The organism is Acinetobacter sp. YH12102, assembly GCF_013419125.1.
GTDB lineage: Bacteria > Pseudomonadota > Gammaproteobacteria > Pseudomonadales > Moraxellaceae > Acinetobacter > Acinetobacter pseudolwoffii.
This window is the reverse complement of record NZ_VPAS01000005.1, coordinates 57672-173014: the sequence shown is the minus strand read 5'-3', so window position 1 is coordinate 173014 and position 115343 is coordinate 57672. Positions and strand designations below refer to the sequence as shown.

The following is a 115343-nucleotide window of genomic DNA, read 5'->3' as shown; positions in this document are numbered from 1 at the left end:
ATGGCGATTCAACGTCATATCAAAATTCTGGGTATTTTTGTGCGTCTGTTTGAACGTGATGGTAAGTCCGGTTATTTAAAAGATTTACCACGGGTGATGTGGTATTTATTAGAAGAATCTAAACCTTATCCAGAATTGCAGCCTTTTATGCAGTTTATGCATGAAAAAGTGATGCCGGCTTTTGAAGCAAAATATGGTTCATATGAGGTGGCTGCCTAAATGAAAGCGATGATTTTAGCCGCAGGCCTCGGTAATCGTATGCGGCCTTTAACGCTGCATACCCCAAAGCCTTTGCTTGAAGTCGGTGGCAAGCCGCTGATTGTCTGGCATATCGAGAAACTGGCTGCGATTGGCGTCACTGAAATCGTGATCAATACTGCATGGCTCGGTGAAAAACTGGCACAAGCCCTGGGTGATGGCTCACAGTTTGGTGTCAAGATTCTGTGGTCACATGAAGGTGAAGGTCTGGAAACGGCAGGCGGGATCATTCATGCCTTGCCGCTTTTGGGTAATCAGCCTTTTATCCTATTAAATGGTGATGTCTGGACCACAATGGATTTTGCACCTTTATTAGATGTTGATCTGAACGATAATTTGGCACATCTGGTCTTGGTCGAAAATCCGCAGCAACATCCAGAGGGTGATTTCACCCTTGCAGAAGGGAAGGCTTATACCTTTGATCAGCAGGTCGAGGGTGAAAATCTGACGTTTAGCGGTATATCCGTACTTGATCCGAAAATGTTTGAAGGCTTAGAGGCTGGAAAGCGTCCTCTGGCGCCTTTATTAAAGGCTGCGATGTTGAATAATCAAGTTGCTGCCTCAAAATTGACAGGTATTTGGGTTGATGTAGGAACTCCCGAGCGTTTGACAGCACTGGATTTGGCAATCCGTGAAGCTAAGTCTGTTTAAGTGAATATTCACTAAGCACTGCCTACTATGACAAGATATAGAAAACGGTATACTTCCACCTAACTTTTTCGAGCGTAGATTGTTTATGCACATGTTTTTTCAAGAACTAAAGCAGGGTAGCCAGGCTTTGGGTTTAGAGCTATCTGAAGAAGCTTTGAATTTATTACTCAAGTATCAGGACGCTTTGGTGCTGTGGAACAAAGCATATAATTTAACTGCGATCCGTGATCCGAAAGAAATGCTGGTCAAGCATCTGCTGGACAGTCTCAGCATTCTAAAAGATCTGCCAGCGGGCCGTCTGCTCGATATCGGTACGGGTGGCGGTATGCCGGGCATGATCATTGCTTTATGTCAGCCCGAGCGTGAATGTGTATTACTCGATTCAAACGGTAAAAAAATTCGTTTCCTGAAGCAGTTTATTGCCGATCTGAAACTTAAAAATGTCATTGCGGTGCAAACGCGTGTAGAAAATGAAGACAGCATTAACGAGCTGGGTCAATTTGATGTGATTACCAGTCGTGCGTTTGCATCTCTGACTGACTTTGTGGATGCCTCTAAACCGTATATGCATGAACAGACCATTATTGCCTCAATGAAAGGCTTAATTCCTGAAGATGAAGTCACTGCTTTAAAAAATGAATTTAGTTGTGAGATTATTGAACTTAAAGTTCCGCGCTTAGACGAACAGCGTCATTTACTGCTATTAAAACGTATTTAAGAATTTTAAAGGGATTGGGGGCAACATGGCACAAATTATTGCGATTGCAAACCAAAAAGGTGGTGTTGGTAAAACCACAACCGCAGTAAATTTGGCAGCATCTTTAGCTGTGTTAAAAAAGCGCGTTTTGCTGGTCGATATGGATTCGCAAGGCAATGCAACCATGGGGTCGGGCATTCAAAAGAATGACTTGCTCTATTCGGTCACCGATGTATTGCTGGGTGAAGTGCCGATTGAAACGGCGATCGCCAAGGCAGAGGTCGGTTATAAGGTTCTGGGTGCCAACCGTGATCTGGCTGGGGTTGAGCTGGCAATTGCAGATCAAGAAGGACGTGAATTCATCCTGCGTGATGCATTGCAAGAAGTCGAAAAGTCATTTGATTATATTATTGTTGATTGTGCGCCAAGTCTGAGCCTGATTACAGTGAATGCTTTGGCAGCGGTTGATGGTGTGCTGATTCCGATGCAGTGTGAATATTATGCACTGGAAGGTCTGGCTGATTTGACCCAGACCATCGATCGGATTCAGCAAGCATTGAATCCAGACCTGCAAATAGTCGGTGTATTACGTACCATGTATGATGCGCGTAATGCCTTGACCCGTGATGTCTCTGAAGAATTAGAACAATATTTCGGTAAAAAACTGTATGACACCGTGATTCCACGCAATATTCGTCTGGCTGAAGCACCAGCACACGGTTTGCCGGTGATTTATTTTGAAAAAAGCTCAAAGGGTGCAGTTGCTTACTTAAATCTGGCAGCTGAAGTATTAAAGAAAAGCAAAGTGAAAAAAGGAAGTAAAGCATGACTGTCAAGAAACGTGGACTCGCTAAAGGTCGTGGCTTGGATGCCTTGCTAGGCTCAATTCAAAAAGAAAAATTACAGATGGAAGCCCAAGGTCTTGATCATGGTCAGCTCAAACAGATTGATGTGAACCTGCTCAAGCGTGGTGAATACCAGCCGCGCCGTTATATCAACGAGCAAGACTTGCAAGAGCTGGCGGCATCGATTGAAAAACACGGCATTATGCAGCCGATTGTGATTCGTCCGGTCGATGACGAACGCTATCCTTATGAAATTATTGCCGGTGAACGTCGTTGGCGTGCAGCGCAGTTGGCAGGTCTGACTGAAATTCCTGCGATTGTGCGCGAACTTCAGGATCAGGTCGCGATTGCATTGGCTCTGATTGAAAACATCCAACGTCAGGATCTGAATCCGATTGATCAGGCCATGGCTCTGCAACGTTTCCATGAGGAATTTGGTCTAAGCCATCAGGAAATTGCAGACACAGTCGGCAAGGCACGTACTACGGTCAGTAATTTACTTCGCCTGCTCAGTCTGGCTGAAGAAGTGAAAGACTTTATGCAGCAAGGCCTGCTGGATATGGGGCATGCGCGTGCGATTCTAACGCTGAAGGCAAAAGACCAGCTCAAAGTCGCTGATATCGTGATTGAAAAAAGCTTGTCTGTTCGTCAAACCGAGCAGTTAGTCCGTGATTTTAATGCACCTAAACAAGAAAAAGTAAAACAAGCGCTTGCACCGGATATTCAGCAATTGACCCAGCGCCTTTCAGAGCGTTTCAGTGCTGATGTGAAAATTGACTATAACAAACAAGGTAAAGGAAAATTAGTCATTAGTTATCATTCTTTAGAAGAGCTGGATGGCATTCTTTCTATTTTAGAAGATGAATAATTTATATATTTTTTTTATTGGGGAATAAATTAGATGTGGGAATTGGTTAAAGCGGGTGGCTGGCTCATGCTGCCACTGGTCTTGTGTTCTATCTTTATGTTGGCGATTTCGATCGAGCGCCTGATTCGCCTGAAGAGGAAAGCGGTACTTCCGTCTACACTTCTGATGAGTCCAGTGCAAAATGCATCACAAGTCATGCAAAAAATTCAACAAAGTACAGAATTGAAGCACAGTACTTTAGGCCGGGTATTTGCAGCAGGCTATGCCAGCAAGCCGCAGGGCGAACAGTATGCCCGTGCACAAATGGAAGTGATGGCATCGCAGGAAATTGGTTATCTGGAAAAGAATATTAACTTTCTGGGAACCTTAAGTGCTGTGGCGCCATTGCTGGGTTTGTTGGGGACTGTGCTTGGGATTATCGAATCTTTTCTGATGATCGATGTGGGGACTGGGAGTGATCCGGTATTGATGATGCCAGGTATTTCCAAAGCCTTGATTACCACAGCAGCCGGGATGCTGATTGCGATTCCGGCACTTTTTGCCCATCGTTACTTCCAGCGACTGGTTCAGGAATATGTGGCGGAGCTTGAACAGCAGGCGACCTTGTTTCATGCGGATCTTTTTTATCGCAATATTGCAGATATAGACCAAGATATGCAAAAAGCCAGCTAGGAGGCGGATGATGAAATTCAAACGCAACCAGGTTGAAGATGTGCATATTAATCTGACCCCTATGATTGATTGTCTGCTGTTTATTCTGGTCTTTTTACTGTTATCGACAACATTTAGCCAAATGAGCCGTATGAACTTGACCTTGCCAGATGCGCAGGGTGTTCCGCCTAAAAGTTATGATCAGAAAGTTGAAGTGATTGTGGATGCCAATGGTCATTATGCAGTCAATGGTCAATCCTTGGCCAGTAAAGAAGTCGCAGATTTAAATACTGCAATTAAACAGATTTCTAATGAACGCCGTGATTTAATGTTCGTCATTGCCGCTGACGCGAAAGCCAGCCATCAGGACGTGATTCGCGTTATGGATGTGGCCGGGCAGCTCGGCTTTGTCAATATTAATATCAGTACCAAAGTACCTACCCGAGGTTATTAGTGAAGCACGATTTTAAGGTCTATCTTCGCCTTTTAAGTTATTTAAAACCCTTTTGGGGCATCGGATTGCTTGTCCTGCTCGGTTTTTCTATTAATGCGGCTACAGAAGTTTCTGTGGCTAAATTACTGGAATATATTATTGAGGCCATTCAAGACAAAGACCAGAGTTTCACTTCGCTTTTCCCGTTTTTAGTGGTTGTCCTGATGTTCTTTCGTGGGCTGGGATTATTCATGGGGGGGTATTTTACTGCGGTGATTTCCCGTAATCTGGTGTTCAATATCCGTCAGGAAGTTTTTGCAAAACTGCTGCGTTTACCGTCTCAGTATTATCTGGACAATACCAGCGGGCATATTACTGCCAAGATCATGTATAACGTGGAACAACTGACCGCTGCCTCAACAGAAGCGTTAAGAACCCTGTTGCAACAAGGTTTGATTACGATTGCGCTATTAGGCTATCTGCTATATAGCAACTGGCGTCTGACCATGTGTATCCTGATTTTTGCACCCGTCATTGGCTTTGTGATCAGTAAGGCAGCTAGACGGATGCGTAAATTGTCACAGCAAGTGCAAGATACCATGGGGGATGTCAACCATGTGGTTCAGGAAACGGTCAATGCCAACCTGATCGTCAAGGGTTTTGGCGGCCAAAGTTACGAGCAGGAACGCTTTAAGCAGAACTCGCTGGAAAACTTGCGTCGTGGCTTGAAAATGGTCGCTGTGCAGCAGTTGAACAGTCCTGTGGTTCAGCTGATCATGTCTATTTCACTCAGTATTGTCATGTTTATTGCCTTGCGTCCACAGATCCTTGGCGATACCTCTGCCGGTGAATTTGTGGCTTATATTACGGCTGCGGGCATGTTGGCAAGACCAATCAAGGCTTTAACCGATATCAATGAAAAAATTCAACGGGGTATGGCCGCAGCGCATTCGGTATTTGAATTGCTGGACATGCCCGAAGAAAAAAATACCGGGACTTTAAGCGATAGCTTAAAAGGTAATATTCAGTTTAAAGATGTCAACCTGTTTTATGATGATGGTCATCATGCCATTCGTGATTTTAATTTAGAGGTAAAAGCTGGTGAAACGGTTGCTCTGGTTGGGCGTTCCGGTGCCGGTAAAAGCTCACTGGTGAATTTGCTGGTACGTTATCAGGATACAACGTCAGGTCAGCTTCTACTGGATCAGAAACCGATTGAAGACTTTGAGCTGACTGCCTTGCGTACCCAGATTGCGATGGTGAATCAGCAAGTGGTGCTGTTTAATCGGACTGTGCGGGAAAATATTGCCTATGGTCAGCTCGAAGGTGCGACTGATGAAGATATTATTGCAGCAGCAAAAGCCGCTTATGCACATGATTTTATTATGGCTCTGCCAAAAGGTTATGATACCCAACTGGGTGCTCAAGGTTTAAATCTGTCTGGTGGTCAGCGTCAGCGCATCGCGATTGCACGTGCGATTTTGAAAAATGCCTCTATTCTGATTCTGGATGAAGCAACCAGTGCCCTGGATAATGAATCCGAATACTTTATTCAGCGTGCCTTTGATCAGGCCATGCAAGATCGTACAACCATTGTGATTGCACACCGTTTATCGACGATTGAAAATGCGGATCGTATTGTGGTCATGGATCAGGGGTGTATTGTCGAGCAAGGGACTCATGCAGAACTGATTGCATTGCATGGGGCTTATTATCAGCTGCATCAACGTAATTTTGAGGAACAATAAGTTATGGCATTGGCGCAAATCATTCAGGATGCTTGGAATGCACAGGCAAAGTGGCTGGTGGTGCTGCGTCCTTTGTCATGCTTGTATCGTTTAGGTTTTGTCAGCAATCGCTGGCTGTACCAGAAAGGGATCAAGACAAGCTATAGTGCTCCGGTTCCGGTCATGGTGATTGGCAATATCACTGTCGGTGGTAGTGGTAAAACCCCTTTGCTGATTCATCTGGTTGATTATTTAACTCAACAAGGTGTAAAAGTTGGAGTGATTAGCCGTGGTTATGGCGGCAAAGGTCCATTTCCGGCTTATGTGGATTTTAATACCTTGCCTGAGGTCGTCGGTGATGAGCCTGCCTTGATTGTACAGGCGACGGGCGTGCCGATGGCCGTAGGGCCAAACCGGCAAAAAAGTATTGAACTGTTACTGCAAAGACATCAGTTGGATCTGATTATTTGTGATGATGGTTTGCAGCACTGGGCTTTAAATCGTCAGATTGAATGGATTGTACTGGACAATAATCGCGGTCTGGGCAACCAAAAACTGCTTCCGGAAGGCTATCTGCGTGAACCGGTGACACGCTTGGAAACAGGAACGGTAATTGAACATTCGGCAAGTCCAAGTTCTGAGCTATATATGCATCTGGCTGCATCACAGCCTTATCTACTCAATCAAGACAACAATAAAATCTTCGATTCTCAGTCGGCTTTTTATGCCGTGGTGGGAATCGGTTTTCCGCAACGCTTTTATCAGACCCTGAAAAATCTGGGCATAGAACAATTCCAGTGTCATGAATTTCCCGATCATCATGATTATGACATTGAGGATCTACAGTTTGATGATGCCAATCCGATCATTACCACGGAAAAAGACGCAGTCAAGATTATGGCATTACTGAAACAATATCCCGATTTTAAGCAGGATATCTGGGTGGTGCCAGTCGATGCAGTATTATCGCCAGCCTGCTATACGGTCTTGCAGCAACAGTTACAACAATACGGTATTCAAATTTCTTAAGGCTTATTCAGTATGAAACACATTGTTATTCCTGCACGTTTTGCCAGTTCACGTTTGCCGGGTAAACCCTTGCTGGACATTCATGGTCGTCCCATGATTCTGCGTGTGGTGGATCAAGCCAAAAAAGTACAAGGTTTTGATGATTTGTGTGTGGCGACCGATGATCAGCGTATTGCTGAGGTTTGTCGTGCCGAAGGTGTTGATGTGGTGATTACTTCGGTGGATCATCCTTCTGGGACAGACCGCCTCAGTGAAGTAGCGCGGATCAAAGGCTGGGACAGTCACGATATTATTGTCAATGTGCAGGGTGATGAGCCTTTATTGCCGGCACAACTGGTGAAACAGGTGGCACAACTTCTAGAAGATCAACCGGATTCTTCGATGTCGACGCTATGTGAGCCGATTCATCAACTAGACGAATTTAAGCGTGACAGCATTGTTAAAGTGGTGATGTCCAAACATAATCAAGCTTTGTATTTTAGCCGTGCCACCATTCCTTATGACCGTGATGGCGCGAAACTGGCTGAAGCAAAACTGCATAATCAGGCCTATCGTCATTTAGGTTTATATGCTTACCGTGTAAAACTGCTTCAAGAATATGTCACTTGGGAGATGGGGGGTCTGGAAAAACTGGAATCCCTAGAGCAATTGCGGGTACTGGAAAATGGTCACCGTATTGCGATTGCCGTGGCTGAAGCCAATTTGCCACCGGGTGTGGATACTCAAGAAGATCTGGATCGATTGAATCAAATGGATCTTTCTCATTTTGCTTAAGAAGAGTTGAATACATGCCTTTTGATGTCAATGCACAGATTTATCCATGGCAGCAACAGGTTTGGGAAACGCTGACCGGACGTTTTCCCAAGCTTGGGCATGGTTTATTGTTTTATGGCAAAAAAGGCTGTGGCAAGGAGGCATTTAGCCAGCAGTTTCTGGCTTGGGTCTTGTGTCTGAATCGGCAGTCTTCTGGTGCATGTGGCGAATGTGGCAGTTGCCAATGGCTCAAGGCTGATACGCATCCCAATTATGTGCATATCAGCACCGACGAAGACAATAAAAAACAGAATGCCAAAATCAAGATTGAAAAGATTCGTGATCTGTTGCCTTTTGTGCAGCAGACCGTCGATGGCTGGCGAGTGATTGTAATTGAACCTGCGGAAGCCTTAAATATCTCCTCTGCCAATGCATTATTGAAAACGCTAGAAGAACCCGGTGACAATACGGTCATTATTTTGCTGGCAGATCATTATTTAAAATTGCCTGCAACGATACGGAGTCGCTTGCAGCATTTTGCCTTAGACCGGATTTCTGCAGAACAATTTAGTGATTATGTTCAGGCACAGTTGCCAGATGCGGGCACTAGCCAGCAACAGTTATTGATGAACCTGTCCAATCAGATGCCCTTACAAGCACTCGAGGTTGCACAAAGTTCATGGCTGCCACTGCGTCAGGAATTCCTGCAAGACTGGCAAAAACTGGTGATGCAAAAAAATATGCCGCTTGCAATTGCGACCAAATGGAACAAAAGCCTGAGCTTTGGTGAATTTGCTCCCATGTTTGAATACTTGTTGTCCGATTTAATTTGTGTCAAGCTCAATCAAACGGTGAAAAACATTGATCTTGAGTTTAATGTGCTTGCCGAACAATATTCATTAGCAGCACTTTTTAAAATTTATGAAGATTTTCAGCGTTCCAAGCAATATCTCGAGCAGAATGTTCAAAGCAATCTGGTGATCGATGAGCTGTTTATCAAGCTGATGAATCTTTAATTAAGGGGAAATCACATGCAACCACGTATGGGCGGTATTATTCAGGCCAATATTCCTGATATTGAAACACTGTTTGCCAGCTATATGCCTTATGTATGGGGTGGTGGACTGTTTATTCCGTCCAAGCAGCCGGTCAAGCTGGGTGAAGAAGTTTTTGTATTGACCACTTTGCCTGAACAGACCCAGAAAATTCCTTTAACCGGTAAAGTGATCTGGGTCTCGCAAAAGCAGAATGGCATCAAGCCACAAGGCTTTGGCATCCAGTTAAGCGGTGAAAAGGGTGTTTATTTCAAAAATGAAGCAGATCGTCTGGTTGCAGGTCTTAAATCTGAAGGGCGTAAAAGTTACACTATGTAGTTCATTTAGCTGTGGTAGGAACGCATTGTGTTTGTAGATACCCATTGTCATTTAACGATGCTGGATTTAACGCCGTATAACGGTGATCTGGATCAGGCACTCGCACAGGCCCGTGAAGCGGGTGTATCCAGGTTCATGAGTATCTCGGTCGATCTGGATGATCATATCGCGCTGGCGAAAATTGCCGCGCGTCACCCGGATGTCGGTTATACCGTTGGGGTACATCCTTGCGAAGATGCTGCGACCATGGCGCGTGCCACGACCGAATATCTGGTCGAGCTGGCACAGCCTGAAAAAGTCTGGGCACTCGGTGAAACCGGTCTGGATTATTATCACAGTACAGATTTTGTCGAAGAACAAAAAGCCTGCTTTGCCCGTCATATCCATGCTTCGCAAATGACCAGGAAACCGGTGGTGGTACATACCCGTGCTGCCAAGCATGATACCGTGGATATTATTCGTGCGGAAAAATCCACGCATGGCATCTTGCATTGCTTTACTGAAGATTGGGAAACTGCCAAAGCGGTTTTAGACTGCGGTTATTATGTCTCATTTTCCGGGATTATCTCGTTTAAAAATGCCCAGGATCTGCGCGATGTGGCCAAACAGGTTCCGCTGGATCGTGTACTGATTGAAACCGATAGTCCTTATCTTGCGCCGATGCCATATCGTGGTAAATCTAACGAACCTAAATACGTTCCTTATGTAGCCAAAGCGCTTTGTGATGTATATGATAAGTCGCTAGAAGAAATGGCTTCTATCACAAAGCAGAACTTTGAAAATCTTCTAAATTTAAAGTAAATAAAGTTATATAAAGTACAAGAGAGTTTATAGGGTGAAGATGGATCGTCAGGCTCAGTTTCGAGCAAGAGAAACCTTGATTTTTCAAGTCGCAGAGCAGCTCCTGCTGGAAAATGGTGAAGCAGGAATGACGCTAGATGCGCTTGCTGCTGAACTTGATCTGGCCAAAGGGACACTCTATAAACATTTTCAGAGTAAAGATGAACTGTATATGTTGCTGATTATCCGTAATGAGCGCATGTTGCTGGAAATGATTCAGGATAGTGATAAAGCTTTTCCTGAACATCTGGCCTTCTTTATGTTGCACCATTTACATCATCCGGAACGTACGGTGCTGTTCCATCAGATTGAAGAACGTCTGTCGACGACTGGCGTGGGAATTCAGCATCTATTCAGTGAACTGTATCAGGTACGCAAACAGCGTTTACGCCTGATCATCCGCATGACAGAAAGTTATCTGGTTTCAATTCATAGCCGCATGTCGGTGCGTGACTATCTGGCGTCGATCTGGTCACTGACCCATGGCGCCGCTGCAATTCTCAATTCCAGTTTTTATCAGCGTTATCTGGGTTCACGCGATACCTTGCGCGTGGCCTATATCGATCAAGCACTGGCTTTGCCAAAGCAGGTGCATTCTGCCGAGCAGTTTGCCTAAGGTTAGAGCTTAGTATGATCAGATCATCTCACAGCGCAGTTCGTGGCTTTACCCTCATCGAATTGATGGTGGTGATTGTGATTATGGGAATCATGGCCTCACTGGTATTGCTGAATACCAGTGGTGTCGATCAGCGTAAGGCCATGCAGGCACGCGAGATTTTGTTATTAGACTTGCAGCGGGTCATGCGTGAGGCGAATGACCAGTCCAGAATACTGGCGCTTGATATGCAACCCGCGACCGATGTCTCGCCATTTCGTTATGGGATTGTAGAATATCGTTCAGCAGCGCAGACTGAACAGAACCTGCAAAATGAAAAATGGCAGAGTTATACAGAATTTAAATTACGTAAGCTGCCGGATCATGTGTCTTTTCGGATTCAGGGGCTAGAACAACAGCGTTATGCCCGTGCGCAAAATCGTGATCTGACGCAGGTGAATTCTCCTCAATTGATCTGGCTGGGGAATGGTGAGGTCAAGCCGGTACGGATTCAGTTCTTTTTAGAAGATCGCGAAGTCGGCTCTGCGATTGAGGTGGATCATCTGGGTAAAATCAATGAAATCTAGATCTTTCAAGCAAAGTGTGTGCTCCAGGCTGATCAAACCATTTAAATCGAGTGCTGATCGATTGCATTGTGGGCACTTCGAGCAGAGCTCTTCGTCTTGCGCAGCGGTGAAACAGCATTTCACTCATCGCAGCTCAGGCTTTACCTTGCTGGAAGTTATGGTTGCACTGGCAATTTTCGCCACCGCAGCCATGACGCTGACCAAAGTCGCGATGCAATATACCCAGTCAACCTCGAATGCCATTCTGCGCACCAAAGCACAGTTTGTTGCCCTGAACGAAGTGGCTCAAATGGAAATCAATCAGCAATGGATGGATGGTACGGCCTCCAAACAGCTGACCCAGCAAGGCGAAACCTGGCAAATTGACAAGCGCAGTGAACCGACGATCAGTCCCAATGTGCAGCGTATTGAACTACAGGTCAGTCTGGTCAATCAGGAGACTGGTCAAGTTGCATCCGGGATCAGCAGCTTGATGTTCTTTAATCATCGCATGAACAATACGCCATGAAGCCTAAAGGATTTACCCTGGTCGAATTATTGGTTGCCATTGCAATCTTTGCGGTACTGTCTGCTTTGGGCTGGAAAGTTTTTGATTATATTGTCAAAACCAAAGATCAAAATGCAGTACATGAACAGCGTCTAGGTCAGCTACAGGAAACCTATCAGCAAATTTTACGGGATACGGTACAGGCAGTCCCTTTAACGGCCAATATCAATAGTGATATTCAACCGGCTCTGGTTTTGCAAAATGGCCGTTTTAATTTTAGTAAAACTGGCGTGACTGATCCTCTGGAGGAGGGTATTTCGCCAGATGAACGCATTGAATATCAGTATCGGGCCGATGAACAAAAACTGTATCGACTGAAATATCGCAACCTGAATCAGACCGGTCGTGATCAACCTGAATCCAGTATTTTATTATCGGACGTTGAGCAATTTCAGGTTGTGGTGCTGAATCCAAATGAACTCACACAGTGGCCTGATTCTTCTATGGATTTAAATCAGCTAGAGCAGAAACAGCGCTTGCCCAAAGGCATTAAAATCAATTTAACCGTGAATGGCGTCAGCTATGAGTGGCTGTTTAGTTTATTAAATACGGACTTTTTGCTTGATAATCAGAATACAGGTCAACCCGGCTAAGAATCATAAAAAATGAAAATGAATAAACAGAGGCTGAAGCAGCAGCAGGGCATTGCACTGATTACCATTCTGGTGATGGTGGCATTGGCGACTATTCTGGCAGCCACGATTGCCCAGCGTCAGGCTGCAACTGCTGAAAGTACCGCCTATCTGATGCGGCAAAATCAGTCGCTGATGTATGCCAAAAGTGCCGAAGCCTTTTTTTCTGAATTACTGGTGGATGATGCTGAAAATGCCGCAGAGGTTGATCATCTACAGGAAACCTGGGCGCAGCCGATGCCGGCTTTTCCGGTCGATGACGGCTATGTTTCCGGAATCATCCAGGATGAATCGGGCAAGTTTAATTTAAATAGCCTGATCACTGCTGAAGATAGCGTCAATGAAAATGCCAAAGCATGGTTCGAGCTGATTTTAAAACGTGCAGGTTTGCCAGCGCAGCTCAGTGAAGCCGTAATTGACTGGCAGGATGAAAACGAGCTGGTGAGTGGAGGTATGGGTGCCGAATCTAATTATTATCAAGGCTTACCGAATGCCGCTTTACCGCCGAATGCAAAATTTCATAGCGTAGAGGAATTAAAGCTGGTACGTGGTTTTGAAGAAAATAAGTACAAACGGATAGCACCTTATCTGAGTGCTGCACCGATGCAGGAAAGTCCGGTCAATATTAATACAGCATCTGCTTTTCTTTTAGCCAGTATGGATGAAAAACTGGATGTGAATGCAGTACAACAATTGCTGGATCAGCGACAGGCCAATTTGGAACACTTTTCTAATGTGTCTGAGTTATGGTCACTCGAACCGTTTGCGCAAGTCGATGCTGCCAAGCGTAATCTGTTTAATCGCCTGCTCGGAGTGCAATCCAATTATTTTAAAGCTCAGATCGAAGTGGTCTTGAATGAACGCAAGCGCCAGTTCAGTAGTGATCTGGTTCGTCAGGACAAACAGGTATATGTGGCTTATCGCAGTATGGCACCCTTTTAGTCAGGGCTTATTCAGTTATACCGTCAGTCTAAATCTGAACAGCAGCTTGATCCCTTTTCCCTATCAGGCTGAACAGCAAAATTAATCCTCAAAGCTGTAGTTTTGCTTTATAATCAAAATCAATTCACCTATTTTTTGACGACATTACGGCATATGTTAATTCGTAAGTTATTTAAGTTTGAGAATGCTCATATTGTGCGTAACTGCACGTCAGATCGCTGTAAGCGTTCGATCCATGGCCATAGTTATAAAGTCGAGCTACTGTTAAAAGCCTCGAAATTAGATCATGGGCAGATGGTCTATGACTTTGGTCTGCTTAAAGGTGTGATTAAGGATTTCTTTGATTCTTTCGATCATGCGATCTGTTTCTGGCAAAATGACGACCCGGAATATATTCAGGCTTGCAAAACTTTCAGTGCGCGATGGGTGTCGTTACCGGTATCACCATCGGCAGAGCAGTTTTCACGTATCTTTTTCTTTCTGGCGCAACAAGTGCTGGCATCGACCGTGACTCAAAATGGCGAAGGTGATGTCGAAGTCTATTCTGTGATTATGCATGAAACCGATACCGGTTATGCACAAAGCTTTTTAGAAGATATTCAAAATGAACAGATGGGCATTCTGAGTCTGGATCAAATTGAGTTCTCTGAACAGGTGCAAGCTGAATGGACCGATCCGGACATGTTGAACAAGCTGAAACAGGGCACAGCATTTCATAACCCGACTGTAGATTTACAGGTACAGATTTAAAGTCTGCGTGACTTTAAATCCATTGACATAGATTTAGGATTGAAGAATGTCTTTAAATGAACAGCAACTGGCCAAACTGAATAAGGTTCAGTTGGATGAAAGCTGGAAATATGGATTGAGTGAGTTTTTACTCAGTGCGAAAATGGACGAATTAAAAGCTTTTCTGATTGAAGAAAAAAAAGCAGATAAAACAATTTATCCTCCCAATCATCTGATTTTTAATGCCTTGAATACCACGCCGCTCGATCGGGTTAAAGTGGTCATTTTAGGGCAAGATCCTTATCATGGCCCGAATCAGGCGCATGGATTAAGCTTTTCGGTGCAAAAAGGGGTTGCATTGCCGCCATCTTTGCGTAATATTTTTCACGAGTTACATGCGGATGTCGGAGTTGAACGACCAAAGCATGGTGACTTGACGCATTGGGCAGAGCAGGGTGTGCTTCTGTTAAATGCAGTACTGACTGTAGAGGCAGGTCAGCCGACCTCGCATCAAAAGCGCGGTTGGGAAGAATTCACCGATCACGTCATTGATGTTTTAAATGAGCAGCGTGAACATATTGTCTTTATTCTTTGGGGCGCATACGCACAGCGTAAAGGACAGCGCATCAATCAGGACAAGCATCTCGTGTTAAAGGCCGCACATCCATCGCCTTTGGCCGCAAACCGTGGTGGTTTTTTTGGTTGTAAAGTATTTTCAAAATCGAATAACTATCTCAAACAACATGGCATTGAGCCTATAGATTGGCAGCTGGACGCATGACATATTCTCCCCTTACTAAAACTTATCATCCGGATTTGATCGTTGAAGAAGCGCATAATGGCTGGCGTATCGTTCGTTTAAATCGTCCAAAGTCTTTGCATGCTCTGGATGAATCGATTGCTTCTGCACTTTTGGAAGTATTTCAGGATTTTCATACGGATGACAGCGTAAAAGCGATCTGGTTAGATTCAACCACACCGAAAGCATTCTGTGCCGGCGGCGATGTGCGTAAATTACGTCAACTGGTCATTAACGATGAAGTGGCGGCTGCCAATAAGTTTTTTGAACAGGAATATGCGCTGGATCTGTTATTGCATAATTATGCCAAACCGGTTTTGGTCTGGGGTGAAGGTTATGTGATGGGTGGGGGCCTTGGTCTGTTTATGGCGGCACCTTTCCGTTTAGTGACGCCGTATTCGCGTTTGGCGATGCCTGAAATCAATATCGGTTTATATCCCGATGTGGGAGCAACCCGTTTCCTGGCCGATCGGGGCGCGATTGGTTTATTTACCGGCTTGACCGGTTCAATCATGACCGCTGCAGGTGCTTATGGGATTGGCTGGGCAACACATATTTGTGATGCACAGCGTGATTCAGTTTTAGATAAAGTGATTAATATTGACTGGGATCATTATCCTGCCGGTGACTTCCGTGCCATTGATGACACTTTAAATAGTATGCATCGTCCGGTAGGGCCAGGACCACTGCAAAACTCTCTGGATGTGATTCATAGTGTTTGTCGTGGTGTCAACTTCGAGCATGATTATGAATCGATTATCGGTCTGAGTGATGCGCGCAGTGACTGGTTGCGTCAAGCCAGTGAAAATCTGCAAAAAGGTTCACCAACTACAGCTGCATTGACCTGGTTGCTCTGGCAATGGGGTAAACAGGTACATTCCTGGAATGAAATTTTTGAACTGGAAACCCAGATTTCTGACTGGAAAATCCGTCATCATGATTTCGTTGAGGGGGTACGCGCGCGTCTGGTGGATAAAGACCTTTCTCCTGCATGGAAAAAGGGTGCAGATATGAGCTTAAAAGGTATTTTGTCTGCAAACCCTCCGGTGACCAATATTGAAAGCTGGAATGCCTTGTTAAAACAGTATGGTGTGATTTAAGTCTTACATGTCCGAAACACAATTGAGTCATGAATACTGGATGCAGCTTGCCTATGCGCAGGCTGCACTTGCTGCCGCACAGGGCGAAATTCCGGTGGGTGCGATTATTGTTAGTCAGAATCAGATCATTGGTCAGGGCTTTAATGCGCCGATTTCCTTAAATGATCCGACCGCGCATGCCGAGATTGTGGCGCTGCGTGATGCCTGTCAAAATATCCAGAATTATCGACTACCTGACGATGCAGTGCTGTATGCAACCCTTGAGCCGTGCACCATGTGTGTTGGTGCTTTGGTACATTCACGGGTTTCACGGGTAGTATTTGGCGCATTTGAAGCGAAAGCGGGTTCACTGGTCAGTGCACGTCAATTATTTGAAACGGGCTATTATAATCATGTATTTTCCTTTGAAGCAGGCTGCATGCAGCAGCAATGCTCCGAACAGCTTAGTGCATTTTTCAAGTTGCGTCGTGAGCAGAAGCGGCAACTCAGGTTACAAGAAAAATTATTAAATACGCAGAAATAAATCTACTTTATCGCTAAAATTCCTTAGTTTCGAATCTATAATTTCAGGAAAAATAATGCATAGCATTCAAGTAAAAAAAGAATTTCCGGCATCGATTGATGAAGTCTTTGATTTAATGTCTAAGCATGCCACCTATAATATTGCCTTTGCGCCGATGCAGGTTGAACGAATCAAGGATTCTGCAGATGCTGAACATCCGGATGGACTAGGTTCGGTGCGTGCTATGGGGGTGGGGCCGCTCAAGCCGCTGAAAGAACAGATTACATTGTTTGAGCCGAATGCTCGTATTGAATATCAGATTATTAAAAATCCATTGATCAAGCATCATCTGGGGATTATCGAATTTGAAGCGCTGGCCGATGATAAAACCCTGGTCACCTATACGATTGAATTACAGGCGCGTGCGCCTTTTGTGAGTAAATTAATTCTTGCACAGTTACAGGCAGCGATTAAACTAGGCCTGACGAAACTCGCAAAATCTGTTTAAACAACAACGGGAAAGCAATGACAGTTCAAATTATTACCATTGATGGTCCAAGTGGGTCTGGCAAAGGCACGTTGGCAGCAAAACTGGCTGCACATTATCAGTTTCACTTATTGGATTCTGGCGCGCTCTACCGACTTTTGGGTTTGTCATTGCATCACCATGATTTACTGGATTTAATGGATATTAAGTTGCCAGAATGCGTACAAATCGCAACAAATCTGGATATCCAGTTTGTCAGTAGCGAAACCGGGGTGCAGGTGTACTTGGATGGCGAAGATGTTTCCCAGACCATTCGAACTGAACGCGTCGGAGAATTTGCTTCAAAAGTTGCTGCAATTCCTGAGCTTAGAATGGCAATGGTTTCACGTCAACATGCTTTTGCACAGGCACCTGGTCTGGTGGCAGATGGCCGCGATATGGCCACAAGTATCTTCCCGCAAGCTCAGGCTAAAATATATTTGACTGCATCGGCTGAATCGCGCGCGCAAAGACGTGTAAAGCAGTTGCAGGGTATGGGGCTGGATGTTAAAATAAACGATATTTTAGCTAATATCATCGCGCGTGATAAACGAGATATGGAACGCACTGTCGCTCCACTCAAGCCTGCCGACGATGCTTACATTATCGATAGTTCAAATTTGAACATTGATGAGGTATTCCAGTTGATGACCACTTATGTGGACCAGCAGTTAGCCAATTAACCTGATTTTATCAGCAAACGCATAGCTTGATCAGTTTTATATGGACTATGTAGATGCTTAATTAAACCGGCCTTGTCTGATCCAAGACCGCTGACTTTATCGGAAATATCATGACCGAATCTTTTGCAGCCCTCTTTGAAGCAAGTGAATTAAACCTCAACGTTGAAAAGGGTGCAGTTATCCAGGGCGTTGTAGTAAGCATTGACTCTGATTGGGTAACTGTTGACACTGGCCTTAAATCTGAAGGCGTTGTTGACCGTGCTGAGTTCTTAAATGAACAGCGCGAACTTGAAGTTCAAGTTGGCGACACTGTAGACGTAGTTGTTGAAGCGCTTGACAACGGTATGGGTCAAACTGTTCTTTCTCGCGAAAAAGCTAAACGCGCTGAGACTTGGACTAAACTTGAAAAAATCTTTGAAGACGGCGAAATCGTTACTGGTGTTATCTCTGGTAAAGTTAAAGGCGGTTTCACTGTTGACATCGGTCCAGTACGTGCGTTCCTTCCAGGTTCTTTAGTTGATACTCGTCCTATTCGTGATACGACTCACCTAGAAGGCAAAGAGTTAGAATTTAAAGTAATCAAACTTGACGCTAAACGTAACAACGTTGTTGTTTCACGTCGTGCTGTTATGGAAGCTGAATCTTCAGCTGACCGTGAAGCTCTTCTTGCTCAGCTTGAAGAAGGTCAAACTGTTACTGGTACGATCAAAAACCTTACTGACTACGGTGCATTCGTTGACCTTGGCGGTATTGACGGTCTTCTTCACATCACTGATATGGCTTGGAAACGCATCAAGCATCCTTCAGAAGTTGTTGAAGTGGGTCAAGAAGTTACTGTTAAAGTACTTAAGTTCGACCGCGAGCGTAACCGTGTTTCTCTAGGTCTTAAACAACTTGGCGAAGATCCATGGTTAGCGATCATGAACCGTTACCCTAAAGGTTCAATCGTTAAAGCGCGCGTAACTAACCTGACTGACTACGGTTGTTTCGCTGAAATTGCTGAAGGCGTTGAAGGTTTAGTACACGTTTCAGAAATGGATCACACGAACAAAAACATCCACCCATCTAAAGTTGTTCAGATCGGTGATGAAGTTGATGTTATGGTTCTTGAAGTTGATGAAGAGCGTCGTCGTATTTCTCTTGGTATCAAACAAACTCGTGCTAACCCATGGGAAGAGTTTGCTAAAGACCACGACAAAGGCGAAAAAGTTTCTGGTACGATCAAATCTATCACTGACTTTGGTATCTTCATCGGTTTACCAGGCGGTATCGACGGTCTAGTTCACTTGTCTGATATTTCTTGGAACGAACAAGGCGAAGAAGCGATTCGTCGTTACAAGAAAGGCGACACTGTTGAAGCGGTTATCCTTTCTGTAGACGCTGAAGGCAACCGTATCAGCCTTGGCATCAAGCAAATGAACAACGATCCGTTCAATGACTTCCTTGCTGCTAACGAACGCGGTGCGTTGGTTAAAGGTACTGTAACTGCAGTTGATGCGAAAGGCGCGACTGTTAAGTTGGCTGACGAAGTTGAAGCGACTCTGAAAGCATCTGAAATCAACCGCGATCGCGTTGAAGATGCAACTAAGTTCCTTGAAGTTGGTCAAGAAGTGGAAGCGAAGATCATCAACGTTGATCGTAAATCTCGCGCAATCAACTTGTCTATCAAAGCGAAAGACGAAGCTGAAGAGAAAGAAGCAGTTGCTAACTTGAAAACAGCGCCAGCTGCTGGTCAAGACAATGGTCCTAAGACGATTGGTGACCTGATCAAAGCTCAAATGGGCAACTAAGTAGACGTTTGAATTGTATTGTTAATGTAAGTTAACTAATACTTTTTATACAAATACTGTAAACGGTAGCGTAGTATTTAATTATTGCGCTACCGTTTTGTATTTAAACAGGTTATTATCGGGAAATAGATCCCAAGTAGCTTGATAATTAAAGAGGTCGCAGATGACTACTGAAGCACTTAATAAGTCTGACTTAATAGAGCGCATTGCATTAAAAAATCCGCATTTGGCCGAGCCTTTAGTGGAAGAAGCGGTTAAAATTATGATTGATCAAATGATAGAAGCTTTATCATCTGACAATCGTATCGAGATTCGCGGATTTGGTAGTTTTGCATTGCATCATCGTGAGCCACGCGTGGGTCGTAACCCTAAAACTGGTAAATCTGTAGAAGTGGCTGCAAAAGCAGTTCCGCACTTTAAGCCAGGTAAGGCCCTTCGTGATGCTGTAAACGAATCTGCAAATAAATAATTGTAAATATTTACGGGGTGTTCATGCGTTACGTTCTGGTCGTTCTTTTATTGGTGCTGTTTGGCTATTCATTGGCTTTGGTTTTGCAAAATGGTACCGAATTGTCCGTGGACTTGTTATTTACTCAAGTTCCTGCAATGCGTCTAGGATTATTGCTGCTCCTTACCCTATCTCTAGGCGTCGTATTAGGCCTGTTATTGGGCGTTCAAATCTTCCGGGTTTTCCAGACCAATTGGGAAATCAAGCGACTGCGTAAAGACATTGAACATCTGCGTAAGGAACAGTTGAATACAGCCAAGTTAATGGCCGCTGAAGCAGCAGCCCATACCCGGCATGAAAAAACTGTATTAGATATTACCAATGAAAATCAAAGCTCATTATAATGGGCTTATTTTTTGCCTATTTGAAGGGATAATCTCTTGAGTATCATTGTTGCACTAGATGCCAAAAGCCAATTTGATGCCTTAGCCATTGCAGAACAGCTAGATCCTGCCTTGTGTCGACTAAAAGTGGGCAAAGAGTTATTTACCCATGAAGGTCCAATCATTGTCAGAGCACTTCAAGATAAAGGTTTTGATGTATTTCTGGATCTGAAATTTCATGATATTCCAAATACGACTGCACAAGCAGTCTGCGCGGCAGCTGATTTGGGTGTATGGATGGTGAATGTACATGCATCTGGTGGCCGAAAAATGATGGAAACCTGTGTGGAGCGTTTACAAGCAGGCAACTATAAAACTCAACTCATTGCTGTGACAGTGCTGACTTCAATGGGTCGTGAAGACCTCAAAGATATTGGTCTGGATATTGAGCCAAATGAGCATGTCAAGCGTCTGGCTCAACTGACCAAAAACAGTGGCCTGGATGGGGTGGTGTGTTCAGCTCAAGAAGCAAAAATGTTACGTGAAACATTAGGCCAAGACTTTGCTTTGGTAACACCCGGTATTCGTCCTGAAGGTTCAAATGCCGATGATCAGAAGCGTATTGTGACACCGAAACAGGCGATGCTGGATGGTTCGACTCATCTGGTGATTGGCCGTCCCATTACCCAGTCTAAGAATATGCGTCAGACTTTAAAAGATATTTTGGCAACGCTTTAATATGGTTTGAATGACAAAAAGCCTTTCAGTCGAAAGGCTTTTTTTATATATCGCAGATTCAAATCTCAAGTGCGACACATTTGTAGTTAGTTGAAAAAGTTAGGTGTATTCGTAGAATCATTGGACTTTTTCAACTCGCAATTGGAAAGCACACAATGAAGAAATACACCCAACTTTCTCAAGATGAAAGATACGAAATTTATGCTACTTTGAAAAGTAAAAGTTCAATCGCTAGCCTTGCTCGGGAGTTAGGGCGTTCACGATCAACCATCTACCGTGAATTAAAAAGAAATACTGGGCAACGTGGATATAGAGCTCAACAGGCAGCGAAATTTGCAAGTCAAAGACGGTACCGTCCTTCATCACCCATGACAGCATTTGCCTTCGCTTATATTGATTACTTGATTGGCTTGGACTGGTCACCAGAACAAATTTTAGGCGCTTTAACACAACGCGGTTGGCTGGATGTACCTTCACATGAGTGGATTTACCAGTACATTTATGAAGATAAATCAAAAGGCGGTAAACTCCACCTACATTTAAGGCATCAGAAGAAATATCGAAAACGAGGTTACAAAAACACGGATCGTAGGGGGCAAATCATTGATAAAACAAGTATTCATTGCCGAGACCAGGTCATTGATCAACGACAACGTTTAGGAGATTTCGAAGGTGACACTGTAATTGGTAAACATCATAAAGGTGCTTTATTAACTCTCGTTGATCGAAAGAGCCTGTACGTACATATTGTTCATTTAGGGCCAACGAGAGCATCCTCTCAAACGATTACTTGTGCATTAGATCGTTTACGGATGAGCCATGCTTATAGTGTTACTTTTGATAATGGTAAGGAATTTGCCGAACACAAAAGAATCACTGATGCCGGCATAGATACGTATTTTGCTGATCCTTACAAGTCTATTCAACGAGCAAGGAATGAAAATACGAATGGTTTAATCCGGCAATATCTGCCAAAATCATCATCGTTTGATGACGTGTCAAACGAACAAATAGAGCAGATAGAATTTGCACTCAACCATCGTCCTAGAAAAACACTAGGTTGGTATACGCCTAGTGAAGTTATGGCTGGTTTTTATACTGTTGCACTTGCCGCTTGAATCCGCCTATTAAAAAAAATGGTTATAAAATAAAAAGGAAAAATGATGACTTCATCTGAACCACAATTAGAAAAAGAACAGAATGACGTGATTCAACATGTTCAACAGGCGGAACAGCTTAGGCAACAAGAACAGCAACAACAGCAGGCAAGCTCAGCAGATTGGACAGCAGGGATCGGTGTGGTCAGTTTGGCATCTGATGCCATCAGCCTTGCTTCGGATGTTATTGAAACAGTAGGCGATGCCTTAAGTGATATTGATTTAAGTTTTTAGTCAGCCCTTCTTGCTTGTGCTTCGTTTTAAAATCCTGCTTTAAAACTTAGTCAGGAAGGAAAGTTCCTCTTTAGAAAAGAGAGATTTAGGGAGATTGAGAAAGCAATAAAGCAATTAAATCGCTGCCAGTACACTCACCATGACTGGTGCTAACAGTGACAAAATAAATCCACTGACCATAGCATGCGGAATAAAATCGTGACCGCATGCCTGCTTAACCATCGGTAAAGTCACATCCATTGCAGTTGCACCCGCTGCGGAAATGGCCGATCTTGGATATCTCCAGCCCATACAATACATCAGTAAGATGGCAAAAATTTCTCTAAACAGGTCATTCATCAGCGCGATGCTGCCGAGTTCTGCATTTCGAAGCTCGGTCACGACAACGCCTGACATTGAGTAAAATCCATAGCCTTGTGACAGCATGATCAAATCTTTCAGGCCAATCTGTGTGTTCCAGAATGAATACAGCATAACTGCGAATAATGAACCGAAGATACAACCGATCGGAACCAGAAGAATTTTGATATTTAACCAAGAACGATCCAGTGGCGAATAAGCCAGATCTAAACCAATGAAAAACATAAATACCAGTAACAAATGCCAGGTGCTAATGTGTAAGGACAGATCAAACAGACTCAAGCCAGCATGTAAAAAGTATCCGCCTGCGAGTGCCAAAAAAGCATAACTCATATTCACTAAGGATTTAATTACCAGATCAAGGGATACTCTGCCTGAACTGGGAAGAAAACCAGCCCACTTGAACAGCAAATAGCAAATAGCAAAAGCACCGAGTGATGTCAGAAAGGCAATGCTGATGGATGTACTCAGAATCTGTAGGGGATGCTGTAATTCATCCACAAGCTGTGAGAATTCAAAGGAAATCGCAATCAGTAACACATAGCTAAAATAAGGTAAGAGCTTGAAACAGATTTTAATCATCGATACTGGAATCCGTTTCGCCAAAGCAAAACCGAGTGCCAAACAGAGAAGAAGCTGAAAGATGAGCCAAAGCGATTGCATAAGTTTAATAGATTGAAAAAATTATCTTTAAATTATGCCATCGCTTGATGCTAGATGGTGAAAAGCTTTTAGCTAACTTTATTGAATAATCGATAATCTGCGGTATTGGGTTTCTTGGTTTTCAGCCAGTATTTCCAGGTATAAGTCGGCCATAGGGCAAAATTCTTGCCACCTTCCTGCTGATACCAGCTGACACAGCCAGATTGCCATACGGTCTGTTCAAACATATGTTGCACCTGCTGATTAAATGTATCTTGCGCCTGCTCTTTGACCATAATGGCATCGCTATGTGATTGATCGACCCGCTGCATGAGCTGCAAGATATAGTCAACTTGTGCCTCAATCATAAAAATCACAGAGTTGTGTGCCAATAGGGTATTTGGGCCCAGTAATTGAAACAGGTTTGGGAAACCTTTCATGCAAATTCCATAATAACTTTCAGCCCCCTGTTTCCAGACCTCATTGAGCTGTAGATTATCCAGCCCAGTACATTGAAAATTATTCATATAGATGCGTGGATCGGTAATGAACCCGGTGCCATAAATCAGACAGTTAATTGGCCGCTCCTGACCATCTTGGGTAATGATGCTATTTTCAGTGAGTTCCTGAATCTTTTCAGTCACCAGTTCTACATTCCTGCGGTTAAAAGTCGGGAAATAGCTATTGGAAACCAGAATACGTTTACAACCCATGATGTAATCCGGAGTGAGTTTTTGAGCTAACTCAGGATCTTTAATCTGGTATTTGATGAACAGTTCTGCCAGTTTCTGGGTGTATTTCATGATGCCGGGTTTAACGATGGGGATGACCCGCGATTCATTTGACCAATATAAGCGGGCACGGTGCAGTTTTCGGAACCAGTCATATTTTTCAAATAGTGTCTTTTCGAGAGGGTGATAGACACGTTCATCGCGAGGAATGATCCAGGCTGCAGTACGTTGCATGACATAGAGTTGTTTGCATTGTGGGGCAATTTCCGGAACATATTGAATGGCGCTGCCACCTGTGCCAATCGATGCGACATTTTTTCCATTTAAATCATAAGTATGATCCCATTGTGCAGAATGAAAGACTTTCCCTTGAAACTTCTCAATACCGGGGATAGGTGGAATCTGGGGAATATGTAAAGGCCCTGAAGCAAATATGACAAATTGGGCTTCCAGGATACTTTGATCTTGTAACTGCAATTGCCACAGACAGCGCTCTGCCTGGTAATGCGCTGAAAGGACTTCAGTATTTAAGCGGCAGAACGCACGCAGCTTATAATCGTTTACCAGATCCTGAATATAGGAAAATATCTCGGGTGCTTCGGCATAGCGTTTTGACCAGTTACTTTTCGGAGCGAATGAGAGGGAATATAAATGTGACTGCACATCACAGGCTGCGCCAGGGTACTGGTTGTCTCGCCAGGTTCCACCAAATTCATGGCCTTTTTCCAGCAGAATAAAATCATGGATGCCTTGCTGCTGTAAACGTATTGCCATGGCAATACCGCCAAAACCGGCGCCAATAATGGCGACTTTGGTAAAGGGTGGCGAGCGGGTGGCACTTGTATTTTCCAGCATCATTGCATTCCTTGCTTATTTTAATAAGAGATTATTATCATCATTCACTGATAAAAGATTAGACCTAAAATTGATCTAAACGGCAATAGCAGTACACTTATTTTTATAGTACAACTAAGACTATCACATTGTATTTGTATGGTTATGAAACGTTCTGTTCTCAGTCTAATGTATTTGATTCAAGGGATGCGCAAGGCGGGCATAGACGTCGATCAGAAGCTGCAAAACATTGGACTGCGTGTCGATGCCTTTGATCCTGGCTCGATTATTCATCCGAGTTTGGAACATGATGTACTTAAGGTGGTAGGGCAGGAAATCGAAGCTGAGCAGGGATTATTGATTGGCCAGCATTATGCATTGGCAGGTTATGGTCCGTTGTTGATGTTACTGGTTACCAGTCCGACGGTACGTGATGCGCTGCATCAGGTGATCCGCTTTCAACAGTTGACGCATTTGACAGGACAATTGGGTTTGCAACAAAGCGAGCATCATAGCGCGCTGTGTTATCGACCGAAAAATCTGGAAGATGGTTTGGGTGTGTTGCTGGCACAGGCGGAGATTTCGGGAACTTTCAAGTTTATCCGTGATATTTACAAAATGATGGGCCTGTCCAAACCTGATTTACGGATCGAGTTACCATTTGCCCATCCGCAAGAGCCGAATACCTTAAAGGTCTATCATGATTATTATGGGACACAGGTTCAGTTCGATGCACCAAGTGCGGCATTCTGGTTTGATGAAGCAGTTCTGGATATTAAAATTCCGTCTGCGGATACGGTGACCTTTGCGCTGTATGAAGCCAAGTGTTTTGCTGAATTGCAACGTTTGCAACAGGATGAGCAGACACCGACAGTGGTGCAGCGCGTTCAGGATTATCTGGAAATACAAAGTGGTTTGATGCCGAGCATGGCCGAAACTGCGCAGGCGCTAAATATTCCGGAGCGAACCTTGCGGCATCAGTTACAGCAGTGTGATACCAGTTATAAACAGATTCGCGAAGACATTATTAAAGATAAGGCTTTGCGATTGATTGAATATAAACAGTATTCAATTGAAATGATTGCAGAGTTGTTGGGCTATTCCGAGCCGGCTGCTTTTAACCATGCCTTTAAACGCTGGTTTGGGCAAAGCCCTCGGCAATATGTAAAATAGCCTAAGCTTGTTTATGCCAAAGTGTTATAGTGTGTTGATTAAACTCCGCTATAATTAAATTGATCCCAAATAGTACGAAACTCTATGTCCGATTTTAATTCACAGCACAGCACCGCCTTTAGTCCGATTTCTCCTGCAGAACGTTATGCACAAGCAATATCTTCGGGACAGTTTATGCCTGATGATGCACAGGCAATGGCAGTACATGAACTGAATCGTGTCTGGCTGGAATTGATTCAGCGTTTTAAGGCCTCGAAAAAAGCCTTTCGCCGTTTTCGCCGTCAGACTTCTCCCAATGGCGTGTATATGTGGGGTGGTGTGGGTCGTGGCAAAACCTGGTTAATGGATCAGTTTTATGATTCGATTCCATTTCGCCGTAAAACCCGGATGCATTTTCACCACTTTATGCAGCATGTGCATCGTGAATTAAATAAGCTCTCTGGGCAGCGTAATCCGCTGGATCTGGTCGCGGATCAGATTTATAAAGACGCGGTGATTATCTGTTTCGATGAGTTCTTTGTATCCAATGTCACCGATGCCATGATTCTGAGTGATCTGTTCCAGAAACTATTTGAACGCGGGATTACTTTGGTTGCAACTTCGAACATTGCCCCAGATGGTTTGTATAAAAACGGGATTCATCGTGACCGTTTCCTGCCGACGATTGAACTGGTCAAGAAAAACTGTGTGGTGTTAAACGTCGATGCCGGCGTCGATTACCGTTTACGCGTATTAAAACAGGCGCAGTTATTCAAATTCCCATTAACCCATGATCATAAAAACTGGATTGCGCAACGTTTCAGCGCTTTGACTCAGACGCAAACCTGCTCTGAAGAGCCGATTATCATCAATAACCGTATTGTGGAAACTGTGTCACATACCGAAGATGTATTGTGGTGCGAGTTTTCTGAGCTGTGTCTAAAACCACGTAGCCCGGCTGACTTTATTGAAATTGCCAATATTTATAATACGGTTTTAGTCAGTAATGTGCCGCACCTGACCGATTTCCTCAATGATGGGACGCGCCGTTTTATTTATCTGGTCGATGAGTTCTATGACCGTGGTGTCAAACTGTTATTGACCTCGGAAGATAATATTATTGATATTTACCAAGGTGAAAAACTGGTCTTCGAAATTGAACGGACGCGTTCACGTTTACTGGAAATGCAGTCGGATGAATATCTGAATTCTGAACATCGTCAGATTCAGAAAACTATTTCAAGTGAGTAGGAAGCAGAATAAAAGCGCTGGTCATTGACTGGCGCTTTTTTATAAAAATAAGCAGGTAATTGATCGACAACTAGGGCCAAACATGGCTTAATCTTGATCTAAATATGATCGTGTATAACTAGAATGCATAATTTTTACTCGAAAATCTGAACTTAAGTCTAATTTCTACATTTCGAAAACTTTATACACTGTCATTAGGGTATTTAGCAGAATGATATCTCAATGCGGCTGAGCGACGTCTGATATGTTTATGAGGGTACTCATATTATGAAAAATGCTCAGTATTTAGCAATTTGATAATACTATTCAGCTAGATTTTAATCGGTATACTAGAATCTCTTGTATAAAAAGTAGCAATATCAGGAAAGACAATGACTGCACGTATTCAAAAAGGCAAGTTAGCGATTGCTAAAGAACTTTACGATTTTATCGAAAATGAAGCACTACCAGGTTCTGGTTTGGATAGTGAAACTTACTGGAAAAACTTTGAACAAGTCGTTGTTGATCTTAGCCCTAAAAATAAAGCACTTTTGGCTAAGCGTGATGACATTCAAGCGAAAATCGATGAATGGCACCGCAATAACACATTTGAATTACAAGCTTACAAAGCTTTCTTGACTGAAATTGGCTACTTGTTACCAGAAGTAGAAGATTTTCAAATCAGCACTGAAAATGTAGACGAAGAAATTGCCGTATTGGCCGGCCCACAGCTGGTGGTACCGGTACGTAATGCACGTTACTGCCTCAACGCAGCCAACGCACGTTGGGGTTCTCTCTACGATGCACTTTATGGTTTCGACGTGATCTCTGAAGAAGATGGCGCGGAAAAAGGCAAAGGCTATAACCCGAAACGTGGTGAGAAAGTTGTCGCATTTGCGAAAAACTTCCTTGACGAAACTTTCCCATTGGCACAAGGTTCGCACGCAGACGCAACTCAATATGCAGTTGATCGCAACGCACTGGTTGTAAAATTAAAAGATGGTTCTACAACGACTGTTGCGGATAGCGCTAAATTTGTTGGCTTCAATGGCGAAGCGTCAGCACCGACTGAAATCGTATTTAAAAATAACGGTCTGCACGTTATTGTGCAAATTGATGCAACGAGCCCGATTGGCCAGACTGATGCCGCTGGCGTAAAAGACGTAGTTCTTGAAGCTGCGGTTACCACCATTCAGGATTTGGAAGACTCGATTGCAGCGGTTGATGCTGAAGAAAAAGTGGAAGGCTACCGTAACTGGTTAGGTCTGATGAAAGGCACTTTAGAAGAGTCCATTCAGAAAAATGGTAAAACAGTTACCCGTACACTGAATGCAGACCGTACTTTCAAAAATGTGGAAGGTGGTGAAACCAAGGTTCATGGTCGTTCATTGATGTTGCTGCGTAATGTCGGTCATTTGATGACAAACCCTGCCATTCTGGTCGATGGTGCAGAGATTTTTGAGGGCATCATGGATGCCTTGATTACACCATTGTTGTCTTTTGCCGACATCAAAGGTGAAAATACCATCAAGAACTCGCGTCAAGGTTCAATGTATATCGTTAAACCAAAAATGCATGGTCCTGAAGAAGTGGCATTTGCCGTTGAATTGTTTGAACGTGCGGAACAGGTACTGGGTTTGCCTGCAAAAACTTTAAAAATCGGGATTATGGATGAAGAGCGCCGTACTTCTGTAAACCTGAAGAACTGTATTGCACAAGCCAAAGACCGTACTATTTTCATCAATACAGGCTTCATGGACCGTACCGGTGACGAAATCCATACCTTTATGGAAGCAGGCCCATTCGTACGTAAAGGCGAAGTCAAAGGTCAGATCTGGTTCCCGGCTTATGAAAACCGTAACGTGATGATCGGTCTGCAAGCAGGTTTACGTGGCAAAGCGCAAATCGGTAAAGGCATGTGGCCAAAACCAGACATGTTGCTCGACATGTATAAAACCAAAACTGAACATCCGGAAGCAGGTGCGAGCTGTGCATGGGTGCCATCACCAACAGGTGCGGTAATTCACGCGATTCACTATCATCAGATTAATGTTGCGGATCGTCAGCAAGAGTTATTGGCAACTGAAGCCTTGTCACTAGATGACTTGTTAACGCCACCATTAGCAACAGACACTAACTGGTCTGAAGAAGAGAAAACCAAAGAACTTGAAAATAACTGTCAGGGGATCTTGGGCTATGTAGTTCGCTGGGTAGACTTAGGTGTAGGTTGTTCTAAAGTACTCGACATCAACGATGTCGGTTTAATGGAAGATCGTGCGACTTTACGTATCTCTTCGCAGCACGTGGCGAACTGGTTGCGTCATGGTGTGGTAAGCCATGAGCAAGTAGAAGAAGTGATGCAGCGTATGGCGAAAATTGTAGATCAGCAAAATGCCAATGATCCGTTGTATACGCCAATGTCTGCAGACTTTGCCAACAATATTGCATTCCAGGCAGCGTCTGACCTGATCTTTAAAGGTGGTGAACAGCCATCAGGTTATACCGAGCCACTTTTACATGCAGCACGTTTAAAGTTAAAAGGTTATACAGGTGACTAATCCCGTCTAACTTAAAAAAGCCTCTTCGGAGGCTTTTTTATTGTCTAATGGTAAGCGGCTGTCTTTCTGACTAGAAATTTTTCAGTTGAACTCTTAAAGTGGAGCAAAGCTTGCGAGGAACAATAAAATGATGACGGTATATCAGGACTTAGACCAGCAGTTTATTCATGGTCAGTGGCAACATGGAACTTCAACCAAAATCATAAAAAATATCAATCCTTTTACCCAAACCGAAATTATGAGTCTTGCAGCTGCCAGCTCTGTCGATGTAGACAGTGCGTATACGGCAGCAGAACAGGCTTTTCAACAGGGTGTTTTGAATTCCATTGAAGTCCGTAAAACAGTATTGCAAAATTTAATTAATATTATTCAGCAGCGCCGTGCAGAAATCATTGACTGGCTGATTATTGAATCAGGCAGTACGCGCATTAAAGCCGGCCTTGAGGTAGATGCTGCCTTGGGGATTATTCACGAAAGTCTGGCATTTCCAGATCAGCTGAAAACTGAACAGCTCGAAAGCAAAGATCCAGTACGGAAAAGTTTGGTCTTGCGTAAACCTTTAGGCGTGATTGCAGTCATCAGCCCATGGAACTTTCCATTTCATCTGTCCTTGCGTTCAGTGGCGACAGCGATTGCCTGTGGCAATACGGTTGTCTTGAAACCAGCCAGTGATACGCCGGTGACTGGCGGTACATTAATCGGGAAATTATTTGAAGAAGCCGGTTTGCCTCCGGGTGCATTGAATATTATTGCCGGTGCTGGCAGTGAAATCGGGGATTATTTTGTCGAGCATTCAGTGCCAAAAATGATTTCATTTACCGGCTCGACTGAAGTGGGGAAAAGTGTCGGCAGTAAAGCTCTGGCCAGTTCCAGAATCAAACGTTTGGCACTGGAACTGGGCGGCAATGCACCCTTGGTGATTCTGGATGATGCCGACCTTGATCTGGCGGTTGAACTGACCTTGATGGGGCGTTTTATGCATCAGGGACAAATTTGCATGAGCACCAATCGGGTTGTTATCGATGCATCTATTCATGATGCTTATGTGGATAAGCTTCTGGATCGAGTCAAAATGATTCCAGTGGGCGATCCGAATCTGGAAGATACCATCATCGGGCCGATCATTAATCGGAGTCAGGTCAAAAAGCATCAACAGATCATTCAGACAGGCAGCGAGCAGGGCGCACAGCTGGTATATGAGGGCGGAATTGAAGGAAATCTGGTCTATCCGCATATTTTCATTAACGTCACAGCCGATTCTGATTTAGCACAACAAGAAAGCTTCGGTCCGATTTTACCGATCTTAAAAGCACGTGATGAGGCCCATGCTTTAAATCTGGCCAATGCAACAGAGTTCGGTTTGTCCAGTGCAGTCTGTACATCAAATATCGAACGCGGCAGCACTTTTGCAGCACAACTGGATATTGGTATGACCCATATTAACGGGATCAGTGTTGCAGATCAGTCGAATGCACCCTTTGGCGGCGAGAAAAACTCAGGATTGGGGCGTTTTAATGGCCGCTGGATTTTTGAGGAATTCACCCGGACACATTGGTTGACAGTGCCGCAGTCATGATGCTCAGAGCTATATAAATACTACAGGTTTAGAGTTGGCAGCAGGCTATAATCTCATAGACGAATGATTTACATGTATGAGCCATGTGCGCCAACTTTAAACCTTTAAGCTTAAAACAATTGCATGATCTGGGATTGCCAGACATTCCTTTTGAATATCCAGAAGAAGTCTATCCCAATTATGCTGCACCACTTTTATTCCAGTCCGTTCAAGGACTGGAATGGCGGTCGGTAAATTTTGGCCTGATTCCAAAATGGGCAGAAGATAAAAGTATAGCTACCAAGACCTATAACGCCAGAAATGAAACTTTATTGCAAAAGCCAACCTTTGCTGAAGCCACTGCCAAATGTCATTTTGGGGTCATTCCTGTTGCCGAGTTTTATGAGTCCAAATATTTTGACAATAAACCACAGCGTTGGGGTGTAAGACGTCAAGATGGTCAGGCGACTTTTATTGCGGCAGTATATGAGATTACACGAGTACAAGGGGAAATTGTACGATCTGCCAGCATGATTACGATGGATGCCATTGACCATCCGATGATGAAAGAATTTCATGAGCCTGGAAATATCAAACGTTCGGTGATCGTGATTCCGCATGAGCGACTACAAGAATGGCTGACACTGAGTCATCCGGATATTCGAAGTTTTGTACACGGCTTTCCGGAAGAAGAGTTTGAATGTTCACATGTTCCCAAAGAAAAAATCAAAAAAGCCAGCCCACAACTGAACTTTTTTGATTCTTAGAAAGCTCCGGTGAATTATTTATTATTGAAAGTATGCCAATTCGCCAGCGTCTATTTAAAAATAAAAAGTAGGACTTTTAACGAGCCAGGTTTTTAAAAATATGACGTAAACTTTCCATGGTTTTTTCAATTTGCAAAGGCGTCAAGCCTTCAAATGACTGCTCTAGTACTATATTGGTCAGATCATTGATCTTATGTGTCATTTGCATGCCTTTTTCGGTCAAAAATACCCGGGTAATTCGTGCATCATCTTCACATGAATAAGTCTCAACCAGACCCTCATCTTTTAAGCGATAAACAATTTTAGTGGTGGTCGACATTTTAGATACGACCATCTCTGATAAGTCGGATACACTCGCACGCGGTTTGGATTTTAAGGCAAGAAGGATACGGCGGCGCGAATTGTCGACACCATATTTTTTAAGTGCGTGATCGACATTAAGTACATATTGAGCATGAACCTGAGTAACCCAATAATAGGGAAAGTTTTCTAAATTAAATTCTTCCGTACACGGTAAAAATTTTGCATATTTCTTAGTCATGAAATGTTCCTTGTATTTATTTTTCTAGGGCCCGTCCATTTTATGAAAAAGTTTATGCATGTTTCAACCTTTATTTTAAAAATGTTAAAGAGATTGCACTTTTTAGTTTTTCTTAATAGCCCCAGAAGTCGAGCAGTTCTGCATATGCGCTGATTCAGGACAGAGAATGGCCATTTTAAATCGGATGAAAGGCAATAATATTTTGTGTAAAATTAATACTTAATTGTATATTTCTGAGGCGGAATCATTTTCCGCAATCGTTTGTCATTCGACAGCATGATTCGCTTATCGGCCAAAATGCAATCACTCTGATTTTAATCAACCAGACAATTTTGCTGATGGATCTATGCAGTTATGCGGAGGAATTTCCCCATTAAAAAATTCAAGCCCTATTTTAACTGATTGCTTTTTTAATCGGTATATATTTGATGGCTGAATTTTTAGTTCACTTTAAAAGTGGTTGAGCTAATGAATGGTAATTACTGCATATTTTTAATTAAAGTAAAATAATTTGTGAAGAAAAAATTAAGTTTAATGCGTTTTATACACACTGATTAATGAAAAAAGTCTAAGGAAAATCATAATCATGTAATTTTTTTATAAATTAATACATTACAAAATACTCAGTTTATGCATAATGGAATGGTCTTAAGTTACATAGGTTAAATTTAATGGATCCCTCGCCGTGCGTTGATCTTCCATCTCTATTTCTAGCTTACTCGAACGGGGTAGTTCTCTAATGGAATTTTTATTAGATCCCGGAATTTGGGTAGGTTTAATTACTCTTATTATTCTTGAAATCGTTTTAGGTATTGATAACCTAGTCTTTATTGCCATTCTGGCTGAAAAACTTCCTCCTGAACAACGTGATAAAGCTCGTGTCATCGGTCTTTCACTCGCATTATTGATGCGTCTGGGCCTGTTGTTTGCCATTGCTTGGCTGGTCACTTTGACTCAGCCGCTGATCACCCTGTTTGACTGGACCTTCTCCGGTCGGGACTTGATCTTGTTATTTGGCGGCTTGTTCTTGGTGTATAAAGCCGTCACAGAGTTACATGAAAAGATAGAAGGTAAGCCTGAAGTCAAATTGACCACTAAGGTGGTTTATGCAAGTTTCACTGCTGTTGTTGCCCAAATTGTGGTTTTAGATGCTGTATTCTCTTTAGATTCAGTGATTACTGCAATTGGGATGGTCGACAATATTTACGTCATGATGGCTGCAATGATTGTTGCGATGGGTGTAATGCTACTGGCATCGAAACCATTGACCAGTTTTGTAAACCGTCATCCAACCGTGGTGATTCTGTGTCTAAGCTTCCTGCTTTTGATTGGTATCAGTCTGATTGCAGAAGGTTTTGGTTTCCACATTCCAAAAGGCTATATCTATTCGGGTATTGGTGTCGCGATCTTGATCGAAGCGTTCAACCAGTTCGGCCAGCGTAATGCAGCAAAGCATGAATCTAAGATTCCTTTGCGTCATCGTACGGCTGATTCCATTTTGAAGTTAATGGGCGGCAAGCTGGAAACCACTGATACTGACAAAAATGAAGCTCAAGAAGCCTTTGCAGATGAAGAACGTTACATGATTGGCGGGGTATTGACCCTTGCAGAGCGTTCAGTCGCTTCGATCATGACACCGCGCAGTCAGATTTCATGGGTCGATCTAGAGGATAGCCCGGAACAGATCCGTGAAAGAATTCTATCTGTTCCCCACAGCCTGTTTCCGGTATGTCGTGGCAGCCTGGATAAGGTGATTAGCATCGTACGCGCCAAGGAATTACTGGATGTGCTGGAAGAACCGGAAGAGTTAAAAGCCCTGATCAAACGCCATCGTCCAATTTATATCTTTGAAAAGATGAAAGTTATTGATGCGATCAATACTTTGCGTACCTCTAAAGGCTCTTTGGTCTTGGTGAGCGACGAGTTTGGTAATGTACAGGGTCTGATCTCACCACTAGATGTATTTGAAGCCATTGCCGGTGAGTTCCCGGATGCAGACGAACAACTTGATTTGGTCAGAATTGACGATTCCCACTGGATCGCTTCAGGTATGCTGGATCTGTATCAGCTTGAGCTTGAACTCGGCATGATTGATCTGATTGATGAAGATGCTGGTTATATCAGTGTTGCGGGTCTGATTCTGGATAAAACCAACAGTGTGGTCGAAGTCGGTACTGAATTGGATTATCAAGGTGTACAGTTCAAAGTCACTGAAATTGAAAGCAATCGTATCAAATCAGTTAGTATTCATTACGCGGCTTAAACGCTTGTTTTAAACACTTGCTTTGTTCAAATCTTGAAGGTCAGTTGCTCTAGTGGCAGCTGACTTTTTTTAATGCATCTTTTCTCAAATGTCCTTATTAAAAACAAAGTGAGGTCATTGTTCAGACAGATTTTTTATCATTCGATGCAGACTATCACTCAAGTTGGATATTGAGCTGAATGGCCTGATATTGCACTAGAGTTTTAAGTCTAATAGTCAGGTTCGTAATGCAGCATAAGCAGAATCACATACTGGATATTGATCAATAGAGCCTGTTAATTAAAGCTTAAAAGTAACATTCAAATCCTGCTGGATAATTAAATTATAATTCATATGATTTCAGTTGGATCATGCAAAAACAGATCAAACAAAATTTTGATCTCTTTGGCGGAAATCGGTAGATAAATTACATTAAGTTATATGAAGCCTGTTCAGTTAACCACCGATTATGCTCAAAATAGTTTCAGCGTAGGATTCAGAAACAACCTATCTCTTCAGAAATTAGTAGAAAATGTGAGCGATGTACAGCTAAAAGTGGGGTGTCAGGTCTATGCAAACCTGCAAACATCCCTTAAAGCTGTTAGCAAACTAAACTGCTCCCGGCAAAATTTGAAAGTTGGCGTATTGTCGGATGCTTTCAGTATTAAGTTGATGGACTTCATCCAAAAAAGCCACATTAAAACTGCCAAGCTGTGGCGCACGTTCAAAAGCCCGTTGACCTGCAATTGCAAAATGCACATGTGCAGCGAGTGCTGCGATTGCGGGAGAACTTACAGCACTATAGGCTGCAATCAGTGCACCAAGTGCACAACCGGTGGCCGTGACTCGCGGTTGTAAATATGATCCGCCTGATACCTGTATTACCGGATAATCTCTGGAAATGATGTAATCAGATTCACCGGAAATCGCGACACAGTCACAATGCGCCAATAAGCTTTGTGCCTGTAAATAAACATCGGCACTATTGATGGTACTGTCCACACCTTTGGATTCGATCCGCTTGCCGGCCAAAGCACCAATTTCAGAGGCATTGCCCCGTAAAATTGTCGGATGGGAATTGAGTAACTGATCTACCGTATTCGAGCGCCAATGCAGTACCGTTCCATAACCAACCGGATCCAGTACCCACGGTTTTTTCAGACGATGTGCCGTTTCCGCAGCAATGTGCATGGCCTGTACTTGTTCGGTGGTCGGTGTACCCAGATTGAGATTGATCGCAGCTGCAATTTTGGCAAAGCTTTCGGCCTCAAAAGGATTATCGATCATGGCGGGGGAAGCATTGGCAGCCAGCACCACATTGGCCACATAATTACTGGCCACGGCATTGGTCATGATATGTACCAATGGCTGATGTTGCTGTAACTTTAACCATGCCTCGCAGATTTGATCCAGAAGCGTGTGCTGTAGTGCTTGCGTAGAAGTATTCATAATGATCATCTGTCAAAAAGGAATCTAAGTCGTATCTTCGCTCAACGGGTAAAATAATGGTCCTGATGCTTACAGCTACGGCAGAACAGGCTGACATAGTCACTGGCATCATAATCCACCGAAAGTTCCTGTGAACCGCAGTGCATACAACGTTTCTGCGAATAAAACTTCAGGCGCGGTTCAATTTTATGCCATGAGCGCCAGACCGGCTGAAAGAAAATATTCTCATCATAACCCAGGAAGCGATAAAACAGGATTTCACTCATCTTGCTGAAGGCCAGTTGTGGCGGGCGTGGCAGGGTAGAGGTTTCCCATTTTTCCGTGACAGAACGTTCCCGATACTGTTGTAAGGTTTTTTTCAGCAGATTGGTATTAATAAAATTTTCATTGCGTGGCTTAAGCGCTTTTTGCTTATATAGATATTCCAGGGCGGTCTGTACCAGATAATAAATCTGTCCCACTGCCAAGACATCTAAAAGGCGATAGCAAAAGGTCTGAAAGCTCTGATTTCCGGCAATCTGCACATTCCAGCTACGACAGTAAAATTGCGCAAACTGAATGATCTCCTCATATAGCAGACAATACAGGGCATCTTTGACTTCATCTGCACTTTTAAAGGGCACACCTTGACTCAGGTTCTGATAAAACCAGTTGCGTAGTTGCTGGGTAATGCTGAACAGGCTCGGTTCAGAATAGCCATCCAGACGTACATTAATATAATAGTGCTGATTTTCCTGTTGAACATCTTTGGGAATTAAAATCTGTTCTCTGAGCATATTTTTGATCAGACCATGTTGAAACAGATAGTTCGGACTGATGGAAAAATAGCGAATATGATGCCAGTCGATATATTCGCGGTGCTGGCTATATTCCTGTACTTGTTCATCTAAAATCGAAAGTAAAAACAGTTTATTGATAAAACTGAGCTGATTGAGCTCAGGAACCGGCCGGTCCTGTTTTTTATGATAGAGACGATTTTCCTGTAAACGGACTTCCTTGAGCATGCGTTTACGCTGCGCCAGACATCGTTCACAATAACAATTGTGCTTTTGATCAGAATAAAGCTGATGCTGGCAATGGCTGCATTCATGATAGCTCAGTTCCTGATCATATTGCTCTGCCTCAATCCAATACATCGATGCCTTACACAGCGGGCAGTGGGTACTTTCATCAAGCTGTTTTTGCAGAACACTGAATACCATGGTCGCGGGCAACTCTAGAATGGACGGGCATTTGATTATACACGGCTGATGAGATGCAAACGTAGTGGACGGGTGCAATTTTTCTAAATCAAAAATAGTCATCCAAACAGGAGAAGAGCTACCGAAGTAGCTCTGATTTTAAAACATGAAATAATGCTTTTTAAACCGGGCAGGGTAAGCTTTCGTCCTGTTCCCCGCGGTGTTTGGCATGAATCAAGGCCTGCACCTTTTTAGATGGAACTTTCCTGGCACCGAGTGCATCGTAGCTATTGAGAATGGCCGTGACTTCATGCGACTGAAGCGGAATGCCTTCACAGCTCATCAAAAGTGCAATGACTTTATGGTCAATGTTCGCCTGATCCAGAGTTTGCAGCATTTTAATATTTTCCATTCGTACAATATGTTTTTTTAGATACATGGCTCACCTCATGCTTATCATTATTGTTTCATTTTAAATGTGGAATTAAGTGTGAAAAAACACAGTTTAAGGCTAGCAAGAAATGTGCTCGTTTTTTAATCTGGACTTGTGAATTGTTATTTAAAGCTAGATATATATTTAAAATCAATAATTTATATAAATGTAAGAAATCATGATTGTGGTGATTTAGTTGGCATAGATTTTTCTTAAGTCCAGTCGAGTGCTGCGCAATTAGGCAAAAACGCATTGAAAGTGGTGCGTGCAATGCCCATATTAGAGCGAACAATACAAATGCACAGACAGCGTTTAAAACTTGGCGTATGATTTTGACATGAACAATGTCGAACAAGATAAAGATTAGGACAGGACATGAATATTGCGGCAAACCCGGTGATCGAAGCGGATCAAACCATTTATTTAAAAGACTATCAAAAACCTTCCTTTGTTGTCGATTCTATCGACCTGAATATTCAAGTCTATGCAGATCATACGCTGGTCAGCAGCAAACTGCAGATGCAGCGTCAAACTGCCGGTAATCTGGTCTTGCTCGGACGAGATCTGGAACTGCAATCGATTCAGTTAAATGGTCAAATACTCAATGCCAGTGACTACAGTCTGGATGCTGAGCAACTGCTGATTGCCAGTGCACCTGATCAGGTATTGCTTGAAATCGTGGTGAAAATTCATCCGGAAAGCAATACTATGCTGGAAGGTCTGTATCAGGCCAGTTCAGATCTGTTTGTAACCCAAAATGAGCCAGAAGGTTTCCGTAAAATTACCTTCTATCCAGACCGTCCGGATGTGTTGTCGGTCTTTACCACACGTGTCGAAGCAGACAAGAAATATCCTGTTTTACTCGCCAATGGTAACCTGCTGGAAACCGGGGAAGTTGATGCCAACCGTCATTACGCCATCTGGCAGGACCCGACCAAAAAGCCAAGTTATCTCTTTGCCTGTGTCATTGGTGATCTGGCGGTGATGAAAGATTCCTATGTTACGTCAGAAGGCCGCAATGTGGCACTGGAAATCTATGCAGAAGAAAAAGATATTCCAAAATGCAAGATTGCCATGGAAGCGCTAAAACATTCCATGCGTTGGGATGAAGAGCATTATGGCCTGCCATATGACCTCGACAATTACATGATCGTGGCGACCAGTGCATTTAATATGGGTGCCATGGAAAACAAAGGTCTGAATATCTTCAATACCTCATGTGTGCTCGCCGATGAAGAATTTACCACTGATGCTGCGATCATGCGGGTACAGTCGGTGATTGCCCATGAATATTTTCATAACTGGACTGGTAACCGGATTACCTGCCGTGACTGGTTCCAGCTCTGCTTGAAAGAAGGCTTGACCGTGTTCCGTGACCAGTCTTTCTCGGAAGATTTACAGTCGGCTGCGGTACAGCGTATTGATGATGTGGCGGTTCTGAAGGCACATCAGTTCCCGGAAGATTCTGGCCCGCTATCCCATCCACCACGCCCGGATCATTTTGTCGAAATTAACAACTTCTATACCGCAACCGTGTATGAAAAAGGGGCGGAAATTAACCGCATGATGGCGACCTTGCTGGGCAAGGAAAAATTCCGCCAAGGTACCGATGAGTATTTCCGCCGTCATGATGGTCAGGCGGTAACGGTGGAAGACTGGGTGGCCGCGCTCACCGCAGGTTCAGGGGTGGATCTATCCAACTTCCTGACCTGGTATAACCAGCCGGGTACACCGAAACTTGAAGTAAAAGCCGAATATGATATTGAAATGCAAACTTATCGTCTTAGCTTGAAGCAAAGCCTGAAAACCCATGCCAAATATCCGAATCTGAAAGCGGTACCTATTCCAGTGGCTTTGGCGCTGTTTGATGCCGAAACCGGTGAGCAGTTAAAGTTGAACTCTGAAGCACTCTTTGAAAATGGCGTGAAAGATGGGGTGTATCTGTTTGATCAGGAACAAGCCACGATTGAATTTAGCGGCATAAGCAGCAAACCGGTGGTGTCCTTGTTGCGTAATTTTTCTGCGCCAGTCAATCTGGACTTTGACTATTCAGAACAAGAATTGGCCTTCCTGCTGCAATATGAGACCAATGGTTTTAACCAGTGGCAAGCCACTCAAACGTTATTAGAGCGTATCTTGCTGGATGATCAGCCTGCGGATATTTATATCGCGGCGATGCTGAATACCTTGCCGGGTGTGATAGAAAAAGATCCGCTATTGGCATCACGTCTGTTTGATGTACCGTCTGAAGGTTATTTGGGCAGCCGTATTGATCAGGACTATAATCCGGTCATGATTCAGGAAAAGCGTGAGGCTTTGCTGCATACGCTGGCACGTACCTTTGGTGAAACAGCCAAAGAGACGTATCTCGATCTGGATCCTGATCTGCAATCTGAATTCTCGCAAGCGATGGGTGTACGTGCTTTAAGAAACATCATGCTGACGATGATCGCCCGTCAGGGAGATGCATCTGCCTTTGATTTGGCTTATGAGCAATATCACACAGGTAATATGTCTGAACGTTTGGGCGCCCTGAAAGTCTTGGTCTGGAATGATGCACCACAAGCACAAGAAGCTCTAGCCGATTTCTACAGCCGCTTTGAAGATGAAGCCTTGTCTTTAGACCAATGGTTTATGGTTCAGGCAGCCCATCCAAAAGCAACGGACGAAACCATTGCGTATCTGACCCAGCATCCAGATTATGATCTGGCGGTGCCTAACCGTATTCGTGCAGTCAGTGGTGGTTTGAATGCCAACCCAGTCAATACCTGGAGCTTTGGCGTACAGCATTTTATTGGTCTGGCGAAATATCTGGACGAGAAAAACCCGATTGTAGGCTCACGTTTGCTACAGGTATTGTCACGCTGGTATACCTTGGCAGAACCGCAACGCAGTGAAGTGAAAGCACAGCTTGAAACCTTAAAACCACTGGTTAAATCTAAAAACGTGTCTGAGACACTCAATAGTATGCTCAGCGTATAACATCAATATTCATAAAAAACCGGATCGACCTGATCCGGTTTTTTATTTCCTGTTTATTTCAAACGCTGGCTTTAAATACAGTTGAATTTCTCTAAAGGCTTAGGTAAGTACCAAAGGGTGTTACAGTATGATTATACGGAAAAGAGTATTTATTTATTAAGCTGTAAGCTAGGTAAAGGGATCTACAGATTCGCTTACTAGAGGTTGTCCAAGATATGTTAGTGAAAATTGAAGATGGTTTTTATTTAAATAGCCAGCATATTATTGCCGTACATGTCAGCAAGAATCCTGAAAATGGCTTACTTGAAATCTCCATTCAATATACGCCGCATTCCATTCAGCAGGTCGGAGAATACAAAAAAGTATTTCAAAGTCAGCTTGATGCTGAAATTTTCTTAAGTGAATTAAATCAAAAACTTCGCTAAAAGCCTGTATCATACAGGCTTTGATCAAGCATCCTATTGTCTGACGATGAGTACTGGAATAGAGGAAAGTGCCAGAACATTCTGAGCGACACTGCCCAGCATGAGTTTTTGCAAACCTTTACGGCCATGTGAACCCATAATAATGACATCAGTCGGTGATTCATTTGCAGCCTGTAAGATTCCTTCTGAAGGTGCCATACCATGCAGGATTTTTGTCGTGACCTGTATGCCTTCACGAACAAAGCTCTGTTTCAGGTCATTTAAGCGATCAAGCGCATTTTGTTCTGCATGCATAAAGTAATCTGTGACTGCTGGAGCAACTTTATAAAAATCTACGCCCTTAAAAGGGTCAACCGCAATGACACTGAGTAAGGTGACATGGCTATGAAATACTTTGGCCAGTTCGAGGGCATGTTCTGCGGCAGCATAGGAAATCGAGGACTCATCGAGTGCTACGAGAAGATGATCATAATTATTCATGGTGCTTCCTGATATTTATTATTGCAGTAAGGAGAATAGGGGTTAGGTGGGTGAATCTCCATAACGTACGGTTTGGTTTGAAATCAAATATAGAAAACCGAGTAATGCGCACCTTGAAGATGCGCAAAGCTTTGATTATTTTTTCACGATCAGAACCGGAATTTCACTGGCACCTAAAACATCCTGTGCAAAGCTGCCCAGAATCATTTTCTGGAAGCCTTTACGGCCATGAGAACCCATAACAATCAGATCTGCTTTTACTTCATCAGCAGTTTTGGCAATGTGTTCGGCATTGACCAGACCTGTGACGATCCGTGACTGAGCTTCAATACCTTCAGTCGCTGCAATCGCAGTGGCTTCTTTCAGGGCATTTTTGGCATTGGCATGCGCCTGTACAAAATATTCCTTCATGATAGATGAGCTGTAATAGAAATCAGCTTCAGTAAAAGGATCTTCTGCAATCAGGCTGATCAGGGAAAGCTGGCCACCAAATGCTTTGGCAATTTTTGCAGCATGTCGTACTGCGGAAAAAGAAATTTCTGAGCCGTCTACCGGAACTAAAATATGCTGATAGGCCATGATTTTTTTACTCCAAATGTTTATTGTTCGCTTCTGATTCATTGATAGCACAGTGACTCTACAGGTGCAATTGCAAAACCTAAAAAAATGAAAAAACTCATTAAATTACAACTATTATTCACATAAAACTGTAAAGAAATGGGCAAATAAATCCGAGCAAAAACTGGGGATTTTCACCTCTGCTGCCAGAACGAACTGGATTAAGTTTTTGGTTTTTGAGCATTTCAGTTAAACTGCCTGCGCTTGATTTTTATCAATATAGGGAAATTGAAATTGTGAGATATATCGCGGTAAATCTTGTGCTGGTCAGCTCGATGATGTTAGCGGGCTGTCAGAATACCGTACAAAATAGCAGGCTAATTGCCAGTGCCTTCAATATGACCACGGGCCTACAACAAAAAGTGATGGATCGTTATGCTCCTGAAACTGTTCGGGTACAGAACAATATCGTGTACCAGCCGCTACAGGATTTAAGCTTCGATCTATATCAACCGCAGAATATTCAGAATCTAGGCCCGAGACCGACCATTGTCTGGATTCATGGCGGTGGCTGGATTTCAGGTTCCAAGGCACATGCCCGCGGCTATTTTAAGCTATTGGCGGCGCAAGGCTATAACGTGATTTCTGTACAATATCAGTTTGCGCCGCAGGTGACTTATCCGAGTCAACTTCAGCAAATTAATCAGGCGTTGGCATTTATCAACACGCATGCCGAGAACTACTACATTGATGCAGCACAACTGTATTTAGCCGGAGATTCTGCCGGTGCCAATCTGGCCAGTCATTATGCCGCATTGTTGACCAATCCAGAGTTTTCACAACAATCCAATTTCAGTCCAAATATTCAGCCAATGCAGCTCAAAGGCTTGATTTTGCATTGTGGTATTTACGATCTACAGGCCTTTGTGCAAAAAGCACCGGATGAAATCAAAATGGTCGAATGGGGCGTTTATAATCTGGTACAGGCTTATACGGGCGACCAGAAAGATGATGTCGAATTTTTAAAGCAGATTTCCCCGATCCAGCATATTTCAAATGCTTATCCGCCGGTGTTCATCAGTGGCGGTAATAAAGACTTTCTGACCGATACTCAGTCCTTACCTTTTGTAGAGACACTCAAGGCCCGGAATATTGCAGTGACCGAGGTATTTTATCCGGAATCTAAGGCCTGGCTGATTCATGAATACCAGTTTTTTATGGGCAAAAAAGAGAGTCAGCAAACCTTTATTCGCACCCTTGATTTTCTGCACCAGCATTCATTGTAAAATAAGCATTATTTAAAGTTTAATTTTCTATTTTAATTGGCTTGTTATTCAAAGCATGAACACTGAAATTTTGGAGATGGAAAAATGAATCCTGTATCGTGGGCCTACCTGTTACTGGCACTGGCGATTGTCGCCGAAGTCACAGGCTCTACATTTTTAGTAAAATCTGAAGGCTTTAGCAAATTATGGCCGTCTTTGGCAGTCGTGGTTTTATTCTGTATTGCATTTTATTTATTGTCGCAAGTGATTAAAGTCATTCCATTGGGAATCGCTTATGCCATCTGGGCCGGTGTGGGAATTGTTCTGACTGCAATTGTGGGTTATGTACTTTTCAAGCAGACGCTCGATGTGCCTGCACTTATTGGCATTGCACTGATTATTTCCGGTGTACTCGTCATCAACCTTTTTTCCCAGACCGCAGGACATTCATAAAAGGCAGACATGATCGCTGCCCTTATTTGTCATTTTATTCTAATGATCAGTCATCAATTTTAAGTGACTTGAGGCTTGAGCTTAAATAGAAAATGAACCATTAATCCCAGTAATAGGCCCCAAAAGGCTGAACCAATCCCGAAAAACTGAATATTGGATGCGCTGAATAAAAAGGTCATCAGTGCCGCTTCACGTTCATGGCTTTGCTGAAAAGCCAGCGCGATGTTATGCCCAATGGTGCCGAATAAGGCAATTCCGGCCAGAATAGTAATCAGGATTGCTGGAAATGCCATCAGGACACTGGTCAAGGTCGCTGCAAATAGTCCCATCAAAATATAAAACAGCCCACAACTCATGCCTGCAATATAGCGTTTCTGTGGGTCGGGATGAGCTTGAGTATCCAGACTCACTGCCGCACTGATCGCAGCAAGATTGACACTAAAGCAGCCAAAAGGTGCCAGTATCGCCTGACTTATACCGGTCCAGCCTAAAATACCGTTTACCTTGGGTGGATAGCCATAGCTTTTAATTACTGCCAGTCCGGGTAGATATTGCGAAGCCAGATTGATCACCAACAGTGGTAAAGCCAGCCCTAGAACAGCTTGTAGACTAAATTCAGGTTGGATCCAGACCGGCTGGGCCATACTCCAGTTTAAACTCGGGATTGTAAAATCGATAAAGAAAGGGCAGAGCGCAATTGCGGTAAATACGGTAATCACGATGCTATAGCGTGTGCTGATTTTTTTTGAGATCAGATAAATGGCCAGGACACTGAGTACAAATTTCCAGGACTGTTGCAGGCTACCAAATACTGAAATACCAAATTTTAGCAATACTCCAGCCAGCATGGCACTGGTTAAACTTTGTGGAATAAAATGAAAAATACGCTCAAAAATTCCTAAGAATCCCAGCGCAGCAGTCAACAGTCCACAAATCAGAAACGCACCAATCGCTTCACCGAGGCTGTAATGACCCGCAGACGCAATGATCAAAGCTAGTCCCGCCGTTGACCAGGCAGTAGAAACAGGATACTGATATTTCCAGGACAGCCACACACCAGAGATACCTATGCCGATTCCCAGTGCCCATAACCAGGAACTGATTTGTGCCGCATTGGCGCCTAAGCTTTGTGCAGCTTCAATCACCAGTACAGCAGAAACACTAATGCCAATCAGGCAGGTAATCAGGCCGGCAATGACCGCAGTAAGAGACAGATCTTGTAATAGTTTTGGCATCGTCCATGACACAATTTTAAAAAGCGTTTAAATCATACGCTTTTCACGTATTTAGACAATATCTGTTTCAAGCTTTTATAAGGTAGAGCTGGCTAGCTTCATCCCAAAACCACAGAATAAAATGCCGACTATGGCCACACAACTGGCTGTCAGTTTGTAATGCTGGTTGAAATAGGAGGCCAGTTTTACCCCTGAGAAAATCAGAATGGACAGATAGGTCATGCTAATCAATTGCAAGATCAAAGCCAATAGAATGAAAGTCAATGCCGGATAAGGATAGCGAGGATCAACAAATTGCACAAAAAATGACAGATAAAACAGAATCGCTTTTGGATTTAAAATACTGATGGTCAATGCAGTACGAAATGGCTGAATAGACGAAGCTTTAGCATCAGCCGCATTCATCTGCGGAATCGTCACTTTTTCTGTTGGACGAATGGTTTTATAGGCGGCAATTAATAACTTCATCCCCAGATAACTCAGGTAGATGGCGCCGATAATCTTCAAAGTAATAAACAGGATTGGAAAAGCATGCAATAAAGATGCAGCCCCCAAAGCAGTACATAAAATCAGAATCATGTCACCGGTATACACTCCCAGAGCACCTAAATAACCTGTCTTGATACCAAAACGTGAGGCAATGGACATGACATAAAGGGAATTGGGGCCGGGCAAGAGCACAATTAAGGTGGTACCAATGATAAAGGTACTGAGATCTGTAATACCAAACACGAAGAATTCGCACAAGAAAAAGCCGATGCGGCATTATAGCAACATCGGCTGGTAAAATTTCTAAGATTTTAGCTTAGCTTTCAACGGGATTGAGAAAGGTTTGACCTAATAGCGCAGCCAGTTGCTCACGCGCTTTGATGAAACCCTGAATACCGCCTTGTAACAGTTCACTGGCCATTTGATCCTGCTTCAGCTGTTCCAGAAATGCTGCCTGACTGATCGGACTCAGTTCACCCTGCACAGTAATAGCTGTCGCTGAAAGTTGCGGCTGAACTTTACGTTGATCATGGTTCAGTTCTGCCAGTAGATTTGGTGCAACGGTAAGAAGGTCACAACCGCTCAAGCCCAAGACCTGATCGATACTGCGGAAGCTGGCGCCCATAATTTCGGTTTGAATGCCATGGGCTTTATAAAACTCATAAATACTTTTAACCGATAACACGCCAGGATCTTTTTCGATTGGATAAGCATCCACACCTTCAGCCTTCTTGTACCAGTCCAGAATCCGGCCAACAAAAGGTGAAATTAAAGTAACTTTGGCATCAGCGCAGGCATGGGCCTGATGCTGGCCAAATAACAGGGTCAGGTTGGTATGAATACCTTCTTCTTCTAAGGTTCTTGCGGCCTGAATGCCTTCCCAGGTTGATGCAATCTTGATCAGGATGCGATCGGAGTCAATCCCATACTGCGCATATAGTGCCAGTAACTCTTTGGCTTTTGCGATGGTGGCAGCAGTATCAAAAGACAGGGACGCATCGACTTCAGTCGAAACACGCCCTTCAATTAATTTCAAGATTTCAACGCCGAATTTGACGGTCAAAATATCAATGGTACGTTCAATTAGGGCATCATCCGCATAGCCTTCCTGCTGCGCCTGCTGATAGGCCGCTTCAATCAGGGCCTTGTTCTCAACTTGACTGGCCGCTGCTGTAATCAGTGATGGATTGGTGGTTGCATCCAGAGGACGAAATTTTTCAATTGCGCTCAAGTCACTGCTATCCGCCACAATTGTGGTCAAGTTTTTTAATTGGTCTAATGCGGTTAATGTCATTACGATCTAGTTCTATGGTTATTGCTTATGCATACTTTTATATCATAAACCCTATATTTACCAAGTAGACTGAAGTGGTGTTTCTGTGATTATTTGCTACTTTTACGCTGATTTCGCAGATGATTAATCAAAAAATGAGCAGCTGTGCCCAAGTTGCTTTCCCGACTCCAGACCAGATCGATAAAATATTCAAACTTTGGGGTGAAATCGAGCAGATTCAGCACTTGCAGATTTTGCTGTAAATTCGGCTGTTTTTTTAGCATTTCCTGCGGGAGAACACCCCAACCCAAACCCTGTTGAATCATGCTACAGGCAGAATGATGATTGTCAGTGCGCCAGTAATGACGGGAATATAATAATTCAGGTTTAATATTACGGTCACGGCTCGCCACCACAATTTGACGGCTATTTAGAATTTGTTCAAAGCTGACCTGATCGTATTGACTCAGTACATGCTGCTTGGCTGCGACAGGAATCAAGACTTCACGCTTTAATTCCACAAACTGTTCACGTGCATCGAGTTGTTCCCGCTCAAACATTAATGCCAGTTGTGCGCTACCATCCAAGAGCATCTGTTGCGCATCTTCCTGAGGTGCACCAAAGACATTAATCTGAAGCTCGGGAAATTGCTGTTCCACAAGAACGACATAATCAGTCCAGCGCGTATGCAGTAATTCAGAAACGATGACGATATTCAGTTCAGACTCCAGGCCTGAACTTAGGGCAAGCGCATGCTGTTTCCACTGATTCATTTCGATTAACAGCTGTTCTGTTCTTTCATACAGTGTCTGTGCCTGCTCCGTTGGCACAGGTTCACGCCCAATACGCTGGAACAGTTGCAGATTCAGATCAATTTCTAAATTCGCAATTGACATGCTAATGGCAGAGGGAACTTTTCCCAATTTTCGTGCAGCTGCAGAGAATGAACCGGTTTCCATCACAGTTTTAAATACAGTGAGTTGTTCCTGATTAATATTCATGTAATCTTATCTATCAATTTTATTGAAATATTCTAACTCGATTAATCAGTTTAAAGAACATAATATGCGCGATTATTGATAAAAAACCGAGTAATGAAAATGTTGATTTCCAAAAGACGACTTGTGCATGCGCTTAGCTATGAAGTCATCCTGTTGGTGATCATTGCGATAGCTTTGAGTCTTATTTTTAATATGCCGCTAGAAGTCACAGGTGTACTGGGAATTGTGATGGCCGTGACCTCTGTCATCTGGAATATGCTGTTTAATCATTATTTCGAAAAATTTGAAGCGAAACGTCAACTGAAACGAACGATTCGAGTGCGTATTTTACATGCGATTGGCTTTGAAGGTGGTTTAATGCTCGCCACCATTCCAATGGTGGCCTATGCGATGAACATGGGGCTATGGCAGGCGATTGTGCTCGATTTTAGCCTGACCCTGTGTATTCTGGTATATACCTTCATTTTTCAGTGGTGTTATGATTCGATAGAAGAAATGCTTGGATATCAGCCTGAGCATCGAAAAATATAATAAGAAAAGCATAGAAAAAAATAAAGCACAGCTAATGTTACTTGTGCTTTATGTGGGGAATCTAGTAAACAGCAGTATTTCTTTGACACATAGCACACTTATTCGACTTTGTATTCATCTTAAACCCCTTTATAAGAGCAGAAGTTTTTATGCATTTGCATCTAAGGGGAATTATGAAGTTAAAATATAGCTTGTTGAGTTTAAGCATTGCCTTACTCATGACTGCTTGTGGCGGCGGTGGTGGTGAGAATGACAGCCATGCATCTAAGCCTGGGTCAGGTACGGTTGGCTCTAATCCATCAACAGGAAATAATGCTCAATTTACCAAAATTTCAGAATTTAAAGTCTTGGATGTGGGTTCGGAACTTACTGCTCAAGATTTCGGTTTAAGTACATGGAATCCTACAGCCCTGGTACGAACTGGTGATGTATTGTATATCGCCAATAGCCAATCAGAATCAAAAATTTTACGTTATGATTTAAAACAAAAACGTGCGCTGAGTGCAATTGACCCATTAAAAATTGAAGGCTTAGCAAAAAAATGGGACAGTCTTGCAGATATCGAAATCCATGCAGAACGCTTATATGTGGCCAGTTATGGTTCTAACCGTGTCGATATTCTAGATATTTCACAGCCTCAACCGAGCTTTGTGATGGCGCTAGGAACTGGCGTTTGGTGGGGCGATACAGTGAACCATGCTTTAGTTCACAGTAATGCTGTTACCGCAGATGACCGCTATATCTATGTCCCCGATATCGAAGGTCGTATTAATGTCTGGCGTCAAAGCGATGCTATTGCACAAAACCATTTAAAAGCAAAAAAGTTTGCTCGGCTCAGTCTTCCTGATTGTGGTCGTAACTGTAATGCACGTATGGAAGTCATGCGAGATCATCTGTATACCAGCCTTCCAAACGGTAAAACTTATGTGCATGACATTAACCAAATTCGTGAAAATGACACTCACATTGCACCTATTTTGACAGAGTCAAATCTTGCGACCCTTTTACACCGTCATGATGACGGTACTGTGTATACCGCAAGGAATGATGGTTCGATAGCAACATATCCTACTCAGGAATTTGGCTTAAAATCAATTCTGCCAAAGCACAATATCGACCAATTCAAAAAATATATCCTGAAAGGGCAAGCTGAAAGCAGTCATATCGAAAGAGCAGGTGATGTTGCGGTGTATGGCCAACAGTTGATTCATTTGTCTAATCAAAGGGTTAAGCTCTTGCCAATGGTCACATTACAGCAAAATAAGACCAAACAGCTGAGTTCTGCATTATTGTTGACTGAATCTAAAGCACAAAATCAAACACTTGTATTGCAAGATGGTGAATCTTGGGAGGCGCTGACCAATAGTGCTGAACGTCATGTGTATATGAATCGGATTTTATCGGCAGAGCTGAGTAGCAACGCTTTAACGCTTAAAAGTTATAGCGCTGTTCCTGTTCGAAATTTACAAATTCGCGCCAAAATCCGTCATTCAGATGATTGGGTTATACTTGCAGATTTAGATGAGCTTACGCCATTTTCCACTGCAAAATTTAATATTAAATTGAATGATCAATCCCGCTTCCCGCTTGCAGATGGCAGTGGTTCAATTCAGTTGGCAGGTTTAAGTCAGACCACGCTGATACCAAGTGATATTTTCGATTTACATGTGACTTCTGAAACAGACGAGCATGTGAAAAAGCTCAATAAAATTCAGGCAAAATGGAAAATCTATTTTGGTAAATATGACGAACCAGGCAAATGGTGTCGAGTAACGCCTGTCTATGCGCGTGAATGGGTCATCATGATGACGAACTTAGCATACATGCTCAGTACCCCTGAATTTGAAAACCTCTGGTTTAATCATAAAGCAGTGATGGGCCATGATTTCTTTGGTAATGCAGGTCAAGTCGATGGGCCAAACGGTATTTATATGCCTGAAGACTATGTTCGTATCTACAAAGAGATTTTAAATCGTAACGAGATTAATCTTGGTATTACCAATATGGGTGGTGGTCTTGGTGGCGGTACCGTGCTGGGTGTCGATACTTGGCTATTCTATGGTCACTATCGTTTATCAGGTTTTCGTATTATTGCGCATGAATTCGGACATCATTGGGGGGGACATAATAGCGCATGGGCGATGTCATCACATGGCTTCGAGCCGATGGTGGATTGGTTGAACTTCTACTTCCAGCGCCGTCCTGGTTCACTGCCTTATATGGATCCAAATGTTAACGCATTCCACCTCACTCCCGATGCAGCGCTGTGCCAGGGGGTTAATCAAAACATTGTGAGGGGTGTAGCATCAACAGCACCTTGGAATAAAGTTGACGAATACTTTAAAAATAATCCAATGCCAATACAGTAGGTAAAAGGTATAAAAAAGCTCCTCAATCGAGGAGCTTTTTTGAATCAAGGTAGCAGCTTATTTTTCAATAATCGCTGTAACACCCTGACCACCGGCAGCACAGATCGATACCAGTACACGACCTGAACCTTTTTGAGCAATCAGTTTGGCTGCCGTCGCAATAATACGACCACCAGTTGCTGCAAAGGGATGACCGGCTGCAAGTGATGAGCCTTTCACGTTCAGTTTTACACGGTCAATTGAACCGAGTGGCGCATCCAGACCTAAACGCTCTTTACAGAATGCTGGATCTTCCCATGCCTTTAAAGTAGACAGCACTTGAGAAGCAAATGCTTCATGAATTTCATAATAGTCGAAGTCCTGAAGTTTTAGGCCCGCACGTTCCAGCATGCGAGGAACAGCATAAGCAGGTGCCATCAATAAACCTTCTTTCTTCTCGACGAAATCAACTGCTGCAGTTTCCTGAAAAGTCAGATAAGCCAAAACTTCATGACCATTGGCTTTTGCCCATTCTTCAGACGCTAGCAGAACGCAAGAAGCACCATCTGTCAGTGGGGTAGAGTTACCCGCAGTCATGGTACGCGCATCGCCCTTACCAAACGCAGGTTTAAGCTTCGCCAGTTTCTCGACTGAAGAATCAGCACGCAGGTTATTGTCACGCTCTAAACCCAGGAATGGCGTGATCAGATCATCAAAGAAACCTTCTTCATAAGCTGCTGCCATTTTCTGGTGTGAAGATGCAGCAAGTTCATCTTGCGCTTCACGGGAAATACCCCATTCTAGTGTGGTAATCGCCTGATGATCACCCATAGACAAGCCAGTACGTGGCTCACCATTTTTAGGTGCGTCCATCAATTCTTTGATATTAATTTTGGTCAAGGCTTTTAAACGGTCTTTGGCAGTTTTGGCAATGTTCAATTCAAGCAGCGCTTTACGTAAACCGTCACCAAATGCAATGGGCGCATCAGAGGTGGTATCTACACCACCGGCAATTCCTACTTCAATTTGGCCCAGTGCAATTTTGTTTGCCACTAAAAATGCAGCTTGTAAACCCGTACCACACGCCTGCTGGATATCATAAGCTGGGGTTTCTGGTGCCAGTGCCGTATCCAGAACACATTCACGAGTCAGGTTAAAGTCACGGCTATGCTTCAGGACAGCACCTGCAACCACTTCACCGACACGTTGACCTTGCAGATTAAAACGCTCTACCAGACCATTTAATGCTGCGGTCAGCATGTCCGAGTTAGAGGCAGTAAAATAGGCACCATTCGAACGTGCAAATGGAATACGGTTGCCACCAAGAATAGCAACGCGGCGAACTGTGTTTTGGCTCATATTATTATCCTGTTGAACAGAAGGCTGTGTTTTTGAAACTGAATCTGTTTGAGTTGATGTCGTCTGACTGCTACTGCTCGCTGTACGACGGGTACGCGGAGTTTTAGCCGGACTTTTAGCTGCAGCAGCGGCTGTATCCGTGTTTTTAGTGCTACGCTTAGCACGCGTTGATGATTTTGACACAGCTGGAGATGCGGAATTCTCGACTGCTGGATTTTCTTGAGTTGTTTTGCTCATAAGGCTTTTCCAAGCAAATTGATCGTCTTCTTGTGGCTTACATTAGCATAGATGAGTATATGCTGTATTGACTACAATGACATTGCAGACTGCGCTCAGGTCAAGTCATCTGCCAGATATCTCAAGTATGATTGGGTAGAATCTGGTAGATCTATTGCAATATAAGTATCTGGCATTATATTGAAGTTAAAGGATAACTTTAGATCGATCAAAAATTAATTTGTATGAGAGATAATAAACATGACTGATCAGTACCAAACTTTCGCAAAATCTCCTATTGGTAAATTTGTCATTAAAAATCTGGGCTTGCCATCCCCAATTTCCCTAGACCGTTTCGAGTCTGCAACGCCAGTGGTAAAAGGCGCTGTGTTATTCGGTGCTGCACCTGCGAGTGTATTGACCGGTTCTATTGCCCAGGTACTGGCCAATATTCATGCCAATAGCTATGCAGGCAATAATGCGGAACTGCAACAGGCAGCGGCGAAATCGGGTCTGAACCTGAATGCATTTAATACTGGCGATAAAGAATCCAGGTTTAAAGTGGTTATTTTTGATGCTTCTGGTATTGAAAATTCAGAGCAGTTGAAATCACTTTATGAATTCTTTAATCCGATTGCGCGTCAGATTCAAAGTTCTGGTCGTGTGGTCGTGATCGGCACAACACCTGAATCTGCAAAATCTGTGAGTCAGGCCATTGCACAACGTGCGCTCGAAGGTTTTGTCAAATCTGTGGGCAAAGAATTTAAAAAGGGTATTGCAGCCAACCTGATTTATGTCGATGCAGGTGCCGAAGCCAATCTTGAGTCTGTGCTACGTTTTGCAATTTCTCCACGCTCTGCCTATGTGTCTGGTCAGGTTATTCGTGTATCGGCAGCAGCACAAGTAGACTTGGACTGGAGTAAGCCACTGGCAGGAAAAACGGCAGTAGTAACTGGAGCAAGCCGTGGTATTGGTGAGGCGATTGCTCATGTGCTGGCACGTGATGGCGCACATGTGATTTGTCTGGATGTCCCACAACAGCAGGCAGATCTGGATCGTGTCGCTGGTGAAATTGGCGGCTCTACACTAGCGATTGACATTACTGCAGCCGATGCGGGTGAGAAAATCAAACAGGCGGCAGCGGCGCAGGGTGGTCTGGATATTATCGTGCATAATGCAGGGATTACCCGCGACAAGACTTTGGCCAATATGAAGCCTGAGCTTTGGGATCTGGTCATTAACATCAACCTGTCAGCAATTGAACGCGTCAATGATTACTTGCTCTGCAACGATGGTCTAAATGCAAATGGTCGCATTATCTGTGTATCTTCTATTTCAGGTATTGCAGGTAATCTGGGTCAAACCAACTATGCAGCCTCTAAAGCAGGTGTAATTGGTGTGGTGAAATTCACAGCACCGACATTAAAAAATGGTATAACCATTAATGCTGTGGCACCGGGTTTTATTGAAACGCAAATGACAGCAGCAATTCCATTTGCCATCCGTGAAGCTGGACGCCGTATGAATTCCATGAGTCAGGGTGGTCATCCTGTTGATGTGGCAGAAGCGATTGCGATGTTTGCCTCGACTGCCTCTTCAGGTTTGAATGGCAATGTGGTGCGTGTGTGTGGTCAGAGCCTGTTAGGGGCTTAATTTAGAATCCCCCTAAATCCCTCTTTGCAAAAGAGGGGACTACTCCTCCCTTTGTTAAAGGGAGGTTGGGAGGGATTTATTTAAAAAGATATTCTTCCTTCTTTTAAAAAGAAGGACGTCATAAAGATAAATATTCCAAAGGTTCAGTATGAATACTCGCCATTTTAGTCAACTTCCAAAACCTTATTTAGCCTATCCAAAAGTGATTCAGGGCTTGATTTTTAAAAAGCCAAAAGCTGAAAAAGTTCTACCGCAAGTTGAATATGTGGTGGATTCATTCAAGGTCGATCAAAAGCATCTGAAAGCCTATAATGAAGTTTGTGGTTTTAAAAATAATGGCTATATTCCAGCCATTTATCTAACAGTTCTTTCACAAAGCCTGCAAATGCATATGATGACGGCTGAAGCTTTTCCTTTTCCGGTTCTCGGTCTGGTGCATATCCGCAATCAGGTCAAACAGTATCGTAAAATCGGAGTCAATGAATCTCTCACATTGTCTTGCAAGTTTGGTGAATTGCAGCCGCATGATAAAGGTGTACAGTTTGATTTCATCACCACAGTAAAAGTCGGTGATGAAGTGGTGGTGGAAGCCTTGACCACTTATCTGTCCCGTCAAAAGAGTAAAGGCAAAGCTGCAGCCAAAATCGTCGAAAACAAGACACCCGATTATGAGCTGAATGCTGAATGGGAAATTCTAGAAAATACGGGTCGCCGTTATGCCATGACATCCGGCGACTTTAACCTGATTCATATTCATGCCCTAATGGCTAAGGCATTCGGATTTAAACAGGCGATTGCGCATGGTATGTGGACCAAGGCTAAAGCTTTGTCCAGCCTGGCATTGCCCGATGCCTATGAAGCAGATGTCTGGTTTAAACTGCCCTTATATCTGCCTTCCAAAGTGCAATTCTTAACCGCGAAAGCAGCTAATGATACGGAAATCCTGATTCGTAATAGCAAAAATCAGAAGCCGCATGTCACAGGAACTGTGACCGCAATTTAAAGTACGATAAAAGCCTGAACCTGATTTAGGCTTTTTTGTTTTTAAGAAATCAATATTCTATGGATAGAATGATGCAGCCACTCAAAGATTATTTATTTGCGGATACAGCCCATTACCAAGGAACGGTAAATGAAAATTTCCGTGACCTTGCCCGTCAGTTTAGTCGCCTACAGCATGCTCGCACAGAGCAGGGTGGTGCGGCACTTGTTGTCTATTTTCAGGGACAAAAAGTCGTCGATATTTATACCGGGAAAAAATCGGAATCTGAGGCTTGGCAAACCGATACCATGTCGCTGTGTTATTCGACGGGCAAAGGTGTGCTGGCGACACTGGCACATATTCTGGCCAGTCAGGGCCTGGTTGATTATGACCAGCCTGTTGCAGAATATTGGCCTGAATTTGCGCAAAATGGTAAAGAAAATATTACTCTGGCGCATATGCTGAGTCATCAAAGCGGATTGTTTGATATCCGTAATATCATTGCCGACGCCACTGAAATGGCCGACTGGCCGCAGATGCTAGACCGAATTGCCGCGGCTGAACCACGTTTTCAAGTTGCAACAGATGCGGCCTATCAACCGCTGACCTTTGGCTGGCAGGTCGGTGGTGCATTAGAAAAAGCGACAGCTAAAACTTTAACTGAACTGATGCAGGCATATCTGGTTCAGCCTTTGATGTTGAATGGTGCTTATTTCAGTGTGCCGACCAATGAATTAGCTCGGGTAGCACTGCCGATTTTTAAAGCTAAAGCAGCCAAGTCTCAATCGCAGCCTGCGAAAAAAACAGGATCAAGAAAACCGAATCTGATGGAGCGGGCTTTGATTTGGAGTGGACAAGATCCGCAGGATTTTCAGGATGCGATGATTCCCAAAGGAATGAGGAATTTCAGTTTCTTTAGTGAGCAAGGCCTGCAAGCAATCATTCCATCCGCCAATGGAGTATTTACCGCAGAGAGTCTGGCAAAAATTTATGCCATGCTGGCCAACCGCGGCGAATGGCAAGGACAGCAATTGATCTCGCCTGAAGTTTTTCAGCGTCTCAGTCAGATTCAATGCAAAAAACGCGATCGAGTCATGCCTTTGCCGATGCACTGGCGATTGGGTTATCATCGGGTGCTTACTTTAGGTAAAGCTTCGCAAGGTTTTGGTCATATGGGCTTTAATGGTTCGGGAGCCTGGTGTGACCCTGAGCGTAATTTAAGTTTTGCCTATACCCATAATTTCCCGACAGGTTCATTGACCGGAGATTATCGTCTGTGGGGTTTGACACAGGAAACCTTACGCTGTGCTGATGCCGTCCTGACTGGACGTAAAGGTTGGCGCTAAATATCCCTGATTGGGGAGTTTAGTAAAGTCCTTAAAATATGTTATTTTGGCGTGACTCCCAGTCTGTGGTATGAAGTGATGAAAAAAGTGCTGATGATTCCTCTGGTCGCAAGCAGTGCCTTGTTTGGCTGCCAGGATCAAAACCAATCGACGGCAAATACTGCTATTGAGGCTAAAGCTCAGATTCCTGCCTGGGTCGGGAATTATCAGGGCACCACACCCTGTATGGGATGTTTTTCAAGTTGTGACGATTGTCCGGGTATGGCTGTTGCTTTGAGCTTGCATGATGATCGGACTTTTACGTTATCACGTGAAAGCTTGAGTGGGCATAACCCGATTGAAACCATTACTGGGCCGATTCGTTTTCAGGATGATACGCAACAAAAGATTGAACTGCTGAATGTCGATACCCGCAATCTGGTTTATGTGGATCTGAAAAAGCAGGTTCTGGAAATTCGTGAAGATCAAACAGGCAAACGCTACCAGATGCAAAGTGACTTTATCCTGTTTGAATCGGTCTGATTTTAAGAAAATATATGTTTTATATCCCTTTTTCAATGATTTTGATCAAGGGATTTTTATTGTTTATAAACCGGCATTCATTTCACTATTTACTAAAAAAACAGTATGCTTAGACCTGTAAAAAGGAGCATACATGTATCAAGTACTTGCGCGAAAATACCGTCCTCGTAATTTTAATGAATTGGTGGGGCAAAACCATGTTTCACGTGCTTTAACCAGCGCGCTCGAACGTGGCCGTTTGCACCATGCCTATTTGTTTACAGGAACGCGTGGTGTCGGAAAAACCACGATTGCACGTATTTTGGCGAAGTGCTTGAACTGTGAGACCGGTATCACCTCGACACCGTGTGAAGTCTGTGCGACTTGTAGCGCCGTCAACGAAGGACGCTTTATCGATTTGATCGAAATCGATGCGGCCTCACGCACCAAGGTTGAAGATACTCGCGAGCTGCTCGACAATGTGCCTTATGCACCGACTCAAGGTCGTTTTAAAGTTTACCTGATTGATGAAGTGCACATGCTGTCCACGCATTCTTTCAATGCTTTATTAAAGACTCTGGAAGAGCCACCTGCGCACGTCAAGTTCCTGTTTGCTACGACCGACCCACAAAAGCTGCCAATTACAGTAATTTCACGCTGTTTGCAGTTTACTTTGCGCCCATTGGCTGTTGATGAAATTACCGAGCATCTGGCCCAGATTTTAGGCCAAGAAAGTATTCAATCGGATCAGGATGCCATCTGGCAAATTGCCGAATCTGCTCAAGGTTCTTTGCGTGATGCCTTGTCTCTGACCGATCAGGCGATTGCCTATGGTCAGGGTGCGATTCAGCATCAGGATGTCAAAGACATGCTGGGCTTGATTGACCGGACCATTATTTATGATCTGATTCTGGCGATTCACCAGAACCAGAAAGCACAGGTCAGTCAGTTGTTGCTGCAATTCCGTCAGCAGGCTTTGGATGTGTCACTGGTTTTAGATCAGTTAATTTCGACTTTGCATGAACTGGCTTTATTACAATATCTGCCAGATTTAAGTCTGAAATATAGTGCTGAAATCAATCAAAAGATCATGCAATTATCCGGTCTGATTTCGGCTCAGGATTTACAACTGTATTATCAAGTTGCTTGTAAGGGACGCGCTGATTTACAGTTGGCTGTGACTCAGGAACAAGGTTTTGAGATGACGGTGCTACGCTTATTGGCATTCCGACCCTTACAGCCAAGCGAGGTTCCAGTCGTTCATGAAGCCGCAACTCAACCAATAGCAGCTTCTCCTACACGTCTACAACAGCCCGTTCAGACACAATTGCAGTCTGAAACAGTCACAGCAAAAACATTTGAAGCGGAACCAGTGTTTGATGATTTCTCTCTGGACGATGAGACGGATGAGGAAGCTTATACGCCATCAATGCCTGAACCATCTTCAGATGATTTTCTCCATGAAGAAAAGTCCACTAATGATCATGCACCTGAGCCTGTTCAACAGGGAGTAATTCAGACAGCGATTGAGGAAGTACAGTCTAGTGATCAGATCGTTTTTGATCCAAATGACGACAAAGGCCTGTTTGGTTTTGATGAAATCGAGAGTAGCGTAGAAGCACCGGCGACAAGCAGCAGCTCGGATGATTTCCTGCTTGAAGAGTTTATTCCTGTAGATGCTGTTACTCATGTCGAAGCAGCACAAGAAATATCTGCTGATGAGGAATTTAGTCTTGCCTCACCGGAATTGGAACTTTCACAGGAAACGATTGCTCAGCCTGTGATTGAAGAAGTCGCTCCGATTCAGACTGCGCTACCGGATGACATTTCCCAAGATTTAAATACGCAGAATCTGATGCCACAGGATATTTTAAAAATCCCTGAGCAAATGTTAGAGGGTGAGTGGAGCGTCGAAAAATGGGAATACTGGTTCCGTAACAGCCAGCTTTCTCCAGCAGTGCAGGAACTGGCACAGTATGGTGTCATGAGCGGACAGATTAATGGCCAATCCGTTTTTCATATCCCTGAGCAATACCAGCAACTTTTGACACAACTGCAACATACTCTGGAAGCTGCTTTACAACAGCAGTGGCCGCAAACTCATTTCCAGGTGAAATTTGAAAGTGTGGACCAGCTAACACCCTATACCATGCAGCATCAGCGGAAGGCTCGTGCCTTTAAACGCGCTGAAGAGCTGTTACAGGCTGAACCTGTGGTACGTGACCTGTTGCAGCAGTTCGATGGTGAATTGCAAAATATTCAGCTGAAATAGACTGGATTTTAAGGCACAACAAATCGAGATAAGGCATCCCGCATTTCGGCTGAAATCGGGGTGCTTTTTCGTGTCTCACGATCGACAAATACATGAACAAAATTACCCTGAGCTGCAGCTGTATCCGAATTGCGTTTAAAAATGGCCAGATCGTAGCTCAGTGATGAATTTCCCATGCTTTCAATGGCCACGCCCACTTCAATAATTTCCGGATAAGACAGTTCCTGATTAAACTGGCAGTTGGAGCTGACCACCAGCCCAATCATCGGAGAGTATTTCGGATCAAAGGCCGCTTCCTGAATCAGCAGGGCATTGGCTGCGGTGTCAAAATAACTGTAATAAGTCACATTGTTGACGTGGCCATACAGGTCATTGTCTGCCCAGCGGGTCTGAATGGGCAAGAAAAAGGCATAGTGTTCGCGTTGTTTGATCGTGGCTTTCATCAGGATTCGCTCTCAGCTAGACAAGGCTTAGTGTGGAAATAGATTTAGGCATAAATCGCCTGGTAAATCTGGTAAGCGTCATCCAACTTGAGTTCGCGTGGATTGTTCTGCAACAGCCGGCTTTGTTGCATGGCATCTTCTGCCATAACCATCAACATCTGTTCTGGTACATTTAACTGCTTTAATTTTAAGGTTAAGCCGCTCTGTATCAGATGATTATTAAAATGATCAATAAACAGATCGGTCAGTCCATCATGACAACCTTTACTGTGGGGATCTAACCAGGTCATCAATTCGGCATAGAGCTGTTTGGCTACAGGTGCATTAAATTTTAAGACTTCGGTCAGCACCAAAGCATTGCTATGTCCATGCGACAGATGAAAATGCCCACCGAGTGGATAAGCCAGCGCATGCACGGCGGCAACCGGTGCGTTGGCAAAGGCTTGTCCGGCCAGCATGGAACCGACCAGCATATTTTGACGGGCATCTAGATCATGACCATCTTGCAGAACACGTTGCAAATTGGCATTCAATAATCTTAAAGCCTGTTTGGCCAGCATATCCGAATAAGGATTTTTCTTGTGTTTTGAGGTATAGGCTTCAATGGCATGTACCATGGCATCGATTCCGGTGGCAGCGGTAATCTGTGCCGGCAAATTCCGAGTGAAAGTCGCATCCAGAATAGCAATATCGGCATAGAGAATAGGCGCGACAATGCCGCTTTTGGTGGTTTCACCTGTAGTAACAATCGAAATTGGTGTGACTTCGGAGCCCGTTCCGGCTGTGGTGGGAACCAGAATTAGAGCTAAACGTGGCCCGGTGGCATTATCGACGCCATACAGATCGGAAAGCGTCTGATGCTGCTCAGGATGCGCCAAAATCGCAATCAGCTTGGCCACATCCATCGAGCTGCCACCACCAAAGCCTAGCACCACATCAATCTTTTCCTGCTTTGCAAAAGCTGCTGCTTCAAGCACTACGTTATCGGGCGGGTCAGCCTGAACATCTGAGTAAATCACATAATCCAGACCGGCAGATTCAATAATATCCAGAATCGGCAGATGTAATTGCTGCTTCAGCATACCCGGGTCAGTCACCAGTAGAAGACGTTGATAACGGCCATTTTTTAGAATTTTAAATAATTCCTGAATCGTGCCTAGTCCGGCAATGATATTGGGGACGGTTTGAAACTGAAAACGATTCATGGCGATATCCTTGATTTTTTTATTGCAAATACGAGATTATTCTATGGTTGTGAGATAGGAATCAGTATATAAATAACTTAACATAAGAATCCTTAAAATAAAGTAGCTCTGAGGTTGTTTATGTCATCCAGAACGCCATACAAGGTGTTATGTGTTTGTTTGGGAAATATTTGCCGCTCTCCCACGGCAGAGGTGGTACTCAGACATTATTGTGATGAACAGCAACTGAATATTGTGGTCGATTCTGCTGGAACCAGTAATTATCATCCGGGCAAGGCCCCAGACCTGCGTAGCCAGCAGCATGCACTGAAACGTGGCTATGATCTGTCAACGCTTCGCGCACGTCAGCTGACCACGCATGATTTTATTGATTATGATCTGATTCTGGCAATGGATCTGGAAAACCTATCTAATATCCAGAATATACAGCGTCTGGCCGAAACTGAGTTCGGTCATTTACGTGCACGCGTTGCATTGATGAGTGAGCATGATCAGGATTATCCACAACAGGCCTTGCCCGATCCTTATTATGGCGAAGCGGATGGTTTTGAACGGGTGCTCGATCAGTGTGAGTCCAGCAGTCAGGCATGGGTTGAAATTTTCAAACAGAATGTACACAAGGTTTAAGCAATGCAGATTCAAACTCAGGTTCAACTTAAACCCTTTAATACCCTAAATTTAGAAGCCGTTGCTTCACACTATGCCCATATTCAATCGACCGATGATCTGCTGGCGGCACTGGATTTTGCTGAACAGCAACAGTTAAATGTGCTGATTCTGTCAGGTGGCAGCAATATGTTGTTGCCTGAACAGATTCACGCACTGGTTTTGCATATCGATATTCAGGGCATTGAGATGCTGGATGGCGATGATCAGTCGCAACGTTTACGCGTGGGCGGCGGGCAGGGCTGGCATGACTTCGTGCTCTGGACTACAGCACAAGGTCTGTATGGTTTACAAAATCTGGCCCTGATTCCTGGGCGTGTTGGTGCATCACCGGTACAGAATATTGGCGCCTATGGCGTCGAAGTTGGCGAGTTTATCGATTCGGTTGCAGTCTATGACCGGCAGCTCAAACAGTTTGGCTCGATTAGCGCAGCAGATTGCCAGTTTGCCTATCGACATAGTATTTTTAAAGATGATCCAAACCGTTATGTGATTACCCATGTGACTTTTAAATTACTGAAACAGCCAGATTTGAAACTGAATTACGGTGACTTAAAGACAGCCGTCGGTGATACGCTTACAGCAGAAAACCTGCAACAGCAAGTGATTCAGATCCGTCAAAGCAAATTACCTGATCCGCAAGAATTTCCCAATGTGGGGAGTTTTTTTAAAAACCCGCTGGTAGATCAGCCGGTCTTTGACCAGATTGCGGCATCTTTCCCGAATTTACCCCATTACCAGCAAGCCAATACTCAAGTTAAACTGGCAGCGGGCTGGCTGATTGATCAGGCTGGCTGGAAGGGCAAACAGTTGGGGTCTGTCGGCATGTTTCATAAACAGGCGCTGGTCTTGGTGAATTATGGTCAGGCCTCTCTTACCGATGTGCGTAAAACTTATCGTGCAGTACAGCAGTCGGTCTGGGAAAAATTCAAGCTGCTGCTGGAACCAGAACCTGTATTGTTTGACCAAAATGGATTGATCCGTTCTCATCAGGATGAAAAATGATATGAATAAAACCCATTGGATGGTACGTTTGCTACAAGTGGTCACTGGACTGTTTGTACTATTCGGCTGTCTACTGGTGTTGGTTTATACCCCTTTTTACTCGCAAATGATCGTCAAGGGCTTAAACCAGTTTGTATCTTTAGAACTTAATGAAGTAGCAGCGCAAAGCCAGAAAATGGCAGCATTGAGCGAGCATGAAAATCTGGAACCTGGCTCCGATTTATGGATTGCCCGTCAGGCATATTTAAAGGTCATGGAAAAGGATATCCAACAAAACAATTCTGCCAACCTGATTCTGATTCAGGCACGTTATAAAGCGCTGCAACAGGTCATTGAAGAACATCAGCGTGAGCAGCAAAGTCCGCCGGCTCAAGTCCCATTATTATATTCACAAGTACCGACAGAGCCGGTTGATCCGACTGCAAATGTTCGGAAGTTGCTGGAATGGGACAGCAATGAAAACAAAGAACGTATTGAACAATATATTGAGTTCCTGAGTACGCATCCTATAGAACAAGAAGAGGCCAGCTCGGTACAAGAAACCGCCGAAGAGGAAATTCAGCAGGACCTGGCTTTACTACAAGATCAGCAACAAGTGAAACCGGCGAATAGCTCCCAGCCTTATGCCATTGTGGTGTTGGGTGGCGGTTTAACGCTAGATGAGAAAGGTGAAGAGATTGTGGTCAATCACTATACGCGTTTACGTCTGGAAACCACGCTGGCGGTAGAAAAACATTATCAGTTACCGATTGTGCTGAGTGGTGTAGAAGCGCCGTATATGCAGCGCTGGTTGAAAAACCACGATGTTGATGCCAAATTGCTGGAAGATCGCAGCATGAATACCTGTGAAAATACCCGTTTCAGTTCATTATTATTACAAAAGAAAGGTGGAGCACCGACTGTGATTCTGATTACGGATCGTTATCATATGCCACGGACCCGCCGTTTATTTGCTTTAAATGGCATACAAACCATTCCGGTAGAGGCACCGATGCCGAAGCCTTTGACACGATGGCGTCCAAGTGCGCAAAATTATGATCATAGTCGTCGTGCCAATTATGAAATGTTGGCGACCATGCGCGATATGTGGTTTGGATCTAGTGACTGTCGGGAGGTGCCATAATGTCTGATATCCCATTTTTAAATCCCACGATCCTGAAGCAACTTGATTTACCCATCCCAAGCCGGGATATAACGCCACAACTCTTGCCGCCGTTAAACCTGAATCGTAGTGATGAGCCGCCAATTGATCTGCAATCCTATCGCAAGCTGTATGGCTTTGATTTATTGGACTGCAAACACTGGCAAGGCTATGTACAGATGCCATTGTTTAAATTACATGTACAGGTATTTGAACCAAACCTGGAAAATACCCGCTTTGACAAGATTCAGGGCACTGCTTTCTTGCTGCATGGTTATCTGGAACATAGCGGGATTTATCAGCCGATTGTCAAAGAGCTGCTGGAGCAAGGTTTTAGTGTATTGACCTATGATCTGCCCGGACATGGTCTGAGTGATGGTTCACCTGCCAGCATTCAGAATTTTGATCATTATCAGCAGGTTTTGCATGCCGTACATCGCTATGTACAACATGCCGCGCAATTGCCCAAACCTTGGGTCGGCATTGGACAAAGTACCGGTGGTGCAATCTGGATGCATCACTTACTCGAATTTGCACAGCGCCGCGAAAATCCTTTTGTAGAACGGGTTTTGCTGTTATCACCATTGATTCGTCCTGCGAAAACAGCCTGGTGGCATAACTCGGTCGGGCTTGGCATTATTAGCCGGATCAAGCGTGAAGTTCCCCGGCATTTCAGACGCAATAACCATAATCCGGAGTTTCTGCGTTTTATCCGGCTTAAAGATCCGTTACAGCCGCGGATGATGGGTATGGACTGGATTCTGGCGATGTCGCGCTGGATGCTGGAAATGGAAGCGCGTCCGGCCTGTCGTATTCCGGTCTGGCTGGCACAGGGTGCACAGGATCAGACCGTAGACTGGCGCTATAATATCGAATTTATCCGACGTAAATTCCGTCTCCAGACCTTACTGATGCTGGAAGAAGGTTCGCATCAACTGATCAATGAACGCGCGGATATTCGTGCTGCATTGACCGGCTTGATTCCTGCCTTTCTACATGCACAGGGCAGTAAAACCTATTATTGATCTACAATTCAATGTGAAAAAAGGCGTTTGATTAAACGCCTTTTCTAATTTAACTGTATTGAGTTAAAATTTATCCAGTTTAGCCAGGTTCCACATCCGGAAGTAGAAGTTCTCCTCATCCTTATTTTCACAGGATAATAATTCTCCCTCTTTCAACCAAAAATGAATCTGCGCAAAGTTCTTTATTTCGTGATTATTCACACGTTGCGCCAGATGATGTGCCTTAATCGCCGAAGGGTGTTTCAGGCCTGCTGAAGCAATCAGTTCAGACAAGGCGTGTAAGGTGTTTTTATGATAATGAAACACGCGTTCTGCTTTGGTGGGCACATGTAAGGCCTTTTGACGATCTTTATCCTGTGTGGTGACACCGACAGGACACTGGTTGGTATGACAGCTTTGAGCCTGAATACAGCCGACGGCAAACATAAAACCACGTGCCGAATTCACCCAATCTGCCCCAATCGCGAGCGTGCTGGCAATATCAAATGCACTAATAATTTTACCACTTGCACCAATTTTGATTTTATCTCTTAAACCTGCACCAACAAGGGTATTATGCACAAATAGTAAACCTTCTCTTAGGGGTGCACCGACAAAGTCGATTAACTCAATGGGTGCAGCGCCCGTTCCACCTTCAGAGCCATCGACGACGATGAAATCGGGATAAATCTGGGTGTGCAGCATGGCTTTGACCATACTCATAAACTGCCAGGGCTGCCCCAGACATAGCTTGAATCCGACCGGTTTTCCGTTGGAAAGTTCACGTAATCGTTGGATGAAATTCATCATTTCAATCGGGGTGCTAAAGGCGGGATGACTAGAGGGTGATACGCAATCATGTTCACGGCTGATGCCCCGGATTTGGGCAATTTCTTCCGAGATCTTGCTTTTAGGTAAAATACCGCCATGTCCGGGTTTAGCCCCTTGTGATAACTTGATTTCAATCATTTTTACTTGCGGTAATTTGGCTTGTGCCGCAAAGCGTTCCGGATCAAACTGTCCATCTAAGGTACGGCAGCCAAAATAACCACTGCCAATTTCCCAGACCAGATCGCCCCCATATTCAAGATGATAGGGGCTGATACTGCCTTCACCGGTATCATGGAAAAAATCACCTTTTTGAGCGCCGAGATTCAGCGCACGGATTGCATTGGCACTCATACTGCCAAAGCTCATGGCTGAAATATTTAAAATGGAAGCAGAGAAGGGCTGTGTACATTGCTCATTGCCGATCAGGATACGGAAAGTTTGTGGATCGGCCACCTTACATGGCGTCAAAGAGTGACTGATAAATCTATAATTGTCTTCATAGACATTGAGAATTGAACCGAAAGGTTTATCTGAATTTTCATTTTTCGCCCGCTGGTACACCAGACTACGTTGCATACGGGAAAAGGGCAGTGCATCGCGGTCGGCTTCAATAAAATATTGACGAATCTCCGGACGAAATTCTTCGAAGATAAAGCGGAAATGTCCCATGATGGGGTAGTTTTTCAGAATAGAATGCTTGTTTTGCAGTACATCATACAAACCCAACAGGCTCAGGAGTATACTCAGAATCCACAGGGTATTCACCAAAGTTTGCGGCATAAAATAATAGATATAACGCGGCGAATAACCGATATGGAATGTGGTAAAAATCACTGCAATCAGAATGCAGGCAAACCAGACTGAATGGCGAGAAAAGAAAGTATTGAGCAGCTTGTGCCGTACTAATTGAGCAGGGTTAGCCATTGTAAAATTAAGTCCCTATTTCTACTTCTATAGGGCTTTATGATGTGCAGAGCCAGGTATCTTATGCAAGCATAGAATTGTTATTCAATTTTATAAACTTGCCAAAAATCATACCCAGACAGGCAATCAATCAGTAGCAATTGCAGATAAATTTTGCGGAAAAATTCCTATAGAAAAAATATGCAAAGCACATATATTCTATTTATTTCACAGGCAGAGTGAATGCTTTTATAGTCGATTTATCACCCATACAGGAGTTATAAACCATGACAAAAAAATCCATTCGCTTTAATAATGCCGAACTGGCTTGCTCATGTCTCAGTTCTGTTTAAATATTGAGGTTTCATCCAATCTGCATTTCGGGGTATTAGAGAAAAGCAGGTTGGTACAGCGGTAGACCACCAGAACAATCATAAAAATACAAGCATAATTCTCCAATCCCCAATCTGGGGATTTTTTTATTCTGGAATTATTAAAGCTGAATGAAATCCATTTGGTTAAGGGTTTTCCTCATCCATCTGGCTAACTGCATTGGACACCATACTGGGTTCAATATGTTTAATCTTTTTACCAAAGCTGCGCAGCCACCACACCAGTTGTGAAGTAAAAGGAACCGTTGCACTAATCAGCGACATACCATTGTCCAGTTTTTCAATCTTCTGATCTTTACTGAGCTGACTTTCCTCAAAATAATGTGCATCCGATTCCGACATGCTCAGTTTTAGCATGACATTTTCAGTAGGGTGATTGAAATCCACCCGGAAGCCCAATGCACCAGAATCGATATAGTCATCAATATCAAAATTCACCGGATGCAGGGCACGTGAATTGAGAACTACTGCCGATTTAAAACGGTGCAGGGCAAAGGTCTGAATATCAGATTTGTCATGACGGGTACAGACCAGATAAATGATGGAGCCTTTTTGCACCAAAGCCAGTGGATTGAGGATATAAGTCTTTTCTTCGCTGTTGTGACCGCGGCCCTGATAGACACATTCCAGCTGTTTGTCCTGCAACAAGCCTTCATATACCGCCTGCTGTGCAGTCTTATCCACGAACGGTGGAATGAGCGGTTGGGTGGCAGGCACAATCCGTACCCGATTAATCCATTGGCGGACATTGTTTTGCGAGGACAGACTGCGGCGTGCCAGATCAAACCAGGGATTCATTTCTTCGATCAGGCTCGGTGGCAGCAAATGTTTTAAATGTTCTTCGACCATCATAAAGGTGACCGCCTGTGAGCTGGTCATATGCGGCAAGCTTTGCAGCGGTGCATCTGAGCGCCAACGCCAGCCTTGTGGTGTGGTCTTGCTGCTTTCGATTGGAAAGCGCTGCGCAATCTGGTTCAGGTCACGCTGAATGGTACGCAGGCTGATATCAATTCCTTCGCGATTCAAGATTTCCTGTAATTCACGTGTTCCCATCCATTTGCCGGTAGAAAGACGCGACAAGATTTGCCATTGGCGATACAGGCTATTCGAGGTTTCTTTTTCTTGTGCTGACATAATTTATTTTGCTGGCGATAAAGAGGATGGGATTTAGGCTTAGACTAACACAATAAAAAAACTCTCATTTTTTCGCAAGTCTTTCTGCGCAACAATTGTCCTACAAACTAAAAACAACTTGGTAAGAAATGGCATTGAGTTCAGGGCGCATTTATTAGATTAATGGTAGTCGCAATATAGGTTCAATGGCATGGATATTGCTTTGATTTAATTATAATAGATGATAAGACGAGGTTTGTATGCTTAAAGGAAATCGGGATACAAATGTAATTGAAAAAATTGATAATTTTAGTTCCCAAAATCTTGGGAAAAATTTTATAGAGGCTAAAACAGCAACGGTATCGACTACAGCAAATCCACAACTTTTATTTCAACAGTTGTCTTCAAAATTCTTTAATGAAATGCAGGATGAGCAAGTCATGTCCAGTCAGGCAAGTCAAAGACTGGAAGAATGGTTATCCCAACACACGCTGGATGAATTGAATGCTCTGAATCAGGTGGCAAAAGAACATTTTTTACATCATGGCATTAGCTTTACGGTTTACGAAGATAAAGAGGGGGTAGAGCGAAGCATTCCTTTCGATATCATTCCACGAGTGATTGACCGCAAACAGTGGAATATGGTGGCTCTGGGGTCGGCACAACGCGTGCGCGCACTGAATCTGTTTTTACATGACATTTATCATCAACAGGATATTTTAAAAGCCAATATCATTCCTGAACTCCAGATTTTGACGCATGAGGCTTATCAGCCGCATATGTATCAACATAGCCTGAAAGGCAGGATTTATAGCCAGATTAGTGGCATTGATGTAATACGTGATTCCAAGGGCGAATTTTATGTCTTGGAGGACAATCTTAGAACGCCATCAGGTGTCTCTTATATGCTGGAATGCCGTAAGATTAGCCAAAAGCTGATGCCGAAAATATTTGAACAGTCCAAGATTGCTGGAATTGAGCAATACCCGCAGCTTTTAAAAGAAATCCTGATCGAAAATGCCCATGTCGACAAACCCTTTGTCGTAGTGCTGACGCCAGGGCGTTTTAATAGTGCTTACTATGAGCACGCCTTTCTCGCAAGAGAAATGAATGTACCGTTGGTAACATCACGTGATCTTTTTGTTGATGACTCGAAGGTTTATGTAAAAACTATACGTGGTCGCCAAAGAGTCGATGTTATTTATAGACGGGTCGATGATGCTTATCTCGATCCATTATGCTTTAAACCGGAGAGTACCCTGGGTGTACCTGGCTTAATGTCAGCTTATTTACAAAATAATGTCCTGATTGCCAACGCACCGGGTACAGGTGTCGCAGATGACAAATCGATTTATCCATATGTCGATAAAATGATTCATTTTTATTTGGGTGAACAGCCAATACTAAAAAATGTTCCGACGTATCAATGTCGTAATCAGCAAGATTTAAGCTATGTTTTGGCCCATCTGGACCAGCTGGTGGTAAAAGAAGCTCAGGGTTCGGGTGGTTATGGCATGCTGATTGGGCCACAGGCTTCGAAACAGCAAATTGAATTTTTCAGGGAGAAAATTTTAGCTGCGCCGCATTTGTATATTGCGCAGCCAACTTTGGACTTATCGGTTAGTCCGACTTTGACCAATTTTGGTATTGCTGAACGTCATATTGACTTGCGCCCATTTGTCTTAAGCTCGCCTTACCGTACTGAAATTGTGCAGGGTGGCTTGACACGTGTAGCGATGCAGCCCGGTTCACTGGTGGTGAATTCATCACAGGGTGGCGGTATTAAAGATACCTGGGTAGTCGACAATTTACATTCATAATATTCCAAAGAAGGAAAATGTCATGGTTTTGCTGAATAGCAATGCACAACATATTTTTTGGTTAGGGCGTTATTTATCTCGCACTCATTTTTTATGTGCGCGCTTTCCATTTTTAGAAGACGAAGCAGCTGTGGCCTATGCACATGCTTTTTGTTTACCCGCTTTTGATGCCAGTTCCTTAAATGAATTGGTACTAGATTCAACTCAGACCGCATCTTTTAGCCAGCAGTTTAAAGTGGCTAAAGATAATATTCAGGAACTACGCGGAGTATTGTCTGCATCAGGCTATGCAGAGCTGATGAAACTGATCAAAACTGCAGATAAAAATGCTGGTTATATTTGTGAAGTGGTGACTGAATGTGAAGATATTCTGGAAGCTGAATCCGCCGATATTTTTCTGTTCTTTAGTTTGGGACAATGTGTCGAACAGCTCGATCATCAGTTACGACTCGGTGAAGAAACCAGTACGACACTGTGCAAGATCGATGATGTAGTCAGAATTCTAGTGGAAATGGGCTGGGGTGACCTGGAGCAATACTGGGAACAGTTGCGTACAGAACCGAACCGGATTCAGTTCTATCAGTTTAGCGACCATATCCATCAACTGTTTGAGGCAGATGTATGAAATTGATGGTGAATCACCAAACGCATTATATGTATACAGCTGAGGTGAGGAACAGTATTCAGTACATCAAAATGATGCCTTCGAGCAATGCGCATCAACGGGTGCATTCCTGGGATATTAGTGTACCGGGGAATAAAGAAATCCGAAAAGATGCCTTTCATAATCTGTGGATGACCTGTAACCAGCGTGAACCTTATTATTCCTTAACGATCATGGCGCAAGGGATTGTCGAGCTGAATCCCGCGCATCAGACTGGACTGAATGATTCAATCAATCCCAATATTTTTTTACAGCCAACCGAATCAACGCAATGTAATGCAGCAATGAAAGATTTTGCACAAGCTCATGTCCCTGCATTAAGCCGTCAACGTCTGATTGAACTGGCACAGGCCTTGCTGGAACATGTCCCTTATATTTCCAATAGCACCTCAGTGCAAGGCTCTGCCATAGATGCCTTTGAAGCACGTCAGGGGGTCTGTCAGGATCATAGTCATATTTTCATTGCCATGTGTAAATATCTGGGCTTAGCTGCCCGTTATGTTTCTGGCTATTTATATGCACAAAATGCTTCACATCTGGCCAGTCATGCCTGGGCAGAGGTGTTTGTAGAGCAGACATGGTATTGTTTTGATGTGAGTAATCTGCTGTTTAGTCCAAGCTCGCATATTTATGTGGCCATTGGGCGGGATTATTGGGATGTAGCACCGGTACGCGGTGTGAGGGAGAAGGGCGGAGTGGAATCCATGCATTCCATTGTTCAGGTACTAGGATGTTAATAAGGACAAAAGAATGACGTATTGTTGTGCGCTACGTTTAGAGCAAGGTATGCTTTTTATTAGTGATACACGGACCAATGCCGGAGTAGATCATATTTCTGTCTTTCGCAAACTGTATACCTTTGGTATTCCTGGTGAGCGTATGATCGTCATACAGGCCTCCGGAAACCTGGCCACAACACAAGCCGTAATTGGGCGTATCAAAAATCAGCTGGAATTGAAACAGGAACCCAATATACTCAGTCTGCATACCATGTTTGATGTGGCTGAACTGATCGGGAGCACGCTTAAGAGAGTCATCGCCAATGTCACCAGCGACATTTTGGAACAGAGTAATTATTATTGTAATTTACTGGTGGGTGGTCAGCTCAAAGATCAAGAAATGCAGCTCTATCATGTGTATCCGCAAGGAAATTTTATCTGTGCCACGCGGGATACGCCGTATTTCCAGATTGGCGAGAGTAAATATGGCAAGCCGATCCTGGATCGCGCCTTGACTTATGATATGCCGCTGGATGAAGCTCTGCGTTGTTCGCTCATTTCATTTGCATCGACCTTACGTTCCAATGTATCGGTCGGTATGCCACTCGATGTGCTGGTGTATAAAAAAGACAGTTTAATGATGCCGAGGGGTAAACGTATTGCCGAAGATGATGAATATTTCACGTCGATCAGCCGGCAATGGTCAGACACCTTGAAAAAAGGACTGGCAGCGCTACCTGTTCCATCGAATGAATATTTTCTGTAAAAGGTATTCTGGTTCAGTTTTTTCGCGTACAGTATTAACTTCTGTGCACCAGCATAATAAAAATAGATAAGTTAGCGCATGTACCAATTTTGTTACGCCAGTAAAAGTACGTCTTCTAAAGTTGATTTGCTTGAAGATCTGACCAATATCCTGAAAGAAGCACGTGATTTTAATCATCGCTATCAAGTCACAGGCGTGCTGTATTTTGCCGATGGTTATTTTTTTCAATGTCTGGAAGGTGAGTGTTTAACCTTAAAAAGTCTGCTGCTCGAGAGACTCAATAAAGATCCTCGCCATCATGATATTAAATTGTTTGAGACCAAGGAAATCGAATATCCGAGTTTCCCCGACTGGTCGATGAAGTATATTTCTAAACGCAGTCAAATCCAGCAATTCTGTCAGGACATGGGATTTAATGACTTTAATCCTTTTGCCTTTCAGCAACATCATGTCGATGCTTTATTAGAGCAATTGAGTTTAGAGCAGGCTGAAGAACAAAAGTCAGCTTAAATAAAAAGCCCAACTTCTGTTGGACTTTTTTGGCTCTGAGGATCAACTCAAATAACTTTACGTAGCGGACGATGACTGAGTCTGCATAACAGTTCATAACCAATGGTGCCATTGGCTTCAGCAACCTCATCGACCAAACGGGTATTCCCCCAAAGTTCGACTTGAGTGCCAGGTTTTACCTGCATCGCAGTTACATCAATCGCGATCATGTCCATTGCTACACGACCAATGACACGCGTTTGCTGGCCATTAATCGCCACATAGTTCTGTTTCGGGAAAGCACGAGGGTAGCCATCACCATAGCCAATTGAAACAATCGCAAGTGTCATGTCTTGCTCAGCTGTAAATGTTGAACCATAACCGACATGCTCACCTGCCTTGATATGGTTAAGTGCAATCACTTCGGCAGTAAAGGTCATGACTGGTTTTAAATCCAGATCATGCACATCACGATCTGCAAATGGAGTCGCGCCATAAAGCATGATCCCGGGACGGACAAAATCAAAATGCAATTCTGGATATTTATAAATGGCTGCTGAATTACAGCATGAACCCATCAATGGTGCACAGTCATTTTTAATTTCTAAGAATTGACGGATTTGTTCATCATTCAGCGGGTGATCAGCATCGGCATTGGCAAAATGCATCGCCAAAACACAAGTAAAACCTTCAGCTTTGAGTTGATTGATCACGTCTTTAATTACATCAATTTTAAAGCCAAGACGGTTCATCCCGCTATTCAGCTTGACCCAGACTTTCAGGTCTTTGGCGATATAAGCATCTTTATGTGCCAAGAGCCAATCGACCTGTGCCTGCTGATGCACAATCACTTCAATATTCTGATCAATCACGATTGGCATTTCGTCTGCAACAAAAACACCTTCGATGAGCGTGATCGGCTGTTGATAACCCAGTTCACGAATTTCCAGGGCTTCTTGTAAGCATGCGACACCAAAAGCATCGCTTGCACTTAAGGCTGCCAGGCAGTCTTTAACTCCATGTCCGTAAGCATTGGCTTTGACCATACTGACGATTTTAGCGGTTGGGGCAAGTTGTTTGACACGGTTTAAATTATATTGCAGTGCTGCACTGTCAATATAAACGGTAGCTTGGCGCACCCTAAATTACTCCTGGAGGGACGATGGAAATCTGATGATTGAGCTTGTTTACTCTTCATCATCATACTGAGCATAAAACTCAGGTGAGAGATTACTAAAACGGGTATATTGACCTTCGAAAGCCAGACGTACCGTACCAATCGGGCCGTTACGCTGCTTACCAATAATAATTTCAGCAGTGCCGGCTTCCTTTGATTCCTTGTTATAAACCTCATCGCGGTAAATGAACATGATCAAATCGGCATCCTGCTCGATTGCACCGGATTCACGTAAATCGGACATCACCGGGCGTTTATTGGGGCGGTTTTCCAGGGCGCGGTTTAACTGGGAAAGTGCAATCACAGGGCACTGCATTTCTTTGGCTAAGGCTTTTAAACTTCGTGAAATTTCCGAGATCTCGCCGACACGGTTGTCGCCCATACCGGGTACTTTCATCAACTGAAGATAATCGACCATGATACAGCCGAGTTTGCCACCATGCATTTTGGCAATACGACGGGCACGGGAACGTAATTCAGTTGGTGGCAGGGCAGAGGAATCATCGATATACAGGTTTTTTTCCTGTAAATGCACAATGGTACTGGTCACTTTTGACCACTCATCGCTGTCCATTTTGCCTGAACGCAAATGCCCCTGATGCACACGGCCAAATGACGAAATCAAACGCATGGCAATCGAATCCGCTGGCATCTCCATAGAATAGACCAGCGCCGGCAGGTTGTTATTAAATAAAACGCTTTCGACCAGATTCATGGCAAAAGTGGTTTTACCCATGGACGGACGCGCTGCGACAATAATCAGGTCGCCGGATTGCATGCCTGAGGTTTTATTATCCAGTTCCACAAAACCTGTGGTTAAACCGGTAATGCTACCTTCCATTTGTGATAATTCATTCAATTTATCAAAAACATCGGCAACGACAGAGTTAATCGGTTTAGGCCCTTGCGCCTTGGCATTGTTATTATGTTGTTCTGCAATCGAGAAAATATTGGTTTCAGCCAAGTCCAGAATTTCACTGACGGTACGGCCTTTGGTGTCATAGGCATTTTGTAAAATTTCAGAGCTGACTTTAATCATGCTGCGCAGGGTGGAGAATTCTTTAATTTTGCCTGCATAGGTTTCCAGGTTGTAGAAACTCGATGGCGAGTCTGCCATGAGCTGCATCAGATATTCTTCACCGCCAATCGCATCCAGTAAATTCTGCTTGATCAGCCAGTCATGCACCAGTACCGCATCATAAGGTGAGTTTTCTTTAGAGAGTTGATCAATGGCGCGGAAAATATATTTATGTCGGGTCGCATAAAAATCATTTTCAGTCAGCACATCACCGACCTGTTCAAAAGATTCGGCAACGGTCATTAATGCAGCAAGTACGGCTTGTTCAATCGCTAAATTGTGCGGTGGAGTACGAAATTCCTTGAGATTGCTGTTCTCAGTACTGATTTCGATATTAGCGCTGGTCGGCTTTTTGCTGGCATTCGCCTGTGACATATAAATCCCTGATTTTAAATACAATGGTTAAACATTATCGGAGATGAATAGCTTTTATTCACTACGACATGAAATCATACGCGTTCTGAAATCAAATGCGAAGGGTAAATTTTCATTTGTATGGGTAATAAAATAATTTTTAAGCAGGAGATACCTGTCATTTTTTTATAGATAAAAAAAGAGCATGCTTTCGCATGCTCTTTTTGAGGCGAGAAATTACTCAGCTACGATAGTAACCAGAACTTCTGCAGTAACATCATGGTGCAATTGGATTGCGATGTTAAATTCGCCAGTGTGACGAAGTGCGCCATTTGGAAGACGTACTTCTGCACGGTCTACTTCTAGACCAGCATTTGTCAACGCGTCAGCGATGTCACGAGTACCGATAGAACCGAATAGTTTACCTTCGTCACCAGCTTTCGCAGTGATTACGATATTTACTTCGTTCAATTGGTCAGCACGTGCTTGAGCAGCAGCTAAAACATCAGCTTCAGCTTTCTCAAGTTCAGCACGACGAGCTTCAAAAGCAGCAGTGTTTGATTCTGTTGCAGCAACTGCCATACCTTGTGGGATAAGGAAGTTACGGCCATAACCAGCTTTAACTGATACTTTATCGCCTAGTTTACCTAGGTTTTTAATGCGTTGTAATAAGATAATATCCACAGCTCAACCTCACTTATGATTGTCAGTGTAAGGGATCAAAGACAAGAAGCGAGCTTGTTTAATAGCTAGCGCCAATTGACGTTGGTAACGAGCTTTAGTACCTGTAATACGGCTAGGAACAATCTTGCCGTTTTCAGTGATGTACTGTTTTAAAGTGTCGATATCTTTGTAGTCGATGTACGTAACGTTCTCAGCTGTAAAGCGGCAGAACTTGCGACGACGGTAAAAACGTGCCATGTTATGTTCTCCTTAAGCTTCAGCAGAGTCTTGAGCGTGTTGTGCTTCTTCACGTTGAGCTTTACGCGCACGTTTTTCTTCAGCACTTTTCGCCAATAGTGACTCTTCAGTGATTGCGTTTTCACGACGGATGATAAGGCTACGAATGATTGCATCGTTATAACGGAACAATTCTTCAAGCTCATCAAGAGTAGTCTGACCACACTCAACATTCATAAGAATGTAGTGAGCTTTGTGGATCTTGTTGATTGGGTAAGCCAATTGACGACGGCCCCAGTCTTCAAGACGGTGGATTTGACCTTCAGCTTCTTTGATGTGAGTTAGGTAGCGTTCTACCATACCAACGACTTGATCGCTTTGATCAGGGTGTACTAAAAGTACGATTTCGTAATGACGCATTGTCAGCTCCTTACGGTTTGGACAGCCCCAATTTAAGTAAATTGAAGCAAGGAGTCACAACCAAGGTTGTGTCGCAGTGTTTGCGAGCCAAGAATTTTAGAGGGTTTAGGTTTAAAATACAAGTCATAGCTTTGAAATAGCTAAATTAAAATATTAAGTTATATTTATTCTTTTGTGTTTATTGAATTTTTTTTGTGGGAACAATTATTTATAGTGATACTATTCACATAATTTTATTTCCTTTCCCTCTGTCATGTTAGATTTTCTTGATGTTTTTTCCAAAATTTTTCATTTCCTTGCAATTGTAGTTATTGTTGTTTTCTTTATTTATTTTATTCGTTTAGATCGCTTGCATGAAAAGGCTAATCCTGCTTACCCAAGTTTACTGATTACAATAGGGATTGGCTTTACCTTCTTTGGTGTTGCTTTGGGGCTTGCGGGCTTTGACACAGAGGATCCAACGGGAAGTCTATCGACTCTAGTAAATGGTATTAAAACTGCATTTTGGGGGTCATTTGCAGGTATTCTTGCTTCAATTTTAATTAAATTTCATGCACTTATTAAGTTTAAAGAAAATGATACTGATTTACAGGCAGATAAGCAGGTGCAGCAGTTTTATGAAGAGCATCAAATTTTAGCAAAGCAGAGCCAATTTTTAGAAAAAATTTATACTGATAATCAAAATCATCATCAGAATTTAGTAAAAGCCATTGAAAATTTTGGCCTAAATTTAGATAAAAATAATAAAAATAATATGCAAGAAATGCTTCAATCGATCAGTAGTAGTTTAGGTGGTATTGAGCAAATTCAACGCAGTACACAAGGTTATATTGCAGGTGAAATCGCAGAATTAAGAAACGAATTTGTTTCGTTTGCACAAAAGCAAGCAGAACAGACCACTGATATTTTCATTAAGGCCCTGGAACAAGCAATTCAACGTTTCAATGAAAATTTAACAGATAGTTTGGGTGAAAACTTTAAGCAACTTAATCAATCTGTAAACCGTTTAGTAGATTGGCAGGAGCAATACGCATCTCACGTAGAACAACAGACCACAAATTATGAGGGAATGTTGTCTCAGATTGAACAGGTGAAAAATGATTTTTCAACTGTGTTGCATAATGTGGATGGTTTTAAGCAAATTATTTTACAAGTAGAGCAAGCCATTCAATCCATTGATCATACCAACTATGAGTTTAACAACCGTATTGAGCATTTCTATGGCGCTTTGGATGCAAAACTTGTAGAGGTTGATCAAACGCGTCAATTGTTTGCAGAGAGTTTTAACAAGACTGAATCGCAAATGGATAAAATAAATCAACTGACCGAAACGATCTTTACTGAAATTCATGACTATTTGGAGTCTAGTCATGCGCGTGCGCTACAGATACAAACAACGTCTGCACAGCAAGCTGAACAAATGCAAAAGCAAATGAAGCAATCATTTGAACAGACGCAGCAGCAATTAAGCGATGGTTTAAGCACGATTGAAACTCAATTGCAGCAGACATTGAATCAGTCATTGATCACACTCGCTCAGCAATTAGGTGCACTTTCAACCAAGTTTGCACAAGATTATGAGCCAATTACAGAAAATTTAAAAAATATTATCGACTCGATTGATCAGGGAGTGAGATCTTAATGTTGCCCTTTATGCGTCAGCGTGCAACGAATTCTGATCAATGGATTAGTTTAAGCGATATTATGACTGCACTGATGATGGTGTTTTTGCTTATTAGTGTCATTTACATGATACGTGTTAAAGAATCAGTCGATATCCCACGAATTTTTAAGGCGGATGAACAACAATTACATTCGCAATTAGAGCAAAAGCTACAAAGTAAATTGACCAAGTGGGGTGCAACTCTAAGTCCTGACTTAACAGTGCGCTTTAATAATGAGGAAATTCTTTTTAAGGCAGGTTCAGCAGATTTAAGTGCTGAATTTAAGCAGGCACTGAATGAATATTTCCCTATTTATATTCGTTCGGTGATGCAAGATCGTTTTGTTGATAATATTAAAGAAATTCGTATTGAAGGGCATACGTCAAGTTTCTGGGCAAAAGGTGTTGGTGAGGAAGAGGCTTATATTCGTAACATGCAGCTTTCTCAAACACGTGCACAAAATACCTTAATTTATTTACTACAAAGTTCATTATTAACAACGGTAGAAAAAGCGTGGTTAAAACGTAAATTCAGAGCAATTGGATTTTCTTCGGCTGCACCTTTAGGTAAAAATGGGCAACCTGCGAGTGGCTCTAATAGAGAGCATTACGGTGCATCACAACGTGTAGAATTTAGAGTGGTGACAACCGCTGAAGATAGAATTCGTGCTGTTGCCTATGGTGATTCAAATGCAGCTCGTTGATTTTTTAACTAGTGACTTCTTAAATGAATTAAGAAGTCAAATGAAAGCAAAGCTTTTAGATATTACTGATTTACCCTTTCGCAATGGTATTACCTACGCAGATTTATATGATTTGCATGAAGGTGTCGAGGTTGATATTGGTGATATTACAAGCTCTCCTTCGGGTTTGCTTTATTATAAAGGCGTGATGGTTTCTCTGAATATTCAGGATGCTTTTCAGGGAAATAAGCAAGAAGAGAGTCTGCCTAAATTACACATTTGTCATTGTCATAAGCTCAAAGAAATGAAGGCTGCTGGGCGTATACAGCGTTATGTGTGTTCAGCACGCACAGATAAAATTCGTAAAATTCGCTTTATTTCAAATTATACAAACCAAATTAAAAGTGGTGAGTATGATTTGGATGTCTGTAAATACTGTCTAAGTCAATTAAAGTTAAACGGCTATAAAACTTCGATGACACCGATGGAAAAAAACCAGATATCCAAAAAATTAGACTTAAGTGATTTTTATCTCAAGTTTGAGCCACAATTTTATCAGGCGATGATTCAAGTGTTATATACAGACCAAAATGATATTGTAGTTAATCAATATCAAATGGACTGGAAGTATATTTCCTATAAATACAGAAAATCGAAACAATGGCGCTGTGAAGCATGTACAAAAGATTGTACTCACGATCATGCAAACTTACATACGCATCATATTAATGGTAATAAAGCCGATAACCGTTTAATCAATTTGAGTGCTTTGTGTTATGACTGCCATGCGATGCAACCGATGCATGAACATATGAGACGTTGATTCTGAAATAAAAAAAGATAGAGACGAACTCTCTATCTTTTTAAAAAAATACTATCTGTGTAGATGGCGTAGTTGAAGTAAAGCTAAATACAATACTGATCACGGTAATCAGGATGACAGAGAACAGAAAATATTTCTTTGCCCAAAGCTGATCATTTTCAGCTTTAAATCCAATGACACCGATATACAACCAGTAAATGCACAATAGATTTAAAATGACTGCATACAACCAATTGGCATAGCCATATACAAATAACGCATTCATAGTCAGGGTGAATAACACCACATACAAAAGTGATTCGATCTTGGTACGATGAATCGAGCGCGCCACAGGCAAAATGGGAATGCCTGCATTTTTGTAATCATCAAAGCGGTAAACCGCAATTGCCCATGAGTGAGGCATTTGCCACAACGCATAACCTAAAAAGATCAGTAATGCACCCAGGTCAAATTGATTGGCCACAGCGGTATAACCAATGACAGGCGGAGCTGCACCAGAAATACTGCCGACTACAGTTTGATGAATTGTGGTTCGTTTTGTCCATAGGCTGTAGAAACCAACATATACAACAAAACCAATCACCGCGAAAAGAAAAGCGTACGCATTTACCCAGAACCATAAAATGCTAAAACCAATGAGGCCTAAGACCAGAGCAAAAGCCAGGGCAACAGGTTCAGAGATAGTTTTGATGACCAGAGCACGATTTTGTGTGCGCTGCATTTTTTGGTCGATGTCCTGGTCAATCACGTTGTTGACCACACATCCTGATGCTACGACAAGCGTAGTACCGAGAAGGGTAATAAGCAGGAGAAGGAAATCTACAGAACCTTGAGTGGCTACGAAGTAGCCACCCAAAGTGGTAACAAAGTTACCGAAGAGAATTCCTGGCTTAGTCAGGAATAAATACTTTTTCAACATGACGACCAGTTTAGATCATCATGTTGTAGTGTAGGTAATTCATGATCCATACAGAACCTACTAAAAGAATAGCGATGGTTAAGATGGTATACACGAACGCAATCACGTTCCAGCGTTGCTCTGAAGAAGAGTTCATATGCAGGAAGTAAATTAACTGCACAAGAATCTGAGCAACCGCAGTAATCGCAATTACTGCAATCAAGATACCGCGTTCAAAACCGCCTGCCATCACCATACCGAATGGAATTACGGTAAGGATGACAGAAAGTACGAAGCCAATTGTATATTGCTTAACGTTACCGTGTGATGCACCAGCTGAGTTGTGATCGTGACTCATTACAGAACTCCCATCAAGTAAACTACGCTGAATACACAGATCCAAACGATGTCAAGGAAGTGCCAGAACAAGCTTAGGCAAGCTAGACGACGCGTGTTTGCAAGAGTCAAACCATATTTCTTGATTTGAACCATTAACACGATCATCCAGACCAGACCAGAAGTTACGTGAATACCGTGCGTACCTACCAAGGTAAAGAACGCAGATAAGAACGCACTTGTGCTTGGACCGTGACCCGCATGAACTAAGTGATTGAACTCATATAGTTCCATGCCGATGAAGATAGCACCGAATACCCAAGTAATCGCTAACCAAGTCAGTACTTTTGCAACGTCTTTTTTGTATGCAGCAAGAACTGCAAAACCAAAGGTTACAGAAGAGATCAAGAGAGCGAAGGTTTCAGTCAGAACGAAACCTAAAGAGTCGCCAAACAGGTCTCTCGCACTTGGAGTACCCACAGGAATGTGGCTACTTAAAACAGCGAACGCAATGAAGAGTGTACCGAACAGGACAAGGTCACTCATCAAGTAAGTCCAGAAACCAAAGACGGTGATGTCAGTATCATCGTGATGATGCTCATCGTGTCCGTGGTTATCGTGATGAAGTACTTCAGCCATTGTCTTAGTCCTTCTTCAAGTGTTTTTCAAGAATCGCATAGCGTTCGTTTTCAATACGCTCAACTTCAGCAGCAGGAACATAGTAATCCACTTTCTTGGTGAAAGAAGACACGATGAAGCTAATGATAGAAGCAATGAACGTAACAACTACTAACCACCAGATGTGCCAGATTAAACCGAAGCCCATTACAGTGATGAACATCGCGATAACGAAACCAGCAGCACGATTCGTTGGCATATGGATATCTTCATACTTCGTTGGTTTTGCATATGCAACACCATTTTCTTTCTCAACCCAGAAAGTATCAATACCATTGATCTTTGGAAGATGAGCAAAGTTATAGAACGGAGCAGGAGAAGATGTCGACCATTCAAGCGTACGGCCATCCCATGGGTCGCCAGTCAAATCTAGACGTTGGTCACGTTGTAGGAAACCAACCACGATTTGCATAACGAAACATACGATACCAAGTGCAACAAGAACTGAACCGAACATCGCGATATTTACATATGGGTCCCAATCTGGGTTGTCAAATGTATTCAGACGACGAGTCATACCCATGAAACCAAGGATATAAAGTGGCATGAATGCAAAGTAGAAACCGAAGAACCAGAACCAGAATGCTGCTTTACCCCAAGTTTCATTCAGTCTCCAACCGAACATTTTCGGCCAGTAGAAGATGATACCTGCGAACATCGCAAATACTACACCACCAATAATTACGTTATGGAAGTGAGCGATCAGGAATAAAGAGTTGTGTACCAGGAAGTCCGCTGGTGGAACTGCCATCAATACACCTGTTAAACCACCGATACCGAAAGTCACAAGGAAGCCAAGTGTCCATAGCATTGGGGTAGTGTAAACAATACGACCCTTGTACATGGTGAACAACCAAGAGAAGATCTTCACACCTGTAGGAATCGCAATAATCATGGTCATGATACCGAAGAACGCGTTAACGTTGGCACCTGCACCCATAGTAAAGAAGTGGTGAACCCATACAACGAATGACAATACTGTGATTGCTACTGTTGCATACACCATGGATTTGTAACCGAACAATGCTTTGCGCGAGTAAGTCGCAACAACTTCTGAGTAAATACCAAAGGCTGGTAATACCAAGATATACACTTCTGGGTGACCCCAAGTCCAAATCAGGTTTACATACAACATTGGGCTACCACCCAGGTCATTTGTAAAGAAGTGGAAATCGAAGTAACGGTCAAGCGTTAGCATTGCAATTGTTGCAGTCAACACCGGGAAAGCCGCAATAATCAATACTGCTGTACATAAAGATGTCCAGGTAAAGATTGGCATTTCCATGAGTTTCATGCCAGGCGCACGCATTTTGATGATGGTAACAAAGAAGTTAACACCCGTTAATAGCGTACCTAGACCTGAAATTTGCAGTGCCCAGATGTAGTAGTCCATACCTACGCCTGGAGAATATTCGATACCTGACAGTGGAGGGTATGCCATCCAGCCTGTTGCAGCGAATTCACCTAACGCAAGTGAAACCATCATCAGACCCGCAGCGCCGGCAAATAACCAGAAGCTGAGTGAGTTCAATAATGGGAATGCAACGTCACGTGCACCGATTTGAAGCGGTACAGAGATGTTCATTAAACCAACTACAAGACCCATTGCCACGAAGAAGATCATGATCACGCCATGCGCGGTAAAGATCTGGTCGTAATGCTCAGGGTGTAAATAACCTTCGCCGCCACCTTTTGCAAGGAACTGCTGAAGACGCATCATGATCGCATCGGCGAAACCACGCACCAGCATGATCACAGATACGAAGATATACATGATACCAATTTTTTTATGGTCTACAGATGTGAACCATTCGTTCCACAAGTAGCCCCATTTTTTGAAGTAGGTAATACCAGCAACAACTGCGATAGCACCCAAGATCATCATTGCAACAGTTGCCAATACGATTGGATCGTAAGGAATTGCATCTGGACCTAACTTACCTAAGAAGCTCATGTCTTATTCTCCTTGAGAAGCAGTCGCATGTTCACCTGCTACATGAGCTTCAGAAGCAGATGCTTCCTGAGCAACAGCATCAGTCGCTGCAGCTTCTACAGGAGCTGTATGATCAGCACCGTGGTAGTTACTCATATAGTTGTGAATCACAGATTCAAACAAACCAGACTCGACAGAAGAATAATAAGTCACAGGATGTGGCTGAGTCTTATATGGGCCTTCTGCTTGTGCAGTTTCAGCAAGTCGTTTCTCTAAATCTGTTCTTGCATTACGAACCATTGCATCAATTTGTTTTTGTGAACGGTTGCCGTCACGTAAGGTCGCAAATTCAGCTTGGTCTAAAACAGTTTTTTGAACTGCAACAGGATTTACTGAAGTACCATTACCTGATTGAACTGCAGCAACCCATTCAGCGAATTGAGCATCAGTCACAGAATGTGCACGGAAGCGCATTTGTGAGAAGCCATAGCCTGAATAGTTTGAAGAGAAACCACGATAACCTTCAGCTGGACTCGTTTCATCAGCTAAGAAGTTAAGGTGAGTTTGCATGCCTGCCATTGCATAAATCTGACCACTTAACGCCGGGATGAAGAAAGAGTTCATCGTGAAGTTAGACGTGATACGAAGGCTTACCGGAGTTTTCTCTGGGAAACGCAATTCGTTAATTGTTGCAATGTTTTGCTCAGGATAGATGAAGATCCATTTAAATTGTTCAGCAATAACTTGAACAGTTAATGGTGCTTTATCTGCTTCAATTGGACGGTATGGGTCATACTTGTGGGAACCCCACCAAGTTAACCAAGCTAAAATACCAATAATAATGACAGGAATACCCCATACCACAATTTCAATCGCAGTAGAGTGTGTCCATGTAGGTTTATAGTCTGCGTCTTTATTCGATGCACGATATTTCCAACCGAACCATAATGCCATGATGATTGATGGAATAACCACCAACAGCATTAAGTAAATCGCAGTCATCATCAGGTTACTTTGACCTGCTGCAACTGGACCTTTAGAGTTCAGAAGTACCATATCACCACCACACCCGGTCAAGAGTGCAGTCATCGCAGATAAAGACAATACAGCTAAAATCGTTTGTCTCATTTTACAACCTCGGTGAAGAGTCCCATTCCCTAATTTAATATGGGATAGCGATTAAAGTGCACATGACGAAAAAGGCTGATTTTTACAAAACATCCTATTAATCATAATACACCGCTACGTTGTAGGGCATTATGCCTGAGATTGACGAACTAAGCTATATCTAAAGCCGCTTTAAATGCCTGTAATAAAAACCGATTTTGTTGCTCGGGATTTAGGAATATTTATAGGAATTTTATTTCAATTTCAAAGTTATGTAAGAAAGAATGGGATGAATATCATCCCATTTTAAGTGATTCAAAATTATTGTTTTACCACTTGAGTTTTTGCCAGTTTATCGTGCAGGGTCTGACGTTTTTTACCCAATCCGAAGGCCCAGTCAATCATTAAACTCAAGGGCATGAAGATGATATTCAGAAATATAAAGAATACGCTACGAATGGTGAAGGCACGTAATAAGCTAACTTTCTCACCAGATTCAGCATCTACAATTTTGATTTTCGTCATTTTTTTGCCAATACTTTGCCCAGATTTGGCAATAAGGTAGGCTTGAATCACCAGCATGATCAGTAAATAGACCGCAGTTGCAATCCAGGCTTGTTGAGAAAACATCTCAAACATCTGGGTTTGCAGTTGCTGCGCCATGGTAGGATCAGCATCACTGTTGAGTATCACATTCATGAACTCTTGGTTCAATTCTGCAAAGCGGACTTCCTGTTCAGGGGTGAAGAATCCAGTCAGAATAAAAGTCGCTGGTAACCAGAGTAACACGTCTACAATTTTGGCCAGAATACGGCTGGGAATACTGGCAAGTGTATTTTTTTGCGTAGTTGCTTGGGTGCGTGGTTGCGTACCAGACACTGTTATAGGCGGGTTGTTCTGGAAAGGCGTGTCAGGTGTTGCGGTTGGTGCGACATAACCCTCAGGTTGATATACCGATTTTCCCTGGGTAAGCTCACCTAAAGCTTTCCACTCTGCCATGCCTTGATGCCATGCCAAATCAGTTAGCATGACTTGCTGATTGGCAAGCATTTGATTTAATTGCTCGAGCGTATATGGACCAGCTTGTTGATTGTTTCGTGCCAAGTAAATCTGCATATAGACTGAATCTCAATATATAAATTTGAACTGATAATAGGTTGAATTAAGATTGTATTGAATTCTATTTTGAAAACAAACACCATCTTATCGTTAAGATTATAGATAAATTGAGTATTTTCAATCCTATTTATGAAGAAAATGCTTCAAATCAAAAACAGTGTAACAAGGATCGGGTGGTTTGAGTGCATCATTCAACATATCCGATTCGCTTTAATTATTGCCCTTTAAAAATGATTTTACTGTTGGCATTTGTTTGTCATTACAATTTGAATGTGGAGAAACAAAATACAAAAACTTATATTTTTAAAACTTTCAGAAGAGCGTTTTGAAATATAAAAGAATATTCATCCCATAAAAAAAAGACCCTGCGAAAGGGTCTTTTTTTATTTAAAATCTATTATGCAGTTGCCACTTTTTCTTTAGCCAGGAAGAACCAGGTATCCAGGACTGAATCCGGGTTTAAAGATACAGACTCAATGCCTTGTTCCATGAGCCATTTCGCAAGATCAGGATGGTCTGAAGGACCTTGACCACAAATACCCACGTATTTGCCTGCACGGTGACATGCCTGGATTGCAAGAGCAAGAAGCGCTTTTACAGCAGGGTCACGTTCGTCGAACAAGTGCGATACGATACCAGAGTCACGGTCTAGACCAAGCGTTAGCTGGGTCAGGTCGTTTGAACCGATAGAGAAACCATCGAAGTGTTCAAGGAATTGATCGGCCAACAATGCGTTGGTTGGTAATTCACACATCATGATCACTTTAAGACCATTTTCACCACGTTTAAGACCGTTCAATTCCAATAACTCGATCACACGTTTTGCTTCAGCCACAGTACGCACAAATGGAATCATGATCTGTACATTGGTTAAGCCCATTTCATCACGAACTTTTTTCAATGCACGGCATTCAAGCTCGAAGCAGTCACGGAAGTTGTCAGACACGTAGCGGCTTGCACCACGGAAGCCCAGCATCGGGTTCTCTTCTTCTGGCTCGTACAACTTACCGCCGATCAAGTTTGCGTATTCATTTGACTTAAAGTCAGACATACGCACGATCACTGGTTTATCTGCAAATGCAGCAGCAAGAGTAGAGATACCTTCAACCAGTTTTTCTACATAGAACTCGATTGGAGAAGCATAACCAGCAGTACGCGCCATCACAGCAGCACGTGTTTCACGTGGCAAGCTGTCAATATTCAACAATGCTTTAGGATGCACACCGATCATACGGTTGATGATGAATTCTAAACGTGCAAGACCAATCCCTTCGTTTGGAATTTGCGCGAAGTCGAATGCACGATCCGGGTTACCGACGTTCATCATGACTTTGAACGGAAGAGCAGGCATTGATTCGATCGAGTTGGTTTGGATTTCGAAATCCAGCGCACCTTCATAGATGAAGCCCGTATCACCTTCAGCGCAAGACACAGTCACTTCCTGACCGTCAACCAGTACTTCAGTGGCATTACCACAGCCTACAATCGCAGGAACACCAAGTTCACGTGCAATGATTGCAGCATGACAGGTACGACCACCACGGTTGGTAATAATCGCAGCAGCACGTTTCATCACTGGTTCCCAATCCGGGTCAGTCATGTCAGATACCAGCACGTCACCGTCTTGTACTTTGTCCATTTCTTTGATTGAAGTCACGATACGGACTTTACCAGAACCGATACGTTGACCGATTGAGCGACCTTCACAGATCACAGTACCACGTTGTTTGAGGAGATAGCGCTCCATGGTGCCGACATTTTCACGGCTTTTTACTGTTTCAGGGCGTGCCTGAACGATGTAGATTTTTCCATCATCGCCATCTTTTGCCCACTCGATGTCCATTGGAGAACCGTAGTGGTTTTCAATGATCAGCGCTTGTTTGGCAAGTTCTTGGAGTTCTTGGTCGTTTAGAGCGAACTGTTGACGCTCAGCTTTTTCTACATCTACGACAACCACTGATTTACCTGCAGAAGCTTCTTCACCATAAATCATCTTCTGGTGTTTAGAACCCAAGTTGCGGCGTAAAATCGCGTGTCGGCCTGCATTTAACAGCGGTTTAGAAATATAGAATTCGTCAGGGTTGACTGCACCTTGAACGACCATTTCACCCAAACCATAAGACGCGGTAATAAACACTGCATCACGGAAGCCTGATTCAGTGTCCAGGGTAAACATCACACCTGCAGCACCCGTTTCAGAGCGAACCATACGTTGGATCCCTGCTGAAAGGGCAACCACGTCATGCGCGAAGTTTTGATGGACACGATAAGAAATTGCGCGGTCATTATATAAAGATGCAAAAACTTCTTTGATCGCGATAAGCACGTTATCAATACCGCGAATATTCAAGAAAGTTTCTTGCTGTCCAGCAAAAGAAGCATCTGGTAAATCTTCTGCTGTCGCTGATGAACGAACGGCAACCGCGATATCAGGGTTGCCGTTAGAAAGTTCTGCAAATGCTGTACGAACTTCTTGTTCTAATTCAGAGGTAAGTGGAGTATCCACAATCCATTGGCGGATTTTTGCACCGGTTTCAGCAAGAGCATTCACATCATCCACATTTAGTGCTGCAAGCTCTGCATTAATTTTAGCGTTTAGGCCACTTTGCTCGAGAAATTCACGATATGCTTCAGCTGTAGTTGCAAAGCCACCTGGCACCGATACACCAGCATTGGATAAGTGGCTGATCATTTCGCCCAAGGATGAGTTTTTCCCACCCACGAGTTCAACGTCGTGCTTCCCTAATTTTTCCAGACCAATTACGCGCGCTTCCAAAGTTGTTACTCCACTTTTGCAGTATTAATCACTATCTTGGCATGAGAGTATAGCAAATCATCTAGGTTTTTGATTTTACTAAGCGACAGTCATGTAAGATCGGTTTACTATAAAGATTATATAGCACTAAGACAAATGGTGGAGGAGAATTTTAATGTCAGAAGGTAAACAAATTCAGCGTAGTGTTTTCTTTATCTCGGATGGCACGGCAATTACCGCTGAAACGCTTGGACACTCACTATTAGCGCAGTTTCCAAATGTAAAGTTTGACATTCATATTATCCCTTATATTAGCTCTGAAGAAGCCGCAACCAGTGTGGTTGCAGAGATCAATGCGCGTGCTCTGCAAGACGGTGAAAAACCACTGGTTTTTGATACTTTAGTCGACCCTTATGTGCGGGAGATTATTAATACCGCAAATGCCGTAAATCTTGATGTATTTGAAGGGCTTATCAGTAAGTTGTCGGATGAGTTGCAGGTGTTGCCTACAACTTTAGTCGGTCAAACCCATGCGGTGACTGATACTGCCTCCTATAAAGCCCGTATCGATGCGGTACATTTTGCCTTGGACAATGATGATGGCGCGCGTACGCGTCATTATGATAAAGCCGATCTGATTCTGATTGGGGTGTCGCGTTCGGGTAAAACACCTACCTCTATTTATTTGTCTTTGCAATTTGGTATTCGGGTGGCCAACTATCCACTAACAGAAGAAGATCTGGACGATAATCGCTTGCCAGCGGTACTGCGTCCGCATAAAAACAAGCTGTTTGGTCTGATGATTGATGCAGACCGTCTCGTCGCGATTCGCACTGAACGTAAGGCCAATAGTCGTTATGCCAGCTTTAGCCAGTGCCAGATGGAGCTGCGTGCCATTGAAGGAATCTACATTTCGGAAGGAATCAAGTACCTGAATGTCTCTGAAATGTCGATTGAAGAAATCTCGACACGTGTCTTGCAAATGACGGGTTTAAAACGTCGAATTGGCTAAAAAGCCAAACAGAGCCAAACTTTGATTTGGCTCTGTTTTATAGCTAAAAAATACCAATAAGTGCTTATTTATAGAAATAATATATGATTTTTATAAATTTAAAAAATATCAAGTATCATAATTAAAAATACAAAAGAGCGTTATTTAATCAATTTGTTGAATAAGTACACTATTAATCCTGGGTGTAGAGTTCTAGATTTCATCAATTTTTCATGTTGAGTTGCCAACGTAGCTTATTCTTCTGCTAAATAAGTATGAATAATAATATCGACCTGATGCTGATCTCCATTGATACAGCAAATACTGTTTTCAGTAATTTTTAGGATTGGCCAGGTAATCAGCTGACAATTTTCCCGCTGTAGCGCGGCATAATAATGATCTGACTTGAGATAGGTGTTAGGAGAAGATGCAAGATTTGGCATTAACTGGCGTCTTAGCCACAGGTTTTGTACCTGATTTTCCAGAAATCTGAGGGAAAGCAGACTCTTAATCCGGTTGTTAAATAGACGACGATTTTTACCAATTAAAGGATGATTAATAATGCGTTGCAGAATGCGGTCTGAACCTGGCAGCACAAAAGCAGGATTAATCTGAAAAACTTTCACCGAACCGGCATGTTGACTAATTTTATCCAGCTGGGTAACGGTAAACTGGTCTGTACCAATAATTGCAATATCTTTGTTTGAATAATCCAGTTTCATAAGCTCGGAAGAAGCGATATTTATTCCGGTAAACAGCTGGAAATGTTCGGGATGATTTTCAAAAATGCCAGCGTGTAGATCTTGCTTGGTGGCCATTAGACTTCCTTGAATTTATTTAATAATTGATTTTCTTTGTCCTAGATATAAACAAAAACCCGGCGCAGGGTAAAGGAGAAAATCTAACTTAGACAGTCATCTATTTGACAGAAATACAGCGGCTTGTTTTTTTCTAAGTCAGGGGAGATAAATATGATTAAAAAGCGGTGGTGTTAAGTAAGAGAGAAGAAATTAAGTGGGAAAAGTTTGGATGAAGGCGTTGAACAGGTTGTTGCTATTTTATTTGAAAGTTATACAACATCTACCCATTGTTGAGAATAGGTAGATGTTGCTTTTATTTATTGCCCGTTTTTAAGCTGCATCAACAGCTCAAAGTTATGCAGACGCTTGTCAGTGTCATAGATGTCACAAGTGAAGATAAACTCATCGACATCATATCTGGCCAAAAGCGATTCCAGCCCAGCTTTCACAGTTTCTTTGGAGCCGACCTGTGCCATGGCAAAGAAATTATCAACTGACATTTTTTCCGCAGGTGACCATAGACCGTCCATTGAATCTATCGGCGCTTTCAGTTTTAAGGTCTGACCACGAATCAATGACAAAACCCGCTGATAGGCACTGGTCGCCAGATATTCTGCTTCTTCATCGCTATCTGCCACACAGGTCGGTACACCCATTGAAACATAAGGTCGATCCAAGTATTCGGAAGGCTCAAAGTTTTCACGATACAGCTGAATCGCCTGACCGAGCATACGCGGGGCAAAATGTGAAGCAAAAGAATAAGGCAGGCCAAGTTTTGCTGCAAGTTGTGCACTGAACAAACTCGATCCGAGTAGCCAGACCGGAACATGCGTGCTTTGACCGGGAGTCGCAACAATACGCTGATTCGGCTCTGGATCTTTAAAATATTGCAAAATTTCCAGAATATCTTGCGGGAACTGATCTTCAGTTTCCTGACGGCCACGGCGCAGGGCACGCATGGTCATCTGGTCAGTTCCAGGAGCACGGCCCAGACCGAGTTCAACACGATCTGGATATAAGGTCGCTAAAGTTCCGAATTGCTCAGCCACCACCAGCGGCGCATGATTCGGGAGCATAATCCCGCCTGAGCCTAAAGTTAAGCTTTTGGTGTTCGCCAGTAAATAGCCTAAAAGAACGGCTGTGGCTGAACTGGCAATGCCATCCATATTGTGATGTTCTGCCAGCCACATTCGGCTATAACCCAGTTGTTCTGCTGCCTGGGCAAGCTCCAGCGCGTGGTTCAGCGCGAATTGAATAGTCTTATCGTCACGAACAGGAACCAGTTCGAGGATAGAGAACCGGGTATCGTTAAGTGTACGCATCGTATTACTCTTAAATAGACATAACTAAAAGCATACGACTTTGCATTGTATTTGTATATCGAAAAAAATCGATATAAGTGTAAACGAAAATAACAGGCAAAAAAAATAAGCATCCGAAGATGCTTATTTAAGGAGGGAAGCTTAGAGAGTGCAGCCTTAACGACGACGGTTGTTGTAACGATAGTCATTCGTGCGGTAGTTTTTTGAACTGTAGCGACGGTCATAGCGGTCATCATAACGGCGATCCTCACTGACTTTTTTACCCAGTGCTGAACCACCCGCAGAACCTAGTGCTGCACCGATATAACCGCCATTGGTACCCGCCATGTTTCGGCCGACTGCATAACCCGCACCACCACCGAGGGCACCACCGATAATCGCACCATTACGGTCACGTTTGTTTGCCGCAACAGCTGCACCAGCACCACCACCAATCGCAGAACCGATGGTTGCACCGGTTGTACCACCCATTTTATTACCCACGGCTGCACCAACCACACCACCAAGTGCTGAAGCTAAAGCTGTATTGGTGGTATTACCTGCATTGGCTGCTGTCATACCCATGGCTGAGGTTGCTACAACAGCGATCATTAGAGATTTATAGTTCATGAGTACACCTTTTCGTATATCTAGCTGTATTTGTTGATAAGATCAATTTAATCTAGCAAGCGTCAAACAGCATGAAGGCCGTGTTGACGAATTGTGATTTTTATCTCCTTAATTTATTCATGATTTTGAGTGAATAATTTTATGTATTACATGAATTTGACTGTGTTTGAAAAGCATAAAAAAAGCACCCGAAGGTGCTCTTAATGACGAATGTCTGAGGTCTAACGCATTGATCAGTTATAACGGTAATGACGTTTTTTCTTGTAGTGGCGTGATTTGGCTTTTTCTGCAGTTTTGTCTTTGGAAATCTTGTTACCTAATGCAGCACCACCGGCAGCACCCAAGGCTGAACCGATATAACCGCCATTGCTGCCGCCCATGTTTTTACCTACGGTATAACCTGCACCGCCACCCAAAGCACCACCGATTGCAGATTCAGTACGGTTCTTTTTGCTACTTGCCACTGCTGCGCCGCCTGCACCACCTAAGGCTGCGCCAAGTGTAGCGCCAGTATTGCCGCCCATGTTTTTACCTAGGGCTGTACCTGCAACACTACCTAAGGCACTTGCTGCTGCAACACGTGCTGTACTGTCTGCATGTGCATTTACCGCCATCATTGAACCAGCAGCTAAAACTGTACTCATTAAAAGTGCGTTGAGTTTCATGTCATCACTCCGTGTCCATTAACAGGACTGTATTTATTTCGATGTGGAAAATGTAACAAATCATGCCCAGAATAATATGAAGATGTTTCTCCATAATTCACTGCTTTATTTGATGAATTGTAAAATCTGCAAGAAATAAGCATAAGATCGATTATAAAAAAGGCAATTCCACTATTTTTAATCTTATTTGTTAACAAATGCTGCCGAGAGAGAATGATAGCGGCGTGGACTTACTCAATAATGATGTTCATTAGAAGCCAGAATCGTTAAACTAGGCGCAATTTTTTGATTTCGCTGTGCTAAATCGGTTTTTAGTTGCAGCCTATGTTTTGAGATTTTTTAAAAAATGAAAGAATCGTTACGTTTACGATTAGACCAACTCTCTGACCGCCACGAAGAGCTGACAGCATTATTGGCTGATATAGAAGTAATTTCAGACAATAAACGTTTTCGTCAGCTGTCGCGTGAGCATAATGACCTGACAGAAATCACCAGCGTTTGGAGCAAGTACAGACAGGCTGAAGAAGATATTGAAACAGCTCAGGCCATGTTGTCGGACCCGGACTTTAAGGAAATGGCACAAGAGGAAATCAAAGAAAATAAAGCTTTGATTGAAGCGCTTGAATCAGACCTGAATATTCTGATGATTCCAAAAGATCCAAATGATGCCAACTCTGCTTATCTGGAAATTCGTGCCGGAACCGGCGGCGATGAAGCAGCGATTTTCTCGGGTGATCTGTATCGCATGTATAGTAAATACGCAGAAAATCAAGGCTGGCGTATTGAAATCCTGTCAGAAAATGAAGGTGAACACGGCGGTTATAAAGAAGTGATTTGCCTGATCAATGGTGACGGTGTATATGGTCGCTTGAAGTTTGAGAGTGGTGCGCATCGTGTACAACGTGTGCCAGCAACCGAATCGCAAGGTCGTGTACATACGTCTGCTTGTACCGTTGCGATCTTACCGGAAGTCGATGTCGATACTTCGGTAGAAATCAATTCCTCGGATTTGCGGATTGATACTTACCGTGCCTCAGGTGCTGGTGGTCAGCATATTAACAAAACTGATTCTGCGGTACGTATTACCCATTTACCGACAGGCACGGTAGTGGAGTGTCAGGATGAACGTTCGCAACACAAAAACAAAGCCAAAGCGATGGCACTTTTGGTGTCTCGTTTAGAAAATGCCAAACGGGCTGCTGCCGATGCTGCAACCTCTGAAATGCGTCGTGATCTGGTTGGTTCAGGGGATCGTTCAGAACGTATTCGTACCTATAATTACCCTCAAGGTCGTATGACTGACCACCGCATTAACCTGACTTTATACAAGCTGGATGCGGTCATGGAAGGTGATTTGACCGAATTGCTGGACAGCCTGCATCGCGAATATCAGGCCGATCAGCTGGCCATGCTTGCACAGCAGAATGGTGGATAATGAATATTTTACAAGCGCTGGCTTTACGCGGTGAAGCTGAAAGTTATGAGCGTCAGGAAAATGCCTGGTTGCTGGAACACATCACCAAGATTGATTCATTTGATCTGTTGATGAAAAAAGATCAGGAATTGACGCCTGAGCAGGAACAAGCTTATAAGGATGGTCTGGCACGAATTGCTGCCGGTGAACCTTTGGCTTATGTCACCGGTTCACAACCATTCTGGACTTTGGATCTGAAAGTCAGCAAAGATACGTTGGTGCCGCGTCCTGATACTGAAGTGCTGGTTGAAACCGTGTTAAAGTTAGATTTGCCTGAAGATGCCCGTGTGGTGGATTTGGGTACAGGCACAGGTGCAATTGCCTTATCGCTTGCATCGGAGCGTCCTGAATGGGTGATTGTTGCATCAGATATTTATGCGCCTACGCTTGAAGTAGCCAAATATAATGCAGAACAACATGATATTGAGAATGTAGAATTCGTTCTGGGTTCGTGGTTGAAACCATTTGGCCGTCAGTTCTTTGATGTGATTGCTTCAAATCCGCCGTATATCGATCCGGATGATGCGCATATGCAGCATCTGGCGACCGAGCCGCAACGTGCACTGGTTGCGGATAAAAAGGGCTTGGCTGATTTGGAAGACATTATTATTCAGGCCAAAAAGCATTTAACCGTCAATGGCTGGGTGGTGCTTGAGCATGGTTATGATCAGGCTGATGCCGTGCAGCATCTATTTAAGCAGGCCGGTTATAAAAAGGTCCGTACCGTAAAAGATTATGGTGGTAATGATCGGGTGACTTTGGGCCAGTGGCCGCATTAATTTTAATCCTTCTTTATGAAAAGAGCGACCGATCTGGTCGCTTTTTTTTTGGTTTTTTAAATTCTTAGATTAACATCTGAAATATCCAGTATTTTTAATGACATTCTATTACTATCCTATAAAGAAAAAAGTGATGCCAGAGCATCACTTTTGTTAAATTCTTTAAAAGAATTACATCGGATAGTCTTGCAGGCAGTCATAGACTTCGACTTGATCTAAGCCACCGGTTTCCATTGCCAGACAAAGCGCTACAACTTTCACAGTATCTGCCAAGTATTGTTCATCTTTGAGCGCAATACCTTGTTGCAGGGCGACAATGCGATCTGCCGGAATTTCTAAGGCTGCGGCAGTTTCAGTTGCATCAACACGGTTAAAGAACTGAACCACAACATCTTTAAGCGCTGAGTCAGAGGCACTTAAAATAGCTTGATTAAGCTGTTCAGAGATTTGATCAGCTGAATGAACTAAAGCATTGGCGAAGTTTTGAACAAGATTCTGTTCAAGAACATCAGTCATCTTTAACATGAAAATACCTTCAACTTAGGAGAAAATTTGGGAGTACAGCCAATAGCAAAGTGCTATAAATTGAGTGAAAAATAATCTATTCTCAGGCGAATTGCAAAGCTTTCTGGATGACTGTGTAGTCCTGCTAATATATGCTGCAGGGCTTGAAATTTATAATCACAGTAAAAATATGAACTTAAGTTTCAATAAAATTTTATTAATATTTTTTAAGTATCAATTTATATAAATTATCTAATATTATTTTGACGATAAGCTCCCGGACTGACTCCAGTCCATTTCTTAAAGGCACGATGAAAGGCGCTGGATTCCTGGAAGTTGAGCTGGTCACTGATGTCTTGCAAGCTTTGCTCAGTACGCGTCAATAATTCGATTGCGGTATCCCGGCGTATTTCATTTTTTAATTGCTGGTAGCTGACCCCTTCGCTTTTTAAACGCCGTTGTATGGTCGCCTCGGACATATTCATTTTTGAGGCAAGATCATTCAGTTCTAGCCATTCTGACGGTGAAACTTGCAGAAGCTGTCTGCGAATCTGGGTGCTGAGTGCATAAGGATTTTTAAAACGCACCAATAAATTGTGAGGCGTTTGTTGAATAAACTGATACCAGGATTGAGCATCCTGCTTAATCGGCAGTTGCAGATAGCTTGCATCAAACTGCACATAGTTTTCATTGGCCTGATATTCAATCTGTTCACAAAAACGGACTTTATAATCAAAATCATCGAGTGGTGCAGGACATTTTAATTGAATCTGATTCAGCAAAATCCGTTGTCCACTTAACCAGCAGATCAAGGTATGAATCAGCATCAGATAGGTCGCATAACTAAACATGCGTTTTGTAGATTTTAAATCATAAATCACGATATAGGCATAGTGTTCCTCAACGAGAAGCGTGCTTTGCAGATCGTCCAGAATCAAGTTGAGAAATTGCAAAATGTGTTGTAGCGCCTTTTCCAGTGTATCTGCCTGCATAAGCATTTTTGAAAGCAATTTAAAGCTGCCACGGCGCATGGCATGACTGTCCATGCCAAAAAATTCGTCATTCATGCTGTCTGCAAGCACTGTCCATAATTGGGCAAACTGGCTTACCGACACGCGCGCTTGAGGTGCATTGAGTACTTCGGCTGGAATATTGGCTTTTTTCAGAATAGTAGAGATATCAAATTCTAATCGTTTGGCATCGAGCAAGGCTTCCTTGACCAAGTCGATCGAAATAGTCCCTTTGCTATATTCCAGTGCAGGCTTATGCATGTTCAGTGTGACATCCTCATTTTTATTGTCCAAATACCTCAGGCAAGATGCAATATTTGGAAATTGTACAGAATAAAAACTCTGTTTACTCTGCATATTAAGTCGTATCTCAAATAGAAAATTATCAGGGAAGAAATATGAAAATTCAGGGAAAAGTCGTTGTGATTACCGGGGGAGCATCGGGTTTGGGTGCAGCGACAGCCACGCATCTGGTTGCACACGGTGCCAAAGTGATTCTGGTCGATATGAATCAAGAGCAGGGTGAGGCATTACAGCAACAACTGGGTGAGCAGGCTGAATTTGTACAGCTAGATGTCACCGATGAGCAGGCCGTAGAAACGTTCTTTGCACATGTCGAAAATGCGTATGCTCAACTGAATGGTTTGATCAACTGCGCAGGTATTGCACCTTCTGCCAAAGTGCTGGGGCGTAACGGTATTCATGAATTGGCGATGTTCCAAAAAGTGCTGAATATTAACGTGAATGGCACATTTAATATGCTACGTCATGCAGCGGCGTTAATTGCAAAATATGAACTGCAATCTGGTGAAGAAGAGCGTGGCGTGATTGTAAATACCGCTTCGGTCGCCGCTTATGATGGTCAAATTGGCCAGACCGCTTATGCTGCTTCCAAAGGTGCAGTGGTGGCGATGACTTTACCTTTGGCTCGTGAACTGGCACGTGAAGCCATTCGAGTGATGACCATCGCCCCGGGCATTATGGAAACCCCGATGCTAAAAGGTATGCCGCAAAATGTTCAGGATGCTTTGGGACAAATGGTGCCATTCCCATCACGTTTGGCTAAACCTCAGGAATTTGCCCAGCTGGTGGGGCATATTTTTGAAAATAGCTATTTAAATGGTGAAGTGATTCGTCTGGATGGCGCGATTCGCATGCAGCCTAAATAAGTCTTCGATTTATATAGGACATGATGATTTGCACAGCTGCCAGTTTCTCATTGAATTTAAATGACTTTGTTTAAGCATGCATTTTCTTTTGAAGGATCAAAAGAAACAAAAATCCTTTGCGAAACTGAAGATACATCCCTGTATCTCAGTTTCGCAGGCGACATCCATGCCGCCTTAACTGACGTTCCAACGATCTCAATAGTAAAAAGCTTGAAGCAAATAAAATAGATATAGAAAGGGAAGTTCAATGATTTTAAATGATGAACAAAAAATGATTCAGGACATGATGCGCAATTATTCGCAGCAGAAACTGAAACCAACAGCGGCCTTACGCGATAAAACAGCACAATTTCCTGCACAAGAACTCAAAGAACTGGGTGAGCTTGGCGCACTGGGTATGACCGTTGCTGAAGAATGGGGCGGTGCAGGTCTGGATTATGTTTCTCTGGTTTTGGCACTTGAGGAAATTGCCGCAGGAGATGGCGCAATTTCGACCATTATCAGTGTGCAGAACTCTTTGCCTTGTGGGATTACCCAGCGTTATGGCACCGAAGCACAGAAACAGCAGTATTTAACTAAACTGGCCACTGGTGAATGGCTCGGTTGTTTCTGCTTGACAGAACCTCAGGCCGGTTCAGATGCCAGTTCTTTAGAATGTAGGGCCGAACGTGATGGCGATGAATGGGTGCTTAATGGCACCAAGCAGTTTATTACCACGGGCAAACATGCACAGATCGCATTAGTCTTTGCTGTGACTGATAAATCGGCAGGGAAAAAAGGCATTTCATGTTTTCTGGTACCGACCGATGCACCGGGTTATATCGTGTCACGCCTAGAGGAGAAAATGGGTCAGCATTGTTCCGATACCGCGACGATTGTTCTGGATAACTGCCGGATTCCGGCGGAAAACCTGCTGGGTCAGGAAGGTGAAGGCTACAAAATTGCCTTGTCCAATCTTGAATCCGGTCGTATCGGGATTGCTGCGCAATCAGTCGGGATGGCTCGGGCTGCGCTGGATGCAGCGGTGGAATATGCCAATGAACGTAAAGCCTTTGGTGTAGAAATTGTGCAGCATCAGGCAGTGGCATTCAGACTGGCAGATATGGCCACACAAATTGAAGCGGCACGTCAGCTGACCTTGCATGCGGCAACTTTAAAAGATGCTGGTTTAGCCTGCTTAAAAGAAGCCTCAATGGCAAAACTATTTGCATCAACCATTGCAGAGCGGGTTTGTTCCGATGCGATTCAGATTCATGGTGGCTACGGTTATGTCTCTGATTTTCCAGTAGAGCGTATTTACCGTGATGTGCGCGTGAGCCAAATTTATGAAGGTGCATCGGATATTCAACGTTTGGTGATTGCGCGTGAAGTCTGTCAATGTTGAGTTTGATTAAAAATAGACTTTGGTCGATGTTCAAATCTGGCATTTCGGTTGATGGATATGAAAATTGCCAGGATCAAGCAACCCTGATTAGCTAAAGACAGACAGTACGCAGAAGATAAATAAAGCAGCATGATTCATGTCTTAGTCATCAGGCATGAATCAGATGTGAAGAAACTATGCTGATGGAATCAGCAGGAACAACAACGATAAGTGGACACACTCAGGCAAGGTCGCCTGAAAAATACAACAGGATAGAGGTTGTCGTCATGAAGACACTAGAACAAGCATATGTTGATTTCAATTTTGAAAATATGGTTCAGGAACATCTGGCTGGAAATGCAGAGTCCATCAATGCCTATACTGAATGTTGTGGACGTTACCTTGGCCAAAACCGAACCGCACTGATCTGGGAAGGCAAAAATGGTCAAACAGAGCAGTGGACATTTGAACAATTGGCAACTGCTTCAGGACAGCTGGCCAATTATATGCATTCTCTGGGTTTAAAAGCAGGAGATTGTATAGCTGGACTACTGCCAAGAACACCTGCACTCTTAATTACTATTTTGGCCACCTGGCGGATCGGTGCTATCTATCAGCCTTTGTTCACTGCCTTTGAAAGTAAAGCAATTGAGCATCGTATGAGTACAGCCGCTACTCAACTGATTGTCACCGATCAAGAGCAGCGCTTGAAACTGCATGATCTGAATATTCCAAATATTCTGACCGTACATCAGGCAGTGGCAGATCATTATCCGGATGCTGACTTTTGGACCGAGTTAAAGCAGCAGTCAGAAGAGTTTGAGCCAGTGAGTGGCCAATTTAATGATATTTTTCTGATGATGTTTACTTCAGGCACCACAGGCTTGGCAAAATCGGTTCCTGTACCTTTAAAAGCGTTGTTGGCCTTTAAAGGCTATATGCTGCACGCCGTAGATCTGCGAGAAGAAGATTCCTTCTGGAATCTGGCCGACCCAGGTTGGGCCTATGGACTATATTATGGCATTGCGGGCCCGCTCAGTTTAGGTCATAGCATCATTATGGATGAACGTGGATTTAGCGTCGATAATGCTGTACATATCATTGAAAAATATAAAGTCAGTAACCTGACTGGCTCGCCAACTGCATTCCGGATGTTCTTTGGCTTTAAAGAAAAATTTGATGCAGGCATCAGTTCGCATTTGCGTGTGGTCAGTAGTGCAGGTGAACCGCTTACGCCTGAAGTGATCCAGTGGTTCAATCATGATTTAAATGTGAATATTTATGATCAATATGGACAGACTGAACTCGGTATGGTGATCGCCAATCATCATGGCTTGGAGCATCATAAAAAAGTGGGTTCAGCTGGATTTGCGATTCCGGGGCATCGCTTTGCGGTATTGAACGCAGAACATCAGGAAGTCGAAAAAGGCGGGATTGGAATCTTGGCAATTGACTGTTCGGCTTCACCCCTGATGTGGTTTAAAGGCTATGCCGGTCATAATCGAAAGTCTTTTGTCGGGCAGTATTATTTAACCGGTGACACTGTAAAACTGAATGAATATGGCGGTATTGATTTTATTGGGCGTGCGGACGATGTCATTACAACCTCAGGCTATCGGGTGGGGCCTTTTGATGTAGAAAGTACCTTGCTGGAATGTGAAGAAGTGCTTGAATCTGCAGTCGTTGGTAAACCAGATCCAGAACGAACAGAAATTGTAAAAGCCTTTGTGGTACTTAAACCAGCCTATCCAGCCACTGAAGAACTCATGCTGAAGCTGCAAAGCTATGTGCGTTCACGCCTATCCAAGCATGCCTACCCAAAAGAGATTGAATTTGTCGAGTGTTTACCTAAAACATCGAGTGGAAAAATTCAGCGAAATTTACTCAAACAGCAGGAAATTGCCAAACTTCAAGAAATGAAGCGAGTCAGTTAGTTTTTTTGATTGAGTGCTAAAAGGCTGCCATGGCAGCCTGTGGTTTTTTGACAAAATACAGCATTTTCTAGTTAAATTTTAAATTAGAGATAGGACTGATTTTTACAAGATTTTATTTTCAAAAGTACGAATTAAATTAAGCGAAATACATTGTTGATGTAATTACATTGAAATTACGACAAGGTTTAAGATTAAATATATCAAAAATTTAGCCTCTTAGTCTTAAGAGGCTAAATGTATCCATTACCAAATATTGGTTTGTAAATTTACTTTTTGGTGTTCCGCATGTGGCTCACCCGCTTCACCGGTAACGCCACCTTTTAAAGCTTTAAAGAGCTGGGTGACTTTATTGTCGGTCACATTCCAGTATTCAGCGCTGACCGCTTCAGCAATCAGTACCCGTACAGTCGGATCATCCTTGCCATCAAACCAGTTTTCTGCCCATGGATTCCACAACTGTTCAATCAGAATACGATCGGTACTAATCTGGGCATGGGCACTGATTGACACATAAATACCATCTGATGGTTTTGCAAAAGACAATCCAATTTGACCACGGCCTGTTTCTGCTGCTTTGACCAGATCATTGGTATTACGCAGGATGAAATATAAATTTTGACGTTCATTCATCTGTTCGGAGTTCAGCATGGTCATTGGCTGGGAATGGATTTCATGGGTGTCAGTTAAATGGCTGATCATGGTGTAACGGACATCCTTGATCAATTCCCATAATTTTTCACGATTATCATGTTGAGTATTGTTATGCTCGGTCATGTATGTTCTCCATACGATTTTATGAAAACTTGAAAAGATTGCTTGGTATTTTCAGATTAATCATATTTAGAGACAGATGCCTGAGGTCTCACTGAACTCATACATTTTTATACGCAAATGCAGGCAGAGACTACAGAATCGCTAAACAAGACAACTTAATGTACAGGGTAATTTAATAGCAAAGATTTTAATAACAGCAGGTCTGACGCCTTTTATAAACTGGAGAGCCATTTGCCGGAACTGTTTAATTGAGGTGATTCAAAAAAATCATGCCAAGCCCTAGTGGCTGCAGCTTGATACCGAGCGTTTAGCTGATATGCTATTTGGCTCAGCGATGGCCAAACCATTTATTGATGTGCTGTGAATTGACTGTGAGATTGATCTTCCAAAAATTTTTAGCCTTTAGAAACATCAGTAAAGCCAATTTTTGCGATCATTGTTAAAAATTTTCGAAACAAGGAAAGACGTTGTCTACATTTAATATGGATGCCATATCCCCAGAATTCGAACTCACCGATGCTGAATTACATTTGTATAGCCGTCAGATTCTTCTGGATGGCTGGGATATTGATGCTCAAGAACGGTTAAAATTTTCTAATGTCTGCATTGTTGGTTGTGGTGGAATTGGCTGTGCACTGGCAGAGCTTTTGGCACGTGCCGGTGTAGGAAAAATTACCCTGATCGATCCAGATACGATCGAGATGAGCAATTTACAGCGACAACTTGCATTTACACCGCAGGATCTTGGACTTTACAAAGCAGAAATTCTGGCGAAACGACTGGGCCAAATTAATCCAAACGTACAGGTTGAATATATTAATCAGGCCTTAACGGCTGAAAATGCAGTCAGTGTGATTCGGCATCAGGACTTGGTGCTGGATGGTTGCGACCAGTTTGCGACACGTTATCTGGTTAATCAGCGCTGTGTAGAACTGAATGTACCTTTGTTGAGTGCCTCGGCGATTGGCCTGCAAGGGCAACTTTTTATGCTCGAAGGGGATTCGGCCTGCTATGCCTGCCTGTTCCCACCCGAGAATCAGGCCGATGAAAGTCTGCGCTGTGCAGATTCCGGAGTACTGGCGACCACGCCTAACGTGATGGCCAGCTTGCAAGCCCATCATGCCTTGTTATATCTGGGTTTGGGATTGATGCCACTCAGACAAAAACTGCTGTTATGGGATGGATTGAGTTTTAAGCAGCGGATTCTCGCTTTCGAAAAAGATACAGATTGTCCGATCTGTCAGGCAAGATAAGCCTGCAAATTAATATTTTTTTGCTACACTGCATGTAATTAATTTTTCCTAAGACATTATGAAAAACAATATCTGGTTAGATGGAATACGTTCAGTTGCCCGCATGGGAGAAACAGCGGTCGTTGCGGCAAAGGCGGGCTTTAAATATGCTACTGAAAAGCCAAGCAATGCCAAACTCATGCGGGAGACTTTTGAATCTCTGGGTTCAACTTATATCAAGCTGGGGCAGTTTATTGCCAGTACGCCGTCTCTATTTCCGCGTGAATATGTAGAAGAATTTCAGGGCTGTCTGGATCAGACTCCACGCTTGCCGTTCAGTTATATCCAGCAAGTGTTGGCCTCTGAATTTGAAGGGCGTAATCTGGATGAGATCTTTGCCTCGATTGATGAAACGCCATTGGCCTCTGCGTCTATTGCACAGGTGCATGCGGCCAAGCTGGTGTCTGGCGAAGATGTCGTGATTAAGGTACAAAAACCGGGTGTGGAAACCATTTTATACACCGATTTAAATGTACTGCACTGGGCGACCAAAGTGCTGGAAAAAGCCGTGCCCAAAGTCAAATTCGCTTCGCTGGCCGATATTGTTGATGAAATCAAAACCCGGATGGTACGTGAAGTTGATTTTATCGAAGAAGCACAGAATCTGGATGATTTTGTCAATTATCTGAATATCACCAATAATAAGGCAGCGACTGCACCTAAGGTTTATCATCAGTATTCGACCCGTCGTGTGCTGACCATGCAACGCTTGTATGGTGTGCCATTGACCGATTTTGAAGTGGTCAAAAAAGTATCCAAAGATCCATCTCAAGTACTCATTACCGCAATGAACACCTGGTTTGGCAGCCTGATGATGTGTAACAGTTTCCATGCCGATCTGCATGCAGGCAACCTGATGCTGCTCGAAGATGGCCGTGTCGGTTTTATCGATTTTGGCATTGTTGGCCAGCTCAAACCTGAGGTATGGACGGCATGTATGGCATTTATGGATTCATTGCAACATACCAATTATGAGTTGATGGCACAGAACATGCTGAAAATGGGTATGACTGCTGTGCAGATTGATACCAAAGTTCTGGCAGCGGATCTTGAGCGTTTATTCAGTGGCGTATTGATGGCAGACCCTCAGGAGCTGTTAACATCAAATCCGGCTGATCTGAACGATATCATGATGGATATGGTGGCTGTGGGTGAACGTCACGGCATCCGCTTCCCGCGCGACTTTGCTTTGCTGTTTAAGCAAATGCTGTATTTCGACCGTTTTATGCGAATTTTGGCACCATATACCGATATCTATGCCGATCAGCGTTTGCAAATGATTCAGGACATTGATCCGAATTTACTGTTAAAGCATTAATCTTAAACCCATCTAGACTTGGAAAAATCCCCCTAAATCCCCCTTTTTTAAAGGGGGACTTTAAAAGCTCCTCCCTTTAAAGAGGAGCTTGAGAGGGATGTGGTCAGTATTAAATTCTCGAGCAATCCAATGGACGCCATTATTATTGAAGGTTTAAAGGTTGAGACAGTCGTGGGCTGCTTTAACTGGGAGCGTCAAATTATTCAGCCTCTAATGCTGGATTTGACCATTCAAACCGATTTAGAACAGGCATCAAATTCAGATGCACTTGCAGATACGCTGAATTATGCAGAAATTTGTGAGATTTCCAGCAAAGTCATTCAAGAGGCCAAGCCTGAATTGATTGAACATGCAGCAAAGTTGGTGTTGAATGCACTTTTTACTACCTTTACAGCAATTGAATCGATTAATATTACGATCCGTAAGCCTGCCATTATCGCGCAAGCCAATTCTGTAGGGATACGTCTTGAACGCCACCGAAACGATTTTCGCCCTAGCATTAGCGAGTAATTGTCATCCTCAGCAACATTTTCAAGCTGCACAGCAACGTATTTCCGAATGGGGAGAAGTACAGTTTTCTCCTGTTTATAGGATTCCTTGCCGCGATGGCATAGGCGCCGATTACTGGAATGCAGCATGTTTATTGCGAAGTTCGCTGTCCAGTGATGTGCTGATTGAGCTGCTCAAACAACTGGAACAGGCATCAGGCCGAGTACGCCCATCGCATCAGATTAGCTTAGATGTGGATCTGATTGCCTGGGGATCAGATTTTCAACATATGCAGTTTAATGAAAAAAAATTACCTTTGGCTCTGGATGTGAAAGTGCCGATGTTTGATATCTGGAAGGATGCAATGTTCGAGCACGGATCACATAGCTTTCCAACAGTTGAACAGCTGATTTAAATCGAATCACCTAATTTTCTGCTAATACAATTTATCCAGTAAGAATATAAGAATAATTAACCCGCCTGATCAAGCCAGATCAGGCTTTTTTATGCTTCAGTTTTTTGTTTTAGATGAAAAGAAAAATTCAGATAAGATGGCTCAGGCGGAGTTTAGGAATCCTTTAAAAATGAAAATATTAGAAATCTTGGTTTCGGTGATTTTAATTCTTGAGATTCTTTATGTCATCCAATGGGGGGTTCATAGTTTTCCAACAGGCAATTAATGTTTGATTGATTTAAGGCTCTGGAATTTATTTTAAGTTCGATAAAAATCCTCAAAGCAGTAAAAATGCCTCATCGCTCTTTCACTTTTTCTTGTTATAAAAAATGATCAGCAATACGATAATGATCGCCAAGATGGCAAGAATGATCGTAGTTTCCATAACAATACCTCTCAGACATAGATCTTAGGTTTTAAACATCTAAATTAAAACCGAACATATATTAATTAAACTCAAGTTTTGTTAGAGCCGCTAATTCTTTGAAAAAAATATTTTTCAATGATGTTAATAGAAGAACGGCTCAATCCTATTCTGTGTCTAACTAATAAATAAATATTTAGGCAACAGACACATTAAATAATGATCCGATCCACGCACTGAATAACATGGCGATAATTCCCCAGAGCATGACCCGAACTGCACCTCTCCAGACACTTACTCCACCCGCATAGCTCGCCAGTGCACCCATCATCCCCAAACTTAAAACGCCAATCAGCATGACGCCTTTATCCAGATAGTGTTCCGGTAAAATCATGATTGAAATTAAAGGAAATAATGAGCCTACCGTAAATGCCATGGCGGAAGAAAATGCAGCGAGAAAGGGTTGGGCAGAGGTATGCGCTGAAATACCAATTTCATCCCGGGCATGGGCATCCAAGGCATTATGGTTGGTGAGCTGTTCAGCGACCTGTTGTGCCAAAGCGGGTTCCAAACCTCGTTGTATATAAATCGTTTTGAGCTCATTTAACTCATGCGTGGGATGGCGTTGCAGTTCGCGCTCTTCCATGAGTAGATCATTGGTTTCAATGTCTTGCTGGGATTTAACCGAAATATATTCACCGGCCGCCATTGAGGCAGCGCCAGAAATTAATCCGGCAACACAGGTCACCAATAAAATTTCTGTGGATGCTCCACTGGCTGCGATACCCACCACCAGACTGGTGACCGAAATAATCCCGTCATTTGCCCCCAGTACAGCTGCACGAAGCCAGCCCGCGCGTTCGATATAATGTTTTTCAAGATGGTATGAATGGCGCACAATGAAGCCCCTTTTTTATTATCATCATGATTATAGTAAATTTAAGTCATGTATAGATAGTAGGATTGAATCGATCTGAAAATTATCTTGAATGATCTGATCATCGTGCGCTTGGCTTAGCCTTTTATCAATCCAAGATAAAATCGAAGTGAGATTCATAAGTTCAAGAAATCAGACGCACTTGATACATAATTGATTTACGAATGGTAAAAATGATTAAAGCAAATCAAATATATCGAACAAAATAATAGCTGAGTGAGCTGGTTTAAAAAGAGAATCATCATGAAAGAAAAACATGAAAGCCATAAATGCTTGGTATGCGGCAAGCACTTTCTTCTGAAAAATCTTACTCCGATGGGAACAGTCAGAAAAGTCATTACCGAAGAGATTGCCAGGGATATTCCAGGCTGGACACCGCAAGATTATATTTGCCAGGCAGATTTAACCCGGTACCGCATACAGTATGTACATTCATTATTAAGTTCGGAAAAGGGTGAAGTGACTGATCTTGAGTTTGAAGTGATTGATAGCATGCATCAGAATGAACTGATTACCAAAAATGTGGAAACAACCTTAGAGCAAAAGTGGGCTTTGGGAGAAAGGCTCGCTGATAAAATTGCAACTTTTGGTGGAAGCTGGACCTTTTTGATTTGTTTTGCAATTTTCTTGGGTCTGTGGATTATGATAAATACTGTGGTGATGGTGACACGACCTGCTGATCCTTATCCATTTATTCTGTTGAATTTAATCCTTTCGTGTCTTGCGGCGATTCAAGCACCTATTATTATGATGAGCCAGAACAGACAGGAAGCAAAAGACCGCTTACGTTCGCAAAATGATTATCAGATTAATTTAAAAGCTGAACTGGAAATTCAGCATTTACATGAAAAATTAGATCATCTGTTGCTGCATCAATGGGAACGGTTGGCGCAAATTCAGGAAATCCAGCTGGACCTACTTTCTGAAATGAGCAAAAAAGATTAAAGGGTGCTGTTGGGGGAATCTCTATTATTTCATAAAACTTATAAGTAATAAGATCGCCAGATGCCTTGAGTTTATTATCTCGCTCAAGATTTGAAGCGTAATAAACAGCCCACCAATGAGTGGGCTAAAATTGAACTAGTTTCATTTAAATAAAATAACTGGTCTTGGTCATCAACTTGGAAATGGCCGTCATGGTCATTTTGACCGGAACAGGCAGGTCTACACCGCCAGCATTTAAAGCTGTATCTCGATGATGCAGCTCGTCTTCATTCATCTGTTCCAGAATACGACGAGAACGTTCATCTTGAGGGGGCAACTGGCTAATATGATGTTGTAAATGCATGCTGACTTGACGTTCTGTTTCAGCCACAAAACCCAAGCTGTATTTATCGCCCGCGATCCCGGCAATCGCACCCATGCCAAAGGAAAGACCGTACCAGACTGGATTAAGAAGACTAGTATGGCTATCCAGTTCTTTTAAACGGTCTTCACACCATGCCAGATGATCCTGTTCTTCAATCGCTGCCTGTTCCATTTCACGACGCACATTCGGGAGTTTCGCTGTCATGGCCTGACCGTGGTACAGCGCCTGTGCGCAAACCTCACCACTATGATTGACCCGCATTAAACCTGCCACATGACGTGCATCACTGACCGTTAACTGCGTTTCGACCGGTTGGGCCGGATTTTCACGTTGTGCCGAAGTCGTGCCCGGGACTAGACTGCGTAATGCCTGGTCAAAAGAATGAATCAGCTTATCGAGACCTGTATATTGACGCATGAATTAATCCTCCAAGGGCGCTTTTGCAGTTTTGATCATTGGTTTCAGGCGGTAAAGTAGCCATAGAGTAAACAGGCCACTTAATACTGCGGTAATACAAAAAAGTATTTTAAGATCAAGCTCTAAAACACTTAAAATAATAATTGAGAATATAGCAGAAGATACCATGAAAACGGCATTCAGAATGTTATTTGCTGCAACCACACGCGCACGATGTGAGCGGGGAGAATGCGCCTGCATCATGGCATACAGCGGTACGATATAAAAACCGCCGCTAATTCCGAGTAAGGTGACAGCCAGCATCACATGGTAATAGCTCCAGCCTTGCTGAAAGACATCTGCCAGGCCGATTAAAGCACCTGTACGTTCCGGAACAAAGGCCAGACTCGCGGCCAAATATAGGGCAAACACTACTAGACCGATCGCGCCAAAAGGCACCATCTTGATATTGACCTGGCTGCCGCCTATTTTCCGGCATAGATATGAACCTAGCCCAATCCCGACCGAAAAAAAGGTTAAGAGCAGACTGGCGACATTTTCAGATGCATGCAGATTTTGTAGCGTCAGCTGAGGAATCTGGGTCAGATAGGTTGCACCATAAAACCAGTACCATGAATTGCCCAGTAAAATGGTAAAAACCAAAGGTAAGCCTTTGGCATATTTCAAGGTCTGCAAGCTGGTACGGAAAAAGTTCCAGTCAACTTGCAACTCAGGTGCGGGAATGCTTTGTTTCAGAATATAGCGACTAGATATATAACCAATCAAGGCGATGCTGATGAGGGTTAAACTGATCCAGATCAGGTTACCGGCCGAAGCAGCAATGACTGCGCCGCCCAGAATCATACCGAATAGGATTGCCAGAGAAGTTCCGGACTGGAACAGGGCATTGCCGGACATCAGTTCATCCGGTTTCAGGACTTCAGGTAAAATGGCATATTTAATCGGACCAAAGAAAGTGGATTGGGTGCCCATCAGGAATAGGGCAAATAACAGAATCCATAAATTGCCCAGCAGGAAACCGATAGTTCCCAGCAACATGATGATAATTTCCAGAAGCTTGAGATAGCGAATCAGCTGTGAACGTTCGTATTTGTCGGCAATCTGACCGGCAGTGGCTGAAAAAATAAAATAAGGCAGAATAAACAGTAAAGCCGCCAGATTATTCAATGTGCTGATGCTGGCCGATTGCTGTTGAATCCAGCCATAAGTGATGACCAGCAGTAATGCCTGCTTAAATACATTATCGTTTAATGCACCAAAAAACTGCGTCAGAAACATCGGTAAAAAGCGCCGAGAAGCTAACAAATGTTCATTTTTGTTCATATAGAGCGTGCTACATTAAGTTTTATTAAGAAATGTCAGTTATGCGTAAACATTGAGAAAAATCATGTAAGATACTTTCAGCCATGTAAAGGTAAAAACCAATCAATTAAGCTCTTTAGCTTATATTTTTCGGTCAAATAATCAATTAAAGAATGTATTCGTTTCGAGTTTGCCATGCCTGCAAAGAAAAAATTTAAAAAAACGATGCTTCATCGCAGTATGGGGTCACTTATACCACTTCAGAGTGGGGCACAGCTGTGTATGAGCATTTTTTTTATGATGTTATCCCATCAGAGCATGGCACAAACCGAACAGCCTGAAACACCTGTGGCCATTTCTCAGTCAGAAATGGTAGATGAACTGTCCAAAGAAGCGATGCGACAGGGACTGGTCACATCTGAAAATGAAGCCACCGAAAAAATTGAAGAAGCGATACAGCCGGAAGCATCTGTCGACAGCATGTTGATGCTGGAGCAACAGCAAAATGCAGGCTCCGGTCTGGACGTATTTACACCGATCCAGTTCGATGATCTGGAAGAGCTGCCGATCCAGTCCATTGACCAGAACATGGCGAATGAAATTTATCGTGAGGCCGAGCAAGCCAAGCAGGAAGCACAAAATTATCGCAATACCCAGACCGCTGAAACAGTCGTAGCAGATATCAGTCAGCAAGAGTTACTTGAAATCAATCAGGCACCGGTAAATGTCGATCAGCTGATGCAGTCGATTCAGGCCGACAGCCAGATTATCGTCCAAAATAATGAAGCTGGCATGACTTTGCCAGAAATTCCGGGCCAACTTGTTGCTGAAGATGAAAAACGTCCGAATATTTTCAAAAGACTGTTTTATAAAATCCGTCCGCCACGTCAGATCATGACTGCGAGAGTCCCGCGAATTAGTGCCGACGTGGTGATTATGAACGGCGAAGGTATTGCGCAAAGCAATGGTATGCTGAATCGTAGAGCTGAGCCTGAAGGCTATCTGAATTTAAGAAATAATGTCAAAGCCAAACTGTCCAGTTTTACCCAGGAGTCTTTTGGCGACTTTAATTCCGCTTTGCCACAACTGCGAACCTTGTCCCGACAGGCGGCACAGGCAGTCGGTTATTACAATGCCCAGTTCAGGTTTGAAAAAATCTCTGATAGTCGCGTTCGGGTTTTTGTCACCCCGAATGAACCTGTGCTGATCACTACACAAAATCTGGAATTTAGCGGAGCGGGTGCGGAACAGCCGCAATTCCAGGTCATCAGTCTTTTGCCTGAGCAGGAAGAGGGCGATATTTTCAATCACGGCAATTATGAACAGACCAAACAACGGATTAATACTGCCGCCAATAACAACGGTTATTTTGATTCATACTGGCGCTTGCATGATGTCAAGATTGCACAGCCACAAAATACGGCCGATGTAAATCTACGTTTCGAGACAGGCGAGCGTTACAAGCTGGGCAATGTCGAGTTTAGAATGAGTGATCCTGAAAAGGAATTTCCGCTGGATCGTGATGTACTCGAAAGTCTGGTCACCTGGAAAGATGGTGCAGACTATACCTTCTGGCGAGTGAATAGCCTGGCCAATAACCTGACCAACTCGCGCTATTTTAACTATACCCTGGTGGACGCAATTCGCCCTGATCCGGTTGACAGGGAGCTGGAGCTGGCACCGGATATTCAAAGCCTGATAGAAGAACAGAAACTTTCTGAAGATCAGGCGACTGCGACACAGCCTGATCGCTCAGTGGCATCTGCTAAAGAAGTCACTCAAAATGTCGTCGATGAAGACCAGTTTGCCGGTAGCCGCGATCAGGAAAATCCAAATTTAAGAAGCTTGCGGGTCGAGCAGCAGACCAAAGAAAATGAGCAGGAGCGTTTAAAGGCACAAGCGCGGGAAGAGAAGAAAGTTCCAGTGATTGTGACTTTAAATGCAGACCGTTTAAACAGTGCTGAACTGGGTCTGGGTTATGGAACAGATACCAATATCCGTCTACGTGGTCAGTACCGCCGCGCCATTGTAAATAAGCGCGGACATTCTTTTGATGCCAACCTCGAGTTGTCCGGTATCCGGCAGTCCATCGATGGTCGTTATAACATTCCTTATCACCACCCGCTGAATGATTATGTCAGTATTGTCGGTGGTTATGAGCGCGAAGAACGTGATGGCGTGGCTCAAGGTGAAGGTCTGCAAATTGAATCGGCAGTGCTGGGTGTAGACCGGATTATTAAAAACCCGCTGGGTAACTGGCAGCGTACTTTTGGAGCGCGTTACCGTCTGGATCGCTTGAAGCAGAATGGTTCTGTTGATTTTAACCAGATTCCGGAAGCGTTTCGCTTTAATACCGAAGATGAACAGCAGTCGTTACTGGTCGGTTATGAAGTTTCACGTACCGATACCGATCGTCGGGTCAATCCGACCAAGGGTTTCAAGCAGACCTACAAAGTCGAGCTGGGTAGTGAGGCGTTATTGTCTGATGCAGATATGGCGATTGTAAATGCAGGCTGGCGTTTTATCTATTCATTGGGTGAAAATGCAGATCATCAGTTTGTTGGACGTGCCGATGCCGGTTATATCTTCACTGAAGATTTTGCCAAAGTGCCGTATAACCTGAGATATTTCACCGGTGGTGACCAGAGCATTCGTGGTTTTGATTACAAGAGTCTTTCTCCGGAAATTGAAGGCTTTAAAGTCGGTGGTCAGGCCTTAGGGGTTGCTTCCTTAGAGTATAACTATCAGTTTAGGGAAGGCTGGCGTGCTGCGGTTTTTGCAGATGCCGGAAATGCTTATAATAAAGAGTTCAGTAATCCGACCGAATATGGCGCGGGTGTGGGGATACGTTGGGCCTCACCGATTGGACCGATTCGTATCGATGTGGCGACTGGATTGTCTGATGACAATCACCCAATTCGTCTGCATTTCTTTATTGGTTCGCAGTTATAAAACATCATTTTTTAAAAATAGTTATTTGGGTACATCATGGTCGAGAACCAACCACAGCCAGAACAACAACCACAAGATAGCGTTGTGCCGAAAAAGCGCCGTATATTGAGAAGTATCCTGTTGTCGGTACTTTTCTCACTCATTTTCCTGCTCTCTGTGCTGGCGCTGCTGTTTTCGACCAATCAGGGCAGTAAGTTCCTGCTAGATCAGGTATTACAACGCCAGCAAATTATTCATTATGAATATGAAGGCGGAAATTTATGGCGTGGAATTATTCTTAAAAATGTGCTGGTCAGCCTGAAACCGGTCGATGTCAAAATTGATCGTGCTGATGTAAAACTGGGCTGGCGGGCGATCATCAAAAAAGAAATTCATCTGAATGAAGCAGATGTCCGTAACCTGCAAATTATTAATAAAACTCCGTCTAGCAGCGAACCTTTCAAGTTCAATGCCATCCGTTTGCCTTTTGTGCTGCGCGTCGATCATCTGCTCCTTGATCATCTGGTGATTAAAACCCAAACCACGGCAGTTGATTTTTATAATATCGAATTAAATGATGCGCTCTGGTCTGGTACCGAATTAAACTTTGAAGATTCCCGCATGGATATGGGTTATCTCTCGGTGCGTGAAGCGACGGGTAAAATGCAGTTTGAAGGCAAATATCCACTGGATGCCCGCGCAATCGTCAATCTGCCTTCTTTAAGAGACAGCTTGAATATTCATGATATTCAGGTTCGGGCGCGTGGCACGCTGGATACGATTCAGGCAGGCGTAGCGACCAATACACCTGATTTATTAACCGGTTGGGCCATCGTACATCCAATGCGGCCCCAGGTGCCGATGCGTGGCGAGTTAAAATTTAAAGATTATAACTGGCCGATTCTGACTGAGCAGAAACTGTTTACGAAAGACGGGATTGCCGAGTTCAATGGAGATATCGATCGTCTGGATTTGAACGTCCGTACCGACCTGAGCGGTGAAAATATTCCACAAGGCCAGTATAACGCGGTGATGTATACCGATCTGGTCAATCAGCTCAACATTACCGATCTGAATGGCCAGCTGATGAAAGGTACGGTTAGCCTTGCCGGGACAGTGGGCTGGAACGAACAGGTAAGCTGGGATCTGAACGGACGATTAAACGGAATTGATCCTAAGCATGAACGTATCCCGCAAGTCGTACAAGACTTTTTACCACCAAGCCTGGATGGCAATATTGCCTCAAAAGGCAATCTGGAAAATGGCCTGCATCTGACGGCGCTGGTAGATTTTGACCGTTATGAAACTTGGAATATCAAGCTGGATCAGAATTCGGTTAAAGACAATAAAGCACAACCGATGCTTCTGGATGTTGCCTGGCAAAATATCGACCGCGCCGTACCCTATGTCGGCTGGCTCAGCAGTCAGTCTGGCGATGTGAAACTGGCACTGGTCGAAGGCCAGCAGAATATTCATGTGGCAACCAAAGTCGAACAGCACGAACAAGGTCTTCTGCCAGCAGGCATGTATCAGGCCAAACTGGATCTGAAAAATAATATTCTAAATGTGCCGAGCTTCAATTATAGCGCCAATGCACAGGCAGGTAGCTTAAGCGGTCATGCGCGAATTGAACTGCCACAAGAAAAACGCCAGTTGAAATGGACTGCATTATTAAACGCCAAAGACTTAAATACCCGAAGTCTCGCTGCGGCTTCACCGATAGACTGTTTAAATGGCCAGATCAAGGCCAATGGCTATGCACAACCCAATCAGCAGATTATTAAACTGTCTAATGTAGACCTGACTGGGCGCCTGGCAGAACAGAACGAAACAGTACGTCTGACCGGTAACAGTACCATTGCTTTATTATTCCATAATGAAAAAGCCGGCGGTGGTTTTAGAGGCTATGCAGTCAATTATGATGGGGCTTTAAATGCCAGTCAGTTGCAAGCCAGTCAGGGAATCCTGAAACTGCGTGTTTCAGGTACACCAGAAGTATTGAGAGTCAATGAATTGCGTCATGATGGTATCGCTGGCAAGATTAATGCCAATGGTCTGGTGAATCTGGCAAATGGTATTGACTGGGATATTAACGCTTCATTAATCCGCTTTAAGCCGCAATATTTTAATGCCAACCTGAAAGGCGAGTTGTCGGGCAATGTAAAAACCCAAGGGGTTTGGTCAGATGCCTTAAAACGCATTCAGATCCAGCGTTTGAATCTGGCCGGTATGTTAAATAACAAGCCGGTACGAGGCACAGGTAATTTATCAGTCATTATTAATTCAAATCAGCGTGGTTTTGTTCCAGAGCAGTTTGAAGCCAATAACCTGTTCCTGTCTTATGCCAGCAACCAGATTCAGGCCACCGGCAATGCGCAGAATCTGCAACTCAAAGTCAACGCACCAGCATTGTATGAGTTATATCCGGGCTTAAGAGGTCGTGCGCAGGGCTATATCAATATGCAGGCGCAGCCACGTTTGCAGGCTTCG

Annotated in this window: 112 protein-coding genes (2 of these 112 cut by a window edge); 73 read left to right on the top strand and 39 right to left on the bottom strand. The window is 43.4% G+C overall.

All coding sequences use genetic code 11. The features are described 5' to 3' along the window. The 30 genes from FTU42_RS07085 to FTU42_RS06940 all read left to right on the top strand — a co-directional run. Nucleotides 1-219, top strand: partial view of an aminoglycoside phosphotransferase family protein gene (locus tag FTU42_RS07085; RefSeq protein ID WP_180083203.1) — the 3' portion only. Its footprint begins 795 nt before the window's first position; only the last 219 of its 1014 coding nucleotides appear in the window; the start codon falls outside the window, past its left edge; its stop codon occupies nucleotides 217-219. After that, a complete protein-coding gene (murU, locus tag FTU42_RS07080; RefSeq protein WP_180083202.1) occupies nucleotides 220-909 on the top strand; it encodes an N-acetylmuramate alpha-1-phosphate uridylyltransferase MurU in 690 nt (229 codons plus the stop codon). It abuts the gene before it with no gap. 85 nt (nucleotides 910-994) lie between these two features. After that, complete coding sequence (gene rsmG, locus FTU42_RS07075; protein ID WP_005097338.1) at nucleotides 995-1627, top strand: 16S rRNA (guanine(527)-N(7))-methyltransferase RsmG; 633 nt, start codon at nucleotides 995-997, stop codon at nucleotides 1625-1627. Nucleotides 1628-1652: 25 nt separating this feature from the next. Continuing rightward, on the top strand, nucleotides 1653-2435 hold the full coding sequence (locus FTU42_RS07070; protein WP_005170377.1) for a ParA family protein: 783 nt from the start codon (nucleotides 1653-1655) through the stop codon (nucleotides 2433-2435). Next, nucleotides 2432-3319 (top strand): ParB/RepB/Spo0J family partition protein, encoded by an 888-nt coding sequence (locus FTU42_RS07065; protein WP_005097335.1) that lies wholly within the window; start codon nucleotides 2432-2434, stop codon nucleotides 3317-3319. The genes FTU42_RS07070 and FTU42_RS07065 overlap by 4 nt, the downstream gene beginning before the upstream one ends. Before the next feature lie 33 nt (nucleotides 3320-3352). Then, complete coding sequence (locus FTU42_RS07060; RefSeq protein WP_005097334.1) at nucleotides 3353-3991, top strand: MotA/TolQ/ExbB proton channel family protein; 639 nt, start codon at nucleotides 3353-3355, stop codon at nucleotides 3989-3991. A 10-nt stretch (nucleotides 3992-4001) separates the two neighbouring features. Then, a complete protein-coding gene (locus FTU42_RS07055; RefSeq protein ID WP_004278885.1) occupies nucleotides 4002-4424 on the top strand; it encodes a biopolymer transporter ExbD in 423 nt (140 codons plus the stop codon). Then, on the top strand, nucleotides 4424-6151 hold the full coding sequence (gene msbA / locus FTU42_RS07050; RefSeq protein ID WP_005097331.1) for a lipid A export permease/ATP-binding protein MsbA: 1728 nt from the start codon (nucleotides 4424-4426) through the stop codon (nucleotides 6149-6151). The genes FTU42_RS07055 and msbA overlap by 1 nt, the downstream gene beginning before the upstream one ends. A gap of 3 nt (nucleotides 6152-6154) precedes the next feature. After that, nucleotides 6155-7159, top strand: coding sequence for a tetraacyldisaccharide 4'-kinase (gene lpxK / locus FTU42_RS07045; RefSeq protein ID WP_180049101.1), 1005 nt, complete (start codon nucleotides 6155-6157; stop codon nucleotides 7157-7159). 12 nt (nucleotides 7160-7171) lie between these two features. Then, complete coding sequence (gene kdsB, locus FTU42_RS07040) at nucleotides 7172-7933, top strand: 3-deoxy-manno-octulosonate cytidylyltransferase (RefSeq protein WP_100329622.1); 762 nt, start codon at nucleotides 7172-7174, stop codon at nucleotides 7931-7933. A gap of 14 nt (nucleotides 7934-7947) precedes the next feature. Continuing rightward, nucleotides 7948-8928, top strand: coding sequence for a DNA polymerase III subunit delta' C-terminal domain-containing protein (locus tag FTU42_RS07035; protein ID WP_100535276.1), 981 nt, complete (start codon nucleotides 7948-7950; stop codon nucleotides 8926-8928). Nucleotides 8929-8943: 15 nt separating this feature from the next. Further along, complete coding sequence (locus FTU42_RS07030; RefSeq protein WP_005170399.1) at nucleotides 8944-9285, top strand: PilZ domain-containing protein; 342 nt, start codon at nucleotides 8944-8946, stop codon at nucleotides 9283-9285. Between the two features lie 27 nt (nucleotides 9286-9312). Beyond that, nucleotides 9313-10086 (top strand): TatD family hydrolase, encoded by a 774-nt coding sequence (locus FTU42_RS07025; protein ID WP_180083201.1) that lies wholly within the window; start codon nucleotides 9313-9315, stop codon nucleotides 10084-10086. Between the two features lie 40 nt (nucleotides 10087-10126). Next, the gene (locus tag FTU42_RS07020) at nucleotides 10127-10741 is read left to right on the top strand and encodes a TetR/AcrR family transcriptional regulator (protein WP_004645466.1); all 615 of its coding nucleotides are present in this window, start codon (nucleotides 10127-10129) and stop codon (nucleotides 10739-10741) included. A 14-nt stretch (nucleotides 10742-10755) separates the two neighbouring features. Further along, a complete protein-coding gene (locus FTU42_RS07015; RefSeq protein WP_100329620.1) occupies nucleotides 10756-11307 on the top strand; it encodes a type II secretion system protein in 552 nt (183 codons plus the stop codon). A gap of 106 nt (nucleotides 11308-11413) precedes the next feature. Then, nucleotides 11414-11815: a type II secretion system minor pseudopilin GspI gene (gene gspI / locus FTU42_RS07010; RefSeq protein WP_252721253.1), complete on the top strand. Its 402-nt coding sequence runs from the start codon at nucleotides 11414-11416 to the stop codon at nucleotides 11813-11815. Further along, on the top strand, nucleotides 11812-12447 hold the full coding sequence (gene gspJ / locus FTU42_RS07005) for a type II secretion system minor pseudopilin GspJ (protein ID WP_005170411.1): 636 nt from the start codon (nucleotides 11812-11814) through the stop codon (nucleotides 12445-12447). The genes gspI and gspJ overlap by 4 nt, the downstream gene beginning before the upstream one ends. A gap of 12 nt (nucleotides 12448-12459) precedes the next feature. Continuing rightward, nucleotides 12460-13428: a type II secretion system minor pseudopilin GspK gene (gspK, locus tag FTU42_RS07000; RefSeq protein ID WP_180075017.1), complete on the top strand. Its 969-nt coding sequence runs from the start codon at nucleotides 12460-12462 to the stop codon at nucleotides 13426-13428. 153 nt (nucleotides 13429-13581) lie between these two features. Further along, nucleotides 13582-14178, top strand: a complete 597-nt coding sequence (locus FTU42_RS06995) for a 6-carboxytetrahydropterin synthase (protein WP_005097321.1) — start codon at nucleotides 13582-13584, stop codon at nucleotides 14176-14178. 46 nt (nucleotides 14179-14224) lie between these two features. Then, nucleotides 14225-14938, top strand: coding sequence for a uracil-DNA glycosylase (gene ung, locus FTU42_RS06990; protein ID WP_005170417.1), 714 nt, complete (start codon nucleotides 14225-14227; stop codon nucleotides 14936-14938). Beyond that, the gene (locus FTU42_RS06985) at nucleotides 14935-16056 is read left to right on the top strand and encodes an enoyl-CoA hydratase/isomerase family protein (protein ID WP_100355370.1); all 1122 of its coding nucleotides are present in this window, start codon (nucleotides 14935-14937) and stop codon (nucleotides 16054-16056) included. The genes ung and FTU42_RS06985 overlap by 4 nt, the downstream gene beginning before the upstream one ends. Before the next feature lie 7 nt (nucleotides 16057-16063). After that, nucleotides 16064-16579: a tRNA adenosine(34) deaminase TadA gene (gene tadA, locus FTU42_RS06980; RefSeq protein ID WP_180083200.1), complete on the top strand. Its 516-nt coding sequence runs from the start codon at nucleotides 16064-16066 to the stop codon at nucleotides 16577-16579. A gap of 55 nt (nucleotides 16580-16634) precedes the next feature. Then, nucleotides 16635-17066 carry an SRPBCC family protein gene (locus FTU42_RS06975; RefSeq protein ID WP_005097315.1) on the top strand — a complete coding sequence of 144 codons (432 nt, stop codon included), beginning with the start codon at nucleotides 16635-16637 and terminating at the stop codon, nucleotides 17064-17066. 17 nt (nucleotides 17067-17083) lie between these two features. Continuing rightward, on the top strand, nucleotides 17084-17767 hold the full coding sequence (gene cmk / locus FTU42_RS06970) for a (d)CMP kinase (RefSeq protein ID WP_005170422.1): 684 nt from the start codon (nucleotides 17084-17086) through the stop codon (nucleotides 17765-17767). A gap of 110 nt (nucleotides 17768-17877) precedes the next feature. Beyond that, complete coding sequence (gene rpsA / locus FTU42_RS06965; RefSeq protein ID WP_005097313.1) at nucleotides 17878-19557, top strand: 30S ribosomal protein S1; 1680 nt, start codon at nucleotides 17878-17880, stop codon at nucleotides 19555-19557. Between the two features lie 163 nt (nucleotides 19558-19720). Then, nucleotides 19721-20026, top strand: a complete 306-nt coding sequence (locus FTU42_RS06960) for an integration host factor subunit beta (protein ID WP_005097312.1) — start codon at nucleotides 19721-19723, stop codon at nucleotides 20024-20026. 23 nt (nucleotides 20027-20049) lie between these two features. Beyond that, nucleotides 20050-20409, top strand: a complete 360-nt coding sequence (locus tag FTU42_RS06955; protein WP_005097310.1) for a lipopolysaccharide assembly protein LapA domain-containing protein — start codon at nucleotides 20050-20052, stop codon at nucleotides 20407-20409. A 36-nt stretch (nucleotides 20410-20445) separates the two neighbouring features. Then, nucleotides 20446-21126, top strand: a complete 681-nt coding sequence (gene pyrF / locus FTU42_RS06950; protein WP_005097309.1) for an orotidine-5'-phosphate decarboxylase — start codon at nucleotides 20446-20448, stop codon at nucleotides 21124-21126. A gap of 155 nt (nucleotides 21127-21281) precedes the next feature. Next, entirely contained in the window at nucleotides 21282-22244 is a 963-nt protein-coding gene (locus tag FTU42_RS06945) for an IS30 family transposase (RefSeq protein WP_005095842.1), read from the top strand. A 45-nt stretch (nucleotides 22245-22289) separates the two neighbouring features. After that, on the top strand, nucleotides 22290-22517 hold the full coding sequence (locus tag FTU42_RS06940; protein WP_180083199.1) for a hypothetical protein: 228 nt from the start codon (nucleotides 22290-22292) through the stop codon (nucleotides 22515-22517). A gap of 114 nt (nucleotides 22518-22631) precedes the next feature. Here the strand turns inward: FTU42_RS06940 and FTU42_RS06935 are convergent, their stop codons facing one another. Together FTU42_RS06935 and FTU42_RS06930 are read right to left on the bottom strand one after the other, a co-directional pair. Then, a complete protein-coding gene (locus FTU42_RS06935; protein ID WP_005170429.1) occupies nucleotides 22632-23540 on the bottom strand; it encodes a lysine exporter LysO family protein in 909 nt (302 codons plus the stop codon). 68 nt (nucleotides 23541-23608) lie between these two features. Further along, nucleotides 23609-25108 carry a flavin-containing monooxygenase gene (locus tag FTU42_RS06930; RefSeq protein WP_373686734.1) on the bottom strand — a complete coding sequence of 500 codons (1500 nt, stop codon included), beginning with the start codon at nucleotides 25106-25108 and terminating at the stop codon, nucleotides 23609-23611. Between the two features lie 141 nt (nucleotides 25109-25249). On the opposite strand from FTU42_RS06930, the gene FTU42_RS06925 reads away from it, so the two are divergent. The 5 genes from FTU42_RS06925 to FTU42_RS06905 all read left to right on the top strand — a co-directional run bounded on the left by FTU42_RS06925 (nucleotide 25250) and on the right by FTU42_RS06905 (nucleotide 32346). Further along, nucleotides 25250-26257, top strand: coding sequence for an AraC family transcriptional regulator (locus FTU42_RS06925; protein WP_005097302.1), 1008 nt, complete (start codon nucleotides 25250-25252; stop codon nucleotides 26255-26257). An 84-nt stretch (nucleotides 26258-26341) separates the two neighbouring features. After that, complete coding sequence (zapE, locus tag FTU42_RS06920) at nucleotides 26342-27487, top strand: cell division protein ZapE (protein WP_005097301.1); 1146 nt, start codon at nucleotides 26342-26344, stop codon at nucleotides 27485-27487. 371 nt (nucleotides 27488-27858) lie between these two features. Then, nucleotides 27859-30024 (top strand): malate synthase G, encoded by a 2166-nt coding sequence (locus tag FTU42_RS06915; RefSeq protein ID WP_159138329.1) that lies wholly within the window; start codon nucleotides 27859-27861, stop codon nucleotides 30022-30024. A 127-nt stretch (nucleotides 30025-30151) separates the two neighbouring features. Further along, entirely contained in the window at nucleotides 30152-31600 is a 1449-nt protein-coding gene (locus FTU42_RS06910; RefSeq protein ID WP_180083197.1) for an aldehyde dehydrogenase family protein, read from the top strand. Nucleotides 31601-31683: 83 nt separating this feature from the next. Further along, a complete protein-coding gene (locus FTU42_RS06905) occupies nucleotides 31684-32346 on the top strand; it encodes an SOS response-associated peptidase family protein (protein WP_180083196.1) in 663 nt (220 codons plus the stop codon). A 76-nt stretch (nucleotides 32347-32422) separates the two neighbouring features. Here the strand turns inward: FTU42_RS06905 and FTU42_RS06900 are convergent, their stop codons facing one another. Further along, nucleotides 32423-32887 (bottom strand): MarR family winged helix-turn-helix transcriptional regulator, encoded by a 465-nt coding sequence (locus FTU42_RS06900; protein ID WP_074383241.1) that lies wholly within the window; start codon nucleotides 32885-32887, stop codon nucleotides 32423-32425. Nucleotides 32888-33626: 739 nt separating this feature from the next. Between FTU42_RS06900 and FTU42_RS06895 the strand changes: the two genes are divergently transcribed. Next, nucleotides 33627-35150 (top strand): TerC family protein, encoded by a 1524-nt coding sequence (locus FTU42_RS06895; RefSeq protein WP_005097293.1) that lies wholly within the window; start codon nucleotides 33627-33629, stop codon nucleotides 35148-35150. A 588-nt stretch (nucleotides 35151-35738) separates the two neighbouring features. Here the strand turns inward: FTU42_RS06895 and thiM are convergent. The 3 genes from thiM to FTU42_RS06880 form a co-directional block, all read right to left on the bottom strand. Beyond that, nucleotides 35739-36587, bottom strand: coding sequence for a hydroxyethylthiazole kinase (gene thiM / locus FTU42_RS06890; RefSeq protein ID WP_179999379.1), 849 nt, complete (start codon nucleotides 36585-36587; stop codon nucleotides 35739-35741). A 32-nt stretch (nucleotides 36588-36619) separates the two neighbouring features. Further along, nucleotides 36620-37780 (bottom strand): hypothetical protein, encoded by a 1161-nt coding sequence (locus FTU42_RS06885; protein WP_180075010.1) that lies wholly within the window; start codon nucleotides 37778-37780, stop codon nucleotides 36620-36622. A 160-nt stretch (nucleotides 37781-37940) separates the two neighbouring features. Then, entirely contained in the window at nucleotides 37941-38198 is a 258-nt protein-coding gene (locus FTU42_RS06880) for a hypothetical protein (protein ID WP_180075009.1), read from the bottom strand. A gap of 369 nt (nucleotides 38199-38567) precedes the next feature. On the opposite strand from FTU42_RS06880, the gene pepN reads away from it, so the two are divergent. Together pepN and FTU42_RS06870 are read left to right on the top strand one after the other, a co-directional pair. Beyond that, complete coding sequence (gene pepN, locus FTU42_RS06875; protein WP_180083195.1) at nucleotides 38568-41174, top strand: aminopeptidase N; 2607 nt, start codon at nucleotides 38568-38570, stop codon at nucleotides 41172-41174. A gap of 215 nt (nucleotides 41175-41389) precedes the next feature. Beyond that, nucleotides 41390-41599, top strand: coding sequence for a hypothetical protein (locus tag FTU42_RS06870; protein WP_004278836.1), 210 nt, complete (start codon nucleotides 41390-41392; stop codon nucleotides 41597-41599). A 33-nt stretch (nucleotides 41600-41632) separates the two neighbouring features. Here FTU42_RS06870 and FTU42_RS06865 read toward each other — a convergent pair whose 3' ends face one another. Both FTU42_RS06865 and FTU42_RS06860 read right to left on the bottom strand, forming a co-directional pair. Further along, entirely contained in the window at nucleotides 41633-42079 is a 447-nt protein-coding gene (locus tag FTU42_RS06865) for a universal stress protein (RefSeq protein WP_005252208.1), read from the bottom strand. Between the two features lie 135 nt (nucleotides 42080-42214). Beyond that, nucleotides 42215-42658, bottom strand: coding sequence for a universal stress protein (locus FTU42_RS06860; RefSeq protein ID WP_005170452.1), 444 nt, complete (start codon nucleotides 42656-42658; stop codon nucleotides 42215-42217). Nucleotides 42659-42972: 314 nt separating this feature from the next. Between FTU42_RS06860 and FTU42_RS06855 the strand changes: the two genes are divergently transcribed. After that, a complete protein-coding gene (locus FTU42_RS06855) occupies nucleotides 42973-43923 on the top strand; it encodes an alpha/beta hydrolase (RefSeq protein WP_218944654.1) in 951 nt (316 codons plus the stop codon). A gap of 84 nt (nucleotides 43924-44007) precedes the next feature. Continuing rightward, entirely contained in the window at nucleotides 44008-44355 is a 348-nt protein-coding gene (locus FTU42_RS06850; RefSeq protein WP_005097280.1) for an SMR family transporter, read from the top strand. Between the two features lie 59 nt (nucleotides 44356-44414). On the opposite strand, the gene FTU42_RS06845 is transcribed toward FTU42_RS06850, so the two are convergent. The 4 genes from FTU42_RS06845 to FTU42_RS06830 form a co-directional block, all read right to left on the bottom strand. Continuing rightward, nucleotides 44415-45590: a benzoate/H(+) symporter BenE family transporter gene (locus FTU42_RS06845; RefSeq protein WP_100355360.1), complete on the bottom strand. Its 1176-nt coding sequence runs from the start codon at nucleotides 45588-45590 to the stop codon at nucleotides 44415-44417. 75 nt (nucleotides 45591-45665) lie between these two features. Further along, on the bottom strand, nucleotides 45666-46322 hold the full coding sequence (gene leuE, locus FTU42_RS06840; protein WP_005097277.1) for a leucine efflux protein LeuE: 657 nt from the start codon (nucleotides 46320-46322) through the stop codon (nucleotides 45666-45668). Between the two features lie 73 nt (nucleotides 46323-46395). Continuing rightward, nucleotides 46396-47373 (bottom strand): transaldolase, encoded by a 978-nt coding sequence (tal, locus tag FTU42_RS06835; RefSeq protein ID WP_005170457.1) that lies wholly within the window; start codon nucleotides 47371-47373, stop codon nucleotides 46396-46398. 89 nt (nucleotides 47374-47462) lie between these two features. After that, nucleotides 47463-48353 (bottom strand): LysR family transcriptional regulator, encoded by an 891-nt coding sequence (locus FTU42_RS06830; protein ID WP_005170459.1) that lies wholly within the window; start codon nucleotides 48351-48353, stop codon nucleotides 47463-47465. A gap of 99 nt (nucleotides 48354-48452) precedes the next feature. On the opposite strand from FTU42_RS06830, the gene aceI reads away from it, so the two are divergent. Both aceI and FTU42_RS06820 read left to right on the top strand, forming a co-directional pair. Continuing rightward, on the top strand, nucleotides 48453-48884 hold the full coding sequence (gene aceI, locus FTU42_RS06825; RefSeq protein ID WP_005097273.1) for a chlorhexidine efflux PACE transporter AceI: 432 nt from the start codon (nucleotides 48453-48455) through the stop codon (nucleotides 48882-48884). Between the two features lie 173 nt (nucleotides 48885-49057). Further along, entirely contained in the window at nucleotides 49058-51253 is a 2196-nt protein-coding gene (locus tag FTU42_RS06820) for a beta-propeller fold lactonase family protein (protein ID WP_180083194.1), read from the top strand. Between the two features lie 57 nt (nucleotides 51254-51310). On the opposite strand, the gene FTU42_RS06815 is transcribed toward FTU42_RS06820, so the two are convergent. Further along, the gene (locus FTU42_RS06815; protein WP_180083193.1) at nucleotides 51311-52828 is read right to left on the bottom strand and encodes an acetyl-CoA C-acetyltransferase; all 1518 of its coding nucleotides are present in this window, start codon (nucleotides 52826-52828) and stop codon (nucleotides 51311-51313) included. A gap of 240 nt (nucleotides 52829-53068) precedes the next feature. On the opposite strand from FTU42_RS06815, the gene FTU42_RS06810 reads away from it, so the two are divergent. The 5 genes from FTU42_RS06810 to dnaX all read left to right on the top strand — a co-directional run bounded on the left by FTU42_RS06810 (nucleotide 53069) and on the right by dnaX (nucleotide 59561). After that, entirely contained in the window at nucleotides 53069-54460 is a 1392-nt protein-coding gene (locus FTU42_RS06810) for a 3-oxoacyl-ACP reductase (RefSeq protein ID WP_100355357.1), read from the top strand. A 148-nt stretch (nucleotides 54461-54608) separates the two neighbouring features. Next, nucleotides 54609-55463 carry a MaoC/PaaZ C-terminal domain-containing protein gene (locus FTU42_RS06805; RefSeq protein ID WP_005170469.1) on the top strand — a complete coding sequence of 285 codons (855 nt, stop codon included), beginning with the start codon at nucleotides 54609-54611 and terminating at the stop codon, nucleotides 55461-55463. A gap of 71 nt (nucleotides 55464-55534) precedes the next feature. Next, the gene (locus FTU42_RS06800) at nucleotides 55535-56788 is read left to right on the top strand and encodes a serine hydrolase (RefSeq protein ID WP_005097266.1); all 1254 of its coding nucleotides are present in this window, start codon (nucleotides 55535-55537) and stop codon (nucleotides 56786-56788) included. A gap of 78 nt (nucleotides 56789-56866) precedes the next feature. After that, the gene (locus tag FTU42_RS06795) at nucleotides 56867-57310 is read left to right on the top strand and encodes a copper resistance protein NlpE N-terminal domain-containing protein (RefSeq protein WP_034608473.1); all 444 of its coding nucleotides are present in this window, start codon (nucleotides 56867-56869) and stop codon (nucleotides 57308-57310) included. Between the two features lie 133 nt (nucleotides 57311-57443). Further along, nucleotides 57444-59561, top strand: a complete 2118-nt coding sequence (gene dnaX, locus FTU42_RS06790; protein WP_180083192.1) for a DNA polymerase III subunit gamma/tau — start codon at nucleotides 57444-57446, stop codon at nucleotides 59559-59561. A gap of 8 nt (nucleotides 59562-59569) precedes the next feature. On the opposite strand, the gene FTU42_RS06785 is transcribed toward dnaX, so the two are convergent. Both FTU42_RS06785 and FTU42_RS06780 read right to left on the bottom strand, forming a co-directional pair. Continuing rightward, on the bottom strand, nucleotides 59570-60004 hold the full coding sequence (locus FTU42_RS06785) for a thioesterase family protein (protein ID WP_005170474.1): 435 nt from the start codon (nucleotides 60002-60004) through the stop codon (nucleotides 59570-59572). A gap of 44 nt (nucleotides 60005-60048) precedes the next feature. After that, nucleotides 60049-61209, bottom strand: a complete 1161-nt coding sequence (locus tag FTU42_RS06780) for an iron-containing alcohol dehydrogenase (RefSeq protein WP_005170476.1) — start codon at nucleotides 61207-61209, stop codon at nucleotides 60049-60051. A gap of 120 nt (nucleotides 61210-61329) precedes the next feature. On the opposite strand from FTU42_RS06780, the gene FTU42_RS06775 reads away from it, so the two are divergent. From FTU42_RS06775 to FTU42_RS06760, 4 genes are read left to right on the top strand one after another with little or no spacing between them, the layout of a single operon-like run. Beyond that, nucleotides 61330-61836 (top strand): low molecular weight protein-tyrosine-phosphatase, encoded by a 507-nt coding sequence (locus FTU42_RS06775; protein WP_005170478.1) that lies wholly within the window; start codon nucleotides 61330-61332, stop codon nucleotides 61834-61836. A 3-nt stretch (nucleotides 61837-61839) separates the two neighbouring features. Then, on the top strand, nucleotides 61840-62880 hold the full coding sequence (gene murB, locus FTU42_RS06770) for a UDP-N-acetylmuramate dehydrogenase (protein WP_074383230.1): 1041 nt from the start codon (nucleotides 61840-61842) through the stop codon (nucleotides 62878-62880). A gap of 1 nt (nucleotide 62881) precedes the next feature. Then, nucleotides 62882-64003, top strand: coding sequence for a YdcF family protein (locus tag FTU42_RS06765; protein WP_180083191.1), 1122 nt, complete (start codon nucleotides 62882-62884; stop codon nucleotides 64001-64003). Next, on the top strand, nucleotides 64003-65046 hold the full coding sequence (locus FTU42_RS06760; RefSeq protein WP_005097254.1) for an alpha/beta hydrolase: 1044 nt from the start codon (nucleotides 64003-64005) through the stop codon (nucleotides 65044-65046). Before FTU42_RS06765 ends, FTU42_RS06760 begins: the two co-directional genes overlap by 1 nt. A 63-nt stretch (nucleotides 65047-65109) precedes the next feature. Here the strand turns inward: FTU42_RS06760 and FTU42_RS06755 are convergent, their stop codons facing one another. Together FTU42_RS06755 and FTU42_RS06750 are read right to left on the bottom strand one after the other, a co-directional pair. Beyond that, on the bottom strand, nucleotides 65110-66780 hold the full coding sequence (locus tag FTU42_RS06755) for an FMN-binding glutamate synthase family protein (RefSeq protein WP_180083190.1): 1671 nt from the start codon (nucleotides 66778-66780) through the stop codon (nucleotides 65110-65112). Nucleotides 66781-67277: 497 nt separating this feature from the next. Continuing rightward, the gene (locus FTU42_RS06750; protein ID WP_005097252.1) at nucleotides 67278-68285 is read right to left on the bottom strand and encodes a YafY family protein; all 1008 of its coding nucleotides are present in this window, start codon (nucleotides 68283-68285) and stop codon (nucleotides 67278-67280) included. A 239-nt stretch (nucleotides 68286-68524) separates the two neighbouring features. Here FTU42_RS06750 and FTU42_RS06745 point away from each other — a divergent pair, with 239 nt between their 5' ends. The 5 genes from FTU42_RS06745 to FTU42_RS06725 all read left to right on the top strand — a co-directional run bounded on the left by FTU42_RS06745 (nucleotide 68525) and on the right by FTU42_RS06725 (nucleotide 72743). Beyond that, on the top strand, nucleotides 68525-70084 hold the full coding sequence (locus FTU42_RS06745; protein WP_100535296.1) for a circularly permuted type 2 ATP-grasp protein: 1560 nt from the start codon (nucleotides 68525-68527) through the stop codon (nucleotides 70082-70084). A 22-nt stretch (nucleotides 70085-70106) separates the two neighbouring features. After that, nucleotides 70107-70709, top strand: coding sequence for an alpha-E domain-containing protein (locus FTU42_RS06740; RefSeq protein WP_005097250.1), 603 nt, complete (start codon nucleotides 70107-70109; stop codon nucleotides 70707-70709). Then, a complete protein-coding gene (locus tag FTU42_RS06735; RefSeq protein ID WP_074383227.1) occupies nucleotides 70706-71485 on the top strand; it encodes a transglutaminase family protein in 780 nt (259 codons plus the stop codon). Before FTU42_RS06740 ends, FTU42_RS06735 begins: the two co-directional genes overlap by 4 nt. Nucleotides 71486-71498: 13 nt before the next feature. After that, nucleotides 71499-72233 (top strand): proteasome-type protease, encoded by a 735-nt coding sequence (locus tag FTU42_RS06730; protein ID WP_005097248.1) that lies wholly within the window; start codon nucleotides 71499-71501, stop codon nucleotides 72231-72233. Nucleotides 72234-72311: 78 nt separating this feature from the next. Continuing rightward, nucleotides 72312-72743 carry a BLUF domain-containing protein gene (locus FTU42_RS06725; RefSeq protein WP_100329597.1) on the top strand — a complete coding sequence of 144 codons (432 nt, stop codon included), beginning with the start codon at nucleotides 72312-72314 and terminating at the stop codon, nucleotides 72741-72743. A gap of 47 nt (nucleotides 72744-72790) precedes the next feature. Here FTU42_RS06725 and alr read toward each other — a convergent pair whose 3' ends face one another. From alr to rpsF, 5 genes are all read right to left on the bottom strand, one after another. Then, nucleotides 72791-73861 (bottom strand): alanine racemase, encoded by a 1071-nt coding sequence (gene alr, locus FTU42_RS06720; protein ID WP_100535297.1) that lies wholly within the window; start codon nucleotides 73859-73861, stop codon nucleotides 72791-72793. Between the two features lie 48 nt (nucleotides 73862-73909). Further along, a complete protein-coding gene (gene dnaB / locus FTU42_RS06715) occupies nucleotides 73910-75352 on the bottom strand; it encodes a replicative DNA helicase (protein ID WP_005097243.1) in 1443 nt (480 codons plus the stop codon). A gap of 216 nt (nucleotides 75353-75568) precedes the next feature. Then, on the bottom strand, nucleotides 75569-76015 hold the full coding sequence (gene rplI / locus FTU42_RS06710; protein ID WP_004645413.1) for a 50S ribosomal protein L9: 447 nt from the start codon (nucleotides 76013-76015) through the stop codon (nucleotides 75569-75571). A gap of 9 nt (nucleotides 76016-76024) precedes the next feature. Beyond that, on the bottom strand, nucleotides 76025-76252 hold the full coding sequence (gene rpsR / locus FTU42_RS06705; protein WP_005097242.1) for a 30S ribosomal protein S18: 228 nt from the start codon (nucleotides 76250-76252) through the stop codon (nucleotides 76025-76027). A gap of 12 nt (nucleotides 76253-76264) precedes the next feature. Next, nucleotides 76265-76651, bottom strand: a complete 387-nt coding sequence (gene rpsF, locus FTU42_RS06700; RefSeq protein WP_004278789.1) for a 30S ribosomal protein S6 — start codon at nucleotides 76649-76651, stop codon at nucleotides 76265-76267. A gap of 253 nt (nucleotides 76652-76904) precedes the next feature. Here rpsF and FTU42_RS06695 point away from each other — a divergent pair, with 253 nt between their 5' ends. The 3 genes from FTU42_RS06695 to FTU42_RS06685 are packed head-to-tail and all read left to right on the top strand — an operon-like array spanning nucleotide 76905 to nucleotide 79820. After that, on the top strand, nucleotides 76905-78293 hold the full coding sequence (locus FTU42_RS06695; protein WP_180040161.1) for a hypothetical protein: 1389 nt from the start codon (nucleotides 76905-76907) through the stop codon (nucleotides 78291-78293). Between the two features lie 11 nt (nucleotides 78294-78304). Continuing rightward, complete coding sequence (locus FTU42_RS06690; protein ID WP_218944650.1) at nucleotides 78305-79018, top strand: OmpA family protein; 714 nt, start codon at nucleotides 78305-78307, stop codon at nucleotides 79016-79018. Beyond that, on the top strand, nucleotides 79005-79820 hold the full coding sequence (locus FTU42_RS06685) for a hypothetical protein (RefSeq protein WP_179999410.1): 816 nt from the start codon (nucleotides 79005-79007) through the stop codon (nucleotides 79818-79820). Before FTU42_RS06690 ends, FTU42_RS06685 begins: the two co-directional genes overlap by 14 nt. A 40-nt stretch (nucleotides 79821-79860) precedes the next feature. On the opposite strand, the gene cyoE is transcribed toward FTU42_RS06685, so the two are convergent. From cyoE to ppsA, 7 genes are all read right to left on the bottom strand, one after another. Then, nucleotides 79861-80739, bottom strand: a complete 879-nt coding sequence (gene cyoE / locus FTU42_RS06680) for a heme o synthase (RefSeq protein WP_180074998.1) — start codon at nucleotides 80737-80739, stop codon at nucleotides 79861-79863. 10 nt (nucleotides 80740-80749) lie between these two features. Continuing rightward, on the bottom strand, nucleotides 80750-81076 hold the full coding sequence (locus FTU42_RS06675; RefSeq protein ID WP_005097239.1) for a cytochrome o ubiquinol oxidase subunit IV: 327 nt from the start codon (nucleotides 81074-81076) through the stop codon (nucleotides 80750-80752). After that, nucleotides 81076-81693 (bottom strand): cytochrome o ubiquinol oxidase subunit III, encoded by a 618-nt coding sequence (gene cyoC, locus FTU42_RS06670; protein ID WP_005097238.1) that lies wholly within the window; start codon nucleotides 81691-81693, stop codon nucleotides 81076-81078. Before cyoC ends, FTU42_RS06675 begins: the two co-directional genes overlap by 1 nt. Nucleotides 81694-81697: 4 nt before the next feature. Then, on the bottom strand, nucleotides 81698-83686 hold the full coding sequence (cyoB, locus tag FTU42_RS06665) for a cytochrome o ubiquinol oxidase subunit I (RefSeq protein WP_074383225.1): 1989 nt from the start codon (nucleotides 83684-83686) through the stop codon (nucleotides 81698-81700). A gap of 3 nt (nucleotides 83687-83689) precedes the next feature. Continuing rightward, nucleotides 83690-84793, bottom strand: coding sequence for a ubiquinol oxidase subunit II (gene cyoA / locus FTU42_RS06660; RefSeq protein WP_005097235.1), 1104 nt, complete (start codon nucleotides 84791-84793; stop codon nucleotides 83690-83692). A gap of 300 nt (nucleotides 84794-85093) precedes the next feature. Beyond that, the gene (locus FTU42_RS06655; protein WP_005170506.1) at nucleotides 85094-85888 is read right to left on the bottom strand and encodes an RDD family protein; all 795 of its coding nucleotides are present in this window, start codon (nucleotides 85886-85888) and stop codon (nucleotides 85094-85096) included. Nucleotides 85889-86288: 400 nt separating this feature from the next. Continuing rightward, complete coding sequence (gene ppsA, locus FTU42_RS06650; RefSeq protein ID WP_005097232.1) at nucleotides 86289-88667, bottom strand: phosphoenolpyruvate synthase; 2379 nt, start codon at nucleotides 88665-88667, stop codon at nucleotides 86289-86291. Nucleotides 88668-88821: 154 nt separating this feature from the next. Between ppsA and FTU42_RS06645 the strand changes: the two genes are divergently transcribed. Continuing rightward, nucleotides 88822-89658, top strand: a complete 837-nt coding sequence (locus FTU42_RS06645; RefSeq protein ID WP_005097231.1) for a pyruvate, water dikinase regulatory protein — start codon at nucleotides 88822-88824, stop codon at nucleotides 89656-89658. A 233-nt stretch (nucleotides 89659-89891) separates the two neighbouring features. On the opposite strand, the gene FTU42_RS06640 is transcribed toward FTU42_RS06645, so the two are convergent. From FTU42_RS06640 to FTU42_RS06625, 4 genes are all read right to left on the bottom strand, one after another. Continuing rightward, on the bottom strand, nucleotides 89892-90455 hold the full coding sequence (locus tag FTU42_RS06640; RefSeq protein WP_005097230.1) for a hypothetical protein: 564 nt from the start codon (nucleotides 90453-90455) through the stop codon (nucleotides 89892-89894). Nucleotides 90456-90754: 299 nt separating this feature from the next. Further along, complete coding sequence (locus tag FTU42_RS06635; protein ID WP_159138315.1) at nucleotides 90755-91759, bottom strand: LLM class flavin-dependent oxidoreductase; 1005 nt, start codon at nucleotides 91757-91759, stop codon at nucleotides 90755-90757. A 156-nt stretch (nucleotides 91760-91915) separates the two neighbouring features. After that, nucleotides 91916-92368, bottom strand: a complete 453-nt coding sequence (locus FTU42_RS06630; protein ID WP_005097226.1) for a hypothetical protein — start codon at nucleotides 92366-92368, stop codon at nucleotides 91916-91918. 233 nt (nucleotides 92369-92601) lie between these two features. Continuing rightward, the gene (locus tag FTU42_RS06625; RefSeq protein WP_005097225.1) at nucleotides 92602-93033 is read right to left on the bottom strand and encodes a glycine zipper 2TM domain-containing protein; all 432 of its coding nucleotides are present in this window, start codon (nucleotides 93031-93033) and stop codon (nucleotides 92602-92604) included. 346 nt (nucleotides 93034-93379) lie between these two features. Here FTU42_RS06625 and prfA point away from each other — a divergent pair, with 346 nt between their 5' ends. Then, nucleotides 93380-94468, top strand: coding sequence for a peptide chain release factor 1 (prfA, locus tag FTU42_RS06620; RefSeq protein ID WP_005097224.1), 1089 nt, complete (start codon nucleotides 93380-93382; stop codon nucleotides 94466-94468). Continuing rightward, entirely contained in the window at nucleotides 94468-95286 is an 819-nt protein-coding gene (gene prmC, locus FTU42_RS06615; RefSeq protein WP_005097223.1) for a peptide chain release factor N(5)-glutamine methyltransferase, read from the top strand. Before prfA ends, prmC begins: the two co-directional genes overlap by 1 nt. Before the next feature lie 171 nt (nucleotides 95287-95457). Here the strand turns inward: prmC and FTU42_RS06610 are convergent, their stop codons facing one another. Both FTU42_RS06610 and FTU42_RS06605 read right to left on the bottom strand, forming a co-directional pair. Further along, the gene (locus FTU42_RS06610) at nucleotides 95458-95811 is read right to left on the bottom strand and encodes a hypothetical protein (RefSeq protein ID WP_005170516.1); all 354 of its coding nucleotides are present in this window, start codon (nucleotides 95809-95811) and stop codon (nucleotides 95458-95460) included. A 227-nt stretch (nucleotides 95812-96038) separates the two neighbouring features. Then, the gene (locus FTU42_RS06605) at nucleotides 96039-97061 is read right to left on the bottom strand and encodes an AraC family transcriptional regulator (RefSeq protein WP_179999461.1); all 1023 of its coding nucleotides are present in this window, start codon (nucleotides 97059-97061) and stop codon (nucleotides 96039-96041) included. A gap of 137 nt (nucleotides 97062-97198) precedes the next feature. Here FTU42_RS06605 and FTU42_RS06600 point away from each other — a divergent pair, with 137 nt between their 5' ends. From FTU42_RS06600 to FTU42_RS06590, 3 genes are all read left to right on the top strand, one after another. Then, entirely contained in the window at nucleotides 97199-97969 is a 771-nt protein-coding gene (locus FTU42_RS06600) for a 3-hydroxyacyl-CoA dehydrogenase (RefSeq protein ID WP_005097220.1), read from the top strand. Between the two features lie 247 nt (nucleotides 97970-98216). Beyond that, nucleotides 98217-99353: an acyl-CoA dehydrogenase family protein gene (locus FTU42_RS06595; RefSeq protein ID WP_100329589.1), complete on the top strand. Its 1137-nt coding sequence runs from the start codon at nucleotides 98217-98219 to the stop codon at nucleotides 99351-99353. Nucleotides 99354-99619: 266 nt separating this feature from the next. Further along, nucleotides 99620-101266, top strand: a complete 1647-nt coding sequence (locus FTU42_RS06590; RefSeq protein ID WP_180049059.1) for an AMP-binding protein — start codon at nucleotides 99620-99622, stop codon at nucleotides 101264-101266. 243 nt (nucleotides 101267-101509) lie between these two features. Here the strand turns inward: FTU42_RS06590 and FTU42_RS06585 are convergent, their stop codons facing one another. After that, nucleotides 101510-102040 carry a pyridoxamine 5'-phosphate oxidase family protein gene (locus FTU42_RS06585; RefSeq protein ID WP_005097216.1) on the bottom strand — a complete coding sequence of 177 codons (531 nt, stop codon included), beginning with the start codon at nucleotides 102038-102040 and terminating at the stop codon, nucleotides 101510-101512. A 482-nt stretch (nucleotides 102041-102522) separates the two neighbouring features. Here FTU42_RS06585 and FTU42_RS06580 point away from each other — a divergent pair, with 482 nt between their 5' ends. The 5 genes from FTU42_RS06580 to FTU42_RS06560 all read left to right on the top strand — a co-directional run bounded on the left by FTU42_RS06580 (nucleotide 102523) and on the right by FTU42_RS06560 (nucleotide 105819). Continuing rightward, entirely contained in the window at nucleotides 102523-103293 is a 771-nt protein-coding gene (locus FTU42_RS06580; RefSeq protein WP_100355341.1) for a HesA/MoeB/ThiF family protein, read from the top strand. Nucleotides 103294-103351: 58 nt separating this feature from the next. Continuing rightward, the gene (locus FTU42_RS06575; RefSeq protein WP_005097212.1) at nucleotides 103352-104650 is read left to right on the top strand and encodes an AarF/ABC1/UbiB kinase family protein; all 1299 of its coding nucleotides are present in this window, start codon (nucleotides 103352-103354) and stop codon (nucleotides 104648-104650) included. A 129-nt stretch (nucleotides 104651-104779) separates the two neighbouring features. Then, nucleotides 104780-105160 carry a dihydroneopterin aldolase gene (gene folB / locus FTU42_RS06570; RefSeq protein WP_034439422.1) on the top strand — a complete coding sequence of 127 codons (381 nt, stop codon included), beginning with the start codon at nucleotides 104780-104782 and terminating at the stop codon, nucleotides 105158-105160. Beyond that, nucleotides 105117-105554 carry a 2-amino-4-hydroxy-6-hydroxymethyldihydropteridine diphosphokinase gene (locus FTU42_RS06565; RefSeq protein ID WP_005263244.1) on the top strand — a complete coding sequence of 146 codons (438 nt, stop codon included), beginning with the start codon at nucleotides 105117-105119 and terminating at the stop codon, nucleotides 105552-105554. Before folB ends, FTU42_RS06565 begins: the two co-directional genes overlap by 44 nt. A gap of 91 nt (nucleotides 105555-105645) precedes the next feature. Beyond that, complete coding sequence (locus FTU42_RS06560) at nucleotides 105646-105819, top strand: hypothetical protein (RefSeq protein WP_180074995.1); 174 nt, start codon at nucleotides 105646-105648, stop codon at nucleotides 105817-105819. A gap of 334 nt (nucleotides 105820-106153) precedes the next feature. Here FTU42_RS06560 and FTU42_RS06555 read toward each other — a convergent pair whose 3' ends face one another. Continuing rightward, nucleotides 106154-106855: a VIT family protein gene (locus FTU42_RS06555; RefSeq protein WP_004645386.1), complete on the bottom strand. Its 702-nt coding sequence runs from the start codon at nucleotides 106853-106855 to the stop codon at nucleotides 106154-106156. Between the two features lie 282 nt (nucleotides 106856-107137). On the opposite strand from FTU42_RS06555, the gene FTU42_RS06550 reads away from it, so the two are divergent. Further along, complete coding sequence (locus tag FTU42_RS06550; RefSeq protein ID WP_180083189.1) at nucleotides 107138-107839, top strand: DUF1003 domain-containing protein; 702 nt, start codon at nucleotides 107138-107140, stop codon at nucleotides 107837-107839. Nucleotides 107840-107984: 145 nt separating this feature from the next. Here FTU42_RS06550 and coq7 read toward each other — a convergent pair whose 3' ends face one another. Next, nucleotides 107985-108620, bottom strand: a complete 636-nt coding sequence (coq7, locus tag FTU42_RS06545; protein ID WP_180074993.1) for a 2-polyprenyl-3-methyl-6-methoxy-1,4-benzoquinone monooxygenase — start codon at nucleotides 108618-108620, stop codon at nucleotides 107985-107987. 3 nt (nucleotides 108621-108623) lie between these two features. Beyond that, nucleotides 108624-109943 (bottom strand): MFS transporter, encoded by a 1320-nt coding sequence (locus FTU42_RS06540; RefSeq protein WP_180074992.1) that lies wholly within the window; start codon nucleotides 109941-109943, stop codon nucleotides 108624-108626. A gap of 174 nt (nucleotides 109944-110117) precedes the next feature. On the opposite strand from FTU42_RS06540, the gene FTU42_RS06535 reads away from it, so the two are divergent. Together FTU42_RS06535 and FTU42_RS06530 are read left to right on the top strand one after the other, a co-directional pair. After that, nucleotides 110118-112874: an autotransporter assembly complex family protein gene (locus FTU42_RS06535; protein ID WP_180083188.1), complete on the top strand. Its 2757-nt coding sequence runs from the start codon at nucleotides 110118-110120 to the stop codon at nucleotides 112872-112874. 36 nt (nucleotides 112875-112910) lie between these two features. After that, on the top strand, nucleotides 112911-115343 hold the 5' portion of the coding sequence (locus FTU42_RS06530) for a translocation/assembly module TamB domain-containing protein (protein ID WP_180083187.1). The gene runs 2091 nt beyond the window's last position; only the first 2433 of its 4524 coding nucleotides appear in the window; the start codon lies at nucleotides 112911-112913; its stop codon lies off the right edge, out of view.

Bases quoted from the DNA above. Each gene is read 5' to 3' on its own strand.
- murU (WP_180083202.1), top strand. From the start codon at position 220: ATGAAAGCGATGATTTTAGCCGCAGGCCTCGGTAATCGTATGCGGCCT.
- rsmG (WP_005097338.1), top strand. From the start codon at position 995: ATGCACATGTTTTTTCAAGAACTAAAGCAGGGTAGCCAGGCTTTGGGT.
- FTU42_RS07070 (WP_005170377.1), top strand. From the start codon at position 1,653: ATGGCACAAATTATTGCGATTGCAAACCAAAAAGGTGGTGTTGGTAAA.
- FTU42_RS07065 (WP_005097335.1), top strand. From the start codon at position 2,432: ATGACTGTCAAGAAACGTGGACTCGCTAAAGGTCGTGGCTTGGATGCC.
- FTU42_RS07060 (WP_005097334.1), top strand. From the start codon at position 3,353: ATGTGGGAATTGGTTAAAGCGGGTGGCTGGCTCATGCTGCCACTGGTC.
- FTU42_RS07055 (WP_004278885.1), top strand. From the start codon at position 4,002: ATGAAATTCAAACGCAACCAGGTTGAAGATGTGCATATTAATCTGACC.
- lpxK (WP_180049101.1), top strand. From the start codon at position 6,155: ATGGCATTGGCGCAAATCATTCAGGATGCTTGGAATGCACAGGCAAAG.
- kdsB (WP_100329622.1), top strand. From the start codon at position 7,172: ATGAAACACATTGTTATTCCTGCACGTTTTGCCAGTTCACGTTTGCCG.
- FTU42_RS07035 (WP_100535276.1), top strand. From the start codon at position 7,948: ATGCCTTTTGATGTCAATGCACAGATTTATCCATGGCAGCAACAGGTT.
- FTU42_RS07030 (WP_005170399.1), top strand. From the start codon at position 8,944: ATGCAACCACGTATGGGCGGTATTATTCAGGCCAATATTCCTGATATT.
- FTU42_RS07020 (WP_004645466.1), top strand. From the start codon at position 10,127: ATGGATCGTCAGGCTCAGTTTCGAGCAAGAGAAACCTTGATTTTTCAA.
- FTU42_RS07015 (WP_100329620.1), top strand. From the start codon at position 10,756: ATGATCAGATCATCTCACAGCGCAGTTCGTGGCTTTACCCTCATCGAA.
- gspJ (WP_005170411.1), top strand. From the start codon at position 11,812: ATGAAGCCTAAAGGATTTACCCTGGTCGAATTATTGGTTGCCATTGCA.
- gspK (WP_180075017.1), top strand. From the start codon at position 12,460: ATGAAAATGAATAAACAGAGGCTGAAGCAGCAGCAGGGCATTGCACTG.
- FTU42_RS06995 (WP_005097321.1), top strand. From the start codon at position 13,582: ATGTTAATTCGTAAGTTATTTAAGTTTGAGAATGCTCATATTGTGCGT.
- ung (WP_005170417.1), top strand. From the start codon at position 14,225: ATGTCTTTAAATGAACAGCAACTGGCCAAACTGAATAAGGTTCAGTTG.
- FTU42_RS06985 (WP_100355370.1), top strand. From the start codon at position 14,935: ATGACATATTCTCCCCTTACTAAAACTTATCATCCGGATTTGATCGTT.
- tadA (WP_180083200.1), top strand. From the start codon at position 16,064: ATGTCCGAAACACAATTGAGTCATGAATACTGGATGCAGCTTGCCTAT.
- FTU42_RS06975 (WP_005097315.1), top strand. From the start codon at position 16,635: ATGCATAGCATTCAAGTAAAAAAAGAATTTCCGGCATCGATTGATGAA.
- cmk (WP_005170422.1), top strand. From the start codon at position 17,084: ATGACAGTTCAAATTATTACCATTGATGGTCCAAGTGGGTCTGGCAAA.
- rpsA (WP_005097313.1), top strand. From the start codon at position 17,878: ATGACCGAATCTTTTGCAGCCCTCTTTGAAGCAAGTGAATTAAACCTC.
- FTU42_RS06960 (WP_005097312.1), top strand. From the start codon at position 19,721: ATGACTACTGAAGCACTTAATAAGTCTGACTTAATAGAGCGCATTGCA.
- FTU42_RS06955 (WP_005097310.1), top strand. From the start codon at position 20,050: ATGCGTTACGTTCTGGTCGTTCTTTTATTGGTGCTGTTTGGCTATTCA.
- FTU42_RS06945 (WP_005095842.1), top strand. From the start codon at position 21,282: ATGAAGAAATACACCCAACTTTCTCAAGATGAAAGATACGAAATTTAT.
- FTU42_RS06940 (WP_180083199.1), top strand. From the start codon at position 22,290: ATGACTTCATCTGAACCACAATTAGAAAAAGAACAGAATGACGTGATT.
- FTU42_RS06935 (WP_005170429.1), bottom strand. From the start codon at position 23,540: ATGCAATCGCTTTGGCTCATCTTTCAGCTTCTTCTCTGTTTGGCACTC.
- FTU42_RS06930 (WP_373686734.1), bottom strand. From the start codon at position 25,108: ATGATGCTGGAAAATACAAGTGCCACCCGCTCGCCACCCTTTACCAAA.
- FTU42_RS06925 (WP_005097302.1), top strand. From the start codon at position 25,250: ATGAAACGTTCTGTTCTCAGTCTAATGTATTTGATTCAAGGGATGCGC.
- zapE (WP_005097301.1), top strand. From the start codon at position 26,342: ATGTCCGATTTTAATTCACAGCACAGCACCGCCTTTAGTCCGATTTCT.
- FTU42_RS06915 (WP_159138329.1), top strand. From the start codon at position 27,859: ATGACTGCACGTATTCAAAAAGGCAAGTTAGCGATTGCTAAAGAACTT.
- FTU42_RS06910 (WP_180083197.1), top strand. From the start codon at position 30,152: ATGATGACGGTATATCAGGACTTAGACCAGCAGTTTATTCATGGTCAG.
- FTU42_RS06905 (WP_180083196.1), top strand. From the start codon at position 31,684: ATGTGCGCCAACTTTAAACCTTTAAGCTTAAAACAATTGCATGATCTG.
- FTU42_RS06900 (WP_074383241.1), bottom strand. From the start codon at position 32,887: ATGACTAAGAAATATGCAAAATTTTTACCGTGTACGGAAGAATTTAAT.
- FTU42_RS06895 (WP_005097293.1), top strand. From the start codon at position 33,627: ATGGAATTTTTATTAGATCCCGGAATTTGGGTAGGTTTAATTACTCTT.
- thiM (WP_179999379.1), bottom strand. From the start codon at position 36,587: ATGATCATTATGAATACTTCTACGCAAGCACTACAGCACACGCTTCTG.
- FTU42_RS06885 (WP_180075010.1), bottom strand. From the start codon at position 37,780: ATGGTATTCAGTGTTCTGCAAAAACAGCTTGATGAAAGTACCCACTGC.
- FTU42_RS06880 (WP_180075009.1), bottom strand. From the start codon at position 38,198: ATGTATCTAAAAAAACATATTGTACGAATGGAAAATATTAAAATGCTG.
- pepN (WP_180083195.1), top strand. From the start codon at position 38,568: ATGAATATTGCGGCAAACCCGGTGATCGAAGCGGATCAAACCATTTAT.
- FTU42_RS06870 (WP_004278836.1), top strand. From the start codon at position 41,390: ATGTTAGTGAAAATTGAAGATGGTTTTTATTTAAATAGCCAGCATATT.
- FTU42_RS06865 (WP_005252208.1), bottom strand. From the start codon at position 42,079: ATGAATAATTATGATCATCTTCTCGTAGCACTCGATGAGTCCTCGATT.
- FTU42_RS06860 (WP_005170452.1), bottom strand. From the start codon at position 42,658: ATGGCCTATCAGCATATTTTAGTTCCGGTAGACGGCTCAGAAATTTCT.
- FTU42_RS06855 (WP_218944654.1), top strand. From the start codon at position 42,973: ATGATGTTAGCGGGCTGTCAGAATACCGTACAAAATAGCAGGCTAATT.
- FTU42_RS06850 (WP_005097280.1), top strand. From the start codon at position 44,008: ATGAATCCTGTATCGTGGGCCTACCTGTTACTGGCACTGGCGATTGTC.
- FTU42_RS06845 (WP_100355360.1), bottom strand. From the start codon at position 45,590: ATGCCAAAACTATTACAAGATCTGTCTCTTACTGCGGTCATTGCCGGC.
- tal (WP_005170457.1), bottom strand. From the start codon at position 47,373: ATGACATTAACCGCATTAGACCAATTAAAAAACTTGACCACAATTGTG.
- FTU42_RS06830 (WP_005170459.1), bottom strand. From the start codon at position 48,353: ATGAATATTAATCAGGAACAACTCACTGTATTTAAAACTGTGATGGAA.
- aceI (WP_005097273.1), top strand. From the start codon at position 48,453: ATGTTGATTTCCAAAAGACGACTTGTGCATGCGCTTAGCTATGAAGTC.
- FTU42_RS06820 (WP_180083194.1), top strand. From the start codon at position 49,058: ATGAAGTTAAAATATAGCTTGTTGAGTTTAAGCATTGCCTTACTCATG.
- FTU42_RS06815 (WP_180083193.1), bottom strand. From the start codon at position 52,828: ATGAGCAAAACAACTCAAGAAAATCCAGCAGTCGAGAATTCCGCATCT.
- FTU42_RS06810 (WP_100355357.1), top strand. From the start codon at position 53,069: ATGACTGATCAGTACCAAACTTTCGCAAAATCTCCTATTGGTAAATTT.
- FTU42_RS06805 (WP_005170469.1), top strand. From the start codon at position 54,609: ATGAATACTCGCCATTTTAGTCAACTTCCAAAACCTTATTTAGCCTAT.
- FTU42_RS06800 (WP_005097266.1), top strand. From the start codon at position 55,535: ATGCAGCCACTCAAAGATTATTTATTTGCGGATACAGCCCATTACCAA.
- FTU42_RS06795 (WP_034608473.1), top strand. From the start codon at position 56,867: ATGAAAAAAGTGCTGATGATTCCTCTGGTCGCAAGCAGTGCCTTGTTT.
- dnaX (WP_180083192.1), top strand. From the start codon at position 57,444: ATGTATCAAGTACTTGCGCGAAAATACCGTCCTCGTAATTTTAATGAA.
- FTU42_RS06785 (WP_005170474.1), bottom strand. From the start codon at position 60,004: ATGAAAGCCACGATCAAACAACGCGAACACTATGCCTTTTTCTTGCCC.
- FTU42_RS06780 (WP_005170476.1), bottom strand. From the start codon at position 61,209: ATGAATCGTTTTCAGTTTCAAACCGTCCCCAATATCATTGCCGGACTA.
- FTU42_RS06775 (WP_005170478.1), top strand. From the start codon at position 61,330: ATGTCATCCAGAACGCCATACAAGGTGTTATGTGTTTGTTTGGGAAAT.
- murB (WP_074383230.1), top strand. From the start codon at position 61,840: ATGCAGATTCAAACTCAGGTTCAACTTAAACCCTTTAATACCCTAAAT.
- FTU42_RS06765 (WP_180083191.1), top strand. From the start codon at position 62,882: ATGAATAAAACCCATTGGATGGTACGTTTGCTACAAGTGGTCACTGGA.
- FTU42_RS06760 (WP_005097254.1), top strand. From the start codon at position 64,003: ATGTCTGATATCCCATTTTTAAATCCCACGATCCTGAAGCAACTTGAT.
- FTU42_RS06755 (WP_180083190.1), bottom strand. From the start codon at position 66,780: ATGGCTAACCCTGCTCAATTAGTACGGCACAAGCTGCTCAATACTTTC.
- FTU42_RS06750 (WP_005097252.1), bottom strand. From the start codon at position 68,285: ATGTCAGCACAAGAAAAAGAAACCTCGAATAGCCTGTATCGCCAATGG.
- FTU42_RS06745 (WP_100535296.1), top strand. From the start codon at position 68,525: ATGCTTAAAGGAAATCGGGATACAAATGTAATTGAAAAAATTGATAAT.
- FTU42_RS06740 (WP_005097250.1), top strand. From the start codon at position 70,107: ATGGTTTTGCTGAATAGCAATGCACAACATATTTTTTGGTTAGGGCGT.
- FTU42_RS06735 (WP_074383227.1), top strand. From the start codon at position 70,706: ATGAAATTGATGGTGAATCACCAAACGCATTATATGTATACAGCTGAG.
- FTU42_RS06730 (WP_005097248.1), top strand. From the start codon at position 71,499: ATGACGTATTGTTGTGCGCTACGTTTAGAGCAAGGTATGCTTTTTATT.
- FTU42_RS06725 (WP_100329597.1), top strand. From the start codon at position 72,312: ATGTACCAATTTTGTTACGCCAGTAAAAGTACGTCTTCTAAAGTTGAT.
- dnaB (WP_005097243.1), bottom strand. From the start codon at position 75,352: ATGTCACAGGCGAATGCCAGCAAAAAGCCGACCAGCGCTAATATCGAA.
- rpsR (WP_005097242.1), bottom strand. From the start codon at position 76,252: ATGGCACGTTTTTACCGTCGTCGCAAGTTCTGCCGCTTTACAGCTGAG.
- rpsF (WP_004278789.1), bottom strand. From the start codon at position 76,651: ATGCGTCATTACGAAATCGTACTTTTAGTACACCCTGATCAAAGCGAT.
- FTU42_RS06695 (WP_180040161.1), top strand. From the start codon at position 76,905: ATGTTAGATTTTCTTGATGTTTTTTCCAAAATTTTTCATTTCCTTGCA.
- FTU42_RS06690 (WP_218944650.1), top strand. From the start codon at position 78,305: ATGCGTCAGCGTGCAACGAATTCTGATCAATGGATTAGTTTAAGCGAT.
- FTU42_RS06685 (WP_179999410.1), top strand. From the start codon at position 79,005: ATGCAGCTCGTTGATTTTTTAACTAGTGACTTCTTAAATGAATTAAGA.
- cyoE (WP_180074998.1), bottom strand. From the start codon at position 80,739: ATGTTGAAAAAGTATTTATTCCTGACTAAGCCAGGAATTCTCTTCGGT.
- FTU42_RS06675 (WP_005097239.1), bottom strand. From the start codon at position 81,076: ATGAGTCACGATCACAACTCAGCTGGTGCATCACACGGTAACGTTAAG.
- cyoC (WP_005097238.1), bottom strand. From the start codon at position 81,693: ATGGCTGAAGTACTTCATCACGATAACCACGGACACGATGAGCATCAT.
- cyoB (WP_074383225.1), bottom strand. From the start codon at position 83,686: ATGAGCTTCTTAGGTAAGTTAGGTCCAGATGCAATTCCTTACGATCCA.
- cyoA (WP_005097235.1), bottom strand. From the start codon at position 84,793: ATGAGACAAACGATTTTAGCTGTATTGTCTTTATCTGCGATGACTGCA.
- FTU42_RS06655 (WP_005170506.1), bottom strand. From the start codon at position 85,888: ATGCAGATTTACTTGGCACGAAACAATCAACAAGCTGGTCCATATACG.
- FTU42_RS06645 (WP_005097231.1), top strand. From the start codon at position 88,822: ATGTCAGAAGGTAAACAAATTCAGCGTAGTGTTTTCTTTATCTCGGAT.
- FTU42_RS06640 (WP_005097230.1), bottom strand. From the start codon at position 90,455: ATGGCCACCAAGCAAGATCTACACGCTGGCATTTTTGAAAATCATCCC.
- FTU42_RS06635 (WP_159138315.1), bottom strand. From the start codon at position 91,759: ATGCGTACACTTAACGATACCCGGTTCTCTATCCTCGAACTGGTTCCT.
- FTU42_RS06630 (WP_005097226.1), bottom strand. From the start codon at position 92,368: ATGAACTATAAATCTCTAATGATCGCTGTTGTAGCAACCTCAGCCATG.
- FTU42_RS06625 (WP_005097225.1), bottom strand. From the start codon at position 93,033: ATGAAACTCAACGCACTTTTAATGAGTACAGTTTTAGCTGCTGGTTCA.
- prfA (WP_005097224.1), top strand. From the start codon at position 93,380: ATGAAAGAATCGTTACGTTTACGATTAGACCAACTCTCTGACCGCCAC.
- prmC (WP_005097223.1), top strand. From the start codon at position 94,468: ATGAATATTTTACAAGCGCTGGCTTTACGCGGTGAAGCTGAAAGTTAT.
- FTU42_RS06610 (WP_005170516.1), bottom strand. From the start codon at position 95,811: ATGTTAAAGATGACTGATGTTCTTGAACAGAATCTTGTTCAAAACTTC.
- FTU42_RS06605 (WP_179999461.1), bottom strand. From the start codon at position 97,061: ATGCATAAGCCTGCACTGGAATATAGCAAAGGGACTATTTCGATCGAC.
- FTU42_RS06600 (WP_005097220.1), top strand. From the start codon at position 97,199: ATGAAAATTCAGGGAAAAGTCGTTGTGATTACCGGGGGAGCATCGGGT.
- FTU42_RS06595 (WP_100329589.1), top strand. From the start codon at position 98,217: ATGATTTTAAATGATGAACAAAAAATGATTCAGGACATGATGCGCAAT.
- FTU42_RS06590 (WP_180049059.1), top strand. From the start codon at position 99,620: ATGAAGACACTAGAACAAGCATATGTTGATTTCAATTTTGAAAATATG.
- FTU42_RS06585 (WP_005097216.1), bottom strand. From the start codon at position 102,040: ATGACCGAGCATAACAATACTCAACATGATAATCGTGAAAAATTATGG.
- FTU42_RS06580 (WP_100355341.1), top strand. From the start codon at position 102,523: ATGGATGCCATATCCCCAGAATTCGAACTCACCGATGCTGAATTACAT.
- FTU42_RS06575 (WP_005097212.1), top strand. From the start codon at position 103,352: ATGAAAAACAATATCTGGTTAGATGGAATACGTTCAGTTGCCCGCATG.
- folB (WP_034439422.1), top strand. From the start codon at position 104,780: ATGGACGCCATTATTATTGAAGGTTTAAAGGTTGAGACAGTCGTGGGC.
- FTU42_RS06560 (WP_180074995.1), top strand. From the start codon at position 105,646: ATGCTTCAGTTTTTTGTTTTAGATGAAAAGAAAAATTCAGATAAGATG.
- FTU42_RS06550 (WP_180083189.1), top strand. From the start codon at position 107,138: ATGAAAGAAAAACATGAAAGCCATAAATGCTTGGTATGCGGCAAGCAC.
- coq7 (WP_180074993.1), bottom strand. From the start codon at position 108,620: ATGCGTCAATATACAGGTCTCGATAAGCTGATTCATTCTTTTGACCAG.
- FTU42_RS06540 (WP_180074992.1), bottom strand. From the start codon at position 109,943: ATGAACAAAAATGAACATTTGTTAGCTTCTCGGCGCTTTTTACCGATG.
- FTU42_RS06535 (WP_180083188.1), top strand. From the start codon at position 110,118: ATGCCTGCAAAGAAAAAATTTAAAAAAACGATGCTTCATCGCAGTATG.